At 42.6% G+C, this 93,266-nt stretch carries 67 protein-coding genes and 1 pseudogene; 38 read left to right on the top strand and 30 right to left on the bottom strand.

All coding sequences use genetic code 11. The features are described 5' to 3' along the window. Positions 1–222: 222 nt before the first annotated feature. Entirely contained in the window at positions 223–1,191 is a 969-nt protein-coding gene (locus A2W93_15090) for a hypothetical protein (protein OFY52659.1), read from the bottom strand. 248 nt (positions 1,192–1,439) lie between these two features. Here A2W93_15090 and A2W93_15085 point away from each other — a divergent pair, with 248 nt between their 5' ends. After that, complete coding sequence (locus tag A2W93_15085) at positions 1,440–1,649, top strand: hypothetical protein (GenBank protein OFY52658.1); 210 nt, start codon at positions 1,440–1,442, stop codon at positions 1,647–1,649. 178 nt (positions 1,650–1,827) lie between these two features. Here A2W93_15085 and A2W93_15080 read toward each other — a convergent pair whose 3' ends face one another. From A2W93_15080 to A2W93_15050, 7 genes are all read right to left on the bottom strand, one after another. Continuing rightward, positions 1,828–2,550, bottom strand: a complete 723-nt coding sequence (locus A2W93_15080; GenBank protein ID OFY52657.1) for a hypothetical protein — start codon at positions 2,548–2,550, stop codon at positions 1,828–1,830. Between the two features lie 63 nt (positions 2,551–2,613). After that, the gene (locus A2W93_15075; GenBank protein OFY52656.1) at positions 2,614–3,771 is read right to left on the bottom strand and encodes a heterodisulfide reductase subunit B; all 1,158 of its coding nucleotides are present in this window, start codon (positions 3,769–3,771) and stop codon (positions 2,614–2,616) included. After that, entirely contained in the window at positions 3,771–4,493 is a 723-nt protein-coding gene (locus A2W93_15070; protein OFY52655.1) for a hypothetical protein, read from the bottom strand. The genes A2W93_15075 and A2W93_15070 overlap by 1 nt, the downstream gene beginning before the upstream one ends. A 216-nt stretch (positions 4,494–4,709) precedes the next feature. Continuing rightward, on the bottom strand, positions 4,710–5,399 hold the full coding sequence (locus tag A2W93_15065; protein OFY52654.1) for a hypothetical protein: 690 nt from the start codon (positions 5,397–5,399) through the stop codon (positions 4,710–4,712). Between the two features lie 11 nt (positions 5,400–5,410). Next, complete coding sequence (locus tag A2W93_15060) at positions 5,411–6,574, bottom strand: cysteine desulfurase NifS (GenBank protein OFY52653.1); 1,164 nt, start codon at positions 6,572–6,574, stop codon at positions 5,411–5,413. Between the two features lie 15 nt (positions 6,575–6,589). Then, a complete protein-coding gene (locus A2W93_15055; protein OFY52652.1) occupies positions 6,590–7,291 on the bottom strand; it encodes a cobalamin biosynthesis protein in 702 nt (233 codons plus the stop codon). Positions 7,292–7,310: 19 nt separating this feature from the next. Then, the gene (locus A2W93_15050) at positions 7,311–8,111 is read right to left on the bottom strand and encodes an ABC transporter ATP-binding protein (GenBank protein ID OFY52671.1); all 801 of its coding nucleotides are present in this window, start codon (positions 8,109–8,111) and stop codon (positions 7,311–7,313) included. A 116-nt stretch (positions 8,112–8,227) separates the two neighbouring features. On the opposite strand from A2W93_15050, the gene A2W93_15045 reads away from it, so the two are divergent. Next, positions 8,228–8,914, top strand: a complete 687-nt coding sequence (locus tag A2W93_15045; GenBank protein ID OFY52651.1) for a hypothetical protein — start codon at positions 8,228–8,230, stop codon at positions 8,912–8,914. Positions 8,915–9,482: 568 nt separating this feature from the next. Here the strand turns inward: A2W93_15045 and A2W93_15040 are convergent. The 9 genes and pseudogenes from A2W93_15040 to A2W93_15000 all read right to left on the bottom strand — a co-directional run bounded on the left by A2W93_15040 (position 9,483) and on the right by A2W93_15000 (position 20,340). Then, positions 9,483–11,570 carry a cadmium-translocating P-type ATPase gene (locus A2W93_15040; protein OFY52650.1) on the bottom strand — a complete coding sequence of 696 codons (2,088 nt, stop codon included), beginning with the start codon at positions 11,568–11,570 and terminating at the stop codon, positions 9,483–9,485. A gap of 24 nt (positions 11,571–11,594) precedes the next feature. Beyond that, entirely contained in the window at positions 11,595–11,864 is a 270-nt protein-coding gene (locus A2W93_15035) for a hypothetical protein (GenBank protein ID OFY52649.1), read from the bottom strand. A gap of 354 nt (positions 11,865–12,218) precedes the next feature. Beyond that, positions 12,219–12,547 (bottom strand): annotated as a pseudogene (locus A2W93_15030) (transcriptional regulator). A 27-nt stretch (positions 12,548–12,574) separates the two neighbouring features. Continuing rightward, positions 12,575–13,753 (bottom strand): hypothetical protein, encoded by a 1,179-nt coding sequence (locus tag A2W93_15025; protein ID OFY52670.1) that lies wholly within the window; start codon positions 13,751–13,753, stop codon positions 12,575–12,577. Between the two features lie 40 nt (positions 13,754–13,793). Further along, positions 13,794–18,158: an acriflavine resistance protein B gene (locus tag A2W93_15020; protein ID OFY52648.1), complete on the bottom strand. Its 4,365-nt coding sequence runs from the start codon at positions 18,156–18,158 to the stop codon at positions 13,794–13,796. Positions 18,159–18,280: 122 nt separating this feature from the next. Beyond that, a complete protein-coding gene (locus A2W93_15015) occupies positions 18,281–18,592 on the bottom strand; it encodes a hypothetical protein (protein ID OFY52647.1) in 312 nt (103 codons plus the stop codon). 66 nt (positions 18,593–18,658) lie between these two features. Then, on the bottom strand, positions 18,659–19,057 hold the full coding sequence (locus A2W93_15010) for a Fur family transcriptional regulator (protein OFY52646.1): 399 nt from the start codon (positions 19,055–19,057) through the stop codon (positions 18,659–18,661). A gap of 365 nt (positions 19,058–19,422) precedes the next feature. Further along, the gene (locus A2W93_15005; protein OFY52645.1) at positions 19,423–19,767 is read right to left on the bottom strand and encodes a hypothetical protein; all 345 of its coding nucleotides are present in this window, start codon (positions 19,765–19,767) and stop codon (positions 19,423–19,425) included. Positions 19,768–20,148: 381 nt separating this feature from the next. Then, positions 20,149–20,340 (bottom strand): hypothetical protein, encoded by a 192-nt coding sequence (locus tag A2W93_15000; protein OFY52644.1) that lies wholly within the window; start codon positions 20,338–20,340, stop codon positions 20,149–20,151. Between the two features lie 316 nt (positions 20,341–20,656). Between A2W93_15000 and A2W93_14995 the strand changes: the two genes are divergently transcribed. Continuing rightward, positions 20,657–21,349 (top strand): HAD family hydrolase, encoded by a 693-nt coding sequence (locus A2W93_14995; protein ID OFY52643.1) that lies wholly within the window; start codon positions 20,657–20,659, stop codon positions 21,347–21,349. 131 nt (positions 21,350–21,480) lie between these two features. On the opposite strand, the gene A2W93_14990 is transcribed toward A2W93_14995, so the two are convergent. Then, on the bottom strand, positions 21,481–22,047 hold the full coding sequence (locus A2W93_14990) for a hypothetical protein (GenBank protein OFY52642.1): 567 nt from the start codon (positions 22,045–22,047) through the stop codon (positions 21,481–21,483). Positions 22,048–22,702: 655 nt separating this feature from the next. Here A2W93_14990 and A2W93_14985 point away from each other — a divergent pair. The 5 genes from A2W93_14985 (at position 22,703) to A2W93_14965 (ending at position 36,592) form a co-directional block, all read left to right on the top strand. Then, a complete protein-coding gene (locus A2W93_14985; GenBank protein OFY52641.1) occupies positions 22,703–24,247 on the top strand; it encodes a hypothetical protein in 1,545 nt (514 codons plus the stop codon). A 14-nt stretch (positions 24,248–24,261) separates the two neighbouring features. Beyond that, positions 24,262–34,014 carry a hypothetical protein gene (locus tag A2W93_14980; GenBank protein OFY52640.1) on the top strand — a complete coding sequence of 3,251 codons (9,753 nt, stop codon included), beginning with the start codon at positions 24,262–24,264 and terminating at the stop codon, positions 34,012–34,014. After that, positions 34,014–34,601, top strand: a complete 588-nt coding sequence (locus A2W93_14975) for a hypothetical protein (protein OFY52639.1) — start codon at positions 34,014–34,016, stop codon at positions 34,599–34,601. The genes A2W93_14980 and A2W93_14975 overlap by 1 nt, the downstream gene beginning before the upstream one ends. A 788-nt stretch (positions 34,602–35,389) precedes the next feature. Then, positions 35,390–36,277 carry a molecular chaperone DnaJ gene (locus tag A2W93_14970; protein OFY52638.1) on the top strand — a complete coding sequence of 296 codons (888 nt, stop codon included), beginning with the start codon at positions 35,390–35,392 and terminating at the stop codon, positions 36,275–36,277. A 15-nt stretch (positions 36,278–36,292) separates the two neighbouring features. Next, positions 36,293–36,592: a MerR family transcriptional regulator gene (locus A2W93_14965; GenBank protein ID OFY52669.1), complete on the top strand. Its 300-nt coding sequence runs from the start codon at positions 36,293–36,295 to the stop codon at positions 36,590–36,592. 412 nt (positions 36,593–37,004) lie between these two features. On the opposite strand, the gene A2W93_14960 is transcribed toward A2W93_14965, so the two are convergent. Continuing rightward, positions 37,005–37,541 (bottom strand): hypothetical protein, encoded by a 537-nt coding sequence (locus tag A2W93_14960; protein OFY52637.1) that lies wholly within the window; start codon positions 37,539–37,541, stop codon positions 37,005–37,007. 18 nt (positions 37,542–37,559) lie between these two features. After that, the gene (locus tag A2W93_14955) at positions 37,560–37,802 is read right to left on the bottom strand and encodes a hypothetical protein (GenBank protein ID OFY52636.1); all 243 of its coding nucleotides are present in this window, start codon (positions 37,800–37,802) and stop codon (positions 37,560–37,562) included. Here A2W93_14955 and A2W93_14950 point away from each other — a divergent pair. The 5 genes from A2W93_14950 to A2W93_14930 all read left to right on the top strand — a co-directional run bounded on the left by A2W93_14950 (position 37,762) and on the right by A2W93_14930 (position 44,581). Beyond that, a complete protein-coding gene (locus A2W93_14950) occupies positions 37,762–39,966 on the top strand; it encodes a hypothetical protein (protein ID OFY52635.1) in 2,205 nt (734 codons plus the stop codon). The genes A2W93_14955 and A2W93_14950 overlap by 41 nt on opposite strands. A 530-nt stretch (positions 39,967–40,496) precedes the next feature. Then, positions 40,497–41,621: a hypothetical protein gene (locus A2W93_14945; protein OFY52634.1), complete on the top strand. Its 1,125-nt coding sequence runs from the start codon at positions 40,497–40,499 to the stop codon at positions 41,619–41,621. Further along, entirely contained in the window at positions 41,593–42,735 is a 1,143-nt protein-coding gene (locus tag A2W93_14940; GenBank protein ID OFY52633.1) for a hypothetical protein, read from the top strand. Before A2W93_14945 ends, A2W93_14940 begins: the two co-directional genes overlap by 29 nt. 158 nt (positions 42,736–42,893) lie before the next feature. Beyond that, on the top strand, positions 42,894–43,781 hold the full coding sequence (locus A2W93_14935; GenBank protein OFY52632.1) for an ABC transporter ATP-binding protein: 888 nt from the start codon (positions 42,894–42,896) through the stop codon (positions 43,779–43,781). 2 nt (positions 43,782–43,783) lie between these two features. Then, on the top strand, positions 43,784–44,581 hold the full coding sequence (locus A2W93_14930; GenBank protein OFY52631.1) for a hypothetical protein: 798 nt from the start codon (positions 43,784–43,786) through the stop codon (positions 44,579–44,581). A 206-nt stretch (positions 44,582–44,787) separates the two neighbouring features. On the opposite strand, the gene A2W93_14925 is transcribed toward A2W93_14930, so the two are convergent. Further along, positions 44,788–45,498 (bottom strand): phosphonate ABC transporter ATP-binding protein, encoded by a 711-nt coding sequence (locus tag A2W93_14925; protein OFY52630.1) that lies wholly within the window; start codon positions 45,496–45,498, stop codon positions 44,788–44,790. Position 45,499: 1 nt separating this feature from the next. On the opposite strand from A2W93_14925, the gene A2W93_14920 reads away from it, so the two are divergent. Then, entirely contained in the window at positions 45,500–45,709 is a 210-nt protein-coding gene (locus A2W93_14920; protein OFY52629.1) for a hypothetical protein, read from the top strand. Between the two features lie 414 nt (positions 45,710–46,123). On the opposite strand, the gene A2W93_14915 is transcribed toward A2W93_14920, so the two are convergent. Further along, the gene (locus A2W93_14915) at positions 46,124–46,912 is read right to left on the bottom strand and encodes a biotin--[acetyl-CoA-carboxylase] ligase (GenBank protein ID OFY52628.1); all 789 of its coding nucleotides are present in this window, start codon (positions 46,910–46,912) and stop codon (positions 46,124–46,126) included. A 53-nt stretch (positions 46,913–46,965) separates the two neighbouring features. Between A2W93_14915 and A2W93_14910 the strand changes: the two genes are divergently transcribed. From A2W93_14910 to A2W93_14875, 8 genes are all read left to right on the top strand, one after another. Further along, complete coding sequence (locus A2W93_14910) at positions 46,966–47,319, top strand: ribosome silencing factor (protein ID OFY52627.1); 354 nt, start codon at positions 46,966–46,968, stop codon at positions 47,317–47,319. Between the two features lie 24 nt (positions 47,320–47,343). Further along, on the top strand, positions 47,344–49,425 hold the full coding sequence (locus A2W93_14905; GenBank protein OFY52626.1) for a hypothetical protein: 2,082 nt from the start codon (positions 47,344–47,346) through the stop codon (positions 49,423–49,425). Then, positions 49,422–50,063, top strand: coding sequence for a hypothetical protein (locus tag A2W93_14900; protein ID OFY52625.1), 642 nt, complete (start codon positions 49,422–49,424; stop codon positions 50,061–50,063). The genes A2W93_14905 and A2W93_14900 overlap by 4 nt, the downstream gene beginning before the upstream one ends. 10 nt (positions 50,064–50,073) lie before the next feature. Beyond that, complete coding sequence (locus A2W93_14895) at positions 50,074–50,928, top strand: hypothetical protein (protein OFY52624.1); 855 nt, start codon at positions 50,074–50,076, stop codon at positions 50,926–50,928. Beyond that, positions 50,928–51,593: a phosphatidylserine decarboxylase gene (locus A2W93_14890; GenBank protein ID OFY52623.1), complete on the top strand. Its 666-nt coding sequence runs from the start codon at positions 50,928–50,930 to the stop codon at positions 51,591–51,593. The genes A2W93_14895 and A2W93_14890 overlap by 1 nt, the downstream gene beginning before the upstream one ends. Before the next feature lie 10 nt (positions 51,594–51,603). Further along, positions 51,604–51,786 (top strand): hypothetical protein, encoded by a 183-nt coding sequence (locus tag A2W93_14885; protein ID OFY52622.1) that lies wholly within the window; start codon positions 51,604–51,606, stop codon positions 51,784–51,786. 83 nt (positions 51,787–51,869) lie between these two features. Continuing rightward, entirely contained in the window at positions 51,870–54,170 is a 2,301-nt protein-coding gene (locus A2W93_14880) for a hypothetical protein (protein OFY52621.1), read from the top strand. Between the two features lie 67 nt (positions 54,171–54,237). Then, on the top strand, positions 54,238–54,765 hold the full coding sequence (locus tag A2W93_14875) for a hypothetical protein (GenBank protein ID OFY52620.1): 528 nt from the start codon (positions 54,238–54,240) through the stop codon (positions 54,763–54,765). Between the two features lie 241 nt (positions 54,766–55,006). Here the strand turns inward: A2W93_14875 and A2W93_14870 are convergent, their stop codons facing one another. From A2W93_14870 to A2W93_14850, 5 genes are all read right to left on the bottom strand, one after another. Continuing rightward, positions 55,007–61,228, bottom strand: a complete 6,222-nt coding sequence (locus tag A2W93_14870; protein OFY52619.1) for a hypothetical protein — start codon at positions 61,226–61,228, stop codon at positions 55,007–55,009. 305 nt (positions 61,229–61,533) lie between these two features. After that, positions 61,534–62,760, bottom strand: a complete 1,227-nt coding sequence (locus A2W93_14865; GenBank protein OFY52668.1) for a hypothetical protein — start codon at positions 62,758–62,760, stop codon at positions 61,534–61,536. A 45-nt stretch (positions 62,761–62,805) separates the two neighbouring features. Beyond that, the gene (locus A2W93_14860; GenBank protein ID OFY52618.1) at positions 62,806–63,066 is read right to left on the bottom strand and encodes a hypothetical protein; all 261 of its coding nucleotides are present in this window, start codon (positions 63,064–63,066) and stop codon (positions 62,806–62,808) included. Positions 63,067–63,123: 57 nt separating this feature from the next. Continuing rightward, positions 63,124–63,714 carry an RNA polymerase subunit sigma-24 gene (locus A2W93_14855; protein ID OFY52617.1) on the bottom strand — a complete coding sequence of 197 codons (591 nt, stop codon included), beginning with the start codon at positions 63,712–63,714 and terminating at the stop codon, positions 63,124–63,126. 299 nt (positions 63,715–64,013) lie between these two features. Then, positions 64,014–71,252 carry a hypothetical protein gene (locus tag A2W93_14850; protein OFY52616.1) on the bottom strand — a complete coding sequence of 2,413 codons (7,239 nt, stop codon included), beginning with the start codon at positions 71,250–71,252 and terminating at the stop codon, positions 64,014–64,016. Positions 71,253–71,598: 346 nt separating this feature from the next. Here A2W93_14850 and A2W93_14845 point away from each other — a divergent pair, with 346 nt between their 5' ends. Genes A2W93_14845 through A2W93_14825 form a run of 5 tightly spaced genes read left to right on the top strand, consistent with a single transcriptional unit; the run spans position 71,599 to position 76,278 of the window. After that, entirely contained in the window at positions 71,599–72,234 is a 636-nt protein-coding gene (locus A2W93_14845; GenBank protein ID OFY52615.1) for a recombination protein RecR, read from the top strand. A gap of 11 nt (positions 72,235–72,245) precedes the next feature. Continuing rightward, entirely contained in the window at positions 72,246–73,511 is a 1,266-nt protein-coding gene (locus tag A2W93_14840) for a hypothetical protein (GenBank protein OFY52614.1), read from the top strand. Then, the gene (locus tag A2W93_14835) at positions 73,512–74,261 is read left to right on the top strand and encodes a 23S rRNA (guanosine(2251)-2'-O)-methyltransferase RlmB (GenBank protein ID OFY52613.1); all 750 of its coding nucleotides are present in this window, start codon (positions 73,512–73,514) and stop codon (positions 74,259–74,261) included. A 41-nt stretch (positions 74,262–74,302) separates the two neighbouring features. After that, positions 74,303–74,779: a pantetheine-phosphate adenylyltransferase gene (locus A2W93_14830; protein OFY52612.1), complete on the top strand. Its 477-nt coding sequence runs from the start codon at positions 74,303–74,305 to the stop codon at positions 74,777–74,779. Next, complete coding sequence (locus tag A2W93_14825) at positions 74,770–76,278, top strand: hypothetical protein (protein OFY52611.1); 1,509 nt, start codon at positions 74,770–74,772, stop codon at positions 76,276–76,278. The genes A2W93_14830 and A2W93_14825 overlap by 10 nt, the downstream gene beginning before the upstream one ends. A gap of 139 nt (positions 76,279–76,417) precedes the next feature. Here the strand turns inward: A2W93_14825 and A2W93_14820 are convergent, their stop codons facing one another. Continuing rightward, a complete protein-coding gene (locus tag A2W93_14820) occupies positions 76,418–77,038 on the bottom strand; it encodes a hypothetical protein (GenBank protein OFY52610.1) in 621 nt (206 codons plus the stop codon). Between A2W93_14820 and A2W93_14815 the strand changes: the two genes are divergently transcribed. Next, positions 77,037–77,678, top strand: a complete 642-nt coding sequence (locus A2W93_14815; protein ID OFY52609.1) for an orotate phosphoribosyltransferase — start codon at positions 77,037–77,039, stop codon at positions 77,676–77,678. The two genes, A2W93_14820 and A2W93_14815, sit on opposite strands and share 2 nt — an antisense overlap. Before the next feature lie 2 nt (positions 77,679–77,680). Next, on the top strand, positions 77,681–78,085 hold the full coding sequence (locus A2W93_14810) for a hypothetical protein (protein ID OFY52608.1): 405 nt from the start codon (positions 77,681–77,683) through the stop codon (positions 78,083–78,085). Positions 78,086–78,197: 112 nt separating this feature from the next. Here the strand turns inward: A2W93_14810 and A2W93_14805 are convergent, their stop codons facing one another. Next, positions 78,198–78,749, bottom strand: a complete 552-nt coding sequence (locus A2W93_14805; protein ID OFY52667.1) for a hypothetical protein — start codon at positions 78,747–78,749, stop codon at positions 78,198–78,200. Positions 78,750–79,339: 590 nt separating this feature from the next. On the opposite strand from A2W93_14805, the gene A2W93_14800 reads away from it, so the two are divergent. The 8 genes from A2W93_14800 to A2W93_14765 all read left to right on the top strand — a co-directional run bounded on the left by A2W93_14800 (position 79,340) and on the right by A2W93_14765 (position 90,752). Then, positions 79,340–80,092, top strand: a complete 753-nt coding sequence (locus tag A2W93_14800) for a hypothetical protein (GenBank protein OFY52607.1) — start codon at positions 79,340–79,342, stop codon at positions 80,090–80,092. 162 nt (positions 80,093–80,254) lie between these two features. Further along, on the top strand, positions 80,255–82,132 hold the full coding sequence (locus A2W93_14795; GenBank protein OFY52606.1) for a hypothetical protein: 1,878 nt from the start codon (positions 80,255–80,257) through the stop codon (positions 82,130–82,132). Between the two features lie 126 nt (positions 82,133–82,258). Next, positions 82,259–84,088: a hypothetical protein gene (locus A2W93_14790; GenBank protein ID OFY52605.1), complete on the top strand. Its 1,830-nt coding sequence runs from the start codon at positions 82,259–82,261 to the stop codon at positions 84,086–84,088. A gap of 205 nt (positions 84,089–84,293) precedes the next feature. Continuing rightward, positions 84,294–84,509, top strand: coding sequence for a hypothetical protein (locus A2W93_14785; GenBank protein OFY52604.1), 216 nt, complete (start codon positions 84,294–84,296; stop codon positions 84,507–84,509). A 1,999-nt stretch (positions 84,510–86,508) separates the two neighbouring features. Continuing rightward, on the top strand, positions 86,509–87,066 hold the full coding sequence (locus A2W93_14780) for a hypothetical protein (GenBank protein ID OFY52666.1): 558 nt from the start codon (positions 86,509–86,511) through the stop codon (positions 87,064–87,066). A 211-nt stretch (positions 87,067–87,277) separates the two neighbouring features. Then, positions 87,278–88,111 carry a hypothetical protein gene (locus A2W93_14775; GenBank protein OFY52603.1) on the top strand — a complete coding sequence of 278 codons (834 nt, stop codon included), beginning with the start codon at positions 87,278–87,280 and terminating at the stop codon, positions 88,109–88,111. A 108-nt stretch (positions 88,112–88,219) separates the two neighbouring features. Further along, the gene (locus A2W93_14770; GenBank protein OFY52602.1) at positions 88,220–88,954 is read left to right on the top strand and encodes a hypothetical protein; all 735 of its coding nucleotides are present in this window, start codon (positions 88,220–88,222) and stop codon (positions 88,952–88,954) included. After that, positions 88,944–90,752 carry a YgiQ family radical SAM protein gene (locus A2W93_14765; protein ID OFY52601.1) on the top strand — a complete coding sequence of 603 codons (1,809 nt, stop codon included), beginning with the start codon at positions 88,944–88,946 and terminating at the stop codon, positions 90,750–90,752. The genes A2W93_14770 and A2W93_14765 overlap by 11 nt, the downstream gene beginning before the upstream one ends. A gap of 452 nt (positions 90,753–91,204) precedes the next feature. Here the strand turns inward: A2W93_14765 and A2W93_14760 are convergent, their stop codons facing one another. Next, positions 91,205–92,380, bottom strand: a complete 1,176-nt coding sequence (locus tag A2W93_14760; protein ID OFY52600.1) for a hypothetical protein — start codon at positions 92,378–92,380, stop codon at positions 91,205–91,207. A gap of 335 nt (positions 92,381–92,715) precedes the next feature. Between A2W93_14760 and A2W93_14755 the strand changes: the two genes are divergently transcribed. Next, positions 92,716–93,174: a transposase gene (locus A2W93_14755; GenBank protein ID OFY52599.1), complete on the top strand. Its 459-nt coding sequence runs from the start codon at positions 92,716–92,718 to the stop codon at positions 93,172–93,174. The last annotated feature ends 92 nt before the right edge of the window (positions 93,175–93,266 follow it).

Genomic DNA, 93,266 nt, shown 5'->3' with positions numbered 1-93,266 from the left:
TTGCCTGAGTTTTTCTTTGATGTATTGAACATTTATCCGGGCCAGGTTATAGAGAAAATCTCTTATGGCCTGCACCTGATCGTCATTATATGCTTTGCCTTTTTCTTTCAGCAGTTCTCTGCATTCTTTTATGTTTAACATGGTTCCGGCTGATGCAGAACAATTCCGGTTTTTCCGGTAAATGCCCCGTTTCGCTTATTGTCCGGTTTTTCCGGTGTTGTTTCATTGGTCCAGTTTGATTTTTGAGGTAATGTTTGTAATCACAATATTCCCGTTCTCCGTTTTCATGCTTATGTCCTGATATCCGCCCCTGATCAGTATTTCAGATAGCCGCGCTTCGGCGTGTATCTTTTTCTCTCTGGTCACTTCAATCAGATAAGGCTTCTGGTCTTTGAAGCGAATAGTGATTGTTTTAGCCAGCCCTTCGCGCAACAGCGCCAGAATGTGGGTTTCGTTCTCATTCAGAATGCGGTTTTCTCTCACAAAGTTGAAATAACTTTTGTTCAGAATAAAATTTCTGAAAAATTTCAGCAGCGAAATTGTAATATAAGACTCACGGTCAAAGCCGGTATCATCCATCAGCTTTTCATACACAGGGTTGTCTTTTTCGCTTTCAATCACCGGAATCACAGTTCCGTTCACGTCAATCAGCAGTTTCACTTCTTCACGGTAAAGAATAAACTCATTGATCAGAATGTTCAGAATATTGGTGTAAACAGGATCCTTCTGCTTTTCCTTGTCATCCAGATACTGCCGCATTGTCTCAATGAATTGTTTTTTGGATTGTTCATCCCGGATACGCAAGGTATTCAGTTTTTTCAGCAACCTGTTCTTCTCTTTCAACGTTAGATTGCGGAAATACGCTGAATAATCGGTCGATATCAACAGCGTTTGTCGGACCAGACTTATTTTAGGTAATGAAAAACCGAATTCACGAAGGTCCTTGATTATATCAATCCAGATCAGCTCAACAAAACTGAACCTGTAAATGCTGTTCTCAATCCTGAGTCTGTTCGACATCAGCCCAAGATTTTTCCAATTGTTCAAAATCCGGGAACTTACACCTACATCACTAACCACAAATTCCTGCGAGAAATTCAGGTCGATGGTTCTGGCAAGTCCCTCCATGAGCGAAAAGGCATCTTCCGGTTCCATGATTGGGTCAAGATAAAATTTGCTGCTTTTTTTCATTAAAATCGTGACTTTACATAATATGTCTTCAAAGATACGTCTTTTTACATCTGTGTAATACAAAGTTCAACATTCTTTGACGAACTTTTACTAGAATTCACATCATTGATGTTTCTTGTGCAACAAATTTATCACAGAAAAATATCTACAACAAAGCGCAATTAACGGCAAAACAAAGCAACATGTGGAATAAAAATCTATAGCGAAACACGCGCTGAAACAACGCGTTATATGATAAAAAAGAAATCATGAACAAGATTGTTAAAACACAAAAAGAAATAGCCACTGAATATGGCGTATGCCGAAGCACATTCCGCAAATGGCTCAAACCCATCGAAAAGAAACTCAAACTCACCCGCCGCCCGCTGCTGATGTGGCAGGTAGAAATGATTTATGCGTTTTTGGATAAGCCTGAGTCGGATGTTTGTGGGGAATCGATATCTATTATTCTGGAATGAGTGGCACTGTTTGGGCCGGAATCGGTGGCACTGAATAATCCGGAATAGTCAAGTAGCACCCAAACCAGCCCAACCTGATCTTGTCTGCGAATACCTCCAGTTCTCAAAAACAGCAACCATCTTTTCCTGCCACAATCACCCCTCCTGTAAATGGGCTGCCGGAGCCTCAGCATCTCAATTATCGGTTTACTGATAATCTGTATTTATGCATTCTTTCATTTCCGGAAATCTGAACAATATAAATCCCGTTTTCAAGATCCAAAACAGGTAGATTTATTTCATTGGCTCCCTGCAAAAGATTGACGGTGAAAATCGGAACAACGGTTTTTCCTTCCATATTAAAAATGCAGATATTGTAATTGCCTGCAGGCGAATTTTCAAGGATCAGACTGGTTGACAATGATGCCGGGTTTGGTGAAAGGATTCCGGAAAATTCATTATTCAGATCACTCAGGCCTGTACTTTGAGAAAGAGCTGAATCAATTGCGTCCTGAATTTCACTTCCAACGACAGCGCTGTTTTCATTATAATATACATGATGACTGACACCACCTCCAATAACAACAATCTTTGGCATTCCTGCTGCGCCATAGTCTGACATGTTTATTTGTGCATCAGAAAATCGCCGGGTTTTAATAAGCCCGTTTGTATTGCACCAGCTGTCGATCTGGGAACAGGTTGTGTTGGCCAAATCATCACACACATACATCCTGACTTTATCCGGGTTGCTTGTAGAATATGACTGGACAACATTATACGTTGTAAGTGATGCAGGGACACATGATCCGCATGGCATCACCCAGCAGAGAACAATAACTTTTCCCGAATCCAATTCAGAAAACAATTCATGGGGAACACCGTCGCAATCAGCGGCGTTGAAATTAACGGCGGTTTGTGACATTGCAAAAACGGCACGCAAACAAAAGAGGGTTAGTATTAAAAGAAATCTCATGATACAATACTTTTAAGAAACAATTTCTGACAACACATCATTTTGATCTGATTCCGAAGAGCATTCACTTGATTCCTGCATCTCTTCAATAAACTTTGGATTCTCAGCCACATTTACATTTTGAGGATACGTCGGAACCCCGATGTCCTTCCCACCTATTCCTTTATGCTTTTTAGACAGGTCATACGGAATTCCCATTTTATCAAGCAAAGGTTCTGCTCCGATCTGATGAACCTGTAGCCCAATTTCCCATGGATCATATCCCATAACAAGTCCAGCGACTTCTTCATACGTAAAGACGGGAATTCCATGACCCGATTCATCATAGGTCTTACCTGTCATTTCCGCAATGGTATATTGCCACTTATCAAGAAACATCGGACAACCCGGACAATTGGTTATTATCATGTCAGGTTTGAATGGTTCCATTGATTCAAATTTGGCATGAGAACATGATACAGAGAAGCCGCGATTTGCTTTTACCAGATATTGTCTGAAGCCAAATCCGCAACAGTGACGACGCTCAGGATAATCAACAGTCTGACCACCCCAGGCCTCAATCATACCGGTAAGTACTGCAGGGTATTCAGCTCCACCGATTCCGGCTGCAGGAAACATTTTTGCATAATGACAACCAATGTGGTCTACAACCCGCAAAGGCTCGCCTGTGTGAACATTGATGAGTTTATATTTTGCCCGTGCAGCAATTTCATCTTTCAAAGAATGCATAATATCACTGGCATGTGCCAGATTTTCGGGCTTTTCGAATTCACGCCCGGTTGAATTGCGAAGATGTTTCCTGATACGATCTTCGATTTCAGGGAACTCGTGCCATGTGTGAAGTATTTCTGTATAGAGCCCAAATGAAGTGATACAGGAAGGCACGAGGTTTTTATATCCGGCTTCAGTCATTAGTGCAAACTGGCGTGCAACGACCGTCATTGTTGTGTCGAGTGGCAGCAAGTCGCCATGATATCCAATCCCAGTACATGTAGCATGAGCAGGATCCTCATAAAAGTTTTTTCCAAGGTCTTTGAGAAGTCGCAAAAAAGTTGTTTCTGAGCCTGGGAAAAAATTCTGCCGGACGCAACTTCTGAGATAGAAAAAATTGTCAGTCGCTATTTCTTTCTGGTACTGTGACCAAATCTTACTTTTTCCTTCATTATTCATCAGTTCTGATCCTCATAGGAATTTTTAGTGTAAACATGCACGACATATTCATTTAGCAACTCATCATTGAATTCAAGGCCCATTTCATTTGCTTTCACTGCTGAAAATTTTTCAATGCTCTCAAAACGTGCTGTACCACCGGTTTCATCAAAAATATTTTTAATTTCAGCCAAAGCTTCGTCGGGAATTTTACGAAGTATTCCCGGGCCATTACCCTGGTAATTTCCACCAAGTAAATTGATGATTTCACCCCAGTTATTCTGACGCCAATCCCAGACCGGGCCCTGCTCAGGGTACAAATCGGTTCCGACACCTTCCAGATACAAACAATAACCGTGTTTAAGAATCCACTCACCAACTACCCGTTTCATGAAGATTTGCTGACGGCCTTTTTCAGACTCCGTAAATGCTCCGGTTTCCATTGATAAATTCCGGAGAGCCATTATGACGAGTCCCGGGCAATTCCCTCTCGGACAGCGGGTTTTGCAACTCATGCATTCGCCACAGAACCAGATAAAATCACCGGAAATAAGTCGCCTGAGTCCTTTTTCATTTTCATTCTGTAAATCGCACATCAACTGTCGTGGGTCATAATTATAAAATTCCGCCCCCGGGCAAATGGCCGTACATGTACCACAATTGATGCATGATTTCATACCCTCAACATATCTGACATCCTGCTTAAGTCTGTCAAATAGTGATTCATTATTATTCTCCTCCATCTCGAAATCACTTTTTGTTACAATAATATTTCAAAATTACTTAGGATGTACATACAAAACATTTTAGCAAACTACAGAATATCAGATTGCAATCTGACAAATATCAGACAATAACAAATGATTAGCTAATTCGTTAAAACTTTCCAACACAAAAGCAGGCACACTTCAGTTTCGTTAAAACCGTTGTGTAGCCTGCGTTTTGAATCAGGATCGTTATCAGCCGATAAAAAGTCCTTCAATACGGACTTTATAACTACCGTCTTTTTGCTTAACCACATTATTGACCAATCCACTATGACGCCACTGCAACATACATCGACGTGGCATAAACCAATACCTGTGACCAAGTTTAATAGGCATTTGTGTTTCTCTCACCAGGCCTTCATATCCCTGTGCAACATAATATCCGATATCGATAAAGCCTTCTGAGCGAGGTTTCAAAGGTCCGGTTACAAACCAGTTGATAATACCATTGCGGGCATCGGCATCAATGACAACGCCGCAGTGGGTTACAGGACAACCACAAGACATTCCCATAGGCCGGCCAATCATGATATCTCCCTTTTTCACGCCTAGTTCTTTTACCAACGCAGGGTTGTACGGAAGGATAGTTTCGCGCGGTCCAGGCTCGTTATCGAAAGTATCAAGCACGAAATCAAAATCGCGCTGCTGACTATCTTTCCAGCCCATTTTTTCTGCAATTCCGTTCGAATTACAGCTATTACAACCGATTAATCGATTTTCCTGCTTTTGTTTATTCCCTGATATATGGGTGCATTTCAGCAGAAGTTCTTTTCCATTATCTACTTCTGCGGCAAAGGAATTACATGATTTGAATCCACAAGCGCCACAATCAATTCCGGGAAGCATTTCAAGGGTTGTTTTCTGAGAATTTGATGTATTCATGAGTTTGTTTTTTAAGAAAAAATAGGGTTCAATAGTTTTAATTTTTCATCGAGAACAGGAAGAAATACTTCAGCTTCTTCCATTGTATTGTAGCGACCGATGCTGATTCGCACTGCGCCCCGGGCTTCGAACTGATCGCGTCCCAGAGCCTGCAGAACGTGCGAGGTATGAGAACCGGATCCATTGGATGAACACGCTGATCCGGCCGAAACAGCAATACCAGCTTCGTCGAGTAACAACAGTAATCGTACAGTTTCGCCTTCCAAGCCATGAAAAGCTGCATTCAGATTTCCAGGAAGGCGCTTTTCAACATGACCGTTGATGTAGGCGTTTTCGTATTTTCCAAGAAGCCCGTCCATAATATAATCACGGATTTTTTTTACTGAGTCGTATTCATCATACGGATGATCAAAACATAGTTCAACTGCTTTTGCAAAGCCTGCTATTCCAGCTACATTCTCTGTTGAAGAACGGATCCCTTTTTCCTGACCACCCCCATGCAACAATGGAGTAATGGGAATACCGTCGCGAATATAAATGGCACCAACACCCTTTGGCCCGTAGATTTTATGGGAGTTCAATGTCATCAGATCAACATTCATTTCAGTTACATTGACGGGAATTTTTCCAAAACTCTGACATGCATCTGTATGCAGCAGTACATTGTGTTCGCGGCATATTCTGCCGATTTCGGATATGGGTTGAATTGTTCCAATTTCATTGTTTGCATGCATAACAGAAACAAGTATTGTGTCAGGCCGGATATTCTTTTTTACATCATCCGGATCAACAACCCCAGTTTCACCAACTGGGAGATAGGTGATGCTGAAACCTTGCTCTGACAGCCATTCTGCAGCATTCAGTACGCAATCATGTTCAATGGAAGAAATAATTATATGACGTCCTTTGCTTGCATGAGCAAAAGCAATTCCTTTCAAAGCAAGATTATTTGATTCGGTTCCGCTGGAAGTAAAATACAATTCCTGAGGCCTGGCACCGATGTGCAATGAAATTGCACTCCGGCATTCAGCCAGCAAATCCGAAGCATCGGTTCCAAACGAATGCAGGCTGGATGCATTGCCGTATCTTGAATCCATGAAAGGCTCCATGGCTTTGATTACATGCGGATCGACCTGTGTCGTAGCGGCATTATCGAAATAAATTCCATGTTTCATTTTCCGGAGAATCTGTTATTCACCAACATAGAATAGTTCCTGTTCCATTGTGCGGAGTACTCCAAAATGGTTCTTTGCACCTATTTCTTTTTTTCCAACACAAATAGTACATGTCCCGACAGGGGGATTGCCGCGAAGGAACATGGGCTGTTCAACATCATTGTCTTTGAGAATCCGTTTTATGACCGGATCAATGCCGATACCATACAATGCATTGCTTTCGACAATTTCCACTTCTCGTGCCGATTCAATTACCCTGTAACGAAAGACTTCACGTTCAGCCTGAGAAATCAGATCGATCTTGGTAATGACGGCAATGTCAGACAACGTAAGCATTGGGCCGATCTTTCGGGGGAGATTCATGCCGCTGGTAGCTTCAAGAACCACGATTCCCAGAGATTTTTCGACATAAGGAGAACAACGCAGACAAAGTCCTGCCGTTTCAACAAAAAGATACTCAGACCCGAGTCCTTCGGCCCAGTCAACAATTTCATCAAGTACTACAACATTACAGTGATCGGGACATAATTCTCCGCTGTAAATTTTCTTTGTTGGAATACCGAATTCTGCAGCGATCTTTTCATCTTCATCGGCATACAGTACATCAATTTTCACAAAAGCTGTTTTCAGTCCCTTGCTTTTCATTCTTTTAATTACCTGACGAATTACTGTCGTCTTGCCGCATGTGGGCGGACCTGCAAAAATGACCAGTTTCATTTTATATTCTCCTTGATTTTTAGTTTTGTAAAATTCCTTTTATTTTGGTATTGAAAACATCCTCCGTAATTTGTTCCCCGGCTCGTATCAGAGAACGGAATTCGAGCATCACATTGTCAATTTTTCTAAGTTCATTGGCTGCATGCCGCTCTTCTTCGCTTGTAACAATGAGCTTTTGCATAGCTCCGTTTTTCATAACTACTCTGAAATCAGAAAGGAGTGCAATCCGGGAATCATGAGTTACAAAAACAAATATTTTCTGGTATTTCTTCAGCAATTCCAGTGCTTTGGTCCGATTGATACCGGCGTTTTCGATTTCATCGAGCAGAATAATTGGCGAGTTCCCAATAATGACCGCATCTGCAATCAATAACGATCGGGTCTGACCACCTGAAAGCTCAGTCATACCTGTTTCAGGAATGATGGATTCACCAGTAAGCTGGTTTGCGAATTCCAGCGTTTCTGCAAGTATCTCTTCTATATTTGTTGCACCACGTACGGTTGCGTGTATCCTTAGAAATTCACCAACCGGCAGATCTGAAAGAAAATTGGTGTGTTGAGATATCAGCGCAATAGGATGCTTTGCAGGATCAAAACTGGATTCTTCAGGCATTGGTTCATCATTGATCAGTACCCTTCGGCCTGTTGGAGTGTTGTTGTTGGCAAACAATTCAATATCATTAATCAATGTCGTCTTGCCACAGCCTGTAGGTCCGACAATGCTGATAATGTTGCCCATTTTTAATTCAAATTGCGAAACTTTTTCAGGATTTCCGTCTTTTCCATTACCACCAAAGATGGTTATGTTTCTGATTTCCATTGTTTTGTGTTTTTTATACATTTTCTATCGATTTAGTATACAAATGTATTACCTTTGCATGCCGGTTCAATTAATGAAAAACTGTAATTTTACCAGGTTTAAATCTGAAAAATATCATGATCCAGCATTCAGCTTGTGATAAATGTGCGTTTCGCAAAGAAATCTGTGAAGTTGTTTCAGAAAACGAGTTTCAGGAGATCTATAATAATACTGAGCAACTCACTTTTAAAAAAGGTGAGATAATTTTCAAACAAGGAACTGAAGCCAGATATATCGCATACATCATCAGTGGTCTAGCAAAGCTGGAATATATGACCACGAGAAAAATGACGCAGATAGCCGGATTGATTTCAGGTCCGGTATTAATTGGGGGCAATTATTCAATGTCCGGACAAAAAAACATCTTGTCAGTCATTGCAACAGAAGACTGTCAGGTATGTTTGATTTCTTATCAGGTTATTCGTTCAAGAGCAATGGTAAACCCAATGTTCGGTTTGAAAATTTTCGATATGATTTCCTCAGCTCATCAACGGATATTGGAAAACCAACTGATGTTATCTTGCAAAAGAGTGCCTGCCAGGGTTGCCGGAATTTTGCTTCTGCTGAGTGAACAGATTTATAAATCAGATTATTTTTCGCTTCCTCTTACAAGAAGAGATCTGTCATATTTTATTTCATGCAGCGAAGAGAATGTAATTCGCACACTGAAAAGCTTTGAGGTTGACGGTATTATTGAATTACATGGGAAATTAATAAAAATTCTGGATTTTAAGAAACTCCAGACAGTTTACGATGTTGGCTAATCAGAAAATGCTATTAAAGCAATTCCAGAATCGTTTAGATTATTTCCCTTTATTCATTTGCAACTGTTGCTCTCATGCCGAGACCAGCGGTGAAACACCCTACGCAACCCGCAACTGAATGTCAAAAAAAGTTGTCATCCTGTTTCGATTGCTATCGCAATTCGCTCCTGAAGCGTTTTTTCAGAGATCTGCCTGTGAAGTATTGAAGGAATAGCGAAAATCTGTCACTTTCCGCAAATGGCTCAAACCCATCGAAAAGAAACTCAAACTCACCCGCCGTCCACTGTTGATGTTTCAGGTGGAAATGATTTATGAGTTTTTGGATAAGTTGGAACAGGAAGTTTTGGGAGAATCGTTATGAATTATTCGGGAGTGAGTGGTGGTGATTGTTCCGTAATCACTGGCTCTCATTGCTCCGGAATCGGTGGCGATGAATGGACAACCAGAGCTTGTGTTCACGAAGCCATAGCAAAATCTTGTAACAACCGCCAATTTCACATAGAGCGGCCAAAACAAAGATGTTTATTGATAGTAATATTTCATATAGATTTTCTCAATCACAAGGTTATTAATCTCTTAATATCCTTATAGCATTAAAAACAGCTATCAAAGCAACACCAATATCGCCAAAAACCGCTTCCCACATGGTGGCAATACCGAATATGCCAAGCACTATGAAAATTAGCTTTATGCCCATCGCAAAAATGATATTCTGCCAGACAATATTCCTTGTTTTCTTAGCAACATCAATTGCATCAATTACTTTTGAAGGCGAATCGGTCATCAACACCACGTCGGCGGTTTCAATTGCAGCATCAGAACCGAGCGCACCCATTGCAATGCCCACATCTGCACGTGCAATTACCGGGGCATCGTTTATACCGTCGCCAACAAAGGCTACTTTGCCGACTTTGTTTTCATTTATCAGATTTTCGATGTGTTTTACCTTGTCTTCGGGTAACAGTTCTGAGTAATACCTGTCTATCCCTAATTTCTTAGCAAAGAACTCTGCTGCATACTTGTTATCGCCAGTAAGCATTACCGTTTGAATATTTCGTGCTTTTAATTTTTCAATCGTTTCCTTTGCATCATCTTTTAAATTGTCGGAAATGATAATATGCCCCGCATAAACTTTGTTAAAGGCAATATGCACCACAGTTCCTTCCACATTACAAATAGGATGGTCAATGTTTTCTTTATGTAATAGCTTATCGTTACCTGCAAGTACTGCTTTATCATCAATAATAGCCTTAATGCCATGCCCGGAAATTTCTTCGGCTTGTTTAATCCTTGTATTGTCTATTTTATTGTGAAACGCATCGGTGATGGATTTTGCCACCGGATGGTTAGAGCCGGATTCCGCATAAGCAGCATATTTCAGTATTTCTTCTTTGGAATAGCCATTTGAAGTGACAATTTCCGAAACTTTGAAGTCGCCTTTCGTGAGCGTTCCTGTTTTATCAAACACCACCGTTTTAACCTGCGTTAAGGCATCGAGAAAATTTGAACCTTTCACCAGGATTCCCTTTCGTGAAGCCCTGCCTACACCACCAAAATAACCCAAGGGAATGCTTATTACCAACGCACAGGGACATGAAATTACAAGTACCACTAATGCACGGTAAATCCAATCGCCGAAAGTTGCTCCAGTTATAATCAAAGGAGGGATTACAGCAAGTAATAGAGCGCTAAATACTATAGCCGGAGTATAATACTTTGCAAACGTTGTAATGAATTTTTCAGTCTCTGCTTTTTGAGATGTGGCATTTTCCACCAGTTCAAGTATTCTGGAAATGGAAGATTCACCAAATGTTTTCTTCACTTCTATAATAAGCAGACCAGACTGGTTAATCATCCCGGCCAGCACTTCGTCTGTTTCTTTTACTTTCCGGGGAACACTTTCGCCGGTTAAGGCGGCGGTATCAACAAAGGAAGTACCATCAAGCACTCTTCCGTCAAGCGGTACTTTTTCTCCCGGTTTAACGATAATAGTATCGCCGATTTTCACTTCTTCCGGTGAAACTTTTTGTATTTCCGCACCTGATTTAAGGTTGGCATAATCGGGTTTGATTTCCAGAAGGGCTTTGATGGATTTACGGGAACGGCCCACGGCAATATCCTGAAACAGCTCGCCAACTATGTAAAATAACATTACTGCAACGGCTTCGGGCATTTCAGCAATTGCAAAAGCTCCAAGTGTGGCAATGGTCATTAAAAATTGCTCATTAAAAACCTGCCCCCTAGCGATGTTTTTAACAGCTGATGCGATAACGTTCCAGCCTACAATCAGGTATGCTACAACAAATACTGCATATTCCGCAATGTGAAAAGGGGTATTGTGCAGTTCGCCCTCGAATATCATCCCTGCAAGTAAAAGAAGTAGCCCTGAAGTTGCTTTAATAATTGCCCATTTGTTTTCCACAAGTTCATTTGTAGAAACTATGGTTTTCACCTTGTCATTGTCTTCAATTTCAACTTCAGGCTCAATCTCCTTAATACGGGCTTTCACCTTTTCCATGTTATCGGCATCAATGGTGAGGGTTGAGGTTGCGAAATTTACATTCACAAATTTCACATCTTCAAGCTTCGCAACGCCGCCTTCTATCTTTGAAGCACAGGATGCACAATCGAGATTTTTAAGCTTGTACTTTTTCATTTTATTTCCACTCCTTTCTTAAAATTAATTGCAGGAACTGAACACTGATGTCAGAACCGAATTGCTCGTGAATGTTGATATAAAGTCATTCAAGTCCAAATTGAACGAGGCCTCCATAATGCAGGTATAATTCAACAATCTGTCAACATGGCTGAATCTCATTTTTGCCACAGGGCTGACCTTTACGTCAATGAACACAATTTTAAAAAGCACATCCAAATTGTATTCATTATGATCCCAGGTGAGAAAATCGACTATGATATGGCCGGAAAAATATAACTGCCTTGGTTTCACAGCAAAGACACTGTCCAAAAATGCTATTTCACTTATTAAGGTTTGCGCGTTCATGTCGCCATAAATACTTTTGCTTGCCTAATCATACTTAATTATAAGATTTTGGCTTTCGGCAAAAAATGAAGAATCGCAATACATTCTCGCTGCTAATACATAGCCGTTCTGAGTACGGTAAATACTTTGCGCTTGGCTTTCCACAATATTGGTGGATACCAGAACGGACAGTAGTACTGAAAATATAATTATTCTGTTCATAGTATTACCTTATACCCACTGCTAATACCATGCAGGGGGTTGATTTCCTGCATGGTTGATTAACTGATTGTTGACCAATGATTAATTTGTGCATCACTCTCAAAAATTAAGTTCTTCGCCAGATTTTAAACGAAATGCCTTAGCAATATCGGTGATGCAAAGATACCGTCACCAGGGTTGCCTGTGCGACCCTGAGCAGAAATAATAGCGATTACTTTTTCTATTTCTGCATCACTACAAACAATTTCAATCTTCGCCACTTCCACATTTGTGAGTGCAAAACAGGTTGAATTATTGGAATCATCGCCGGTGTAGGTTCCTGTGCCTTCACCAAGGCAAACTTTAATATTAGGATATCCTGCTTCGAGCAATTTGTTCAGAATATTGTCTACCTTAAAAGGTTTTACGATCGCTTTTATCTCTTTCATAACTTCCATTTTTTTTAATGAATACTATTAACAGGCCATATCCCCGGCATTTTTCAAGGCAGAAAGCAGGTTGTAAGCACCTTTTAGTACAATTTTTGTTGTTTTCAAATCATATTTTACAGGCAAAGTTACTTGAATATAACCATTTTCAGTAACACCTTTTTCAATTTCAACAGCTTCGAACAATGTTACATACACTTCACCTTCTTTTTTCTTTTCTAAATAGATGAAAATATAATTTTTATCTTCAAACGACAGAACTGCTTCTTTAGGTAGTGCTGTAACGGAATCACTTTGTGTTTCTATTGTAGCACTCACGTACATACCAGGTAATAAATTTTTATTTTCCTTCTCAATGGTACAGTATATCTTAACTGTCTTATCATCGTTTATAGTCTTGCCCACCTGATAAATTACTGCAGTCATTTTCACATCTGGCTTTGCGGGCAGTATGAAATCAAGTTTCTGACCAATATTTACTTTATCAATATCTTTTTCAAAAACGGTAAGTTCTAGCGTCATGTTCTTCGTATTTACAATTTCGGCAATTACATCCGTAGGATTCACATACTTACCTATATTCACATTGACGGTTTTCACATAACCGCTTATCGGCGAATACACAGAAACAGATGAAGAAATTTTATCAACTGTAAGGCTTTTTGAATTAATACCAATAAGTCTCAATTTTTGTTCAAGCGCAGCAACTGACGATTGGAGTGTTTTGTATTCAGACAATGCGAGTTCATAAGACTTAGCAGAATTTACATTTTCCTTGTGCAACTCTTTCTGCCTATTATATTCAGTCTCAGCATAATCCAGTTTACTTTTGCTTTCGAGGTAGTTTTGTTGCAACTCAATGAAATCGGGGTTTTCAATTACAGCGATTACCTGTCCCTGAGTAACAGGGCTACCCTGAACAAGTGATGTGCTTTTTATATACCCACCCATTATTGCAGAAACCGAAACAAGATTCTGAGGTAAAACACTCACCATGCCGTTTACAGTTAAAACTGAACTGAGTTCTTTGTGTTCAACATAACCCAGTTCTATACCGGCAGCATTATACTGAGCATCATCCATTTCAACTACATTTGCAGGTAGTTCTTCATGTTCGCCATTTTGTACGGCTTCATCTTTTTTACTATTGCAGCTAACAGCAAACACTGCTATTGCTAACATTATCAATAACAACTTTGTTTTCATATTTTTTAAATTTTTAAAGTTCGTGTTTTGGAAATTTGAATTATTGAGCATTACCCATGAGTTTTTCAATAGCAATAATTGACTCATTATACAAACTGAGTGTTAGCAGGTAGTTGGATTTAATTTCCAGTGCCTCATCAAGATTCAGCACATACTCCACATAATCTATACTACCAGCCATATAACTCCTCTTTGACTGTTCAATTATCAGCTCAGATTGCTTGTTTGCGTATGATTCGTAATAATCCAGACTTGTTTTCAGTTTCAGATATTCCTGTATTAGTGCGTTAAACTCGCCCTTTAGAGTTGTCAAATAGTATTCATAATTGTTTTGAGAAATCATCTGGTTTATTTTACCTGCTTCAACTTTTGCCGACTGTGAAAAGAACAGCAATGGTATTGAAACCCCTACTTGTACTCCAGTAAAACGATAAGCATTATCGAGGTCTTTATTAGTTTGATTGAAATAGCCAACCGACAGATCAGGAAGAAAAGCGAGTTTTTCTATCTGAGTTTCACGCCTGCTGATTTCTATTTGCTGTTTCATAATTGCGAGGCCAGGATTAGCAATAATGGCAGAGCTGTCGAGAACAAAAGAGAAATCAATTTCATATAATGCAGTATCTACAATTTCAACAGGGTTTGGCTCTTTCATCAATACCTGCAATTTCTGCTTATTTATTAGAATGTCCGCCATGACCTGTTTGATAAGGGTTTTTATTTCAAACAGGCGGGTTTCTGCAGTTACTTTTTCAAGCAAGGGTGTTTCACCGGTTGCGTTTTTAAGTGTAGCCGCTTTAAGAAAATCTGTATAAAGCCTATCCTGATAATTCAGCAAATTCAGCAAGGAGTAATTATACAGCAACTGAAAATAATATGACTTCACCGCGCTTACAACTTCAGTTTCAGAATACGACACGTTATATTCAGCCGATTTCACATAAGCATCTGCTAGTTTTGAACGACCTACATTCTGAAATATTGACGGAAAATTCTGTGACACACTAAAACCATTATCCTTGATAAAAGAATTTGTCTGACCATAGGAATATTCAAAACCTGTTTTTTCATACTGCCAGCTTGCTGCTTTCAGTTTTTTCTGATATTCCACATTCAGATTAGCCGATTTTATTAAGCCATTGTTTGTTATTGATGCCTGCACTACCTGATCAAGCGTAAAAGATTTTGTGTTCTGTGCATTGGATTCAGACAAGGTGAGTATGTTAAGGCCTGCTGCAAGCACAAGAACAATACTAATTTTAGGAGGCGATACTTTTTTTGGTTTACGCTTACTGGAAAAGAGAATGTACAACACAGGGAGAACGACAAGTGTAAGCAATGTGGCTGTGATTAAACCACCTATTACTACTGTTGCCAAAGGCTTCTGAACTTCTGCTCCGGCTGATGTTGATAATGCCATAGGTAAAAATCCCATGGATGCAACCGCAGCCGTCATTAGAACAGGCCTGAACCGGGCTTTGATGCCTTTACGCACCCTGTCGTAAATATCTGTTATTCCATCTTCTTTTTCAAGTCGGTTAAATTCGGCTATCAGGACAATACCGTTCAGAACGGCTACACCAAACAAAGCAATGAAGCCGATACCCGCAGAAATACTAAAATTCATATCCCTAATGAAAAGAGCAAAAACGCCACCAATCATAGAAAGTGGAACAGCTGAGTATACCAGCAATGTTTGTTTTAATGATCTGAAAGTGAAGAAAAGCAGAATGAAAATGAGAATCAACGCGACAGGTACAGCAACTGCAAGACGTTTATTTGCGTTAACGAGGTTTTCAAACTGACCCCCATAGGTAATATAATATCCGGGTGGAAGCGATAATTTATCATCAAGCACTGCTCTGATTTCCTCAATAATTGACTGAACGTCTCTGTTACGAACATTGAACTGAACTGTAATTCTTCTTTTTGTGCTTTCACGCGATATCTGTGCAGTACCTGTTTTCATTTCGACATCGGCAACCTGTTCCAGAGTTATCTGATTGCCATTAGGTAATGGTATATACAGGTTTCTGACAAATTCTATATCATCTCTGAAATCTTTATTAAACCGTACAACAAGATCAAAACGTTTTTCTTCATCATATACCACACCTGCTGAACTGCCTGCAAATGCAGTTTTCAGCAAACTGTTTATCTGCTCAATATTTAATCCATACTGTGCAATTTTTTTTCTGTTATAATTGACCTGTACCTGGCCGGAACCTGTTACTTTCTCAACATTAACATCTTCAACACCTTCTATATCACGAATTAATATTTCCAATTCTTCACCTTTCGCAGAAAGAGTATCAAGATTATCACCAAATATTTTGACTGCCACATCCTGTTTGGAACCTGTCATAAGTTCGTTGAAACGCATTTGTATTGGTTGCTGAAGTGTAAACACAACACCTTTCAGAACTGAAAGCTCTTCCTGCATCTTCTCCATCATTTCTTCACGGGATGATGCACTTGTCCATTCATCTTTATCTTTCATTACAATGATATAGTCTCCCGTTTCCATTGGTGTAGGGTCAGTCGGTATTTCCCCTGTTCCGATCTTACATACCACGTGCTCTACTTCAGGGAATTTTTCCATCAGGATCTTATTTGCTTTTTCCACCATTTCAATAGTGTTAGAAAGAGAACCACCCTGCAAAGTCATAACACCCGCAGCAAGATCACCTTCCTCCAGTGTTGGGATAAACTCGCCTCCTAAAGAATTGAAAAGAAAAATACTGCCAATAAATAATCCTGCAGAAACAGAAACAACTGCAATTTTATGTTTTAGTGAAAAATTCAGTAAGGGGTCGAAAATTTTATGAAGAAAATTCATCAATCTGTCAGACAAATTTGTTTTATGAACCGTCTTTTTACTGAGGAAAAGTGCTGATGCTACCGGAACATAAGTAAGAGAAAGGATAAGCGCACCAAGTATTGCAAAACTTACCGTTTCTGCCATCGGGCGAAACATTTTTCCTTCTATACCGACAAGGGTAAGAATAGGCAGATAAACGATGAGAATAATAATCTGACCAAAGGTTGCTGAGTTCATCATTCGTTTTGAAGAGCCATACACTTCGGTATCCATTTGCTGTTGCGACAGCTTTGCCACACCTAAATGATGGGACTTGCTTTGCGTTATTCGGTGCACCACGCTTTCCACAATAATAACAGCTCCGTCAACAATTAATCCGAAATCAATTGCCCCTAGGCTCATGAGGTTTCCCGATACCCCAAAAAGATTCATCAGCGAAATGGCAAACAGCATGGAAAGCGGGATAACGGAAGCCACAATAAGCCCTGCCCTCAAATTACCGAGCATCAGCACAAGTATAAAAATTACAATCAAACCACCTTCTATAAGGTTTCTTGATACTGTGCCAACAGCTCTGTCGACCAGTTCTGTGCGGTCGTAGAATGCATAAATTTCAAGGCCTTCGGGAAGAGATTTTTCAATAAGCTCTATTCTTTCTTTTACACCATCTATAACTTCAGAAGCATTTTTTCCTTTGAGCATCATTACAACACCACCCACTGCTTCGCCTATAGTATCTACAATGAATGCCCCATATCTCGGAGCGCTGCCCATTTGCACATTTGCAACATCTTTAATTAAAACTGGAATATTATTGTCTGTTGTTTTCACGACAATATTTTCGATATCCTCTATTGAAGTTACTAAACCTATACCACGAATAAAATACGCCTGTGGCTTCTTATCAATGTAAGCACTGCCGGTATTCTGATTGTTTTGCTCAAGCGCTTCAAAAATGTCATCAAGAGTTATATTCATTGATTTAAGCTGGTCAGGATTTACAGACACTTCGTACTGCTGCATAAAACCACCATAACTGTTTACATCAGCAACACCGGGTGTACCCAGCATTTCACGTCGAACGATCCAGTCCTGTATGGTACGCAATTGCATAGGATCGTACATCTTCTCATAACCCGGCTTGACCTTCAGAACGTACTGATATATTTCACTTAACCCGGTAGAAATGGGAGCCATCTGGGGGGTTGTAACACCTTCGGGAATAAGTTCTTCGGCTTCTTTGAGGCGTTCTGAAATCTGCTGCCTTGCCCAATACATGTCTACATTGTCTTTGAACACAACAGTAACAACCGACAATCCCAAACGTGAAATTGAACGAAGCTCCACCTGATTGGGAATATTTGCTACCGATACTTCGATAGGGGCTGTTATAAACTGTTCCACTTCATTAGCTGCCAGTGTGGGAGCAATGGAAATTATCTGAACCTGATTGTTGGTAATATCTGGGACTGCGTCAATTGGCAGCTTTTTTAGTGAAAATATACCCCATGCAACCAGGGCTACAACAAATAAACCTATAATTAACTTGTTGTTTATTGAGAACCTGATGATTCTGTCAATCATAACGAAATGTTTAAAATGAATAATAAGAATGAATGAAAAAACCGGTTACTTGCTGACAATATGTAATTGTCATAATCAAAGAATGTCTGATTAACCAAAGCGTATTACAACCGGCAAAAGAGTCAGGAAATTTTCGGGGGTTGCCAGATAGCAATTGCTATTTCAGTAACATAAATTGTTCTGAAATAAAATTTTTGTACAGAAGGGGTTACTGTTATTGCACTAAAAAAAACGTGAAGTTCAAACGAGATGCTTGTACCACAGCAACTACACGTGCAAAATGGAGAGCATAAGTCAATATCAGAAGAATCAGAATCATTGGTTTTCTGACACAATTCAATGGTTGATGCTGAATCATTCAGATGATTATCAACACAAGGAACCATTGTCAGAGCAACAATATAAACACTTAATATGACTGCAAATATTTTCAAAACAATGAAATAAAAACTTTTTCACTACAAAAGTAATATTTTCCTAATGCAACTGAGTTGCAAAGTTCATTTTTTACAATTCGCACAAATACCTTTTAATATTATATTTACATCTTTGAGTTTAAACTGGGATGGTAGCTTTATTTCAGGAATAGCAAAATCATGTAAACAAAATGTCTGATTACATTTTGAACATAAGAAATGTGCATGGAGGTCTTCTGGGAGGCATTCGCAAGTATCCTGACACAAAGCATATTTGACCGAACCTGAGCCATCATTTATACTGTGAATCAGCTTGTATTCCTCAAAGGTTTTCAGCGTTCTGTATAAAGTGCTTCGATCTGCCTTTTCAAATTTATTTTCAAGATCAGCAAGACTTATTGCTGCTTTTTGATCTGCTAGCACTTTTAATACAAGTTCACGCATTGCAGTGGGTTTGATATTTCTGTTACTTAACTTAATCATTTTGCAAAGTTATATATTTTCGCTCATCTTTGTGCATAAGCCAACCAAATTGACCACCCCGCGCCGTTTGTTTTGACCAGTGTGCGCCGTTTTAAATTGACCACCCCTTTATAGATCTCTATTTCTTTAGTGGCACTGAGTGCGCTGCGACATGAATGAGTGAAGTCAGTTACCATTAAATGCTTAAGCTTTTTTAGTTTCCCGAAATCTGGATAAACGTCAATCGATACTTTCTTAGTTACTTTCATAGAAACTTTTGTTGATTTCTTAAGCCAGTACTGTAACTTCCTTAGTTACCTTTTTAGTTACTTCATAAATATCCACGGTGCATTCACCAGAATTGTTTTCCAACATTTTGGAATGTCTCACCCAAAAAAGCAAGAATGCTTATCCTTCTTTATCAGCATCAAGGCAGCTTTCAAAGATCCGGTTGAGGGTGTCTCATATGCATACCATTGCAGGTTTCCGCGCATCCAATAGATTTTCCAGATGCTGGTATTTCGCACGAACGAGATTTTTGCGAAATCGTAATGGCGTATGATTTCCGGTTTATTCCATTGCGGACGGATTTCGAAAATGAAAATATTCTGATCTTCGATTCTATATCCAAAATCGAGTTTCGGCCTGATATGTTCCGGTGGTCGCAGATCTTCAATGAACAAGTGCATGAGATTCCGGACGTCGTTTTCTTCTGTTTGTGTAAATGCCATACTTCAAAAATACATTATTTCCGCAATTTCATTTCGGCGACATCAATTTGCTCAAAACCTTTATGCAATCAACTGGATTCCTGAAAAAACATGACCGATTTGTTTGCAAACACTTCATTTGCATAAAAAAATCGCAGCATTTTTCAACTTGCAAATGACACACTTTGTTGATCACTCCCAGAAATTGACACACTTTTTTGAACACTCCCCCACACGCCCGACAATTTGCCATGATTTCTACTGAATATTTTTGTAATCATTCAGAATTCGCCACAAAACATTCAATTTCAAAACAATTTTCGCCAGAAATTTTCTGGAATTACCAAATATCGCCCGAGAATTACCCGAAATTACCCGGAATCGCCTGAAAAACGCCCGAATTTACCCAAAATCGCCTGAAAAACGTCCAAAATCGTCTGAAATCGTCCGAAAACCGTCCATTTTCGCCGTAAAATTGTCCGATTTTGAAAACTTTTTTGCCTGATTTTGGGAAAAATGCTGAAAAAAACAGCTGGCGCCGATACAAACTGACCACCCCGCGCCGTTTGTTTTGACCAGTGTGCGCCGCTGCAAATTGACCAGCCTCCTATTGAACGAAAAGTCTAAAATATCAGTAGTGGCTATTTCCAAAATTGGAAAAATCGATATGATCTGTTTTCATGCGTTTAGGCTGGCGTATTACCATTTCTCAACAGAATCTGTCCTACTCGTTTCAAGCAATCCTGTTAAATCACTAAAAATCAACTTTAGCAATATTATCTTTGCATTCCCAATTTCAATTTTGCAAATAAGAAACTGCAAGAACAAGCACAAAATTGCATTCTACACCTTGCCTCTATGATGCAAAGCCCCAAAACAAAATCAATTAAAAAGTCTTATTCAAAAATTTATGAGCCGGATAAAAGTAATAGCCTTTGATGGAGATGACACATTGTGGATTAATGAGCCCTATTATCAGGAAACAGAACAGCAATTATGCGAGTTGATGCATGAGTATGCCACTCCGGAGCAGGTTTCGTCAGCACTACTGGAAACTGAAATCCAGAATATGAGCCTGTATGGATATGGTGCAAAAGGATTTTCATTGTCAATGATTGAGACTGCAATCAAAGTGAGTAAGAAAAAGGTATCTGCTAAAACAATAAATGCTATTTTGGAAATGGGCAAAGAACTCATTGATAAACCCGTTGTTCTTTTAGGCGATGTTAAAAATATTCTGACCGAATTGAAAACCCGCTACACTGTTGTTATAGCAACAAAAGGCGATTTGCTCGATCAACAACGCAAGCTTAAAAAGGCTGGTCTTGAAAAACATTTTCATCATATTGAAATAATGAGCGATAAGACAGAAACTGATTATCAGCTACTATTCAAAAAGCTGGATATAAGCCCGTCTGACTTTATGATGGTCGGCAACTCACTCAAATCCGACATTCTGCCAGTCATTGGCCTGGGCGGCACCGCCATTTATATACCCTACCATGTCACCTGGCAGCACGAGACCGAAACGGAACCAGCTGAACACCCAAACCTAATCAAGGTGACTGAAATTGCAGATATTTGGGGCGTATTGGGAAATTGATTAGGGCTGGTCTCTTGCCAACTTGGGGGTCAAAAAGGGTATGGGAAGTTGTGTGTCTTCAAGTATCGGCGTTCATACCCAATCTTCATAAAAGATTGCAAAAAGTGATACATGAAAGGACAAGTTGATTACTAGTGGAATTTTGAAATCAGAATTCGCAATTCTCTATCAAACGTTTGAAAATCTATTAGCAACGTTCTTAGCCGGTCAATATGGCCATGAATGTTACTTGTGCCATCTTCTTTCGAATCAAATGATGTGAACAATGCTTCTGGGAACAGGGGTTGGCAATAATCAAGCTGAGCAATCAACTCCATCCCGCGATGAAAAACCTCAGAGGGTAACCAAGGCATTGATTCTTTACCCTTTTCAGTTTCAAGTTCTTTCAGATTAATCTTTGGCCATGCTTTAATTAAAGCACTGTCGCTAATTTGACCGTTATTAAAATCTTCTGCAAGTAATACACATTTTTGAAGAAAATTAATTACCGGTGCAAGCCAAATAACTCCTTCGGCTAAGGCGATTCGCTGCATTTGAGCATCATCAATTGGCTTTGTTTTGTTTTTCCGAATGATTTCTGTCAAGTAGAAAAGCAAAATTGCCAAGAATACGCCAATAAATATGCTGATAATGTTCCAGAAATCAAACTGCATGTGTTTTCTCCCGATGTTTTTAGTCTTAACAATATGTAGATTCAAATGTACAAAATTTTAAACAATGTTTCTCTGAATCTCAATAGAAAAAATGCACTGTCACACATCTGTAACGCTCCGGTTGAATGGTAATTGTGCCCACTCAATGGCTCGTATAATAAGAAATGTCAATAAAGAGCGACAATTGATTGAGTTCTCCGTGAAAAGCGCTTCACTAATTGGTACAAACTCCAAATAATCAACTCGCGCCGGAGCAAATTGACCACCCCGCGCCGTTTGTTTTGACCAGTGTGCGCCGCTGCAAATTGACCACCCTCCTATTGAACGAAAAGTCTTAAAAATCAGTAGTGGCTATTTCCATTATTTGGAAAATAAATCCAAGCAACAAGGAAAAGCTGGTGAAGACGTTGGTGGAGGGGGTGAAAGGGGGTTGAGAAAATGGAGAACATTTGATTTTAGTTACATGAAGAGATTTCATTATTTCATTCTAAGCTGAATGCACTCATCAAAATTGACACTAACTATTGCTTGACCAAATGAAATATTGAATCACTAACTTGGTTTCCAACTTTTTCTAAATTATAACAACCGTCAACTAATAGTTAATTAAATACTAAAGTACTTGTTCGTGTTAAATTTCTTAGTTATTTAACCCAAAATTTTGGCTCTTTGCAAATAATTTTTCCAAAAAACAATATTTATGGGCACTTTTCGTGGATTTTTTATAGTTTTTCTGTCATTTTTATATGCAGTGAACCTACAGGCTCAATTCCCCGAGTTAATTTCTCCGCGGGTCTGGTTATCTGCTGAAACTCCAGGCGACAGCGGATATTGGCAGGACGTGAGCGGCTACGGATTAAATGCTATGAGTTCGTCTGGCTTTTTTGTAGCTGATTCAGGATATATAAACTATCAACCTTGTCTGGTTTTTGATTCCTCATCACAACCTCTGCAAATAGCCTATTTCCCATCGCCGGTTGCTTCCTATTGCGTTTTTGCAGTTTATAAATCAAATGCAAGTAGTAGCGCATTCGGTCTTTGGTCGTTAAGGGCTGATTCGGCCTCGGTTTTAGAAGTAAGTACGAATTACATTCGTGGCACAGATACAACATGGACCTATGCTGACAGTACGCCGGCTATGCCTGCATTGAACATGCTCCTGTATTCATGGAATGATCAGAATATTGATTCTTCTATGTCGAATCTCAAAGTCCTGGGCGGAGATCAACTCGGGTTTGAAGGAAAATTTGCAGAATTCATGTTTTATGACACCACTCTTACATATGAAGAAATTACAAAAGTTCATACTTATCTTGCTATTAAATACGGTATAGGCATGGAAGGACTGGATTACATGAACTCAAACGGTGAGGTATTATGGGATTATAAGGAGAATATTGATTTTAAAAATAGTATTGCCGGACTTGGAAAAGACAGCCTAATCAATATTAATCAAAAACAAAGTGCCGCCATCGGCGGTGAAGCCCCACTGACTATTTCATCTGGATCATTAGCTGATTGCAATAAAAACAACCCAAACGAAATGCAGGAACTTGATTATTTGATCTGGGGCGACAATGGTGATACACTCACAAATATTTCTAATGACACTTTGAGAACCGGAGGCATTTCTGGACTATCATCGCAACAATGGCTAATGATATGCTCCGGAATTACCGTGAACGCGACAAATACGCATCTAAAGCTCTATGCTCCCGGAATTCCAGATTCAATAAATGTGAATCTAGTTGTCAACGGCGAAACCGATTTCACATTTCCGGACTCAACAACCACCGTAATTTTTGCTGACAGCAGCGATAGCCTTGGGTATTATTACTTCGATAATGTTTTCTGGGATACTGACAACTCGGGCAGCGATGCGTTCACTTTTCAGATAGAAAACATTCCGGATGTGAATGACCGAAGTCAATTAACTGGTGATAATTCAGAAAATACAGGCAGTGAATCCACAAAGCCCGACCATGCAATTGCAATAAATGATATTGCTTCTTTTGACGTTTGCCCGAATCCATCCATGGGAGAATACAGGGTGATGATACAGCTTGTGAAACAAGAAAAAGTGAAGCTAACCATTCAGGATGAAAACGGCCGGATTCTGGAAATCAGGAATTTTAGTGGTTCTGACAATTATTCAGTGAGGGGGTTCCTTAATAGTAAAGGGTGCTATCTGTTTCTTCTGAAAGCAGAATCTGAAAGCAGAATCATTAAATTCATTGTTCAATAATAAATTTGTCTGACATGAGAAACAGTATTATTTACGGACTTGTTATTACATCATTTGTCGCACTTACCAATCAGTCTGCTCATAACGACAGACCAAAAAATAATCTCCCCAATAAGAGTATCATTGAAGCTGCTGAAAACAGCCCTGGGTCTTTTTCATCTAACGATCAGCCCGAATTGCTATTGCCATTGGTGACGAGTGGCAAATACTCAACTTCGGGCAATGTGATTCTTTCGGTTGGAGCTGCGCAAGAAGATGAATTTGACGATCCGACAGACAATCAATTGGATATATTTCTTAATGGAATAATTCCGGAAAACAAGTCTATTTATCTTGAATACGATCTGTTTGGTGTGGCCGATTTCACCTCTGTTTGCCGAAGTATTAATGACAATATTGCCAACGGAGGTTTAATAGTCAGATTAAAAAATGAATGGAGTCATCAACGCGAGAAAATTTCATTCAATCAGCTGCAATCTGGAAAAAACATCATTCGATTCAGCAGTCCTGAAGGATCTGGTGCCAGCTATAAAATTAAAAATGTCAGTATTGTTATTTCTAATGACGCATTAAGTAACAACTCCCTTGAGGTTAATATTCCACAATCATGCAGCTATTTTGGCAACAGTGCTTATTTAAGTGGAATGGTGAATAAAACAGACGACCTGGTCTCTATAGAAGCGAATGGCACAAAGCTCCGGTATTTTAACAGTGCATTTGAGGGGTTTGTTCCGCTGAATAATGAGCCTGGATCAATAAGAAACATTGATGTTGTTGCAACTTTTTCAAACGGTGAAAAAACACACAAACAGGTTGTTCTATCGCAAAACAGTTCATATGATTTCAAGAGTTCTGAAATCAATCAGGTTTCATTTAAACAAGTTGTTGCCCTGCCAGAAAACTCCATCAATATAAATCTGGACGGGTTCAGTCTTTCAGGCGCTGCAGGATCAGTAAAAAATCAACTGACTCTCAGTGTTACAGGACTGCGGACTGAAGACATGCCGATGCTTGATGCTGACATGGTTAATGTGACTGCACTTGGGGCTGGGTATCGCTGTTTGCCACATGGAGAACATTTTGCAAATGGGGTTCAATTGTCAATTAAATACGACAGCACCCTGATTCCAGCTGGATATGGGCCAGAGGATATTCGAACTTTTTATTATGATGAAACAAAAATGGACTGGTCGATTCTTCCCATCGACAGTGTTGATGTTGAGAACAATTGCATACTTAGCACCACCACTCATTTTACTGACTTTATCAATTCCATTTTGAAAACACCCGAGGCTCCGCAAACAGAAGCATTTACTCCAACATCCATGAAAGACATGGCCTATGCTGATCCCTTGGCTGGGATTACGATTATGGGGCCTCCATCTGCCAATAATACGGGTACCGCGAATCTTAGTTATCCAATTCAGATTCCCGCCGGGCGGCAAGGTATGCAGCCACAGTTATCGCTTTCTTACAATAATGAAGGTGGAAACGGAATACTCGGTGTTGGCTGGAACCTTGCTTCCCCGGCCATTACAGTTGAAACCCGTTGGGGAGTCCCAACTTATTCTGATCAGTACGAATCTGAAGAATACTTGGTCAACGGTGAACAAATTGTTGAGTTGGTAATTGCTGAAGAAGATACAACAAGACTGCAACTTGTGCATCAGGGAACTTACCGTGCCCGGGGAATTGAACAGGAGACATTTTTTTCGTACCGTATTGAAGGAGCCTTTGACCGGCTTATCCGACATGGCAATGATCCGTCGAATTATTGGTGGGAAGTGGTGGATAAACAGGGAACCCGCTATTATTACGGCAAATACTATTCCGATGCAACAGTTAATCCTTCCTGTGTTTTACAGGATGGAGCCGGGAACATTGCACACTGGGCATTGACTGAAATCAGAGACATGTATGGAAACTATGTGAAATACGAGTATATTCATGAATCTTCCTTTTCGCGAACACCCGGAACCGGAGGAAAAGAAATTTATCTGAGCCGTATTGAATATACCGGATACGATGGAGCAGTTACAGAGCAACCAAAATATTCTATTGATTTTACATACACAAATAACAGAAATGATTATATAATCTCCGGTCGTTATGGATTATTGGAGGTTACTGACTTTTTACTCAGAGAAATAGACATAAAATATGATAATCTGTTTGTGCGTTCATATGTGCTTGGATACAAATCCGGAGCATATAGTAAAAATTTGCTTTGTGCAATAGCTGAAGTAAGCGATGAGCAATCTTTGACAACAGTCAACAGTTTCAAAAGTTGTGGGGAGTTTGTAAAAGATAAAACACCTGGGGTAAAAGTGCATTCATTCGATTACTATGAGGAGGTTGGTGTGAGTTTTGAAAACACAGATCAAGTTCTACTTTCATTGTATGAAATACCCGAGGAACTCCACGGCAGTCTGGTTCAGTTTGATGAGAAACAAAGTTTGGGGAAAAGTAAATCGATAAGTGGAGGTTTGGGAGGTACTGTCAGTTTTGGCATTGGAAATCCCGCAAACAAGCTAAATTCGATTGGTGGTGATGCTAGCACATCTTTAAGTGCCCTTTTTGAAAAAGTGATGTTTGTCGACCTGAATGGCGACGGATTGAAAGACAAAATTGTGAGAGAAAATTCTGAGCTCAAATTTTACCGGGGAGAATTGGACCCGTTTAACCGGTTATTTTACAGTGCAACACTAACACCTCCTGTTATCGATTTGCCTGACTTGGGAACAAACTGGTCAAACTCCAATACGCTTGGAGCCGAAATCAATGTCGGATGCCTAGGCGTTTCAGGTTCTGCCAGTATGGCCTGGACAAAAGAGCGAAACATGACAAATAAGTATTTCGTTGATGTAAATGCGGATGGATATGTTGATTATATCAGCGAAGGAGATGTTTATTATAACTATCCTGATGCCTCTGGGATTCCAGAATTTACAATGGAAACATCTGCAACGGAACAGGTTGTCGGAGATGATCCTTGCTATACAATTATCCGCGATGGCAGTATTGATCCGGAATTCAGTGAAACTGGAGACGATGCAGGTTTATATCGAAGGGATCCGGTTCGGATGTGGATTGCCCCTGATTTAACAGACAAACAACTAAGAATTTCAAGCGATATTCAGAGGGTGAATCCCCAGAACTTACAAAACCACAAAATCAGTTATACGATCCAACACAACGGGACCATTATTCATTATGGAGACATTGCCGCAGACGATTTTACGGCTCATAACTATTCAGTATGCCTGAATAATGTAGTTGAGGGAGATCGCATTTACTTCAGAATTTTATCTGATGATATAATCGGCATGGATGATGTTAACTGGAACACAAAGATCTACTCATATAAATGTCAGGAAACACCATTTGTTGATGCTGATGAAAAGCCATTGCATGACTTTATTTACAGCAACGATGCAGTAATACATGATGGCACGTATTTTACAGCTCCCCTTTCCGGCGTAATTAAAGTGACTGGAGTTTTGAACAGTCCTGCGCAGAGTGATGATCTGCAATTCGTGATCAAACACAATCAAACTGCTATACACAATGTGTCATTCAGCAACAATACTCCAATTCAGAATCACACATTCTCTTACTCCATTCCTGTTACCGAAGGTGACTCTATTCCAATAAAGTTGCTTGCAAACACCAACGTAAACTGGAGTGATATTGATTTTTCAGCCGTAATTGAATATGTCAGTGCCGTGAATTTTCAAATTATTCCTAATGATCCTATTTTCTCAATAAAATATTACCCCTCTCTGAATATGTCTATTTTCCCAAAAAGAAATTGCAGAGCATGGCCAAAAGTACTGAGTGCCGGGCACTATAAAGTATTTCCGAAACTGGAATATGGATTAACTCCTGCCGGGCATACTGGTACAGTTGTTTTCACTGCAAAATCAACCAGAAAACTGTTGGCCAAGACAGTTTTGATAGTGGTTGATGGTTTTATTCAGGGAAGCCCTTATATTGAGTTTACATTGGACCCGGGTGCAACCGTGTTTTTTGAATATTTTACATCAGATCCTGATCTCAATGAAGATGTCTCCATGGCGAAAGTATATGACAACAACCTGATCAATGACTTCAAGGTAGGTTATCACTCTTTGTTTGATGAGGATAGGAAGCTGTTTGGCAATATGTATCAGGGATGGGGGCAATTTTCATATTATGATAATGCTCCTGCATCAAGCTATTCTGTAATTGATGAGAATGAGTTGACCTATGGGTCTTCAAACATGAGCGAGTCATATTTATCTTCTTTCCAGTTTTCAACCATTACATCGGCTTCATCATTTCAGGATGTCCAAAACATTTTCAATGGTTTCGGAATTTCTGATCCCAGTTCACTGTATTTTGTTCCTATGTCTGCGAACAGAGAAAAGGACCGTTGGGAAGACTTTACAAAGAGCACATATACTGAATATTATAATTCAGGAAGTGGAGGAGTGATTACCGATCTGCTCGGAATTCTGACAAATCTTGGCCTTTCGGGTGAAAACAGCGGTTCAATTCCCGACTTTAACAATCCGGTTCCTGAGTCAAACTCTGCAGGATATGTAAGGGCAATACATAAATTCAGCAAGCAAAAAACTGAGTCTTTCTCGGTTTCGGTGTCTGCCGGAATTACTGAAAGTGAAACAACATCAAACAGCTACCCGGAAGGGTATACCGATTTTACTGACTTAAATGGTGACAAATACCCTGATATCGTTTCAGAAAAACTTATTCAGTATTCAACAAGCTATGGTGGAATCTCAAATAGCAAGCTGGATGTGCAGCCTGAAATTCTAATCAGTAGTGGATATGCTCACTCAGAGGGATCTTCTATTGGCATAGGTGGTATTATTCATGAAGGCTCAAAATCACAAGATCCGGCAAAATCAAAATCAAGTAACATTTCCGGCTCGATTTCATACGGCATAACAAACAGTAATTCAGAGGTGACTTTTATTTACGCTGATATTAACGGAGATGGCCTTTCAGACAGGATTGACAGACACACAAATATGGTTGCATTTAACCTGGGATATAGGTTTTCCCCATTCCAGGCTTGGGACCATCAATCGATATCCAATTCCATATCAGATGCTCAATCAATTAGCCTTGGATTAAGCTTTTTCAATAAATATAACGATAGTTGGGCTGGCGGATTATGCGGAAGTGCTGCAAATAATTACAATACCCAATCGATGATGGATGTAAATAATGACGGGTTACCTGATGTTTGTATAAATAATGGCAGCAGTATTTCTGCATATATCAATACGGGAAATTCATTCGTTGGCACGCAGACCATGAATTCGTCATTCACTGACAAGATTAGTTACTCAAAAGCATATAATGTAGCCGGAAACATTGCCTATACGATTGGCTTCCCTATTGGCTTTTTCAAACTTGCTTTTTCCGGATACATTAACGGATCATATAATATTTCTTATGAAAAATATAAAATCGAGGATATTAATGGCGACGGATTTCTTGATTTTGTTTATGTGGGCTCCGATGATCAGATTCATGTCAATTACGGTATTCCGAAAAAAACCAACGTGCTAAAAACCGTTCATACTCCAGTTCAAAGCTCTTACACAGTTGACTATGCTCTCGATTATACCGACAGGAAGAACCCCTCGTCTCGATGGAACATGGCTTCACTGGTGGTTTATGATGGGGTTTACGGTGATGGCGAAAACAAAATTTGCTACAAGTTTGAGTACGAGAATGCTTTTTATCACCGAATGGAACGTGACTTTTTTGGGTATGAAACCGTCTGGACAAAACAATTCAATAATCTTTCGACATCAGGTGTTTGCTACAGGATAACAGAAGAACAATACCACAATGATTTCTACTTGTTCAAAGGGTTGAAAAAGTATGATCAGATTAGTGACGGAAGTCAAAACATGTATGTTGAAACGGTGTATAAGTGGGATGCCAAGCAGATTTCTGACGGAGTGGTTGTTAATCTCTCCACAGCAGATTGCTTCGGACCTTACTACCCGGCCATTTCCGATGCAAATAAATATTACTATGAAGGAACCGGCATGTGGCAGGTCCGTACAAGAAAATCATGGGTTCACGGTTCACATGGAAATGTAAAAGAGTACATTAATTATGGCGACGTTGCCGACCAGACTGATGACATTCATGCATATATTTCATACGTAAATAATCAGGTTCTTTATAATTCTGACAATCTTTGCGCGATGGTTGAAAACCTGCAGGTGAAAGATTATCAGACCATCCTTCTGCAGAAAAGATCTGCCGAGTACTATACAACCGGAAAAGTGTGGAAAATAAACGCATTTGAAGGCAGCAACATGGCAACCACTGAAATCAATTACGATTCCTACGGAAACATCCTTGATATTTTCCTGCCCGAAGACGTGAACCATCAACGATTATCCTACTCCAGCGAATATGATAATTTTGTTCATACCTATACGGAAAGGACAATTGATTCATGGGGAAATATTTCATCAGCAACCTATGATCTGAGACATGGACTGCCTCTGGAAGTGACTGATATTACAGGTAACAAAATGAAGTACACTTACGATCCGGGTGGCAGAATGAAAACGGTAACGGGGCCCAATGAGATATTAAATGGAATCGCATATACCATCAGTTGCGAATACTGGGATGAAAATAGTGCCGGGGGAAATGGTTTTTGGGCAAAAACAAGGCATTATGATCCAATGAACACATCAACAAACAACGAGTTTATTACAGTAAATTTTGCCGACGGACTTGGACGAAGTATTCAGAGCAAGAAAAAAATAACCGAAAATGGTGTTGATGTAATACTGGTTTCAGGAATCGGCATGCTCGATAGCTACGGTCGGGTAATTTCCATTTCGCAACCTGTAACCGAATTGTCCGGTAGTGAAACCACGCTGAACCTGTCCATTCAGCAGATAAATCCTACAACGACCACTTACGATGTTATGGATCGTCCATTGGTTCAGAATTTCCCCGATGGCACGCAGATGAGCTATTTGTATGATTTTGGAACAGATGCTTTTGGAACAACTTGTTTTAAAACAAAGGCGACGGATCCGAAAAATAAAGTTACAGAAAAATTTACCAACGGCAGAGGCCTGAACACAAGTGTGACGGCACCCCTGAGTACTATTACCAAATTTGTCTACGATCCACTGGGAGAACTTATACGTTCTACCGATCCGGAGAACAATATGACAACCTATGAATATGATATGCTTGGGAGACTGCTCAACAGAGAGCATCCGGATGCAGGAAAGACTAAATATACTTATGATATGGCCGGAAATGTTCTTACAACCACAACTCAGAATCTGGCCAACCTTAATCAGGAAATAAAATATTACTACAGCAACCTGCGTTTACAAAGAATTGAATACCCGCAGAACCCTGAAATGAACGTGTATTACGAATACGGAGCGCCCAACAGCGGTAACCAGAGCGGCCGGATGACCGAAATGCAGGATGCATCCGGTGTGCAATCGTTTGAATACGGCAACATGGGGGAACTGATCAAAAACACACATACTTTTGTTGTTCCTGCCGGGGCAGCATACACATTTGAGACCGATTGGGAATACGACAGCTGGAACCGGGTAAAGAATATCACTTACCCCGACGGCGAAGTGGTAAGTTATCATTACAACAACGGCGGGCAACTGACTTCCATGGATGGTCAGAAAGGGCCGCATATGTACAGTTACATTACCGGCGTCAGGTACAACAAATACGGGTCAAGGACGTACATTGGTTATGGTAATGGCACCTATGCCAACTACTCTTACAATCCCCAGAACCTGAGATTGACAAACCTGCAGAGCTTTCAGTCCAATGGAGTAATGATGCAGAACATCAATTACACGTATGACAATTCTGGCAACATCACATTACTGAACAATACGGCAGGCTATGCCTACGGCAATACTGGCGGCGGATACCGATATGAATATGAATACGACGATTTGTACAGACTCACCGGAGCCAGAGGAATGTTTTCGGGATTCGGCAATCAGCAGGATTACGAGCTGAGCATGAGCTACAGTCAGTCTGGCAACATCACTACTAAAAACCTGTATGCTGAAACATCGCTGCGGGGCTCAATCAATTATGTTTCGTACAACAACACCTACAGCTATTCCACTACTCAGCCACATGCCGTTGAAACGGCCGGTACCGCTCAATTCAAATGGGATGCCAATGGCAACATGACCGAAAGACACAACAGCGGCAATGTGCGCAACCAGTGCTGGGACGAAGAAAACCGGCTGACAACTGTTCATGATAAAATTAGTATTCCGATGCTGAGTTCGTATGTTTACAATGCCGGTGGCGAACGCGTATGGAAATTGAGCAACAGCGAAAGCACGCTGATGCTGCGCGGCCGGCCTGTGTTTACTCATATGATTCTAAACAAAACTTTGTATATTAGCCCCATGATGGTGATGACCGACAAGGAATATACCAAGCATTACTTCATTGAAGGGGAGCGCGTATGCACAAAGGTGGGCGGTGGGTTCCACTATGCCCCAACGGATCCTGACGGGCCAACACTGCACTTTATCAATGGTAACGCAGCTACAGCAGCTGCCGATGCCGGGAATATGGTATTCCGCGGTGTGAATTGCAGCGGATATCCTGTTTCCAATGTGGAAATAGGACCTGGTCTACGCCCGGCAACAAACAATTTATCCAGAGTTGAACGGCAGCAGTATTTCTATCATCCGGATCATATAGGTAGTAGCAGCTTTATTACCAACGCCACCGGCTATGCCACCGAGCATCTGCAATACCTGCCCTACGGCGAATTGTTTGTCGACCAGACCCCGCCCCACAACGACTTTGAAACCCGCTACAAATTCTCAGGCAAAGAGCTCGATCCGGAGACGAATTATTCTTATTTCGGAGCGAGGTATTACGACTCGGATTTGAGCGTGTGGTTGAGTGTGGATCCGATGGCTAGTCAATTTCCGTCCCATAGTCCATACAATTATTGTTTTAATAATCCTGTGCGTCTAGTCGATCCTGATGGATTAGCACCAGATGATCCACCTTGGGTATATGGTCAATTATATTCTAACTCATTGCAGGCAGGTCATATTACAAGTCATGACATTAAAAAGAATACCATAGGAGCTGCTGCGATATTATTAACCCCTGTTATGATTTTTGGAGGTGAGGCTGCTCTTCCATATCTTGCTCAAGGAGCTTTGTGGTTCTCCGGAAATCCAGCAGCACAATTTGCGACTGTCGAGACGGGAGCCTTTTTTGCAAATGTTTTAAATCCTGGTCCTGACGACATTGCTCCAACACCTGGACCGGGTGGTGAAATTGGAAATTTCGTTGAATCAATAATCAAGAATCCATATACATCAAAACAATTAGGCAATATGGGAGAATGTGCCTTAAGAATGGTGTACGGTGGGGGTAAGAAAAGTTTCAATACTGCACTGGGTTGGCGATTCGTAGATAATTTTGCGAATGGTGTAGCTTATGAATCGAAAGTAGGTTATACTAGTGCAACACAATTTGTGCAACAACAATTCAATAAAGATATTGAGTTGCTAAAGTCAGGAGCAGTAGATGAAGTAGTATGGACATTTTATCGAAGTCCTGTTACAAACAGCGTTGGAGCATCACAACCACTATTGAAAATGTTTGAAAATGCACAAAAAAATGGATATAATATCAGGACACAAATTTTAAATTTGCCAACAGAAGCCATAGAACAAGGAGCAAGATAATGAAAGAATATCAATTGTTAATAGTCCCTAAACAAATTAATCAAGATCCTGCATCAATGACCAAAAAAGATGTTAAGATTTACTATGATTGGTTTATATCAATAAAAGATGAACGCTTACGGATGTTTAATAAAGCTGTCTTTGATACAGAAGAAGTAGAACTTTTAGTTGATAATTTGGAAAAGGTATCTGAATTCTTCAGTGGCAATATTGCTGCTCGCAAACTATCAGAAGAAGAAATAAGTTTGGAAAGAGAAAAACTTCCAAATCAATTAAAAACTATCCACAAAGTGCCTGATTACGAATTGATTGAGCCGACTTATTCTATCATGTTTGATGTTGGGATTTATTTCTCCGAATTATTACGTAAGGAAATACCAGGGCTTGAATGGGGCAAAAGTGATAAACTCAAAAGTGATGTTTCCTACGGCAAGCCTGTTTTAAAAAAGGATGGGGTGTTTGTCACATTCTTTCCTCAAAACATTATGCATATTGCAGCAATGCAGATGTATAAAAAAACCTTTAAAGAAGGACGAATGTTAGAGCTTTATCAAACTTGGAAAGATAATTTTTTAGGTATAAAATGAACTTGCGATGCACCATCCACGATTAATCCTAAACACTCATCCCAATATTGGTAAAACACTGAATTTCAATAGATCACATCAAAGCCGGCCGCAGCGCCGGCTTTGTGCATATTGGGCTGCACCATCCAAGATAAATCCTAAACACCCATCCCAATATTGGTAAAACACAGATTTTCAACATTATATCACAAAGCCGGCCACAGCGCCGGCTTTGTGTTTGTTGGGTTACAAAATGAACAGATTTCTGTTCATTTCTGAATGAGATCAGAAATTGTCATTGCTTTTCTTGGGAATCCTGTTTTATACTCTCTGAAGAAGCAATCATTCCGGCTTTGGTTGGCAGTCGGTGCATTTTGAATTCAGGTTTTCGGAGATTCTGGTAGAGGCTGCTATTTTGATTTGATTAAATGTGACAATGGCTACTGGATCTTCGCACGAAATATCAAAGTTCACTGTCCCCTACTCTTTCATTTCGAATGAATTACAGACTAATTATTCTTTCAAAAATAAAACGCTGATCTTCTTCAAATCCTCGAGAAAAGAGTTCGAATTCAGCACTGTGAGGTTCACGAGGAGACAAAATCGTCTCAAAAAATAATCAGCCCTGAGGAACGATCGAGCTTGCTCGAATAGTGACTCGGGGCTGATTGTTTCATTTCCGGAGGAAATGCGATTTTGTTTCGGAATTCGGAACTAAATAATTGGAAATGAAACGAACTGAATAAAGTATTGTATATTAGCATTTAATATTGTGTCTCGGTTTTTTATTCAACTAAACTCTTCTAAAAATGGATTTTGTAGATTATTATAAAATACTGGGAGTTGATAAAACGGCAACACCAAAAGAAATCAAAAATGCATACCGGAAATTTGCCCGAAAGTATCACCCCGATTTGAATCCAAGTGATTCGGATGCAAAAAAGAAATTTCAGCAGATTAATGAAGCCAACGAAGTCCTAAGCGATCCCGAAAAGCGAAAAAAATATGATCAATACGGCAAAGACTGGCAACATGGAGAACAATTTCAAAATGCGGGACAATACAAGCGACAACCTTCAGATGAACAGAGACAAGGTTTTTCGGGTGAGCAGTTCGAAGGTGATTTCTCCAGTTTTTTCGAATCCATGTTTGGCGGATCAGCAGGTGCCCGCAGAAGCCGGCAGGTGAAATACAGAGGACAGGATTATACTACAGAGTTACGTCTCGATCTCGTTGATGCTTATAAAACCCACCAGCAGACATTGACAGTGAATGGTAAAAAAATCAGAATCACCATTCCTGCTGGAATTGAAAACGGGCAAACAATAAAAATAGCCGGGCATGGCGGTTTGGGAAGAAATGGTGGACCGAATGGCGATTTATACATTACGTTCACCATTGCCAATAATCCTCAATATAAACGATTGGGAAATGATTTATATACCACTGTAAATCTGGATTTGTTCAAGGCTGTGCTGGGAGGCGAAATTACCATTGCAACTTTGGGTGGAAAAGTTATGCTGAAGGTAAAACCCGAAACGCAAAACGGCAGTAAAATAAAGCTGACAGGCAAGGGTTTTCCCGTTTATAAATCAGAAGGAAAATTTGGCGATTTAATTATTACGTATTCGATCAATATCCCGAAAAATCTTACGCCGAAACAAAGAGAGTTGTTTGAAGAGTTGTCTAAACTGTAATTAAAAATGAAAGCAATGCAAACAGAAAATTTAATCGCTGTCAACGACTTCTGCATCAGTCAGGATATTGAAATTTCATTTATCAGTTCATTACATCAAAGCGGATTGATCGAAATTATTACTGTTCAGGAAACGCAATTCATTGAAATAAACCAGCTCCAGCAATTAGAAAAATTCATCCGCTTCTATTACGAACTTGATATTAACATTGAAGGCATTGAAACCATTTGCCATTTGTTGCAACGAATAAATACCATGCAGGATGAAATTACTACACTTAAAAATAAGCTTAGTTTATATGAATCGTATGAATGAAGAATTTTTGAATGTCGCATTATAAGCTGATTTTTAGACTGCAAAACATAGTTACAAAGCTTTCACCACAGCGATAGCGCCAATTAAGGAATAATGCCACGAGGTCATGTTACCCGATGTCATTCTGAGTGTTTGAAATGACTATCTGAAAAAAAAGACAAGCTTCAAACGTATCCCCGCCAGCTTCGCAGCGGGCATGAAAGAAGACTGCGGGTCCTGCTGCACTTCGATACAATTTTTCTTCATTTCATTCCGAAAAATCACTCAGTGTGACAGCAGGGGCTGCGCGGCGCCGAAGTTATCACTGTCACGGATGGCATATCCGCGCCAGTGAAGAGACAATCTAAAATCAAATATCTGATTTCTTATATCTTTCGGTGTCTTTGTGCCCTCGTGGCAACTCACTGCATCATCAGAAATCAAGCGCCAGCTGGTTTTCGCCGCCTTTTTTCTTTTTCTTTTTTGGGGCTTTTGGATTTTTCTCTTCAATCACCTCTTCCGGCAATTCTGCTGAAGAATAATTTTCAGCTTCCGGCTCCTCAACCTTCATCTTATCCTTTTTCTTGACCTCGTCCTTTTTTTCAACCTGGGCGCGCGTCTCTGGGCGCGCGTCTCCTGACGCGTGACTCCGACGCGTGACCTTCTCTTTCTTCCCGACCTCTTTCTTGACCTTATCCTTGACCTCCACCTTATCCTTAACCTCGACCTTGACCTTAGCCTCGACCTTGACCTTCTTCTTGACCTCAACCTTAGCCTTGTCCTTGACCTTAGCCTCAACCTTAGCCTTCTTCTTAGCCTCAACCTTAGCCTTGACCTTATCCTTAGCCTCGACCTTTTTCTCAACCTTAGCCTTTTCCTTAACCTCAACCTTCTTCACAGGAGTTCCTTTTTTCGGAGCATCTTTTTTTTCTGATTTATTTGCGGTCTTTTTTGTATCGGTCTTTTTCATGAAAGCTGGTTTTGATATTCAAAAATACAAAAATTCGGCAATTTGATAAACTAACCCTCGAAGGGTTTGAAACCCTTCGAGGGTTACAGCCTCCATTTTAATAAAGTTTTGACTTTTATTTTTGGCCCGGCTCATTCCGGCAACAAAAACATTAATACATTTGAAGAAAAAATCAATGAAATATATCGCGCTTTTTGCTTCAGTGGTCTTTGCAACATTAATGCTCGTACAGCCTTCTGCAGCTAACGGCCAGAAAGACACGCTTATTCCTTCACAGGATTATATGACTTACAAATACGGTTTCATTGATGGAAACGGCTCCACCGTCATTCCTTCCATTTACGATGTGGCAAATAGCTTTAGCGAAGGATTTGCCTATGTCGAAAATGAAGATTATCGCGGTTTCATCGATATCAAAGGGAATCAACGCATTAAAATTGATTTTCTGGTAAACAGCGATGTTACTGAAGGTCTCATTTTTGGCAAAAAGGAAAGTGGGTCGGGCTGCATCGATACAGCGGGCAACATTGTGGTTCCATTCATTTACAAATACTGCATGCCTATGAATGAAGGCATGATTCAGTATGGCGAAGATGGTCAATACGGATTGATGACAACCAAAGGTAAAATTTTGACCAGCCCCCGATTTCCTCACCTCAACAAGTTTTCGGAAGGCATGGCCTATTTTACAGAAGACAACCTGATTGGTTATATTAATAAAAAAGGAGACATTGTCGTTCAGCCGCGCTATCACGATGCCGGAGACTTCCACGAAGGTGTAGCCGCAGTGATGCTCGATGAAAAATGGGGCTTTATTGATAATAGCGGAAAAGAAATAATTCCACTCAAATTCGGCTCTGTGTCTTCGTTTAGTGAAGGCCGTGCTGCATTTAACGACAATGGATTAACCGGTTTTATTGACAAATCAGGAAAGGAAATTGTTCCTGCAAAATACATTATGAACTCGTTGTTCGAAAATGGTGTAGCCCTCGTCAGTTCTGATTATTCGTGGGGTGCTATTGGACTTGATGGACAGGAAGTCATTCCTGAATTATACACTGAAATTCGCCGGATTTCGAAATCACATTTGCTGATTTATAATGCTGATGCAGAAATGAGCGGACTTTTTCTTAACAGTGGAAAAGAAATCCTTCCGGTTGAATACGATTGGATAGAAGCTCGCGAATTCGGCCTGTACTGTGCCTCCAAGGATAACTATGTTGGTTTGATTGATGGTAACGGAAAAGTCATTCTTCCTTACGAAAACGAGAGTGTTTCAGTTTTCTATAATGACATTTGCATTGTTTCGCGCGATGGAGAAAACTGGATAATGGATAAAAGCGGCAACGAGGTAATTCCTGTTGGGAAATACGATTATTATTATTACGCCGGGCATGATCTTTTGCAGGTTAATAAGGGTGATTACACCGGCTTTATTGATTTTAAAGGCAATGTTGTAATACCAGTTGAATACTCATATTGCGGATCATTCACGGAATCGGATGTGACCTATTTTTACGATGGTGAAAAATATTCGCTGATAAATTATAAAGGTGAGAAAATAAATGTCAACTACGATGAAATCAGCGAATTTTACAGTGGCTTGGCACTGGTGAGTCTGGATAGCAAATATGGTTTTATCAATGGTATTGGCGAGGAAGTGATTCCATTGAAATTCGATTATGCAGAATCATTCAGCTATTACAGCATTGCAATTGCGCAGATGGATGGAAAATACGGACTCATCGATATGAAAGGAAATGAGGTAGTTCCTTTTATTTACGATGAAATGGTTCCTAAATATTCAACTGATCCGGAGTCTTACAATTACAATCCGATTTGGTATAAAGTGCGAAAAGGAAAATTGTATGGATACCTGAATCTCGATGGAGAGGCAAGTATTCCTGTAGAATATTCGTACATCAGTGATTTCAGCGAAATTCAAACTGCAGTTGCCACGCGTGAAGGAAAGACTGGATTTATCGATGCCGAAAATAATGTGATTATTCCTTTGGAATTTGATGAAATCGGGATCTTTCGTGATGGCACCACAAAAGCCAGCAAAAATGGCCGGTGGGGCATTATGGACAGTGCAGGCAAAACAATCATCGATTACAAATATGATTTCGTGAATAATTTTTCCGACGACATGGCAGCAGTGCAAAAGGATGGCAAATGGGGCTTCTGCAACTCACGCGGTGTTGAAGTAAGTAAAATTATTTGTGATGAAGTTGAGAATTTTTCAGAAGGTTATGCGGCTGTCAAAATCAATGGCAAATGGGGCTTTATTGATAAATATGGAAATATCGTTGTGCCCTGTATTTATACTTCTGTGACTAATTTCAACGGCGGCTTCAGTACGGCAGTTGCCGGAAAGAAAACCTACAGTATTGAAGCAGGTTTGTTTACCCGGACGAAAATGTAGGAATCAGCTGTCAGCTTGTCTATAGCTATTTCATGTAAGTGATTTTTGAAAATTCAACAGAAGTGAACGTTAAGTTCCCGGTCGCAGTCTGTGTTTCGTCTATGCTTGCACAACCGGGATCTCATTTTATACTTCAGACACTACTTCTGTTGACCTTCGCTGTCTCCTTCGATACTTCGCAAGCTAATTCGCAAGAAGCGCTAAAGGAGCGAATTCCGATGGCTATCGGAACAGGATGACAGCGACTTAAAGTGTCATTTTTTTCACGATAGCTATCGTGACAGGTTGCAAAACGCGTTTTGCTGGTGCTTGTCGCGTAATGTCAGAATGACTACACGCGGGTCTCAGGATGACAGCACGGTTGGAGCTATCTTCCCAGCCCTGTCATCTTGAGTGATTTTTCGAAATGAAATGGAGAAAAATTGTATCGAAAGATACAGGGTATAGCCCAGCTGCCTCCCGTCTTGCACCAATTATATTACATCACCTCTTTCCACGTTTTTGGCGTGTCACGGAATTTTTGGCTAATTTTGTCATCGATGAAAATAATTTCAGCGGTAATCAATGATCTTGTGACTGACCAACGGGTGCATCGCTCCTGTATGTTGATGCATGAAATGGGCTACGATGTCACACTCATCGGGCGGCGCCTGCCCGACAGTCTCCCGATGCCCGCGCGGCCATACAGCTGCATTCGCATGAGGTTGCCTTTCCGCAAAGGACCTGCATTTTATGCAGTATTCAATGTTCATTTATTCTTCCGTTTGCTCTTTTCACGCTTCGATGCTGTGTGGGCCAATGACCTCGATACCCTCTGGGCAAGCCGCCTGGCAACAAAACTGAAAGGAAAGAAACTTGTTTTCGATAGCCACGAATATTTCACCGGCGTGCCCGAACTTGAAGGAAGACCACGCGTGCAGAAATTCTGGAAACGCATCGAAAGTCGCATTGTGCCTAAGCTTCCGTTCATGATCACCGTGAATGATTCCATCGCTGATTTATTCAGAAAAGAATACAATATTCCGGTGCTTGTGGTACGCAATGTGCCGCTGCGAAATACAATAAAAAATCCGAAAACCCGCGCTGAACTTGGACTACCGAATGACAAAAAAATTCTGCTGGTCCAGGGTCGTGGTATCAACATCGATCGCGGTGTAGAAGAAATGGTGCTGGCTATGAAACAAGTCGAAGGCGCACTGCTGCTCATTATTGGAGGTGGTGATGTGTTTCCGGTGATTCAAAAAATGGTAGCTGATGAAAAGCTGCAGGACAAAGTAATCACCATGGCGCCTATGAATCGCGAATATCTGATGCAATATACCATGGCTGCAGACATTGGCCTGACGCTCGATAAAGACACCAACATCAACTATCGCTTCAGCCTGCCAAATAAAATTTTCGACTACATTCAGGCCGGCATTGCCGTGATGTGTACCAATCTGGTTGAAGTGGCCAAAATTGTCAATACTTATGCAGTCGGCACTGTGACAGCAAGTTCGGACCCTGATGCGCTGGCAGCAACTGTGAATAAAATGATATCGGACGAGGCGCAATTAAACGAATGGAAAAATAATTCGTCGAAAGTATCTGCGATACTGTGCTGGGAAAATGAATCAAGAGAATTGAATGAAAAATTACGCGAATACCTCGGATAAAAAGCTCCATATCGTCTCCTTCGATATTCCCTACCCTGCCAATTACGGCGGTGCCATTGATGTGTATTACAAACTGGAAGCTTTGCATCGTGAAGGCGTGAAGATTATTCTGCATAATTTTCAGTATGGCGGACGTAAGCGCGAATCGGCTCTGAATGCGCTCTGCGATAAGGTGTTTTATTATCCGCGCAATAACAATAAAACCGGAATTTTATCATCGAAACCTTTTATTGTAGTTTCACGTTCGTCGGATGAGCTTTTGAAGCGACTGGCTGCCGATGCGCATCCTGTGCTGTTCGAAGGAATCCATACCTGCATGTATCTTGCGCATCCTACGCTTGCCCATAAGAAACTATTTGTTCGAACTCACAATATCGAGCATGAATATTATAACGGACTTGCCCAGGCCGAATCGGATCCGCTTAAAATGCTGTATTTTCAGAGTGAGTCGCGCAAGCTGAAGCGTTTTGAAAAAAATCTTTCATATGCAGCCGGAATTCTCACAATATCTAAAAATGATGAGTTGCACTTTTCGCAAATCAACTCCAATATCTGCACTGTAAGCGCCTTTCATCCATCTGAGAAGATAAACATTCAACACGGACTGGGCTCCTTTGCGCTTTATCATGGCAGCCTCGATGTGAGCGAAAACAACCGCGCTGCGCTATATCTTGTGAACGAAGTGTTCAGCAATCTCGATTATCCGCTGGTAATTGCCGGAAATAAACCGAGCAAGGAACTGCGGGCCGCCGTAAAAAAATACAATCATATTGAGCTGAAAGATAATTTGGGTACCGACGATTTTTCGCGTCTGGTTGCCGAGGCGCAAATAAATATTCTCCCGACTTTTCAGGCAACCGGCATCAAACTCAAGCTGCTACTGGCATTGCACGAAGGCCGGCATTTGCTGGTGAATACACCCATGGTGCAAAATACCGGAATCGAGGAACTGTGCCACATTGCCGATAGTCCTGCCGAAATGAAATTGATGATTATTAAACTTGGGAAGCAGGAAATTTCAGCGGCTACCCTGGAGCAGCGTAAAAAAATTCTGATTGGAAACGGCTTTTCGAATCAACACAATGTGAAGAAATTGATTGAATTCGTTTTTTAGCCGTGGTTCGACTCTTTAATATTCGTTTTTCAAAACAAAAAGCAATGAAAATTGCTTTTAATACTTTGAAATTTTGTACTTCGTACTTGTAAAATGTTCTGTATTTTTGTCCTGAAACAGTGATTGCTGTTTTACTCAAATTCACCTGAAGTCAACCAATGGAATCAGTATTAACCACCACCAGTTTATCAAAGCAATTTGGGAAACTGAATGCAGTCAGCAATCTGTCGCTGGACGTCCGGAAGGGTTGTGTTTACGGCATTCTCGGCCCCAATGGCAGTGGCAAAACCACTACGCTTGGCATCTTGCTCGATGTCGTTCCGCAAACCTCCGGAAGCTTTAAATGGTTCGGTCAGGAACCTTCGTATCAATTGCGGAAAAGAATCGGCTCAATTCTCGAAACGCCCAATTTCTACGGCTATCTCTCTGCTGAAAAAAATCTAAGAATCTCTGCCGACATCAAAGAAGTTCCCTATTCGGACATCGAAAGGGTTTTGAAAATTGTGAATCTTTTCGACCGGAAAAACGACAAGTTTAAATATTATTCACTCGGGATGAAACAACGCCTTTCGATTGCTGCAGCGCTGCTTGGCAATCCCGAGGTCCTTATTCTGGATGAACCAACCAATGGCCTCGACCCGCAGGGAATCTACGAAATCAGGGAGCTGATTCAGAATGCATCGGCCCAGGGACTCACCATCATTATGGCCAGCCACATGCTGGATGAAGTTGAAAAAATCTGCACCGATGTGGCAATTATTAAAAAAGGTGAATTACTTGTTCAGGGCCGGGTGTCCGAATTACTCGGCAGCGGTTATATTGTAGAGGTACAGGCTGCCAACATGGATTCTTTGCACAATGCGCTTAAAGAGCTGAACACAGTTACTGATGTCAAAAAGGAACTGGATAAATTTATTGTGACGTTTTCGTCTGAAATTTCAAATGAGAACATTAATAAATTCCTTTTTGAAAAAGGAATCATACTGACTCACCTCGCCAGTAAACGGAAAAACCTTGAAATGCAGTTTTTGGAAATCACAAATTAATTATGATGCGGCTACTCAGAATAGAACTCAATAAAATACTCTACAACCGGACGGTCTGGATCATGTTTGGTTTGTATGTGTTCCTGTTTGCCTTGTCGGCACTGGCACTGGATGGTATTGTCAATTCAATGAATGTGAACAGCGGCGATAATTCATCTATCGGAAAAATGCTGCTGGGAGGCATGTCGGTGTTCAGCTTCCCTGGAATCTGGCACAATATGGCCTACATGGCAAGTCTGTTCAAAATCCTTCTGGCAGTTATTGTTATTACACTTGTTATAAACGAATACAACTACCGAACCCTTCGCCAGAATATTATTGACGGAATGAGCAAGTGGGAAATCATTTGGGCGAAAGAACTCGTGATTCTGCTTCTGAGCCTGTTGTCTGTTTTCATATACCTTGCAACAACGCTCCTTTTTGGAAAAAACTTCGGAAACATTGGTGTTGTCACCGGACTTGAATACACGTTCGCTTATTTTGTCACCTTGTTTCTGTACCTGAATTTCGCCTATTTCCTCAGCACATGGATAAAAAAATCAGGACTGGTGATTACCATTCTGCTTGCCTACAGCTTAATAATCGAAAATGTTGTCACCTATTATCTGCCCGATCAGATTTCCGATTTCCTGCCAATGAATGTAATGGGTAATATGATTCCCAACCCGTTCAGGGAGCTGGTTGGGTTGAGTGCCAGTCAGGATTTTCTGATGATTAATGCCGGAGTCTGCGTTGTGTATACCACGCTGTTTATTGGACTGAACCAATGGATGCTGAAAACCGGATACGCTAAAAAATAAGTTTAACTCATTTGAAAATACGTCTGATAAAATAATTCCAACATGAATTATACAGCAGAATATTTAAGCATTATTTTCTGATACTTTTATTGGAGGCTGTCTTAAAATTGACTCCTCAAGCGACATTCCATGGTTTCGGCCGCAATAAAAAGATATTATCTGGGCGCGCGTGACTCTGACGCGTGACTCTGACGCGTGACTTTACCCTACTCTTTATTATCCGTAACTTTTCCGTCGGCGAACCAGAGAATTCTGGAAGGATATTTTTCCATGACGAGCATATCGTGTGTGGCCATGACAATGGCTTTGCCAGATTTTTTTAATTCAACAAGCGTGTTCAACACTTCTTCTGACGACTGTGGATCGAGGTTTCCTGTGGGTTCATCCACGAGCAGCAATTCTGGATCGTTGAGCAAGGCGCGTGCAATCACAACTTTCTGTTGCTCGCCGCCAGAGAGCTGATGCGGCATTTTGTCTTTTTTGTTTTCAAGACCGACGCTCGCAAGCACGCTGTCGATGCGCGAATCCATAGCTTCACGATCTTTCCAGCCGGTGGCCTGCAACACAAACAACAGATTCTCTCTCACATTCCTGTCGGTCAGTAATTGAAAATCCTGAAAGACCATGCCCATTTTCCGCCTCAGATGCGGGATTTCGCGTGTACGGATTTTTGTAAGGTCATAACCCAGCACGTTTCCAACAGCGCCTTCGAAAGGCAGATCCGCATAAAGCATTTTCATAACACTCGATTTGCCGGAGCCCGTGCGGCCCAGAAAATAGACGAACTCTCCCGCCCCAATGTTGAATGAAACGTTTTCAAGAATCACATTGTCGCCATGGCGTACACCGGCGTTTTCGATGGAAACAAGATTCTTTACTTCCTTTGCGGGCTGCGTCACTTCCTGAATTTCGTCCATTTTGTTTTGCTTTGGATGCAAAAGTAATATTTTTTGGCTGCTCGTAAAGATTGTTTTTCAGCAGCAATCGACAATTCTATGCATTTCCAACTTGGGGATTATCTTTGGGGGCAGTCTAGCTGAGGCCGCACTGGGGGCGCGTTTTCCCATCCCGAAATTGTCGCCGGAGGCGACATTCTGGCGTTGGGAAAATGAAGCAGAATATTTATGAAGTGGCCCGATAATTCATTTTTTCGCAACAATCCATCAACCTCTTGACCTTGTTCTTGACCTCAATCTCGTTCTTGACCTTGTTCTCAACCTTGTTCCTGACCTTTCTCTCCTTTACGGGTGCTGCGCACGTTTTACCCGAGGCCTTGCCATCACGTAAAACGTGATAAATCGGCTAATGTATTTTGCGCTGGAATTTACTCCTCCGCTTCCAGCGGAGTAAACTCCGGAGGCGGAGGCACAACTGATGGAGCTCCGCAGCTTTCTTGATGACATCGCCTCTTGACCTCGACCTTGTTCTCGACCTTGTTCTTGACCTCGACCTTGTTCTTGACCTTGTTTCTTCTGTCACGATTGTCACCCCTGTAACGTCTGTAACGATTGTAACGTGTAACGATTGTAACGTGTAACGTCTTTAAATCAACAAATCCTCCCTATAACACATGGCAATTTCGTGGTGATAGAATTTTTTTTCGTTGCCATCGGGCATTTTCAGGCGCATCTGGCCGTTGTGTTCAGAGCCAAGTATGGTGCATTTCAAAATATCGTTGCCAAGTTTAAAATTCTGTTCGGTGCCAATGCCAAACAAGCGTCCGTCATAGGACCAGTAGGTTTTTTCGGCACCCAGCGCAAGGAAATTCTCATAACTGGTAAGAAAAGCACCGGTCAATTTATTGATTTCAGTTTCTATATCGCGTTTTTTGCCATCAATCATTTCAAGTGAAACAGCGGCCTGCAAATCACCGGAAAAATGAATCTGGTTCACATTGACACCAATGCCAATCACCGTGGCTAAAATATCATTTCCTTTCAGCGAATTTTCGATGAGAATGCCGGCAATTTTGCGGCTATCGACCATAATATCGTTGGGCCATTTTATACTGATTTCCTGACCTGGCAATTCGGCTGAAACATAATTGTGAGCAGCCACTGCAATAACCTGACTCAGCGAAAACTGATCGGCCACTTTTACAGGAGGATTCTTCATCAAAAGGCTCATGAGAATATTTTCACCCGATTCCGATTCCCAGGTGTGATCGCCCTGACCACGTCCTGCCGACTGAAAAGCAGCACTAAAAATATGCAATTCATTATTTAAGACTTCATTAATATGGCTCATAGCCCACTGATTAGTGGATTCGACGACCTCGTTTCTGTGAAATATGGTTTTCATGATGATTATTTTTTGGTGAGATGTGTCCAACGGTTTGAGGTAAAGGCAAATTGACTAACTTTGTACAAATTTACAAAGTTTAAATGGTAAAAACTGTTAAAGATCCGCTTGTATCAAAACTTACAAAAGCACTGAAGTCGAAAAAAGCCCAGAATATTCTTGTACTCGACATGCGTGAGACCGGACAAAATGTCTGCGATTTTTTCATCATCTGTCATGGCACTTCTGGTGTTCAGGCACAGGGCATAGCCGAAAATTCCATTCGAGAACTCAGGAAAGAAGAGGGTTTCAAGCCAATTCAGGTTGAAGGATTAGCCAATGCAGAATGGATATTGGTGGACTACGGTAATGTCGTGGCACACATTTTCAGAGAAGACATGCGCGAATTTTTCCGGCTCGAGGATTTGTGGGCCGACGCAAAAATCACAACTGTATAACAAACTGAATCACAGAGCTTTAATATGAAAGATAAGCCCAAGGAAAACCCTTTACAAGGTCCAAAGAAAAAATTCAACTTCTATTGGATTTATGCCATAATGGCAATTGCATTCTTTGCAATGTACTTTTTTAGTTCCGAGCCACAGGAGCCCAAAGAAATCATGTGGCAACGATTCGAAAACGAAATGCTGGCAAAACACCACATCGAAAAAATTGTGGTCGTCAATAAGGAATTTGCGGAAATCCACATCAAGAAGGACGTTGTTACCTCCGACAGCAGCTACAAAGATGCTATCAAAGGCAAAGACAATCTCGGACCGCATTATACCATGAAATTTCTGTCGCCTGAAAGTTTTCAGACACAAATGGCTATAGCCGAAGACCGGATTTTTGCCAAAGACACTGTGGGAAAAAACCAGCAGCAAATTGCTGAACTCGAAAAAACCCGTCACGTAAATGTTGTTCCTGAAGAACGTACCAACTGGGGCAGCACTATCCTTGTAAACTGGATTTTGCCGATTGCCATTGTGTTAGGAATCTGGTTCCTGTTTATGCGCATGATGAACCGTGGCAGCGGCGGCGGTCAGATTTTCAATGTCGGAAAATCAAAAGCTCAGTTGTTCGACAGGGATACTCAGGTCTCCATCACATTCAAGGATGTGGCCGGACTCGAAGAAGCCAAAGTCGAAGTGGTGGAAGTAGTTGATTTCCTGAAAAACCCAAAAAAATACACCAGTCTTGGTGGTAAAATACCGAAAGGCGTACTCCTTGTAGGCCCTCCGGGTACCGGAAAAACATTGCTGGCCAAAGCTGTGGCCGGCGAAGCCAAGGTCCCGTTCTTCTCAATCAGCGGATCCGACTTTGTTGAAATGTTTGTAGGCGTTGGTGCATCGCGTGTTCGCGACCTTTTCCGCCAGGCCAAAGAAAAAGCTCCCTGCATTGTTTTTATCGATGAAATCGATGCCATTGGGCGAGCCCGTGGCCGTGCGAATGTTACCGGAGCCAACGACGAGCGCGAAAACACGCTGAATCAGTTGCTCACCGAAATGGATGGCTTTTCAACCAATGCCGGTGTGATTATTCTGGCAGCCACCAACCGCGCCGATATTCTCGATAAAGCCCTCATGCGCGCCGGACGTTTCGATCGTCTTATTTATGTCGAACTCCCCGATTTGCATGAACGCGATGAAATTTTCGGAGTACACATAAAACCTTTGAAATTGGCCAGTGATGTCAATACTGAATTTTTAGCCAAACAAACCCCTGGATTCAGCGGCGCTGACATTGCCAACGTTTGTAACGAAGCCGCACTGATTGCAGCCCGTAACGGCAAAAAAGCAATTGAAAAACAAGATTTCCTCGATGCCATAGACCGCATTATTGCTGGTCTTGAAAAGCGAAACAAAATAATTTCTGTTGACGAGAAAAAAGCCATTGCCTACCACGAAGCCGGACACGCTTCGGTGAGCTGGTTGCTGCAACATGCGCATCCGCTGGTGAAAGTCACCATCATTCCACGTGGTAAAGCGCTGGGTGCCGCCTGGTATCTGCCTGAGGAACGCTCACTAACCACCTGGGATCAGATTTATGACGAAATCACTTCTGCACTCGGCGGCCGTGCCTCCGAAGAAGTCAATTTCAATCAGGTGTCCACCGGTGCACTCAACGATCTGGAAAAAGTAACCAAACAGGCTTATGCTTCGGTGGCTTATTTCGGACTGAACAAAGTGATCGGAAACATTAGCTATTTCGATTCATCCGGCTCGCAGGAATTCTATTTCACAAAGCCATATTCCGAAAAAACATCGGAAACCATCGATGTTGAAGTTCGCAAAATTGTTGAATCGGCCTATCAACGGGCCAAGGATATACTGATTGCCAACAAGGAAAAAGTGTCTGAGCTGGCAAAATTGCTGCTCGAAAAAGAAGTCATTTTTGCTGAAGATGTTGAACGGATTTTTGGTCCGCGCCCATGGCCTACCCGTGAATTGGAGCAACGCAAAGCCAATAAACTCGAAGAAGCCAAAACAGAAAGTGAAAAACAGGATACTCCTGAAGCAGCTGATGACGATACAAATAACAATTCCGATACGCCTAAGGAATGAAGCAGTTCGAACATATTGAATTACGCGAGAAGGTGCTCAAACGCATCCGCAATGCGCTGATCAATAAAACCGAACTCAATGCCGAACAGCTCAATGTGGAAGTTGCCGCTTTCAAACCGTTTGAACAGGCCATCCCATTTGAGTTTGCAAAAAACTTTACCGATGCCGGCGGCTTTTTCTATTATTCAGAAAACCGTCAGGAACTGAAAATTGCCATCAACACACTCTTGAACGAAAAAGGGTATATGAGCGTGTATTGCAGCAACGACGAGCTGTCGTCGCTTGTGAATACCGGTGTAACGGCGGTTTTAACCGACCTGGCCGACCTGCCGGCAACTCCCGTGGTTATGACTGAATGTGAATATCTCTGTGCCCGCACCGGCAGTATTCTGCTCAGCAGCTTTCTGAGTTGTGGACGTCGCGGCGTTGCAACCAACGATGCTTTGATAGTGGTTGCTCAAATCGATCAAATTGTCCCGGACATTCAGGAAGCGATTCTGTCCATCACTGAAAAATACACCGAGGAATTCCCCAGCCAGCTTACATTTGTGACCGGACCAAGCCGAACAGCTGATATTGAGAAACAAATTGTGATGGGCGCACACGGTTCTAAGGAAGTTTACGTTTTTCTTCATTAATCAAACAATTATGAAGAATTTTCTCACCCGCTCCGCGTCGGCTGTTGTTTATGCCGGTCTGCTCATCGCCGGAAGTCTTTGGTGGTCGCCACTGCTTTATGTGGCTTTAACCGTTTTTCTGATTATTGGTCTGGTTGAATTGAAAAAGATTTTGCAGACTGATATTCACGGAGTTTTGCTTGTCATCTGGTCCATTATCTGTGCTTTATTCATGCTGATAACAGTTGCATTGTCCGATCGGGCGCTTATTTACAGCGATTTTGATAGTGAAGCATTGACTCCGCTGCTTTTCTTTTCTCCATTTTTACTTGGATTTATAATATTGATAATAAGCACAATATCACAAAAACCCGCGCGAGGACTTTTGTCATTTTTCTCCATTTCAATCATTTACCTGCTGATACCATTCATGTTTATGATTGGTATTCAGAATGCGGTTTTTGCCGATTCCCTGCCCTGGCTGCTGGTCTTACTGGCTGCCATCTGGATAAACGACACCATGGCCTACATCACCGGCAGTCTGATTGGGAAACACAAACTGGTTGAACGAATTTCGCCCGGCAAAACCTGGGAAGGATTTTTCGGCGGACTGATATTTACAATATCTACCTTGCTGATTATCAACCAGATGTTTTTTGATTTTGATATGATTTCGCTTGGCATTATTGCGTTGGTGATTGTGCTGAGCGGCACCATCGGCGATTTACTCGAATCGAAACTCAAGCGCGAAGCCGGTGTGAAAGACTCGGGCAGCATCATTCCCGGCCATGGCGGCATTCTTGACCGGATCGACAGCTTGCTGGTGGCGGCTCCTTTTGCTGGGATCACTCTATTGATTATCAATATATTAGAAAATAAAATCTGATGAGAACACACCCAGCGGGAAAAGACATAGTAAATTGGACTGTTATCATTCTAGGGACAATTGCCCTGATGGTGATCATGTTTGTACCCTTCCAGCTTTTCGGGGTTATTTGCGCAATTTTAGGGGTGCTTGCCATCATTTGTTTCTGGGTGTTATCGTTTTTTCGATACCCAAAACGAACCTTGCCGGAAGCTTCACCTGAGTCTGTTTTTTCGTCTGCCGACGGTAAAGTGGTGGTGATTGAAAAAATCAAAACCGACCGATTTCCTGAAGGCGAAGCCATACAGATTTCTGTGTTTATGAGCATCTATTCTGTACACTTAAACTATGTTCCAATAACCGGAACCATTACTTCAGTTGAACACCGCAATGGCTTGCACCTCATGGCAATAAAGCCGAAAGCTTCGTTGGAAAATGAGCAGAGTGAAACCGTTATTCTGACTGAACAAGGCAAACAAATTATTGTTCGTCAGATTGCCGGAGCTGCTGCCCGAAGGGTAATAACATTTCTTGAACCTGACCAAAAAGTCAAAGCCGGCGATGAGCTTGGTTTTATCCGTTTCGGCAGCCGCGTCGATCATATTATACCTGTCAGTTCAATCATAAAAGTGAAAACCGGCGAAAAAGTGACTGGCTGTAAAAGTATTCTTGCTGAACTGAAATAACCCGGAATTCATGCATTCAAAACTCACAATAAACAACATTCCACCGTCCGAAGGCACCAACGGAGCCGAAGGACATGGAACCGTTGTTTTTTGTGTTGTTACGACGGTTCCATGTTCCGGCCGAACCACACCGCTCGCAGGGTTTCGGGCCCTGCGAGGTGCTATTAACAGCCGGAACGGTGGAATGTCGTAACAATCAAGATTTTCTGAGTTAATTAAAGAACCCTCAATCAACCAGTATTTTGCAATTATATTTCATCTAAAAGTACTACGACCATGGCCATAAATCCAGCAAAACGCATCGCAAGAATCATTAAGAACGGCGAACCTGAGCATATCTGGCAATTTTCACGCGTGGGAGGAGTCAATCGTGTAAACATTGTGTCTGGCAAAGACATTGCGATGCTCGATACGCTCGATCAGAAACTTTGGACCGCGCTCAGCAGCCCGGTTTCGGGTCTTGAAATCGACGATAAAACGCTCGGCCTGATCGATTACGACGACGATGGCCGCATACGCGTACCGGAAATAATTGCTGCCGGAAAATGGATAACCTCAGTTTTGAAAAATCCGGATGAGCTGCTTGAAGACCGCCAAAAGCTCCCTCTTGATTCAATCAATAACTCTACCGACGAAGGAAAAGAATTGCTGGCCTCCGCCCGGCAGATTCTGAAAAACCTCGGCAAAGAAGGTCAGACTGATATCACCGTCGAAGAAACATCAGACACCAAAGGCATTTTTGCCGATACAAAATTCAACGGCGATGGCATTATTACAGCCTATTCTGCCGACGATACAGATCTGAAAACCCTGATTGAAAACATTATTATTTGTCTCGGATCGAAAGATGACCGCAACGGTAAACCCGGCATTGACACTGAGTTGATAGAGGATTTCTTTCAGAAATGCGAAGATTACAATACCTGGCAACTGGTTGCAAAAACCAATCAGGCAGAGATTCTTCCTTTCGGTGATAACACGGCTTCAGCACTCGAAGCTTTTAAAGTTGTTCAGGATAAAATCGATGACTATTTTCTACGTTGCCGCTTAGCGGAATATGATCCTGCTTCGGCCGAAGTGCTAAATGCTCAATTGGCACAATATGAGGCCATCAGCCCGAAAAATCTGGCCCAAAGTCTGAGCGAAATTGCGGCTTTGCCAGTGGCCAAAATGAATAACACCAAAAACCTGCCGCTGTCAGAAGGCATCAATCCGGCATGGGGAGAAGCAATGACAACATTCAACGAGCTTGTTGTAAAAGGGCTTTTTGGTCAAAAAAACGAACTTACACTCGTTGAATGGCAATCACTGCCTCAGAAATTTGCAGCATACGAACAATGGCAGGCCGATAAAAAAGGTGCTGATGTTGAGCAACTCGGTGCTGAAACCATAGCGGATATCTTGCAGAAAAATCTGAAAGAAGCGCTGCTGAACGTTGTAGCAGAGGATATGAAACTCGAAACCGAAGCCAACAATATTATTAAAGTTGACCAGCTGGTGCGCTATTACCGCGATCTGCACACGCTGCTTCGCAATTATGTCAACTTCAGCGATTTCTACCAACCGGGCATCAAAGCCATATTTCAGGCTGGAGAGCTGTACATTGATCAGCGCTGCTGCGATTTATGCGTCAAGGTTACAGATATGCCCAAGCATAATACAATGGCCGGAGGCAGCGGCATTTGCCTGATTTATTGCGATTGCATTTCGCGCACGCGTGGTGAAAAAATGACCATCGTAGCAGCCCTCACCGACGGCGACAACGATGATATTACGGTGGGGCGCAACGCCATTTTCTACGATCGCAAAGGCCAGGACTGGGATGCAACAATCGTAAATATCCTTGATAACCCGATTAGCATTAAGCAAGCTTTCTGGTCGCCTTACAAAAAACTGTCGAAATTCATTTCGAAGCAAATTGAAAAAATGGCTGCTTCGAAAGAAAAATCGATGGAAGAAAAGAATATGGGCAAAGTTGAACAAGGCATTGTGCAGGCCGACACCCATCTTACAACCGCAGCTAACGCGCCGGCCGCTCCAGCCCCGGCCCCAACCGCTCCAGCTCCGCTACCAGGTTCTCCGGCAACACCTGCTGCACCACCTTTTGATATCGGAAAATTTGCTGGTATTTTCGCGGCATTAAGCATTGCACTGAGCGCCATCGGATCTATATTACTGGCCATCCTTTCCGGATTTCTTTCACTTGAATGGTGGCAAATTCCGCTGGCACTTATCGGGTTGATGCTCACCATTTCGTTGCCTTCGATGATACTGGCTTTTTTGAAGCTGCGCAAACGCAATCTGGCACATGTGCTCGATGCCAATGGCTGGGCCATCAATGCGCGCCTGACCATCAATATTATTTTCGGTCGCACCCTCACCCACCTCGCTTCGCTGCCCGAAAATTCGAAGCTGAATCTGATTGATCCTTTCAAAAAGAAACGCAATCCATGGATTCCCATCATTGTAATTTTCTTCATTCTTGTAGTGATGGCAACAATCTTGTTGTGGCATTTCGGCTACCTTGAGCAATGGGGTGTAGCGGATTTCTTTAAGAATCTGGGGAAGAAAAAATAGCTCATTGCCAATGAAAACTGAATTGTTTTTACTTCTTCTGTTTTTATTTCTTATAGTGATAGGAATAATGGGATTGTTTTTTTATGCACAGTCAGACAAACCCAAAAGAAACAAGACAGGTAAGATTATTATTAAAATTACAGCTGTCTTATTATTGGTTAATTCATTTCTCCTGACAAATGGATCCGGAAGAAAAGAAAATTACTCGGTTTCCTCTTGTCAGGAATTCTGGAGTCAGCACCAGTTGCCACAAATTGATTCCACTATGTCTCTTATTGATTATTCACGGAAAAGAGATTTTTATCTTTCCTGGTCAAAAGATAGCATTAAGCATCATAGTAAAACTGTTCGTTACGATATATTTGACATTTATTCAATTGAGGATGATTTTTCCAATAGCAAAACGGATCAATTCCTGACAATGACTTATGTAAAGCATAATATCCTTCGTGATTCTTCGAGAACATACACCATCCGTAAATGGAGCAGATATCTGGAAGAAAAACCTGATACCATCAGTAAAGCGCAGTTTGACAGCATTATTGAGAATTGGGGACTCTCTCGTAAAATTTACAAGCGCTTTGAATACTATTGATATTGTTTTTCCTGTTTCTGACTAATGGAAATGGTCAGGCAAAAATAACGTCCGTCTTCACGATAAACGTGATAATTTCGCCTGACGTTGTTGTATAATCTGTACTACAGGTCTCTTTCAACATTAAGCTGCATCAAGGTCTCCGTTGAGTTCACCTCAATATCAACACCATCAGAAATATCCTTAATAGCAACATCATTGTCTGTATCTGATACCAGCTTTTCATGTACCATTCAAGCAATCAATCCAGCAGCAGAACCCGTCCGATCATCTTGTATTCCAGATTTGATTCAAGTCTGTAATGCAAAACCCAGGTATACACATCCTGTTGAGCGTGCTCTCCTTTATAAATGCCATCCCAGCCGCCGTCCTGTGTTTCGGTTTCATAGATCAAATCGCCCCAGCGGTTGAAAATGTACAGGTGCATTTGCTGGATTCCGATTCCCTGAATATTGAACAGGTCATTGACATTATCGCCGTTGAATGGTGTGAAGGCAGAAGGAACATATACCGAAGAAAACGGCTCTATGGTTAAGTTTTTACATATTGTATCAGCACAGGCATAATCATTCATTACATTGAGGCAAACCCAGTATGAGCCACCCTTTTCGTATGAATACACCGGATTTTGCTCAACCGAATTGCCGTTGTTTGCGTCACCGAATTGCCACAGCCAGGAAGATGCACCGGATGACATATCAGTAAACTGAACCTCATTTTCAAGAGCTGTCTCTTCAGGGAGTAAATAGCTGAAATCAGCTGTCGGTCTTGGATATGCCTCAACAGCATTACTGAATGTGACCGAGTCCCTGCACCCGGTAGCTGATGTGATTTCGAGCGTTACATTGTACAAACCTGCAGAATTGTAATTAGCCGTCGCATTAAATTGGGTTGAAATGTTTCCGTTGCCAAAATTCCACATGCAATTTACACCTGTCGTGCTGTTATTCTGAAAATTCACGGTCAGGGGAATGCATCCCGAAACCGGCACTGGTGCAAAAGAAGCGACCGGCAATGGTTCTACGCTGACGTTCATTGTCTGATCTGCCGCGCATTGTCCGACTGCAGGGGTAAATGCATATGTACCACTGCTCAGATTATCAACAGTGGCTGGTGTCCATGTACCGGTAATTCCGTTGTTTGAAACACTTGGTAAAACCGGTGCCGGCGCGCCCGCGCAGAAAACGGGAATCTGACTGAAAGTTGGGATTTCTGGTGCGTTGATCTGCACATTCATGGTTACGTTCAAAAAACATCCGGCAGCATCGGGGGTAAATGTGTAAACAGTCGATCCTGCGCCTGCAGTGCTTATTGCAGAAGGCAACCATGTTCCTGTGATGCCGTTTATTGAAGAGGTCGCCAATGCGTCAGGCGTTCCACCGGCGCAGTAGGGGCCGAGTTGCGTGAATGTTGGCGTCACGCTTGCATTCACAACAATGGTCATAGTAACTGTAGTGGCACACTGACCGGCAGTTGGAGTAAACGTATAAACAGTCGATCCGGCGCTTGCAGTGCTGATTGTAGCAGGTGACCATGTGCCTGTAATACCGTTTGTTGAAGTGGTCGCCAATATCCCTGACGGCGCACCGGCGCAGTAGGGGCCAAGTTGAGAGAATGTCGGTGTTGCATTTGCATTCACAACAATCGTTATGTTTGCTGTGGCAGCGCACTGGCCGGCTGCCGGTGTGAACGTGTATACGGTCGATCCAGCTGAAGCCGTTGATATTGCTGCGTTCCACGTGCCGCTAATTCCGTTGGTTGATGTCAAAGGCAATGTGCCCGGTGTTGATCCGGTACAATATGGCCCAAGTTGACTAAATGTCGGTGTCACGTTTGCGTTCACAACAACTGTCATGGTCGCTGTGGTGGCGCACTGACCTGCAGTTGGTGTGAAAGTATAAACTGTCGATCCCGCGCTTGCAGTACTGATTGTAGCAGGTGACCATGTGCCTGTAATGCCATTCGTAGCGGTTGTCGCCAGTGTCGCAGGTGTCGAACCAACGCAATATGGGCCGAGTTGCGTGAATGTCGGTGTTACGTTTGCATTTACCACTACAGTCATTGTCGCAGTGGTAGCGCACTGACCGGCATTAGGATTAAAAGTATAAACAGTCGATCCCGCGCTTGCAGTGCTGATTGCAGCAGGTGACCATGTGCCAGTAATGCCATTCGTAGCGGTTGTCGCCAATATACCTGGCGTCGCACCGGCGCAGTAGGGGCCGAGTTGCGAGAATGTCGGTGTTACGTTTGCATTTACCACTACAGTCATTGTCGCAGTGGTAGCGCACTGACCGGCATTAGGATTAAAAGTATAAACAGTCGATCCCGCGCTTGCAGTGCTGATTGTAGCAGGTGACCATGTGCCTGTAATACCGTTTGTTGAAGTGGTCGCCAATATCCCTGACGGCGCACCGGCGCAGTAGGGGCCAAGTTGAGAGAATGTCGGTGTTGCATTTGCATTCACAACAATCGTTATGTTTGCTGTGGCAGCGCACTGGCCGGCTGCCGGTGTGAACGTGTATACGGTCGATCCAGCTGAAGCCGTTGATATTGCTGCGTTCCACGTGCCGCTAATTCCGTTGGTTGATGTCAAAGGCAATGTGCCCGGTGTTGATCCGGTACAATATGGCCCAAGTTGACTAAATGTCGGTGTCACGTTTGCGTTCACAACAACTGTCATGGTCGCTGTGGTGGCGCACTGACCTGCAGTTGGTGTGAAAGTATAAACTGTCGATCCCGCGCTTGCAGTACTGATTGTAGCAGGTGACCATGTGCCTGTAATGCCATTCGTAGCGGTTGTCGCCAGTGTCGCAGGTGTCGAACCAACGCAATATGGGCCGAGTTGCGTGAATGTCGGTGTTACGTTTGCATTTACCACTACAGTCATTGTCGCAGTGGTAGCGCACTGACCGGCATTAGGATTAAAAGTATAAACAGTCGATCCCGCGCTTGCAGTGCTGATTGTAGCAGGTGACCATGTGCCTGTAATACCGTTTGTTGAAGTGGTCGCCAATATCCCTGACGTCGCACCGGCGCAGTAGGGGCCAAGTTGAGAGAATGTCGGTGTTACGTTTGCATTCACAACAATCGTCATGGTCGCTGTGGTGGCGCACTGGCCAGCTGCCGGTGTGAATGTGTATAAGGTCGATCCAGCTGAAGCCGTTGATATTGCTGCATTCCACGTGCCGCTGATTCCATTGACTGATGTCGTTGGCAATGTACCTGGTGTCGCACCAACGCAATATGGGCCGAGTTGCGTGAATGTAGGTGCTGCGTTTGCATTTACCACTACAGTCATTGTCGCAGTAGTTGCGCACTGACCGATTGCCGGTGTAAATGTAAAAACAGTCGAACCGGCACTTGCAGTACTGATAGCTGCAGGTGACCATGTACCTGTAATGCCATTCGTAGCGGTTGTCGCCAGTGTAGCAGGTGTCGCACCGGCGCAGTAGGGGCCAAGTTGAGAGAATGTCGGTGTTACTGATGAAGGTGCAGAAATGGTGAAACATTCCTGTACCGTTGATGAACAGCTGGAAGTCTGTTCTGCGGTAATTGATATCTGATCAAGACAAATAGGAGGATCCTGGCCTGTGGAATTATTATTCACCCAACGGAAACGGAATTTCAGATTGGTCTGATTTGCCCAGGTTGCATCGGTTCTGCTGCCTGCAATCCATGTCGTCTGATTGTTGAGTTTTAATCCTGATTGAGTCCATGAGGAGCCACCATTCAGACTGTATTCGAGAATGCAGTAATCGTTTGCATCTCCATCGCCCATCCAGTAGAAATTTACGTTTACATTAGACAATCCGGTTGTATTGAACGTATTGTTGATTAATGCAGTTTGATTGGCCGCAAGGTCAGAACCGTTGAAATTGGCATTCAGTGGCGGAAACGGAGACGAGGACCCTGAGCCGCACACAACCGGATTTGTATTCGTTGCCTGAATGTGCAGATAATAGCTGTTTGGAGAATTGGTAACAGCTGCAGGCTGATTCGGAATACTTGGAACACTGTACGGAATGCTGCTCACAACACATGTGCCCCCGGTATAATTATTATTTCTGACCCAGATATTGCTTCCAATACTGTTATTGATTGTCCAATTCGAAATTCCGGATTCAAAGTTTTCTGAAAACAGTGTTTGTGTAGTCGTGGATGATGAGGTGTTTGTTATATCCACACAATACGTTCCGACCGGCAGATTGATGAGTGCTCTTTCATCAGAGGCTCCGGAAGGCAGGTTCCCGGCTGGGACGGGCGATACGACAGGCCCGCTGACCCATTCAAAGGTTGTTCCTGATGATACAGGATTGATTGTTATGCTTCCGGAATTGGGACCGGCACAAGTCACATTGCCGGTCGTTGATGTATAGGTTGGAGGTGTTCCGGCTGAAACGTTGATTGTGTATGATACATCGCCGGCACACTGAGCGGCATCAGGGGTAAAGATATAGGTTCCGCTGGTTGTGTTGCTCACTGATGCGGGACTCCATGTTCCGAAAATATTGTTATTTGATGTCACTGGCAACGTTGGCGCAACCGAACCGGTACAAATGCTTGCCGGCAGCGTAAAAGCCGGAACGACCGGAGTACAGGCTGGAGAATAGTAGGCCTGACAGTTGTCATACAAACCACATCCGGCAGCAATAGAATGGGTTATTTCCAGAATGTAATTTCCCGGAGTGAGCCCGGTCCATTCGGGATTGGAATATATTGATCCGTTTGCATTGGCCACTGAAGGCAGTATTGCACTGGCAGCCAAACAGGATGAACCGACCGGATAGAGCTTGAATGTACGTGTGGCAGCACAACCGGCAACACCACCGTTGTAGCTCGAAGCAACTACACCCAGAATACCTGAGGAATTGACAGTGACACTGTGATAGGTTACATACGTTTGTGGTCCGGCAATGGCAGGTGAAGGCACATTGCAATAGCTGGTGTGATTGGCTTCGGCCGATGGATAATCTGGCTGCAGCCCGATCGGACAGGTTGGCAATGCACAGGTTCCGCAGGATGTCGAAGCACAATTGTTTACGGTAACGGTAACGTTACTTGTACAAGTGGTGGTTCCGTCTGTGATTGTGGCTTTATATACGGTTGTCACTGTTGGTGATACCAACAATGTAAAAGGAGCCGTAGTGGACGTTCCGACAACAGCACCTCCGGCAGTTTCATTAGTCACTGATATGGTAAAGGGATGCCGGGCTGTTATCTGCACATTGTCTATGCCCCAGCTATCCTCACTACCGGAGGTTGATTGCTGTTGTGTCCATCGGAATTTTGTACTGCTGGTCATGGCCACAGCAGGTATAGGAACGGTTGTTTTATTCCAGTTGTAAACATAATTGCCGCAGCCAAGGATTCCTCCGCCTAACTCGCCCGGAAACATTAGCTTACAAGTGGTCCAGGTACTGCCGTTGTTGGTCGAGTACTGAAGGTAAACGCCTTCTCTGGAGTCGGCGGCTTCGCATCCGTTGCTGCCATTGTCATCGGAAGCCATGCGGAAATCAAAGCTGATGGTGCCTCCACTGCTCAGGTCAAATGCCGCGGTTTCAAGTGTTCGCGGTGCCGCAACATTCTGCATCCATGCGAATACGGATAAATCCGAGTTGCGTGTATCGTATCCGTTGTTCGGCTGACAAGCCAATACACTCATGAATGAAAGGGTTCCCGGTGATGAGCTCCAACCGGTACCAACTGTTGAAGTATTGAAGTTGTTGCTGAGCGCCGCGCTGGCAACATGACCATCGATGGTCAGCGTTGTTGAAGAACCTGAACAGATACTTGCCGGATTGGCTGAAATAGAAACCGCGCACCCTGGAGATGAATTCTGGTAAGTTTTTATAACGCCGACCCATCCGGCATATTGGCTGCTGCTGTTGTTTACAAAACGAAAAGTCAGGGCTCCACTGGCGTTGTTGGCGCAAAAAATACCCGGTTTAAGTTCAGCAGCAATTGTTCCGACTACAGGCTGTCCTGTATTATAAGGTGTTCCGCTGGCATTGTATGCCGTACCGTAATTTCCCTGAAGCGATCCGATATTCGGTGCCGATGTGTTGAGACCATCATAAATTTCAAGGCGGTCAGCATCCACAAGCCCGTAAAAATCCATGTAAGTGATAAACGAAGTGAAATCAACACAAACACTTTCTCCTGATACTGCAGGCATCAGTGTAATTGTGTAACCGGTATTCCCGTCGTTACCGGCAGCTCCGCCAGCATCGTAAAACATGTCGCCATCGTTTACGCTCACTGTCCCGCCCTGACTGATCAACACCGTGGCCTGACCATATGTAGCAAGCGGATTAATTGCAATGGCAAGAAAAACAGAAAAGGCAATGACTGACACAACGTAGCTCTTCATGGGATCTGATTTTTCGTTTTGATCTGTAAAAATAGCATCGCGATTAATCAGAGAAAAATCAATGGGCCTAACAGCTTGCAATTGTGTCTGCATGCTGATTTCTGGGGTGAATGGATAACTTCAGTGGTGAATGGAAAGGAGCTTTTGGGAAACAATCTCAACCTTTGCGAAAATTAGTATCAAAGTAATTTGTAAACACATCAACCAATCTTCACTTGAACGATAACGTCAATCGAAGAAAACTTTGTGCGTGGTGCGTTGTGCGCATGCCGCACGCGTAAACGTCACCTTTATAACCGAGACACGCAGTGGCGAGCTCATGAACACTTTTGAAAATAATTTAATGGGTGAATAAACTTGAAACTTTATAACTTTAAACTAACGCAGTACCTTACGAATTACTCCGCATACCACCGCACAGTCCGCCGTACCGTTGCTTTGCAGGCTTCGCAATAATAATCGTAAATTACCGATTTCATTGTGCACTCGCAAGCCGGACGGTAAATGCCTTTGGCCGAATAACCTCCACCTTCGAAAACGCCGGTCGTTTTGCAGTTGTCGCCCGATATCGGCGTTGGGACTGGCGTTCCAGTGATCAGCAGCGAATCCCATTTGCTTTCGAAATCAACAAGGGTGGTCAGATTCGGCTCCCATGGCTCAACCCGGTTGTTGTAAAAACTGTCGTACGCCACATCGCTGGTGTAATATTCATCACCCAGACCAGCGAGCCCATGACCCATTTCGTGCTGAATTAAAAATGGCGAATGCTCGTTGTGCGCCGAAGCCAGTGTGTAGAAATTGTAGAACCCGCCTCCGCCATAATCGGCATCGTTTACAAGAATGATAATATGATCGGCAGGCGCGCTGGCAGCAACATCCATCACTGCGTGATAGGACAATGTTGTCAGATAACGCTCTGAACCAAATGTATTGTAATTCGAATTCAGAATTGTTTTTTTATAAATGTTCTTATGCGGATAATCGGTCCCGCTTTCTTTTGATGGAGCCATCACCGCACGGAAATTTATTTTATCGGGAAACTCATTGAATGGCTTTGCCTCCATGATATATCCCATGGCTTTGCGACAGTCTTCGGCAAACAGCTTCATGTCCTTTTTGGAGTAACCATCCGGAATGAACAGAATATCGAGTTTTTCTTCCGGAGCTCCTGCAATATTGAGTTCCTGCGTCGGATAATTTTTAATTTTCTTATATTTCAGTTTAGCTGCATTTTTTATATTTACTTTCTTCTGAAAATACCATGCGTCCAGCGAATCGCGCATCGAAAAAACCAGATATTGCATTTGAGAATCATAGGGAATCAGTACAGATTCCTCAAACTTCTTAAATGATATTCTTCCGTCATCGGTGGTTTTCCATTCGTTGAAAAGCGAACTGTAGCCACGTCGGAACAAACATTTGCCATCTGCAGCATAAGCTTCAATGCGGTATTCGCCATAATTGATGTTGTCAACCATCGACTTTGAGTCAAGCGAATTGTTTTTCTGAAAAAACATTTCTTTGATTTCAATGGTATCGGTGTTGAAATTACCGCAGCGGTAAAAATCGACACGCAGCACAGGCCTTTCGGTCTTCTGCGCGAACACAACATTTGATGTCAGCAGAAGAATTGCTGAAATCAGAATTACAATCCTTTTCATGCTGCAAAGCTACGAAACAAACATGACAGAATGGTGTCCGCCGGCATTTTGTGAGTTCATTGCAGCCATCTGATCAACCATGAGTAAACTCCGTTTCGAAGGCTCGCAACTGCGACCCGATTTGGCCAGCAAACGAGTTGCTTCTTCTTCGAAAAGTGCTAACAAAAACTCATCGGCGAAGATTTCGTTGAGGGTTTCTTCGTCGTATTGAGTTTCGGGATTGGAATAGAGAAATTCAACAAGGGATTGGGGTGTAAAAATTTCGTGCATAGGCAGATTTTGGGTTATATCTGTCTAACGCACGAAATTTTTCAATATTGCACTTTGTTATGAAATTAACACTTCTTCGCGGTCTTTAATCATTCGGCGAAGATTGATGAGGGCGTAACGCATGCGCCCAAGAGCTGTGTTGATGCTCACATTGGTTTCTTCGGAAATTTCCTTGAAACTCAGGTCGTAATAAATACGCATTTTAAGAACTTCTTTCTGGTCATCGGGCAACTGTTCCACCAATTGATTCAATGTCGAGTGAATCTGATCGGTTATCATGCGGTCTTCGACATTGGGAACCTCGTCCGAAATAAAAGTGAAGATGTCATCGTCTTCGCAGCCGGCCGTTGACGCCTGCGGGAATTTGTTGCCCTTGCGGAAATAATCAATAATCTGATTGTGTGCAATCCGCATAAGCCATTGGATAAACTTGCCCTCTTCGCGGTAAGCACCCGAATTCAGCGTTGTTACTACTTTCAGAAATGTCTCCTGAAACAGATCGTCTGCTACCATCGAGTCTTTTACCGCGACATAGATGTAACCGTACAACTTACGCTTGTACCGTTTTACGAGAAGCTGAAAACATTTGTGATCGCCTTGGATATACTTCTGTACCAAAAGTTCATCACTCATAGGTTGGGCTTTCATGTGACCTCCTGTTTTAATGAGTGTAGACTTTATCCGATAGGCGTTCCTCCTTTTGTTGGTTTGTGAGTAATGGTGTATGAACTAAAAGTTCAAGTTACAAAGATAGACGCATTTTTTACACGTAGCAACATTTTTTTGTTCATCATTGTGTATTTTTTTTAACACACTAAATTAAATACATGATTATCAGGTAAATAGTATTTTTGAATTTATTTAATAAATTTTCAAATTCCTTAGAAATTTAACAAATAATGACGGCCCCGCACTGGCAGAACCGTCATTATGTAATTAATTACCTGCTACTTACCTTTAATAAGCTTCAAAGTGATATTTTCGCCGTTTGAAATAACATTCATAAAATAGATGCCGTCGGCACGATTTCCAAGATCAATTTTAAACAATGGCTGACCCGGGACTGATTCGAAAACAGTTTCTCCAAGTGCGTTCACCACAATTACTTTAATTCCCGCAAGCGGCAGCGATGAGAATGAAACATTGAACACATCGCCCGATGGATTCGGATAAACACTCACCACAAATGATTGCTCTTCGATAAAACTAATCACGTAATTCAGCACAGGCGACGGTGAAGATTGGCAGCCGTTTGAATCGACATGAACTACGTAATAATCACCATTCGCAGCTGGATTAAAGAAATAATCGGATGCGCCGGGAATCATACCTGAAGTTGTGATGTACCACTGATTACCGTATGTGTAGTTGGAAATCAAAGTATCATTGCTCTGCGTAATGACCGGTGCCGCCGGAAGATTGTACACTGTAACAATGCTGTTGCCCGACTGCGCGGTCGATGGTGAAACACATGCTGCATTTGAATTCAGCACGGCATACACAACATCGCCGTCAACCGGGCCGGTTGAAGTATAGGTCGGGCCCGTATAGACCATGGAGCCATTCAAAAACCAATTGATAACAGGATTGGAGCCGCCGTTCGAAACAGAAGGATTGAAGCTGACAGAACTACCATCGCACACACCGGGCGCAATTCCTATATCGATGCCTGGAATTACTAGTGGAACAGGCATAATGGCCAGATTCTGATAAGTGCCAAGTCCGCATATGTTTTGTGGAACAACAGTAATATTGCCGTTGAGACTGCCTATTGTAACACTGATAGAACTAGTTCCCTGCCCTGCTGTAATCGTACTGCCGGTTGGAACATTCCAATTGTAGATTTCTCCTGCAACTGAAACCACTGAATAAATTTCAGTACTTCCTACACATGGTGCTATATTGCCAGTGATCCATGGTTGAGCAGGTAATGCTCCAACGCTTACCGAAAGTGTTTGTGCAGGCCCTGTTCCGCAAGCGTTTGTTGGAGAAACGGAAACTGATCCTCCGCTTGCTCCCACAGTAACCGTAATTGAATTGCTGTTCTGACCTGCGGTTATATTCCATCCCGCTGGAACAGTCCAGTTATAATTTACACCTGAAACATTGGCTACACTGTAAACAATACCCGGTGTGCCAGTGCAGGGAGCCATGTCGCCACTAATTGCCGAAGGCTGCGCGGGAGTTGTGCCCGGATTCACCAGCAATGATTGCGAAATACCGCTGCCGCATGGGTTGGAAGGAATGACCGAAATGTATCCGGAAACAGCGCCAGAAGTAACTGAAATGCTGTTGCTGCCCTGCCCCGAATTAATGGACCAGCCCGTAGGGACACTCCATGTAAACGTGACTCCAGCAACATCAGTAACAGTGTAAGTCAATCCTGTTGCGCCGGAGCATGGAGCTATGTTACCCGCGATAGCCGATGGCTGGGCTGGCAGAGGTGCAATACTTGCTGAAATAGTTTGAGCAGTGCCGTCACCGCATGCATTGGATGGCGTCACAGTAATGGTTCCACCGGTTGTTCCGGCAGTTGCCGTAATGCTGCTGCTGCCTTGTCCGGAGATTATTGCCCAACCCGAAGGCAAACTCCAGGTGTAGGTTACTCCGGCAACACTGGTTACGCTGTAAATCAAGCTGGTTGCGCTTTCGCAGGGTGTTGTGTTACCACTGATGGCCGAAGGCTGTGCAGGGCCTGCCGACATCGAAACGGCAAGCGTCTGAGCTACACCTGTTCCGCATCCGTTGGAAGGTGAAACAGAAATGGTTCCACCAGCCGATCCAGATGTTACTGTTAAGCTATTGGTTCCTTGACCTGCAGTTATAATCCAACCGGATGGAACAGTCCAGGTGTAAGTTATTCCAGAAACATTGGTCACTGAATAAACAAGACCACTGACACCCTGACAGGTACTGGTCGTTCCCGAAATAGCCGACGGCTGGGCAGGAACATCATTAACCGTGATTGTTGCTGAATTGGATGTTGCCACTGGTGGAACACCGTTATCAACAATGCAACGGTATTGATAGTTGTTGTTCAGAATATCTACTGCAGTAAGCGAAAGTGTATTTGTTGTCCAGCCCGAATAAGTCGGATTGCTGCCGGCCGTTGTGATATTATTAAATGTAGTGCCGCCATCTGTCGACAGCTGCCACTGATAATTCAGGCCACTGCCAGTAGCTGTAACAATAAAAGAAGTATTGTCACTATCGCATACCTCGACATTAGCAGGCTGCGATGTAATAGCCGGAGAGCCATCTACACTTAGCATGGCGCCATTTGAAGTTACAGAAGGATTGCATGTGCCACTAACTATACAGCGATAAAAGTAACCGTTGTTTCCTGCACCAACGACACTCAGCGAAAGAGTGGCCGTAGTCCAGCCGGAATAAGTTGGATTGCTGCCGGCAACGGTAATATTATTATAGGTTGTTCCGCCATCCGTTGAAAGCTGCCACTGATAAGTCAATCCGCTTCCGGTTGCCGCAACAGAAAATGAAGTGCTTCCGCCAACACCAATGGTGCTATTTACAGGCTGCGAACTGATGGAAGGTCCTGGGGTTATTGACACAGTCAATGTCTGAGGAGTTCCATTTCCGCAGGTATTGGAAGGTGTAACTGTTATTGTTCCACCGGCGGTTCCTGAGGTAACAGTAATGCTATTGGTGGTTCCGCCTGCGGTTTGAGCCCAGCCTGATGGAAGTGCCCATGAATAAGTTACTCCGCTGACATTGGTTAAACTGTAAGTAAGACCAGTTGCGCCCTGACAAGGGCTTGTGGTGCCTGATACAGCCGAGGGTTGTGCAGGAGCTGCTGTTGTTGTAACTGCAAGCGTTTGAGCTGTGCCGGTACCACAGGTATTGGATGGAGTTACAGTAATATTGCCGGCAGCGGTGCCTGCCGTAACAGTAATGCTATTTGTTGTTCCGCCCCCTGTCTGCGACCATCCGGAAGGCAATGTCCAGGTATATGTAACGCCACTGACATTGGTAACATTATAAGTAAGAGCTGTTGCATTCTGACATGGACTGGTATTTCCGGTAATTGCGGATGGTTGAGCCGGGACAGTGCTTGTGCTGACAGCCATTGTTTGCGGTGTCCCAGCACCACAACCGTTGGAAGGAGTAACGGTGATTGTTCCTCCTGAAGTGCCGACAATTGCCGTTACAGAATTTGTCGTTCCGCCGCCTGACTGGCTCCATCCCGAAGGAAATAACCAGGTGTATGTGATGCCGGATACATTGGTCACACTGTAGCTCTGGCTGCTGCCCTGACAAGGTGAACCGGTTCCTGTAATTACTGAAGGTTGCGAAGGCAATGCTGAAACTGACACAGCCAGTATTTGTGCGGTTCCGTTACCGCAAGCATTCGAAGGAGTTACCTGAATATTACCAGATGCAGCGCCCGATGTAACGGTAATGCTGCTGGTTCCCTGACCAGCCGTGATGATCCACCCAGCCGGAACAGTCCAGGCATAAGAAACGCCGGGCACATTGGTTACCGAATAGATCAGACCAGTAACAGCCTGACATGGAGAAGTATTGCCGGTAATAGCCGAAGGCTGCGCTGGGACTGGATTTACAGTGATTGCAAAAAGCGGGGACTCGAATCCATTACCACAGGCGTTATTCCCATGAACCGAAATATTGCCTGACACCGCGGACGTGGAGAAGTTTACATATATAGAATCGGTATTGTTGCCCGAAGCAATGGTAGCTCCAGCTGGCAATGTCCAAACATACCCATCCTGATTCGTCAGGTAATTCCAAATTTCGGGAACGTTGAAAAACACATTGTTTTGTCCCTGGCAAACAGTTGCTGTTCCAATAATTTCTTCTGGCGTTCCAGGCAGCTGATTAACGACTACCCCACCCGATGACGATGCGCCATAGCCACAAGCGTTCTTTGGCTTAACCGAAACATAACCGGATGCAGCTGCTGTTGAAAAATCAACAGTTATGGAATTGGTTCCGTTTCCGGAAACTATGGTTGCTCCGGCAGGCACATTCCATTCATATGATGTTGCACCGGAAACAGCTGCAATAGAGTATGAAACACCGCTCTGTCCCTGGCAAACAGGAGATGTTCCTGAAATTGTTCCAGCATCCCCGATTGTGCAAGCTGCAGTGGTAAGTTCAATATCATCGATCCAAATGTTGTTGCCATAATTGGAGGTGCCTGTGAATTTCAGCATCACTGTCTGACTGGCATATGCAGGCAAAGCAATTGTTTCCTGGCGCCAGTCGCCTGCAACAGCCGGCCTCCAGTAAGTTGTAGTTGCAGCACCGGTTGATAAAGTTGTACCATTTTTGTCAAACAAGCTGGTCCAGCTAGTACCGCAGTCGGTAGAAATAAATACCTGCAGGCGATCCGTTTCAGTGGTATATTGACGGTACGAGACATTGAAATTCAGAACCGGACTTGCTCCGAGCGAAGTGAGATTTACAGAAGGAGAAGTCAGATCGCCGGTAGAGCCGGCACTAAAATAGTAACACTCAAACAATGCAGATGTTGTAGCTGTGCCAAGCGCGCTGGTTGAATTTGCTCTTTTCCATGCCGCTCCACTTAGTTTCCAGTTGGTCGGAGCAAAAAGAGAGGCTCCAAAATCTTCCATAAATGGGGAACTGTTCGGCCCTATTGTAATGTATGAGGTCTTTGTTTCAGTATCAGTTCCATTTGCATTTGTAACAGTTAAACTAACCTGATAGGTGCCGGGAGCACTGTAAACTACTGAAGGATTCTGCAGTGGAGATGAGGCTGGCGTACCGCCCGTGAAAGTCCATGTCCAGCTGCTTGGGCTGTAAAGACTCATGTCGGTGAACTGAATGGTAGATCCGGTGCAAGCATAGGTGGCGCTTGCCGTAAAATCGCATGAAGGAGCAATGGTTGGCGGGGTGTAAAGATCGCTTTCCCAAACACCGCGTCCATAAGAGCCGGCCCGCAGACGATGAGCTGCCTGCGTAGCTCCATAATAAATTTCGAGTTCTTTCACAACCACATTTGGAAGTCCGTCGCTGTAAAGAATCCAGGTTGGAGAAGTATCATCTTTGTAATAAACACCGACATCACCGCCAACATACATGGCGTGTGTAGCTGAATTTTTATCAATAACCACACAATTCATCGGCAGATTCGGCAAATTACTGGAAATATTGGTCCAGGTCGTTCCGCCAGTTGTGCTCATGTACACTTTTGTGCCATCGACATAACCGCTGAAAGTGACATAAACCCTGTTGGCATCGGTTTGATCAACGGCAATATAACTAAGCATGGCTGCAGTAACGGGCAGATTGCCTGTCACATCGGTCCAGGTAGGCGTTGCATTGGTAAGTGTGGTGGTTTTATAAACTCCACTGGATTTGATAACATACATGGTCGTTGTCGAAGCTGATGGGGCAAGCGCCATGCGAAAGATGTTGCCGGTTCCGCCAACGGTTCCTTTTGTTGTCCAGTTTGCCGTTGTCGGGGTTGCATTGCCGTTGTAATAAACGGTTGTATATCCTGTGTAAATTTTGGTGGTACTGTTTGGATCCATGATAATCGGAGTTACCCACTCCCCTCCGGCAGACGCCGATGGGGTAATATCCGACCACGAGCCTCCACCATTGGTTGAATAATAAAAATCCCCATTTGCATAAGAACCGAACAACCTGGCATCGGTGCCGGGTGTACACATCACTTCCATGCCATCGCCCCCACGAACGTGCGTCCAGGCACTAGCTAGCAATTTGTTCAGACCATTGTCCTGCCAGCCGGTCATAATCAGTCCTGAATTGGTTGTCGAAATTCCCATTCCCCAAAGCTGATTCAAACAAAGATTGCCACTGATATCGGTCCAGGCAGAGCCATTATTGGTGGTTTTGAAAATGCCACCGTCATTGCCGTTGAATAACGTAGTTGTGCTTCCCGGAAGCCATGCAAAAGCGTGATGATCGGCGTGACTATATGCATAGCCATATCCTGTCATCCAATAGGCGTTGCAAGCCCATGAAGTTCCACCATTGGTGGATTTGACAATATTGACACCACCTATAAAGATTTCGTTTGCGTTTCCCGGATTGACAGTTATATCGAGATCGTACCACGATTGTCCGCCTGTGTCATTGAAGGTGGCTGACCAACCGAGCAGATTGTGGTTCGCTGTAGTTTCATTATAAACTTCAGTAAACGTGGTTCCGCTATTTGTCGATTTGTAAAAACCGCCAAAACCAGCGTAATTGGTATATGGAGAAACGTCGTTTCGGCCGCAAACTGCATAAACATTGTCCGGAGCGGCTGCCGTAACAGCGATAGCAATGCGCAGGAAACCATTTGTTGGCGGAGTCGGCAATGTGACGGCAGTGAATGTTACGCCACCATCAGTCGATTTGTAAACGGCTGTATATGTTGATGCATAAACAGTTGTGGGATCACCGGGTTTCAATTCTATATCAAATGTGCCATTTATTCCAGTGGAAACAGTGTATGTAGCCCAGCCGTCGGTTGTTTTCAAAACGCCCCCGTTGGTGGCTGCCCACATAATATCCGGATTGGTGGGATGCATCACAAGTTTTCGTATCAGATATCCTCCCTGCACCGATGGATGAAAAGCGGTATAATGCCAGCTTTGTCCGCTGTTGGTCGATTTCATAATGCCGACAGTGTAGGTGTCACCTGCATCGCCATCACCGGTGGCAATGTACATGATGGATGTGTCAAGAGGATTTATTACCACGCTTGATACACCAACAACAGCAAAGGTGTCGTTTACCGGCGCCCAGCTGGTGCCGCCGTTTCTGGTTCTCCAAAGACCTGCAGAAGGAGCTCCGACATACATTATGTTTGAATTCAACGGGTTGAATGCAATGCAATTTACACGTCCCGTGCCTCCCGGCTGACCGCTGGGTGAACCTGTTGGTGCGCCATTGGAACCCAAAGCAGTCCACGTGCCCGTCAGACTTTTGGTACTGCTTTCAGGCACCGAAAACTGCTCCTCGAAAACTTTATAACGTTTCATGATTTCAGCGTCAGTCACAATGCGCTCACCCGTGGGATAAACCCTCGGAGTCATCATGGCTTCCCAACGGCGAAAAGGTTTATAACCTTTGCCTTTGTCGGGTGTGCGGCCTGCCCAAAAATTATTGAAGGCATCGCGGACCGCATAAAAATTAATGCTCTGATCCGACATCATTTCGGCCCAACTCATGCCGGCAAACCTGGAGGAATCAAGCGCTGATGGCCGATATGTTCCGGTTTGCGGAGTTGAAACAACTTGCGAAAAAAGGTTGGGAAATGAAAGTAAACAAACAACTACAATGGTAAATAATCTCTTCATATCTTGGGGGAATTTGGTGCGTATTTGACTCGCTTTAATTTAAATAATCAAACCTTCGGACAACTATTACAGACAACCAATTCGATGAAATAGTTGCTAAATGTACAATATTATAAATAAAATATTGATACGCTTTTCAATAATTCTCTGTTGGAAACTTACAAACCAGCACTTGTGCGGATCACCACTTTTTTGTACTTTTACAAAAAAATAGCGCATGTTTTTCGAGCAGTTGCCATCGAAGTATCTTGAAAATGCTGTATCAGAATTGTCCAAGCTTCCGGGTGTTGGGCGTAAGACTGCTCTGCGTCTGGCTTTGCATCTGCTTCGTCAGGACAAATCATTATCAACGGCATTGGGCAATAGTCTGATTGAATTGCGCGAAAAAATTACTTATTGCTCGGTTTGCCACAATATCAGCGACTCTGAAACATGTCCGGTCTGTGCCAATCCATCGCGCGACAGATCGGTTATCTGCGTGGTCGAAGACATCCGCGATGTGATGGCGGTAGAACGGACCTCGCAATTCAATGGCGTTTATCACGTGCTCGGCGGCCTCATCTCGCCCATCGACGGAATACGGCCCCAGGATATATTTCTTGATTCTCTGCAGCAACGGGTTGAAGAAAATCCGATCAACGAAATCATTCTGGCCTTATCGGCTACGGTTGAAGGCGATACCACTGCTTTCTATATTTTTCGACAACTGAAACATCTCAACATTTCTTTCAGCACCATTTCCAGAGGTATTTCCATCGGCGATGAACTCGAATATATTGACGAAGTAACACTCGGACGCTCCATTCAGGCTCGCGTTCCTTATCAGCAATTGCTGGTTTCCGAAAAAAGCTGAAAACCGTTTTAATGAAAATCCGCGGCCAATATTTGCTTTTCACATTCCTGCTTGCATTCTCTGCAATGCTGATCAGCTGCGTTTCCTATATAAAAATGTCAAGCGAAAATATTGCGCCTTCTTACCAGGATGATTTTGAACCCTTATGTAAGTCTGCTTATATTATTCATTTGAACGACAGCACGTCAAAACTTAAAATCAATCTGGATCCCAACGGATTTCTGTATGTTCGTGAAAAAGCTATGGATCCCTTTATTGCAAATGCAACTATTCGTGTCGTTTTGTTTGATTCATACAACGATGTACGCTGGACCGACAGCACCGGAACAAACATCAGTTTTGAAAAGGATAGTACTGTTGCGAAAAGTATTTCCAGTGAAATCTCATTGAATGTCAAAACCGGCCGAAATTGTATTGCTTATATTTCGGTGCGCGACAACAATAAGGATACTCGTCAAACAATCATGTTGCCGGTGGATAAATCCGGAAAACTGAGCTCGCAATGGTTTGAGCCTTCCGAAGATATACTAAGCATTCCATCTGCGTTTACAAGCACCAATGGCACCACAGTTTCACTCTCCTACCATGGTGCATCGCCCGAAAAGCTAAAATGCTATTTCTTTGAAGATTCATTTCCGATTCCTTCTCCGCCTTATGCATTTGAAAATATAATTCCTCAACAATTTGAATCTGACTCGCTGGTAGAAATTGAATTTCTGGGTGGCAGCAACGAATTCCGCATTAATACTTTCAGTAGAGGTATTTATTTTATCACAGCAGACCCGGCCATGAATAAAGGATTCACGCTACTCTGCACCGAAAGCGGTTTTCCGGATGTCAACTCTCACGAAGCGATGATGAATCCTATCCGATACATTTCAACTCAAAAGGAGTTTAAAAAAATTGCTGAATCGGACAATAAAGTCGCCGGGATTGAGGCTTTCTGGCTGAAGATTGGTGGCCATGAAGAACGTACGCGCAACCTGATCAGAAAATATTATTCGCGGGTGATGAATTCAAACCGGCTATTCACCTCGCATACCGAAGGGTGGCAAACCGACCGCGGCATGATTTATATTGTGTTTGGCGCACCCAATATTGTTTATCGCACCGATGACAGTGAATCGTGGATTTATGGTGAGGAAAATAATTTTTTTTCCATCACTTTCACGTTTGAAAAATTGAAAAACAAATTCAGTGACAATGACTACAGCCTGCAGAGGGCGCCAGTTTACAAAGATAACTGGTTCCGTGCAGTTGATATTTGGAGACAATAAATTATGAAAGACAAAGATTTTATTTTCGGCATTCACCCTGTTCTCGAAGCGCTTGAGAAGGAAACACCCATCGAACACATTCTGATTGTGACCGGCTCTGATCGCAAACCCGGAATCGTTGAGATTCTTGAAGAGGCCCGCAACAAAAAGCTTCAGATTAAAAGGGTGCCGGTTGAAAAAATTATGCGGATCACCCGCGGCAATCATCAGGGCGTTGTGGCATTTATTGCGCCGGTACATTATTACACGGTTGAAGATCTGGTGATGGATTCTTTTGAAAAAGGACTCACGCCTTTGTTTCTGATTCTGGATAATATTACCGATGTGCGCAATTTCGGCGCTATGGCCCGCAGCTGCGATGCAGCCGGAGTTACCGGGATTATTATTCCTGAAACCAAAAGTGTTTCGGTAACTGCAGATGCTGTGCGTTCTTCTGCCGGAGCATTGTTGAATGTTCCTGTTGTGAAAACAAAGAATATGAACGGTGCGCTGAAATATCTGCAGCAAAGCGGAATCCGTTTATTTGCAGCGAGCGAAAAAGCCGTAAAACTGTACAGCGAAGCGGATTTCAATGTACCTGCAGGTATAATTCTTGGCAGCGAAGAAGACGGGATTTCAGTGCCGATACTCAAAATTGCCGATGAATGGATTCGCATACCCATGGCGGGACAGGTGGCTTCGCTCAATGTTTCAGTCAGTGCGGGAATTATTATTTTCGAAGCTGTGCGTCAACGCGGACTCGGAAGTTGATTCAATAAATTGTTTAAATTTGATTATTAAATTCGTCCGCCATGAAAAAAATCGCCGTATTTCCCGGATCGTTCGACCCTGTAACCGTGGGCCACGAGTGCATCATCAGGCGGGCAGCATTGCTTTTTGATGAACTGATCGTTGCCGTTGGGGTCAACGCCGATAAGAAAAACTATTTTCCTTTGGAAAAAAGAATTGAATGGTTGCGTACAGTCCTGGCTGATTTGAAAAATGTCCGTGTTGATTCGTATCACGGCCTCACGGTTGATTATTGTATCAGTCAGGATGCGAAATATATTTTACGCGGATTGCGCACTGCCGCTGATTTTGAATTCGAACGGAGTGTCGGTCAGGTAAACAAAATGCTGAATTCAGATATTGAAAATATTTTCCTGCTTTCGCGTCCAGAACACACCCCTGTCAATTCATCCATCGTTCGCGATATTCATCGCAATGGCGGCAATATTCAGCAATTTGTTCCGGTGGTTGTGGCTAAACAAATTATGGAATGGCAATAAGCGCCCGATTGCTGCGTTATTTTCCGAAAGGTAAGCCCATGAATCCCAGAATCGCTGTATTTGTAATATCATTGCTGATCGCAGCTAATCTGTTTGCAGCAAAAACCATCATCAAAGGTTACGCGCCGGGCGCCGAAAAACTCCGCATCCGCCTATACACAACCGACGATTATATCAGCAATCGTGAGTCTATTCTTGCCAGCACCGTCATCGACAGCACCGGACATTTTCAGTTCACTTTCAATGTATATGAGAAGCAGGTGATAACCGGTTTTTTTCGCATTATGGATTTCACGAGCAGCGAAATTTATCTTCCATCCGGAAAAACCTATGAGATTGAATTTGCTCCGTTCGATTACAAAGATCCAAATCGCATTCACATTCCATTGCTATCTACCATTAAACTCCAGTACTCTATCCGCAATACTGATTCGACCGATATCAACCAACTGGTTTCAAAATTTAATAACGACTATTCTTCGTTTATTATTGAAACTTCGGGAATTGATGGAAACACCTCATCTTACGCTTTTACACGGCCTCCTAAAAACAAGGTCGATAGTTTTGTTCAGGCAGTTTCAGCCCGATATAAATATGTAAACAACGATTTTTTTCGCAATTACTGCGACTATTCATTGGCAACAATGCAGCTGAACATGCAGTCGAAAAGCAGAAAATATCTCTTCGACAATTATATTTATAAAAAGCCAATTCTGTATGACAATGTTGCATACATGGAGTTTTTCAGCAGCTACTTTTCTGATTTTGTTTTTGGCACTTCGAGGAAAATTCAGCCGTATGACATTGTACTCAACATCAACCTGAAACCAAATCTCGGCGGATTGCTTGATTCTTTGGGTAAAGATTCGCTGCTGCGCAATGAACAACTTCGCGAAGCGGTTCTGCTTCTCAATATGCGTGACTGGTACTCGCTGAAAACCATCCGACAGGACAGTCTGCTAAAAGTGCTCGACCTATATGCAAAAAAAACAAAGTTTGATATTCAGGCACGCATTGCACGAAATCTGAGTTTTTCGCTTACCCGTTTTAATGCTGGAAACACAGCGCCGGCAATGAATTTCAGCTCGCTCGAAGGAAATGTGTTCAACAACGATTCGCTGAATAAAAAATATACATTTATTCTGTTTTTTACTACCTGGAGTAAATCTTGTTTGTCGGAACTTCTGGTAGCCGATCAGCTGTGCAAAAAATGGAACGACAGCATACGATTTGTAGCTGTCAGCATGGATCGTGAACCGTTGAAGTTGTTTTATTTTCTCGAAGATAATAAATTCAGTTTCCCAATCTATCATTTCGGAGGCGACTGGGTTATGGCCGAAAACCTTGGATTATCGGCTTATCCGCATGGTATGTTTATCGACAAGTCCGGAAAGCTTATTGATTATTGCACTCCTGTTCCAAGTCGCGGCTTGATTGAATTGTTTCAAAAACACGCAGGGACAAAGGTTGTCAGCAACATGCCGGATGTGGGACAGTGAGATTATGAACTCTGATTAAGGAACAAGGAAGTAAGAATAATGAAGAATTTTTTACGGCACGCTTACTTCTTCCATCGAAATTCCTTGTTCACTGTTCATGATTCATTCAAGGTTATGCGCTGAGCACTGCGCGTTGCGCCTAAATTATTATTTCAACTTCCTTCACCACATCGCGCAATGAGCGATAGACAAGAGCATTCATTTTCAGTAGTGCGCTTTTTGCGACCCACTTTATTTCAGTGATTCCTTCTTCGGCCTGCGGCACCAATTTTTCATCAATGCTCGCTTTCATTATAAACCAATGAGTTTCTTTCAGAATCCATTCACTTCCGATGGTATAAACATGGTAAGTTGAAGATAGTCTCTGACCCAGGGATATTTTCTGAAGCCCGGTTTCTTCGGTTACTTCCCGAAGTGCGGCTTCTTCTTCAGTTTCCTCGTTATCGATTTTGCCCTTGGGTAAATCCCAGCGTCCGCGGCGAAAAATAAACAGCGCTTCATTGTTTTCGTTGATAACCACTCCTCCGGCGGCAGCCATTATGCGCATTCGCGTATAGAAAAGAATGAAAAGTTTCTCCGGATCAGCTGATACAAAATTAAAATCAATGTGTTTATCGTCGCTGTCAATTTCTTTCAGCAATGTTTGAATTTCACGGAACGACGGTTCATTAAAAATCACATCGGAACTGGTCGAATTACTACCGGTTTCAACGAAATTAATAACTTTGTCCCTGAGAAAAACTTTATACATTTGTGTCATGATTTACACACAGGAAACAGCCAGAGAGACTGCACGTTTGCTTCTGCAAATAAACGCAATTAAATTGAATCCCGCAAATCCGTTCACATGGGCAAGCGGATGGAAGTCACCAATTTATTGTGACAACCGCAAAACATTATCCTATCCTGAAATCAGGACAAATATTCTGAAATATTTCGTGAAAGTCGTCAGCGATAAATTTGCCGGCACCGAAGTGATTGCGGGTGTTGCCACTGCTGGGATTCCCATGGGTATGCTTATCGCCCAGGAACTGAATCTTCCATTTATTTATGTGCGTTCATCTTCCAAGGATCATGGTCTTCAGAATCAGATCGAAGGTGTGCTGAATCCCGGACAGAAAGTGGTGGTGATCGAAGATCTCGTTTCGACCGGTGGCTCGAGCCTTAAAGCTGTTGAAGCCATTCGTGCATCAAAAGGAATAGTGTTGGGGATGGCTGCAATTTTCAGTTACGCATTTCCTCATGCTGAAAAAAGTTTCATCGGAGCAAATTGCACACTGATCACATTAAGTGATTATCCAAACCTTATAGAAACCGCACTGGAACAAGGCTCTATCGTTCGCGAACAACTCGAATTGCTTAATCAGTGGCGCGAACAACCTGAAACCTGGGGAAAATAATCATGGCCGAATACGAAAGCAAAAATGTTCTGCTCAATGCAGACAGAGCAACTGTTTATTCATTCCTGAGCGACTTCAGGAATTTCGATCAACTCATTCCATCGCAGGTGAAAAACTGGGAAGCTACTGCTGACTGGTGCTCGTTTAAAGCCGAAGGAGCTGGTCAGGTGAAACTTCGCTATAAATCAAAGAGCCAGGAACTGATCGAAATAGAACCCGACATGAATCTGCCGGTGTCGGGCGAAATTACATTGTTTGTAAAACTGGATGATCAGTTGCCAAAAACAAAAGCAACTGTTGGCGCTCACGTTTCAATCCCGCCGATGTTTTCGATGATGCTCAGCCGTCCGCTGAAAAATTTGCTGGAGATGATTGCTGAAGCGCTGGAGAAGCATTATAACAGATAACCTTTTCTTTCGACTTTCAAACTTCGTCAAAGTTTCAGATAACCTTTTCTTTTTTCAAACTTCGTCAAAGTTTGAAACTTTGACGAAGTTGTTGAAAGAAAAGGTTTAAAATCTACCTCATCAGCATCGAATAGTCATATTCGAAATTCGGCGTAAAAACCCCTTTTTTTAGATTTCGCTTCAACTCCGGCTTCGTCCACCAGCGCAGATCGGCTACTTCAGTGGTGTGGCTGAATTTATCATCGATGGTTGCGCGATATACAAAAACAAAAACCAGCTCCTTCTCAACCTCGCTTTGCCAAACGTATTTATTTACAAATTGCGGTTTGAAGTTTTTCAATCCAATTTCTTCCGCTGTTTCTCGCTGCAGTGCCTTTTCGATGGATTCGCCCCAGGAAACATGTCCGCCAACTGCAGTATCCCATTTGCCTGGCTGAATTTGTTTGTCTTTTGGCCGCAACTGAAGCAGGAAAGCTCCATCATCTCGAATCACATGCAGGTGCACCACTGGATGCATTTTAAACGACCCATTGTGAACCTCGCTTCTGGACGCGCGTCCCAGTATATTTCCTTCTTCATCTACAAGCGGAACAAATTCTTCGGAAACTTTATTTCGATGGATTCGCTGATTGATAAATACCGCCAGAATCCATACGCCCAGCATGATATACAACAATGTTCCGCCTATGAAGACCGTAGCAGAATTCTCTAAATACACAATTGAAAAAGCAGTCGATCCTGCATGCAAAACTGCAATAACCAGAAATGCCCAAAGATTGGTGTTGAATGCCTTTATTTGCTTATCGCCCATTTCAATGTCGCCCACATAGCGCTTCGACATAATCAGAAACAGATTTTTTTGCGACAGCAATGAAAAAAGAATAAATCCGATGAGCAACAGATCCATCAAAACGAATTTCCAATAAATAAGTTTATCATCATCCAACAGCAGCGAAACCGCACCAAGAGTAATAAGCAAGGCAGTGTCGAACAATATAAAACGATCCCATTTTTTCTGCCGGAAGCGAATATAAATAAGCTGAATGATTCCAAATCCCAAAGCCACTGCAATGCCGATGACTGTTCCGAAAATTTCATCTGCGATGAAGTACACTATGAGCGGAAGCAGCCCCGGAAGCAGTTTTGAAAAAATGGAATTCATTTCTGGAATTTGAAAATAACTGATTGTAAAATTACATATTAAAAAGGAATTGCTTATTTTTGATTTTTCACTTCAGAGATCATCTTATTAAAATGAAAAACGGAAAAACAATTGGTCTGGCATTGAGCGGAGGAGCAGCAAGAGGATTTGCCCATCTCGGCGTTTTGCAGGCAATGGAGGAATCGGGATACAGACCGGATTGTATTTCAGGAACAAGTGCTGGAGCCATTACTGCTGCTTTTTATGCAGATGGCTACAGTCCCAGTGACATTCTGAAACTACTTTGCTCCTACAAACTGACCAGCTACATCAAACCCGGCTGGATTGGTTCCGGGCTGATGAAAACAACCGGTTTTTTTCGCATTCTGGTCGAAAATCTACGCACCAAAAACATCGAAGATTTGTCGATTCCTATCTGGATTTGTCTGACAAACCTTAATTCCGGCCACGCAGAATATCATAACAACGGTGACCTTGCCCGGAAAGTACTGGCATCTTCGTCGATACCGGTTTTCTTTAAACCTGTTGTAATAAACAATCATCTGATGGTAGATGGTGGCGTGTGTGACAATTTGCCACTGAAACCGCTGAGAGAAAAAGCAGATTTCATTGTTGCGGTGAATGTAAATCCGATCAGTCATCAACATATAAAACCAGGCATCAGAAATATTGCTGAGAGGGTTTTTCATCTCTCAATCAACAGCCATTTTAAAGATTTAATTCTGCAGCCAGATATAATTATTGAACCTAAAAATATTTCCTCTTACGGATATTTTAACTTGAGCAACGCGGAAAAACTTTTTGAAAGTGGATATGAAAGTGCCTTAAAATGCCTGGCTGGTTAAAAAATATGTGTACGGTTTCATGCAAATGCAGAAGAAAAATGTTAACAACAATGTTTAATCATTTGTATTATAAAAGGTTAAATGTTTAAAAAGTATTTTTTTTAATAATTTGCATCATCGAAATAATATGTACATTTGAAGCACAAAACTAAAAATTAAGCTATGAAAAAAACTTCCACTCTTTTAACAATGGGCATCATAGTGTTCTCAGCCTTAACTCAGAACCTACATGCCCAGAAAACCGATTACAGTGATTTTGCACGAGCAAAACAAATAATCACCAAACAAGCACCTGTTGCATCTGCAAAAGCCATTTTTATGAGCGAAGCATTTACAACAGAAATTCCTGCAACCTGGACTATTACCAATACCGGTACAACAGCAAACGCCTGGGTGTGGGACGATGGCACAAATGCAGGTGGAACCCTTGACGGGACCGGATTTGCCTTTGCCGACTCAGATGCTGGCGGTTCAGGCACAACCATGGATGTAACGCTAACTTCTCCGGCAGCCAACACTTCAGCGGCAAGCTTGGTTCTGCTCAGTTTTGACTTCTATTACAACAACTTTTCATCAGATCCTGATTCTTTTATAGTTCAGGTTTACAATGGAACTTCATGGGTGACAAAATATTTGAAGACCGGTGCTGATACGGGTGCCTGGTCTGCTCCTGCTCACCTTGAACTCAATGTAACAGCTGAAAAAAATGCAGCAATGCAGGTTCGTTTCAGATACAGATCACCCTGGGGTATGTATATGGGACTTGATAATGTTGTTATAATGGAGCCTGCAGCAAATGATGTTGGTATGGCCTCTATTGATTTGTCCAGCGGACTTGTTGGATCCATCATCCCAAAAGCTACCGTTCAAAACTTTGGTACCTCCAGCCAGACTTTTGATGTAACAATGACTATCAATCCGGGTGGTTATACCAATACTCAAACTGTTACTTCACTGGCTGCTGCAACAACTCAGCAGGTATCATTTTCAAGCTGGAATGCAACTGGCGGTAACTATGCCGTTGAAGTATATACACAACTTGCTGGTGATGGTGAAACATCCAACGACACCATGAATTCAACTGTGACAATAGCCTCAATGACAAATAAAGCTTTCGGATATATTGCTTACACAACCAGCGCATCACTCGTTGCAGGTCCGGTTATCATTGATCTGGATGCTCCTTCTGTTGTTCTGCAGCTTGCTGCCGACGCTGCAAATTTTGTATCTGGTGGCGCATGGGCAAATAATAAATGGTATGGTATCGTTTATACCGATAACACGCTGATAACACTTGATACTGCTACCGGAGCCAGAACAGAAATAGGCCCCCTTGGCACTGGTCTTAATGGCATTTCATACAACCCGCTCACTGCAACCATGTATGGTGTTTCTTCAACCGGACTATATTCAGTTGATATGACAACCGGAACGGCTACATTGCTTGGCGAAAGCGGTGTTGCCGGTTCGGTATTCATCAACCTCGCCTGCAATCCTTTAAATGGAAGTCTTTATACATTGGATATTGTAACCGATTCCTTATTTAAACTTGATAAAGCAACAGGTGTTGCAACCCTGATTGGTGACATAGGCACAAATGCAGCATATGCTCAGGATGCAGAATTTGCTATTGACGGCACATTCTATCTTGCCTTATATGATGGAACAACTTCTCCAGGTGGTATGCTGAGCGTTTGCGATACAACAACAGCCCTGCTGAGCGGCAATGATTTATTTGGAGATGGTGTTTCTGAAATGGAAATATGTGGTTTTGCAATCCCATACTTACAGTCATCGCTGAATGAAAACTCAGTTCGCTCGTCCGTTTTCCCCAATCCCGCTTCGGAATTTGTGGTGGTTGATGCCAATGCCAATATTTCAATTATCGAAGTTGTAAATATCAACGGTCAGGTTGTAGCTTCTCAATCAGTAAATGACAGCCACGCTGTAGTTAATGTGAAAAACCTGTCAGCAGGCACCTATATTCTCAACATCGTTACTGATAATGGTGTAGTAAGTAAAAAACTGCAGATTCAGTAATACTCATTTTATTTTTAAAAGGCCGCAACTGCGGCCTTTTTTTTATTTGCATCACACATTTTATTTATATATATTTGTCCCTCATGTATGTTTTTCAGCCACTTATTTGTAATTAAATGGTCCGCTATGAAAAAACTTTACGCTTGCTTTATTCTTGTTTTGTTGCTTATAAATCTGGCTGCATTATCTGCAACCAATTCTTTTTTTCAGCCGACTGGTGGCTCAAAGGTTACAATTCTAAGCGAAGACTTTGAAGGCGCAGCGCTCCCTTCCGGATGGACCAACGATTACGGGCTGGCCACCTACGGCTGGCAGTTTGGAACAGATCTGAGCTCGGCATACTGGAATATTCCGCCTCACACTACTTATGCATGCGCCAACGATGACTCATGTAATTGCGACATGAGCAATGTGAATCTCACAACTCCCTCTTTTAATAATTCCCTTGCAGGAGCCATTCTCGAATTTGACTATCTCAGCTATACCGCTTCGGATGTGACCGAAGTGCAGATCAGTATTGATGGCGGTATCACTTTTATCACCATTGAAACGCTCCCCGAAACCAATGGAATCTGGGTTGACGATTATGCTATTGACATTTCTTCCTATTTGTCGGCCAACGCCATGATTCGTTTTCATTATAGTGATGCTGGCAGTTGGTCATGGGGCTTTTGCATCGACAACGTTGAAATCAGTTCTCCGGGCGGCGATGACCTGGCTGCAACCGGCATCAGTCCTCATATGGCTTTTGTTGGTGATGTCATATACCCTGAAGTATCAATCAGAAATACGGGATCCGTTGTTGCTTCATCCTATTCAGTCAATCTGAAAATCAATTTCAACGCGACTGAAGTTTATAACGAAAACATGACCTTCATTGCGCAGCCACTGCAGCCAGCAACCGATAAAACAATTGTTTTCAATATTCCTTTCACAGTTGCTGCAGCCGGTAATTATGAAATGAAAGCAACCGTAATAATGGCCAACGACATCAATCCGGCCAATGATACCACTTCTGCTACTTTATTCGCAGCTTCAGTTCCGCCTTACAACCATTTTGCCTATGCTGTGAATATTGATAATAAAAGTTTCAATGCTGTTGATCTGACAACCGGAGTCCTTGATTCCATCGCCTTTTTCGACGTAATGGATTTTCCGATGAGCTTCGAATTCATTGATAATTTGCTTTATGTTTTCAGGATCAGCGGAAAAGTAGATATAGTTTATTCCGACGGGACACTGATGACTGTGGGTGCCATCAGTGGAATGCCGTCATCGCCCATGGCTGCAACCTATTGTGAGCTGAATGACAAGACTTATATAATTGGGTTCAACGATACAGTTTCAATACTATATGAACTCGACATAAACACGCTGCAGGCCAGTCAAATTGGTGTTTGCGGTTCCGGTGTTTTTATTGCTTTAGAAGCAACGCAAGTCGGGGCGCTATACGGAGTAACCATCAATGACGATCAGCTTTATTCCATCGACAGATTTACCGGAACATCAACACTCATTGGCAGCACAGGCTTAGCGCTCAGTTACGGTCAGGATATTTCGTGGGACAGCAACACCGGCACCCTGTATGGAATGTTGTATGATGAAACAGCCGGCGGTGTTTTCGGCACCTTCGATACCAGCAATGGCTTATTCACATCCATTTCAGTGGCTGGAGACCAGATTGCAGCATTTGCAGTAAATTCAGCATGGACAAGTATCGCTGAAAGTGATTATAAGAAACCGTCATTTTATCCTAATCCCGCCGATGACATTATAAATATGAATCTGACAGAAAACAGCATGGTCACAATCTATGATCTATCAGGCCGCATTGTGCTGCAAAATAATGTTGATCCAACTGCTCATTTAGATATTTCGTCATTCTGCCCCGGCGCTTATATTATTTCTGTCAGCACTGAAACAACTAAATCAGATGAAATGCTGATTGTTCAATGATTTGTCATTTCTGAAACCGTGTATTCTTTAATCTGATATTTTTTTATCCCGGAAAGATTAAGCTACAGATGTGCTATCAGTTACATCAGTGGTGATATTTTATTGTTATAATAGGTCAGTATAAACGCATTTATCACAAATTTCCTGATTTGTAAATGATTTTCTGATTATTTTTGCACCCATTGTTGAATAATTACCTGACATTATGAATAAACTGAATAAGAAATTTTCCTTTATCAATGATAAGGGAGAACGCGAAGAACTAAAGATCACCCCTGAAGGTTCAATGTGGATTTTGGCTTATGGCTATGATACCATTGCTGAATGGAAAAGAGTCAGGCGCGAAGCTCAGCTGAAAAACAAAAAAGACCAAGCGGAAAAAGAAGCAACCGATGGAAAAACCGAAGAAAAAAAGGATTAATCAGATGGCAAAGAAAAAAGTATTGGTAATTGGCTGGGATGCAGCAGACTGGAAAGTTATAAATCCATTGATGGACGCAGGGAAAATGCCCAATCTTCAACGCCTGGTCGAAAACGGGGTGATGGGTAATATTGCAACACTCGATCCGCCCATGTCACCTATACTCTGGACATCGATTGCCACAGGGAAACGTGGTGACAAACATGGAATTTTAGGATTTGTTGAACCCGATGTCGAAAATGGCTGTCTGAAAAACATAAGCAGTTCAAACCGCACGACCAGGGCTTTTTGGAATATTCTTCATCACGAAGGTTATAAACAGAACATCATTGGCTGGTGGCCCAGTCACCCGGTTGAACCCATCAATGGCGTTATGGTTTCAAATATGTATCAGCGCGCCCACAACAAGAAAGGTGAATCATGGAAAGTTCCGATTGGCGCAGTTCATCCCAATGAGATTATTAAAGAAATTTCTCCATTGAGAGTTCATCCGAGCGAGTTAACGGTCCAGCACATGCTGCCATTTATTCCTGAGATGGCAAAAATGGATCTTGAAAACGATGAGAATATGCGCAAGCTCATCATTTCATTATCAAAAATGATTTCAGACACTGCTACCATTCATTCTACGGCAACTTATCTGATGGATAATACTGAATGGGATTTCACAGCGGTGTATTACGACAGCATCGACCACTTCAGTCATGGCTTCATGCGCTATTATCCCCCGCAAATCAAAGGAATTCCGGATAATCTTTTTGAACTTTTCAAGGATGTAGTAAAAGGTGCTTATCAGTATCATGACATGATGCTTGAGCGGCTTCTGGAACTGGCCGGAGAAGATGCAACCATCATTCTGCTTTCGGATCATGGCTTTCATTCTGATCACTTCAGACTTCGTGATATGCCAAAATACAATGCCGCACCGGCACTGGAACACAATCCTTTCGGTGTTTTTGTGATGAGCGGCCCCGGTATTAAAAAAGATGAACGTATTTACGGAGCTACTCTGCTGGATGTTACTCCTACACTTCTTGTAGCCATGGGACTTCCGGTGGGAAGTGATATGGATGGAAAAGTACTGGCCAGCGCCTTCGAAAAACAGCCTGATATAAAATACATCGACAGCTGGGATGATGTGGAAGGCGATTTTGGCGAACATCCCGAAGACATGAAAGAAGACAGTTACACTTCTGCTGAAGCATTGCAACAGTTGATTGATCTTGGCTATATTCAGGACCCTGGCGAAGATAATATGAAGGCGATGCGGGAAGCAGAAAACGACCTGCAGCTGAATCTTGCCCAGATTTATATGGCCCGAAGAAATTATGCAATGGCACAGCCAATTCTTGAGGAATTGCATAAAAAAGAACCGCAGGATATTCGCTTCAGTCTTGATCTTGCCAATTGCTATGTCGCTTTCAAGCAATTCGATAAAGTCCGGATTGTTTTTGATGAAATGAAGGCGCTCAATGATGATGTATATAACAAGAAATTTCTCAACATTGGTCTTCTTGAAGCCAAACTGCTGCTTGCTGAGAAAAAAAGACTGGAAGCGATGGCCTTACTCGATGAGCTGAAAAAGCGAAATCCATACAATCTTTTGCTGAATCTTGAACTTGGTAAGGTCTATTATAATCTGGGCAAATATCATCAGTCGCTTGACGTTTACGAAGTCGTACTGAAAATTGACCAGAATAATGCCCAGGCCTATCTTGGGAAAGCGCAGAATTTGTTCTATTTCAAAAAATACGAAGAGGCTGCTGATAATGCACTGAATGCCATTGGACTTCTCTATCACATTCCCATGGCGCATTTTATTCTTGGAAAATCATTATTTCAACTTCAGCTGTTTCAAAATGCAGCAGAGGCATTCGAAGTCACTGCAGGCATGATGCCACGGTATTTTCCTGCCCGGAAATTTCTCTTCGATATTTACGAAAACTATCTGAAAACGCCTGAAAAGGCTGAACCCCACAAAAAAGTTATGGAAGAACTCATGAAAGGAAGAATTACCATTGTTTCTGGTTTACCGCGGAGTGGAACCTCCATGATGATGCAAATGCTGGATGCAGGTGGTTTAGAAATACTCACCGACGGTGAAAGACAAGCGGATGGCAATAATCCAAAAGGTTATTACGAATTTCAGCGGGTTAAAAATCTGGCGAAAGACAAAGCTTGGCTGCCTGAGGCCGAGGGCAAGGTTGTGAAGGTTATTGCTCAACTGCTTCAATTTTTGCCGAACCAATACGAATACGATGTGATTTTTATGGACCGCGATATGGATGAGGTTCTCAAATCACAACAAATAATGCTGGGCAAAGATCCTTCGGTATATCCCTCTGTAATTGCAAATTCGTTTAAGAAAGAACTTGAAAAAGTTGAAGCATGGGCCAATAGTTCTCCTGCCGTCAGATTAAAACATGTTTCCTATAAAGATGTAATAGCTAATCCTACAGCCGTTGCAGAAGATGTGAATGAATTTCTTGGCTACAAACTCGACACTGAAAAAATGATTGAAACGGTTGATCCCGAACTTTATCGCAACCGAGGTTAGCAATTCTGCATCGAGGGAATTTATTACCCCTAAAATCTGTATCAGCACGGAAAAGTTATCGACATTTTCGTGCTGATATCTTTTTTAAGGCGCTGTATTTTAACACCCTGCATATTGGTGCTTAAAATCTCATATATTAAATTATTCTTAAACACTTGTGTAATTCACATTTGATTAGTTATATTTGCACCCAATCTAAAATCAAAAGCCTATGACAAAAAATTCAACTCTCGCTAAAAGACTTGCTGGTTATTCTGCAATGGCAGTTGCCGGTGTTGCTACCATTGGTACCGCAAACGGACAGATCGTTTATAACGACTTTGCCGATGTTACTCTTAACATTACTGACACAGTATTTTCACTTGACGTGAATTCAGACGGCACCGAAGATTACTTCATCGGTTATTCTGACCGTACAGCTGCTAATAATGGGGATTTCCTCTATATTTACAACTCAGCCGGAAATCAGGTAATGATCACTGGTGTTACTACCTGGCAGCCTGCATTCTACTACATGGACGCTTTGGCACTCAACGCACCCATCAATTCAGCTGGTAACTGGCTCCCAATGGATGGCAGCCACATTGGTGTTTTTGCAACATCTTACATGACCAGCGTTTATGGTAACTTTTACGGTGGTGCTGACCAGTACATGGGTATGGTATTCGGAGTTGGTGGTTCATTCTATTACGGATGGCTGCGCGTTCAGGTAACTCTTGATCCTGCAAACGTATCAGTTAACAAGCTCGTTCTTCTTGATTGCGCTTACAATTCAGTTGCAGACCAGCCCATTCTCGCCGGCCAGACGACTGTTGGCATAGCTGAAGAAGGACTGAATGCTTCTGTTTTTGCTGCTGACAAAAAACTCAACATCAACACCGAAGTTGCTGGTACACTCAGTGTATTCAACACCGTTGGTCAGAATGTAGTTTCTCAGCAGATCACCGAAAACACCGTTATCGACATGAGCGGCTACAGTGCAGGTATCTACACTGTTCAGTTTGAGTCAAACGGAAAAATGATGACCAAAAAAGTTTCTCTCTAAGAGATTCTTTCTATTTCTTATAAAGCGCCCGAACGGGCGCTTTTTTTTTACCCTGCTTTGGATGACAATACTTTCAACCATTAATAAATTGTCGTAATTTTGATCTCTGTGAAATACGCTGCACTCATTTTTCTGTTATCGATTCTTCTCTTTTCCTGCCAAAAGGAAAAAGCCGGGTGTTTTTCAGGCTTGGGCGAAGTGGTCACAGATACATTGTCGATTCCTCTCGGTGTTGATAATGTTACCGCTCATGGACGAATTCATGTGCATTTCATTCAGGATAGCCTGAATATTGTTGAAGTCAGCGGAGGAGAAAATGTTGTTGCAGGAATTGAATGTGTGTTTGATAACAATAAACTCCGCATCAATGACAACAATACCTGCAATTGGGTTCGACGACTCGATCAGGTGCCGGTAGTAACGATACATTATACAACGCTGCGTTATTTTGGTGCGGAAAATTATTATGATAACCTGTTTCTGAAACAACATCAGGGTGATACCATTCTTATGGAATATTGGACCGGGAGCGGGAAAACGAAATTCAGCGGCAATGTTGAACAAGCTTACTTTAAGGTAAACGCAGGTGCGGGAGGTTACGAGTGCGCAGGAGTTTCGGATTTCTTGTATATTTATAATTATGGCGGTGCAAAAATTGATTGCTCCGGGTTGCTCGCCAACAATGTTTCAGTCGTTACCGGAAGCAACAATAATGTATATGTGAATTGCAACCACAGCTTGCGTGGTGAAATCCGGCGTACCGGAAATATCTATTATCAGGGGAATCCTTTGGATGTACAACGATTTGGAAACGGTTCAGGGCAACTTATCGATGGCGAATAAAAATGCTGATATCGAAAAATGGCTTCCAGCCACAACCGACGAGATGAAAGCGCTCGGTTGGGATGCGCCTGACATTGTTTTGATTACCGGTGATGCTTACATTGATCATCCATCATTCGGAATTGCAATCATTGCACGGGTGCTCGAAGCTGAAGGATATAAGGTGGCAGTGATAGCGCAGCCCAATTGGCGTGACGATTTGCGCGATTTCAAAAAATTTGGCCAACCACGCTTGTTCTTTGGAATCAGCGGTGGCAACATGGATTCGATGGTAAATCATTACACCGCACGCAAACGCCTGCGCTCCGACGATGCTTATACACCCGGCGACCGGAGCGGGTTTCGGCCCGATTATGCAGCTACCGTTTATAGCAAAATTATTAAACAGCTATACCCTGAAACGCCTGTAATTCTTGGCGGAATTGAAGCCTCGTTGCGAAGACTTACGCATTACGATTACTGGAGTGATTCGCTGAAACCATCAGTGCTGGCCGATTCCGGCGCGGATATATTGGTGTATGGTATGGGCGAAAAAGCCATTATTGAAATTGCAAAACAATTGAAAAACGGAACTGATTTCAAAAAATCTATTATTCCACAGACTGCTGTAATTAGGCATGAGAAGCCAGGTTCAGAATATATTATGCTGCCTTCGCACGAAGAATGTCTGAAAAGCAAAACTCAATTCGGAAAACATTTCGTTCAGATAGAAGAGAATTCAAACCGGCTGATGGCAAAAGGGCTTGCCGAGCCATATTTAAATAAATTCATTATTGTTCACGCTCCATATCCGCCATCGTCAACCGAAGAACTGGACCGGATTTACGCGCTTCCATTCACTCGACTTCCCCACCCGCGCTATAAAAAAAAGCCGCCCATTCCGGCCTATGAAATGATTCGGCACAGTGTGACCATTCATCGCGGATGCTTCGGCGGATGCAGCTTTTGCACGATCTCGATGCAACAGGGACGCTATATTCAGAGCCGCAGCCAACAATCAATAATGAATGAGCTGAAGCAAATCACTCAGATGCACGATTTCAGCGGTTACATCAGCGATATCGGCGGTCCTTCAGCCAATATGTACTGCATGGCGCCCATTGATACTGCGCGATGCGCGAAATGCAAACGTCCTTCCTGCATTTATCCTTCGCTGTGCAACAACGTGAATGCATCGCATCAACCACTTTGCGATCTGTACGACAAAATTGAAAAGACTGATGGAATCAAGGCTGCGTTTGTTTCATCCGGCGTCAGGTACGATTTGTTTCTGAACGAAAAAGGATTTTTACCTGGTGGCCGTGCGTATTTCAAAAAACTGGTTTTAAAGCATATTTCCGGACGTCTGAAAGTAGCTCCGGAACACAGTTCGCAGCGTATTCTGGCCCTAATGCGAAAACCATCTTTTGCGCTTTTTCTCAAATTAAAAGCAGAGTACGATAAAATCAATGCCGAAGCCGGAAAACCCCGGCAGATTGTGCCATATCTCATCTCGGCTCATCCGGGCAGCACGATGGATGACACTTTTGAGATGGCCATAGAATTGAAAAAAGCCGGAGTCCGACCTGAGCAAATGCAGGATTTTACACCAACACCTATGGCGTTGTCTTCGGTTATGCATTATTGCGGCTTCAATCCGTACACCGGTGAGAAATTGAACATCACTTCCTCGATAGATGAAAAACGGCTGAACAATGCCGTGGTGCTTTATCACCGCCAGGAAGCGGCAGCAGATATTGCCAAAGCGTCCCGTTTTCTAAAAAACAAACTGCTGGCATCAAGGTTGAAAGGGCGGTAGCGGATACAGTGCGAGTGAACTATGCGAGAGCGAAGTTTGCTGCATGTCACACGCGCTAGACAAAAAAAAGCGGGAATCAGAACGAGTACGGAACATAGCTAAGTGCTCCATGCAATGTTAATTTTGCCTTGTGCATTTTCAGCATCCGATTGAAGGTCGGGAGCAATCCCCGACATTCAATCGTTCGGAGCAACGCGGAGAACATGTAATAGTTGGTGAGAGGTCGCAGCATCCAACTCTTCCAGGTTCTGCATTGCATTGTGGACTTTTAAATATCACGAAAGATATTGCCAATAACAATCCAACGCGGTAGTATCCCAAAAAGTGTGTAATGTTTGCTTTCAGTTAAACAAAGATATTCCATTTTTCTTTCTTTTTCTTCTTTCTTTTCTTGTTCTTTTCTTGATTTAAGAAGAGGGGTAAGGATTGCGGAGGCGTAGCCGGAGCAAGCCTTACCCCTCTTCTTGCCAGGCGAACTTGCGGGTCTCATAATTCAGCTTTGGAACTTTTCTCAGATAGGCCTTTCTGTTCATAGCAACATGGCCAAGAAGCAGCATTGTTGCTTCCGGATTTGGCAAAGCACCCCGCATTCGGGTTGTGCGTTTATAATCCCTGTTTAGGCGTTCTATCCAGTTGGTGGTATAGATCATCGGACGCATTCGGTAATCGAAGCCCAGATAGGTAAAATGGAGCTTATAGCGCTCGTTTTCTCCCATGCTTTTGATCGATGGGTATTTCTTTCCCCATTTTTCTGTAAACCATTGCCAGCGTGCCCAGCCTTTCTCTGGCTTGTCCGAACTATCATCTGTTCGAAATACCTCTCTGAAGTCCTCTCCTACAGCCGCTTTATCTGCTGGTTTTATTCTTTTCTGAACATTGCGTTCCAAATGCACCACACATAGTTGTACCTCTGCTTCAGGGTACACACGCCATACGGAGTCTTCAATTGCTGCCAGGCTGTCGCTCACAACCAGATTCGTCGACTCAACGCCTCGATTTCTCAACTCGACAAATATGTCAATCCATGCAGAGGCGCTCTCTGTTGGAAAATTCACAATTGCAAGCACCTCACGTGTACGATCCGCTCTAACACCCAATATCGTGTAATAGGCCTCTTTCGATACATGATCTTCCCGGCGGGTTGAAATAAACGTAGCGTCAATGAACAATATCGGATAATAGCTCTCTAATGGCCTTTTTAGCCATTCTGCCACATCTTTACGGGCATAATCAAACATGCGGCTCACCTGGCTCGTACTGTATTCTTTCCCGTATAAATCACCAAACACTTCGCCGACCTGTTCTGTTGTCATACCTGCTCCATACAGCGTGAATGCTATTTTGCGGGCTTCCTCCTCCTGATCTCTCAGCAATCCCAGTATCAACGGATAAAACGAGCCATTGCGCGTTCGGGGAACCCGTAGCTCAAGCATTTTGCCCCGACCATAGGTTCTCCTAGGACGATATCCGTTACTCATATCTTGCGCAAATGTCTTGTATTCTTCACGCTCACCGCGCATCATGGCCTCCAGGGCATGTTTTAGCAACAAGTCCAGACCATCTTTTTTTTCACTGATTTCCACCAGAATTTCGTTAATTTGCTCCTGTGTAAAGTTTAGGTTTTTCATCTTTTAAAAGTTTGCACTTCAAAATTAAGAAAGCCTGACTTTACACACTTTTTTGGGACAGTATCTCCAACGCAGAGAGGTTGCTTCTCAATGCACTCAGGTTGGATTGACGTATAAATGTTGGAAATCATGCAATTGTTCCGTAATGCGAGATATTGGTAATAAATTTACCCTGTATCCTATATGTCCCATAGAGGCGAAATAATACCAATAAATAAAACCTATATTGCTTTACGTCCCGTTAGGGACGACATATTGGTAGAAAAACAAAAGAAAAAATCCGTCCCGTAGGGACGAAACGGCCAAAATAAATTATATTTGAAAAAATAATTCCTATGGCAAATACCTACACACAATTACATATTCATATTGTCTTCTCTGTTCAGAACAGGATGTCTTTCATTAGCCCACGTTGGCGCGATGATTTATATAAATACATTACTGGCATTGTTCAAAATAATAATCACAAATTGCTTGCTGTTGGAGGAATGCCTGACCACATTCATCTTCTGATTGGTTTTCGTCCAACACAATCTCTTTCAAACCTAGTGCAGGATATCAAAGGTGATTCATCAAAATGGATTAATCAGAATCGTTTGGTGCCCGGCCATTTTTCGTGGCAGGAAGGATTTGGCGCGTTTTCGTACCGACAGACAGATGTTCCATCTGTTGCATCATATGTTCTGAATCAGGAACATCATCATCGGGTCAAAACATTTCTTCAGGAATACAAAGAATTGTTGGAAGAATTTTGTGTTGATTATGATGACAAATATGTTTTCAAATCTGTTTGAATATTTCTGATAATTTTCCCGGAAAACCTTTCCGTACCTAACGGCACGGGATTGTATTGGTTATTGTTTCTACCAATATTTTGTCCCTAACG

It is taken from the genome of Bacteroidetes bacterium GWF2_43_63 (genome assembly GCA_001769275.1).
GTDB lineage: Bacteria > Bacteroidota > Bacteroidia > Bacteroidales > DTU049 > GWF2-43-63.
Note: the sequence above shows the minus strand (reverse complement) of the source record. Positions and strands in the feature narration are given on the sequence as shown.

What these genes read in the sequence shown, in the direction of transcription:
- A2W93_14905 (OFY52626.1), top strand. Translation starts at nt 47,344, where the DNA reads ATGAAAGATAAGCCCAAGGAAAACCCTTTACAAGGTCCAAAGAAAAAA.
- A2W93_14820 (OFY52610.1), bottom strand. Translation starts at nt 77,038, where the DNA reads ATGACACAAATGTATAAAGTTTTTCTCAGGGACAAAGTTATTAATTTC.
- A2W93_14760 (OFY52600.1), bottom strand. Translation starts at nt 92,380, where the DNA reads ATGAAAAACCTAAACTTTACACAGGAGCAAATTAACGAAATTCTGGTG.
- A2W93_14850 (OFY52616.1), bottom strand. Translation starts at nt 71,252, where the DNA reads ATGAGTTGGGCCGAAATGATGTCGGATCAGAGCATTAATTTTTATGCG.
- A2W93_15085 (OFY52658.1), top strand. Translation starts at nt 1,440, where the DNA reads ATGAACAAGATTGTTAAAACACAAAAAGAAATAGCCACTGAATATGGC.
- A2W93_14755 (OFY52599.1), top strand. Translation starts at nt 92,716, where the DNA reads ATGGCAAATACCTACACACAATTACATATTCATATTGTCTTCTCTGTT.
- A2W93_15080 (OFY52657.1), bottom strand. Translation starts at nt 2,550, where the DNA reads ATGTCACAAACCGCCGTTAATTTCAACGCCGCTGATTGCGACGGTGTT.
- A2W93_14845 (OFY52615.1), top strand. Translation starts at nt 71,599, where the DNA reads ATGTTTTTCGAGCAGTTGCCATCGAAGTATCTTGAAAATGCTGTATCA.
- A2W93_14900 (OFY52625.1), top strand. Translation starts at nt 49,422, where the DNA reads ATGAAGCAGTTCGAACATATTGAATTACGCGAGAAGGTGCTCAAACGC.
- A2W93_14795 (OFY52606.1), top strand. Translation starts at nt 80,255, where the DNA reads ATGAAAAAAACTTCCACTCTTTTAACAATGGGCATCATAGTGTTCTCA.
- A2W93_14840 (OFY52614.1), top strand. Translation starts at nt 72,246, where the DNA reads ATGAAAATCCGCGGCCAATATTTGCTTTTCACATTCCTGCTTGCATTC.
- A2W93_14810 (OFY52608.1), top strand. Translation starts at nt 77,681, where the DNA reads ATGGCCGAATACGAAAGCAAAAATGTTCTGCTCAATGCAGACAGAGCA.
- A2W93_14775 (OFY52603.1), top strand. Translation starts at nt 87,278, where the DNA reads ATGACAAAAAATTCAACTCTCGCTAAAAGACTTGCTGGTTATTCTGCA.
- A2W93_15005 (OFY52645.1), bottom strand. Translation starts at nt 19,767, where the DNA reads ATGGCATTTACACAAACAGAAGAAAACGACGTCCGGAATCTCATGCAC.
- A2W93_15045 (OFY52651.1), top strand. Translation starts at nt 8,228, where the DNA reads ATGATCCAGCATTCAGCTTGTGATAAATGTGCGTTTCGCAAAGAAATC.
- A2W93_14975 (OFY52639.1), top strand. Translation starts at nt 34,014, where the DNA reads ATGAAAGAATATCAATTGTTAATAGTCCCTAAACAAATTAATCAAGAT.
- A2W93_14930 (OFY52631.1), top strand. Translation starts at nt 43,784, where the DNA reads ATGATGCGGCTACTCAGAATAGAACTCAATAAAATACTCTACAACCGG.
- A2W93_15040 (OFY52650.1), bottom strand. Translation starts at nt 11,570, where the DNA reads ATGAAAAAGTACAAGCTTAAAAATCTCGATTGTGCATCCTGTGCTTCA.
- A2W93_14950 (OFY52635.1), top strand. Translation starts at nt 37,762, where the DNA reads ATGCTCGTACAGCCTTCTGCAGCTAACGGCCAGAAAGACACGCTTATT.
- A2W93_14970 (OFY52638.1), top strand. Translation starts at nt 35,390, where the DNA reads ATGGATTTTGTAGATTATTATAAAATACTGGGAGTTGATAAAACGGCA.
- A2W93_15060 (OFY52653.1), bottom strand. Translation starts at nt 6,574, where the DNA reads ATGAAACATGGAATTTATTTCGATAATGCCGCTACGACACAGGTCGAT.
- A2W93_14890 (OFY52623.1), top strand. Translation starts at nt 50,928, where the DNA reads ATGAGAACACACCCAGCGGGAAAAGACATAGTAAATTGGACTGTTATC.
- A2W93_14980 (OFY52640.1), top strand. Translation starts at nt 24,262, where the DNA reads ATGAGAAACAGTATTATTTACGGACTTGTTATTACATCATTTGTCGCA.
- A2W93_14805 (OFY52667.1), bottom strand. Translation starts at nt 78,749, where the DNA reads ATGCTGGGCGTATGGATTCTGGCGGTATTTATCAATCAGCGAATCCAT.
- A2W93_14965 (OFY52669.1), top strand. Translation starts at nt 36,293, where the DNA reads ATGCAAACAGAAAATTTAATCGCTGTCAACGACTTCTGCATCAGTCAG.
- A2W93_14785 (OFY52604.1), top strand. Translation starts at nt 84,294, where the DNA reads ATGAATAAACTGAATAAGAAATTTTCCTTTATCAATGATAAGGGAGAA.
- A2W93_15010 (OFY52646.1), bottom strand. Translation starts at nt 19,057, where the DNA reads ATGATTAAGTTAAGTAACAGAAATATCAAACCCACTGCAATGCGTGAA.
- A2W93_14875 (OFY52620.1), top strand. Translation starts at nt 54,238, where the DNA reads ATGGGATTGTTTTTTTATGCACAGTCAGACAAACCCAAAAGAAACAAG.
- A2W93_15050 (OFY52671.1), bottom strand. Translation starts at nt 8,111, where the DNA reads ATGGAAATCAGAAACATAACCATCTTTGGTGGTAATGGAAAAGACGGA.
- A2W93_14790 (OFY52605.1), top strand. Translation starts at nt 82,259, where the DNA reads ATGAAAAAACTTTACGCTTGCTTTATTCTTGTTTTGTTGCTTATAAAT.
- A2W93_14880 (OFY52621.1), top strand. Translation starts at nt 51,870, where the DNA reads ATGGCCATAAATCCAGCAAAACGCATCGCAAGAATCATTAAGAACGGC.
- A2W93_15020 (OFY52648.1), bottom strand. Translation starts at nt 18,158, where the DNA reads ATGATTGACAGAATCATCAGGTTCTCAATAAACAACAAGTTAATTATA.
- A2W93_15090 (OFY52659.1), bottom strand. Translation starts at nt 1,191, where the DNA reads ATGAAAAAAAGCAGCAAATTTTATCTTGACCCAATCATGGAACCGGAA.
- A2W93_14985 (OFY52641.1), top strand. Translation starts at nt 22,703, where the DNA reads ATGGGCACTTTTCGTGGATTTTTTATAGTTTTTCTGTCATTTTTATAT.
- A2W93_14800 (OFY52607.1), top strand. Translation starts at nt 79,340, where the DNA reads ATGAAAAACGGAAAAACAATTGGTCTGGCATTGAGCGGAGGAGCAGCA.
- A2W93_15070 (OFY52655.1), bottom strand. Translation starts at nt 4,493, where the DNA reads ATGGAGGAGAATAATAATGAATCACTATTTGACAGACTTAAGCAGGAT.
- A2W93_14855 (OFY52617.1), bottom strand. Translation starts at nt 63,714, where the DNA reads ATGAAAGCCCAACCTATGAGTGATGAACTTTTGGTACAGAAGTATATC.
- A2W93_14910 (OFY52627.1), top strand. Translation starts at nt 46,966, where the DNA reads ATGGTAAAAACTGTTAAAGATCCGCTTGTATCAAAACTTACAAAAGCA.
- A2W93_14780 (OFY52666.1), top strand. Translation starts at nt 86,509, where the DNA reads ATGAAAGGAAGAATTACCATTGTTTCTGGTTTACCGCGGAGTGGAACC.
- A2W93_14830 (OFY52612.1), top strand. Translation starts at nt 74,303, where the DNA reads ATGAAAAAAATCGCCGTATTTCCCGGATCGTTCGACCCTGTAACCGTG.
- A2W93_14870 (OFY52619.1), bottom strand. Translation starts at nt 61,228, where the DNA reads ATGCAGACACAATTGCAAGCTGTTAGGCCCATTGATTTTTCTCTGATT.
- A2W93_14925 (OFY52630.1), bottom strand. Translation starts at nt 45,498, where the DNA reads ATGGACGAAATTCAGGAAGTGACGCAGCCCGCAAAGGAAGTAAAGAAT.
- A2W93_15065 (OFY52654.1), bottom strand. Translation starts at nt 5,399, where the DNA reads ATGAATACATCAAATTCTCAGAAAACAACCCTTGAAATGCTTCCCGGA.
- A2W93_14995 (OFY52643.1), top strand. Translation starts at nt 20,657, where the DNA reads ATGAGCCGGATAAAAGTAATAGCCTTTGATGGAGATGACACATTGTGG.
- A2W93_15025 (OFY52670.1), bottom strand. Translation starts at nt 13,753, where the DNA reads ATGAAAACAAAGTTGTTATTGATAATGTTAGCAATAGCAGTGTTTGCT.
- A2W93_14960 (OFY52637.1), bottom strand. Translation starts at nt 37,541, where the DNA reads ATGAAAAAGACCGATACAAAAAAGACCGCAAATAAATCAGAAAAAAAA.
- A2W93_14765 (OFY52601.1), top strand. Translation starts at nt 88,944, where the DNA reads ATGGCGAATAAAAATGCTGATATCGAAAAATGGCTTCCAGCCACAACC.
- A2W93_14815 (OFY52609.1), top strand. Translation starts at nt 77,037, where the DNA reads ATGATTTACACACAGGAAACAGCCAGAGAGACTGCACGTTTGCTTCTG.
- A2W93_14935 (OFY52632.1), top strand. Translation starts at nt 42,894, where the DNA reads ATGGAATCAGTATTAACCACCACCAGTTTATCAAAGCAATTTGGGAAA.
- A2W93_15055 (OFY52652.1), bottom strand. Translation starts at nt 7,291, where the DNA reads ATGAAACTGGTCATTTTTGCAGGTCCGCCCACATGCGGCAAGACGACA.
- A2W93_15075 (OFY52656.1), bottom strand. Translation starts at nt 3,771, where the DNA reads ATGAATAATGAAGGAAAAAGTAAGATTTGGTCACAGTACCAGAAAGAA.
- A2W93_14895 (OFY52624.1), top strand. Translation starts at nt 50,074, where the DNA reads ATGAAGAATTTTCTCACCCGCTCCGCGTCGGCTGTTGTTTATGCCGGT.
- A2W93_14885 (OFY52622.1), top strand. Translation starts at nt 51,604, where the DNA reads ATGCATTCAAAACTCACAATAAACAACATTCCACCGTCCGAAGGCACC.
- A2W93_14940 (OFY52633.1), top strand. Translation starts at nt 41,593, where the DNA reads ATGAAAAATTACGCGAATACCTCGGATAAAAAGCTCCATATCGTCTCC.
- A2W93_14860 (OFY52618.1), bottom strand. Translation starts at nt 63,066, where the DNA reads ATGCACGAAATTTTTACACCCCAATCCCTTGTTGAATTTCTCTATTCC.
- A2W93_14825 (OFY52611.1), top strand. Translation starts at nt 74,770, where the DNA reads ATGGCAATAAGCGCCCGATTGCTGCGTTATTTTCCGAAAGGTAAGCCC.